Source organism: Pseudomonas sp. zfem002 (genome assembly GCF_032621685.1).
Classification (GTDB): domain Bacteria; phylum Pseudomonadota; class Gammaproteobacteria; order Pseudomonadales; family Pseudomonadaceae; genus Aquipseudomonas; species Aquipseudomonas japonica.
The window spans coordinates 1-115343 of the sequence record NZ_JAVYJH010000019.1 but is presented as its reverse complement, the minus strand read 5'-3'; the positions used below and the strand labels follow the sequence as shown (position 1 = coordinate 115343).

The 115343-nt window shown below is 65.1% G+C and carries 98 protein-coding genes and 2 pseudogenes (1 of these 100 running past the window's edge); 44 read left to right on the top strand and 56 right to left on the bottom strand.

Translation table 11 applies throughout. The features are described from left to right. Positions 1-487 carry the 5' portion of a phenylacetic acid degradation protein PaaY gene (gene paaY, locus RTI28_RS20365; RefSeq protein WP_316922088.1) on the bottom strand. 113 nt of this gene lie to the left of the window's left edge, so 487 of the gene's 600 nt are visible here — the first part of the coding sequence; the start codon lies at positions 485-487; its stop codon lies beyond the left edge, outside the window. Between the two features lie 236 nt (positions 488-723). Here paaY and paaF point away from each other — a divergent pair, with 236 nt between their 5' ends. From paaF to RTI28_RS20270, 19 genes and pseudogenes are all read left to right on the top strand, one after another. Beyond that, a complete protein-coding gene (gene paaF / locus RTI28_RS20360; protein WP_316922087.1) occupies positions 724-1494 on the top strand; it encodes a 2,3-dehydroadipyl-CoA hydratase PaaF in 771 nt (256 codons plus the stop codon). A gap of 31 nt (positions 1495-1525) precedes the next feature. Beyond that, on the top strand, positions 1526-2317 hold the full coding sequence (paaG, locus tag RTI28_RS20355; RefSeq protein WP_316922086.1) for a 2-(1,2-epoxy-1,2-dihydrophenyl)acetyl-CoA isomerase PaaG: 792 nt from the start codon (positions 1526-1528) through the stop codon (positions 2315-2317). Between the two features lie 4 nt (positions 2318-2321). Continuing rightward, the gene (paaH, locus tag RTI28_RS20350; RefSeq protein ID WP_316922085.1) at positions 2322-3839 is read left to right on the top strand and encodes a 3-hydroxyacyl-CoA dehydrogenase PaaH; all 1518 of its coding nucleotides are present in this window, start codon (positions 2322-2324) and stop codon (positions 3837-3839) included. Next, positions 3832-4272 (top strand): hydroxyphenylacetyl-CoA thioesterase PaaI, encoded by a 441-nt coding sequence (gene paaI / locus RTI28_RS20345; RefSeq protein ID WP_316922084.1) that lies wholly within the window; start codon positions 3832-3834, stop codon positions 4270-4272. The genes paaH and paaI overlap by 8 nt, the downstream gene beginning before the upstream one ends. After that, the gene (gene pcaF, locus RTI28_RS20340; RefSeq protein ID WP_316922083.1) at positions 4269-5480 is read left to right on the top strand and encodes a 3-oxoadipyl-CoA thiolase; all 1212 of its coding nucleotides are present in this window, start codon (positions 4269-4271) and stop codon (positions 5478-5480) included. The genes paaI and pcaF overlap by 4 nt, the downstream gene beginning before the upstream one ends. A 73-nt stretch (positions 5481-5553) precedes the next feature. Further along, positions 5554-6873 carry a phenylacetate--CoA ligase PaaK gene (gene paaK / locus RTI28_RS20335; protein WP_316922195.1) on the top strand — a complete coding sequence of 440 codons (1320 nt, stop codon included), beginning with the start codon at positions 5554-5556 and terminating at the stop codon, positions 6871-6873. Positions 6874-7284: 411 nt separating this feature from the next. Then, positions 7285-8274 (top strand): 1,2-phenylacetyl-CoA epoxidase subunit PaaA, encoded by a 990-nt coding sequence (paaA, locus tag RTI28_RS20330; RefSeq protein ID WP_316922082.1) that lies wholly within the window; start codon positions 7285-7287, stop codon positions 8272-8274. A 25-nt stretch (positions 8275-8299) separates the two neighbouring features. After that, the gene (gene paaB, locus RTI28_RS20325; protein ID WP_042127504.1) at positions 8300-8581 is read left to right on the top strand and encodes a 1,2-phenylacetyl-CoA epoxidase subunit PaaB; all 282 of its coding nucleotides are present in this window, start codon (positions 8300-8302) and stop codon (positions 8579-8581) included. Beyond that, the gene (gene paaC / locus RTI28_RS20320; RefSeq protein ID WP_316922081.1) at positions 8581-9336 is read left to right on the top strand and encodes a 1,2-phenylacetyl-CoA epoxidase subunit PaaC; all 756 of its coding nucleotides are present in this window, start codon (positions 8581-8583) and stop codon (positions 9334-9336) included. The genes paaB and paaC overlap by 1 nt, the downstream gene beginning before the upstream one ends. Then, positions 9323-9856 carry a 1,2-phenylacetyl-CoA epoxidase subunit PaaD gene (gene paaD, locus RTI28_RS20315; protein ID WP_316922080.1) on the top strand — a complete coding sequence of 178 codons (534 nt, stop codon included), beginning with the start codon at positions 9323-9325 and terminating at the stop codon, positions 9854-9856. Before paaC ends, paaD begins: the two co-directional genes overlap by 14 nt. Positions 9857-9877: 21 nt before the next feature. Further along, on the top strand, positions 9878-10954 hold the full coding sequence (gene paaE, locus RTI28_RS20310; RefSeq protein WP_316922079.1) for a 1,2-phenylacetyl-CoA epoxidase subunit PaaE: 1077 nt from the start codon (positions 9878-9880) through the stop codon (positions 10952-10954). Between the two features lie 207 nt (positions 10955-11161). Beyond that, complete coding sequence (locus RTI28_RS20305; protein WP_316922078.1) at positions 11162-11470, top strand: DUF485 domain-containing protein; 309 nt, start codon at positions 11162-11164, stop codon at positions 11468-11470. Continuing rightward, a pseudogene (locus tag RTI28_RS20300) lies at positions 11461-13029 on the top strand (cation acetate symporter); the annotation flags it as partial. The gene RTI28_RS20305 and the pseudogene RTI28_RS20300, both read left to right, overlap by 10 nt. Before the next feature lie 28 nt (positions 13030-13057). Further along, the gene (locus RTI28_RS20295) at positions 13058-14284 is read left to right on the top strand and encodes an OprD family porin (RefSeq protein ID WP_316922077.1); all 1227 of its coding nucleotides are present in this window, start codon (positions 13058-13060) and stop codon (positions 14282-14284) included. Between the two features lie 32 nt (positions 14285-14316). Further along, positions 14317-16371, top strand: a complete 2055-nt coding sequence (gene paaZ, locus RTI28_RS20290) for a phenylacetic acid degradation bifunctional protein PaaZ (RefSeq protein ID WP_316922076.1) — start codon at positions 14317-14319, stop codon at positions 16369-16371. 291 nt (positions 16372-16662) lie between these two features. Continuing rightward, positions 16663-18897 carry a TonB-dependent receptor gene (locus RTI28_RS20285; protein WP_316922075.1) on the top strand — a complete coding sequence of 745 codons (2235 nt, stop codon included), beginning with the start codon at positions 16663-16665 and terminating at the stop codon, positions 18895-18897. Between the two features lie 60 nt (positions 18898-18957). Continuing rightward, positions 18958-21423 (top strand): TonB-dependent receptor, encoded by a 2466-nt coding sequence (locus RTI28_RS20280; protein WP_316922074.1) that lies wholly within the window; start codon positions 18958-18960, stop codon positions 21421-21423. A 156-nt stretch (positions 21424-21579) separates the two neighbouring features. Continuing rightward, positions 21580-21834, top strand: a complete 255-nt coding sequence (locus RTI28_RS20275) for a type II toxin-antitoxin system ParD family antitoxin (RefSeq protein WP_042127524.1) — start codon at positions 21580-21582, stop codon at positions 21832-21834. Continuing rightward, positions 21831-22178, top strand: coding sequence for a type II toxin-antitoxin system RelE/ParE family toxin (locus RTI28_RS20270; RefSeq protein WP_316922073.1), 348 nt, complete (start codon positions 21831-21833; stop codon positions 22176-22178). Before RTI28_RS20275 ends, RTI28_RS20270 begins: the two co-directional genes overlap by 4 nt. Positions 22179-22218: 40 nt before the next feature. On the opposite strand, the gene nfuA is transcribed toward RTI28_RS20270, so the two are convergent. Beyond that, a complete protein-coding gene (gene nfuA / locus RTI28_RS20265; RefSeq protein ID WP_042127527.1) occupies positions 22219-22803 on the bottom strand; it encodes a Fe-S biogenesis protein NfuA in 585 nt (194 codons plus the stop codon). 194 nt (positions 22804-22997) lie between these two features. Further along, positions 22998-25298, bottom strand: a complete 2301-nt coding sequence (locus RTI28_RS20260; RefSeq protein WP_316922072.1) for a fatty acid cis/trans isomerase — start codon at positions 25296-25298, stop codon at positions 22998-23000. Positions 25299-25458: 160 nt separating this feature from the next. On the opposite strand from RTI28_RS20260, the gene metH reads away from it, so the two are divergent. From metH to RTI28_RS20240, 4 genes are all read left to right on the top strand, one after another. Further along, complete coding sequence (metH, locus tag RTI28_RS20255) at positions 25459-29166, top strand: methionine synthase (RefSeq protein WP_316922071.1); 3708 nt, start codon at positions 25459-25461, stop codon at positions 29164-29166. A gap of 221 nt (positions 29167-29387) precedes the next feature. Next, positions 29388-29603, top strand: coding sequence for a DUF2970 domain-containing protein (locus RTI28_RS20250; RefSeq protein ID WP_316922070.1), 216 nt, complete (start codon positions 29388-29390; stop codon positions 29601-29603). A gap of 482 nt (positions 29604-30085) precedes the next feature. Beyond that, positions 30086-31744, top strand: coding sequence for a nitrite/sulfite reductase (locus RTI28_RS20245; protein ID WP_316922069.1), 1659 nt, complete (start codon positions 30086-30088; stop codon positions 31742-31744). Beyond that, entirely contained in the window at positions 31728-32222 is a 495-nt protein-coding gene (locus tag RTI28_RS20240; protein ID WP_042127541.1) for a DUF934 domain-containing protein, read from the top strand. The genes RTI28_RS20245 and RTI28_RS20240 overlap by 17 nt, the downstream gene beginning before the upstream one ends. A gap of 149 nt (positions 32223-32371) precedes the next feature. Here RTI28_RS20240 and sohB read toward each other — a convergent pair whose 3' ends face one another. Continuing rightward, positions 32372-33391, bottom strand: coding sequence for a protease SohB (gene sohB / locus RTI28_RS20235; RefSeq protein WP_316922068.1), 1020 nt, complete (start codon positions 33389-33391; stop codon positions 32372-32374). Positions 33392-33589: 198 nt separating this feature from the next. On the opposite strand from sohB, the gene RTI28_RS20230 reads away from it, so the two are divergent. The 5 genes from RTI28_RS20230 (at position 33590) to RTI28_RS20210 (ending at position 37677) form a co-directional block, all read left to right on the top strand. Beyond that, on the top strand, positions 33590-34300 hold the full coding sequence (locus RTI28_RS20230; protein WP_316922067.1) for a histidine phosphatase family protein: 711 nt from the start codon (positions 33590-33592) through the stop codon (positions 34298-34300). A 53-nt stretch (positions 34301-34353) separates the two neighbouring features. Beyond that, a complete protein-coding gene (locus RTI28_RS20225) occupies positions 34354-34671 on the top strand; it encodes an SCP2 sterol-binding domain-containing protein (protein WP_042127554.1) in 318 nt (105 codons plus the stop codon). Positions 34672-34864: 193 nt separating this feature from the next. Continuing rightward, on the top strand, positions 34865-35932 hold the full coding sequence (locus RTI28_RS20220; RefSeq protein ID WP_316922066.1) for a phosphotransferase family protein: 1068 nt from the start codon (positions 34865-34867) through the stop codon (positions 35930-35932). A 23-nt stretch (positions 35933-35955) separates the two neighbouring features. Further along, positions 35956-36723, top strand: a complete 768-nt coding sequence (locus RTI28_RS20215) for an SDR family oxidoreductase (protein WP_316922065.1) — start codon at positions 35956-35958, stop codon at positions 36721-36723. A 174-nt stretch (positions 36724-36897) separates the two neighbouring features. After that, positions 36898-37677 carry a TSUP family transporter gene (locus tag RTI28_RS20210; RefSeq protein WP_316922064.1) on the top strand — a complete coding sequence of 260 codons (780 nt, stop codon included), beginning with the start codon at positions 36898-36900 and terminating at the stop codon, positions 37675-37677. Here the strand turns inward: RTI28_RS20210 and nudC are convergent. Together nudC and RTI28_RS20200 are read right to left on the bottom strand one after the other, a co-directional pair. Continuing rightward, the gene (nudC, locus tag RTI28_RS20205) at positions 37645-38475 is read right to left on the bottom strand and encodes an NAD(+) diphosphatase (RefSeq protein ID WP_316922063.1); all 831 of its coding nucleotides are present in this window, start codon (positions 38473-38475) and stop codon (positions 37645-37647) included. The genes RTI28_RS20210 and nudC overlap by 33 nt on opposite strands. Before the next feature lie 30 nt (positions 38476-38505). Further along, positions 38506-39318, bottom strand: a complete 813-nt coding sequence (locus RTI28_RS20200) for a crotonase/enoyl-CoA hydratase family protein (RefSeq protein WP_316922062.1) — start codon at positions 39316-39318, stop codon at positions 38506-38508. A 150-nt stretch (positions 39319-39468) separates the two neighbouring features. Here RTI28_RS20200 and nhaB point away from each other — a divergent pair, with 150 nt between their 5' ends. Further along, entirely contained in the window at positions 39469-40971 is a 1503-nt protein-coding gene (nhaB, locus tag RTI28_RS20195) for a sodium/proton antiporter NhaB (RefSeq protein WP_316922061.1), read from the top strand. 84 nt (positions 40972-41055) lie between these two features. On the opposite strand, the gene RTI28_RS20190 is transcribed toward nhaB, so the two are convergent. From RTI28_RS20190 to RTI28_RS20165, 6 genes are all read right to left on the bottom strand, one after another. Next, complete coding sequence (locus tag RTI28_RS20190; protein WP_316922194.1) at positions 41056-43443, bottom strand: UvrD-helicase domain-containing protein; 2388 nt, start codon at positions 43441-43443, stop codon at positions 41056-41058. A gap of 306 nt (positions 43444-43749) precedes the next feature. Further along, a complete protein-coding gene (gene pgm, locus RTI28_RS20185) occupies positions 43750-45387 on the bottom strand; it encodes a phosphoglucomutase (alpha-D-glucose-1,6-bisphosphate-dependent) (RefSeq protein WP_316922060.1) in 1638 nt (545 codons plus the stop codon). Between the two features lie 95 nt (positions 45388-45482). Beyond that, positions 45483-47738 (bottom strand): ATP-dependent DNA helicase, encoded by a 2256-nt coding sequence (locus RTI28_RS20180; protein ID WP_316922059.1) that lies wholly within the window; start codon positions 47736-47738, stop codon positions 45483-45485. Beyond that, the gene (locus RTI28_RS20175) at positions 47735-49381 is read right to left on the bottom strand and encodes a VRR-NUC domain-containing protein (RefSeq protein ID WP_316922058.1); all 1647 of its coding nucleotides are present in this window, start codon (positions 49379-49381) and stop codon (positions 47735-47737) included. Before RTI28_RS20175 ends, RTI28_RS20180 begins: the two co-directional genes overlap by 4 nt. Before the next feature lie 72 nt (positions 49382-49453). Beyond that, a complete protein-coding gene (locus RTI28_RS20170; protein ID WP_316922057.1) occupies positions 49454-50836 on the bottom strand; it encodes a hypothetical protein in 1383 nt (460 codons plus the stop codon). 510 nt (positions 50837-51346) lie between these two features. Beyond that, on the bottom strand, positions 51347-52369 hold the full coding sequence (locus tag RTI28_RS20165) for a zinc-dependent alcohol dehydrogenase family protein (RefSeq protein WP_316922056.1): 1023 nt from the start codon (positions 52367-52369) through the stop codon (positions 51347-51349). A gap of 219 nt (positions 52370-52588) precedes the next feature. Between RTI28_RS20165 and RTI28_RS20160 the strand changes: the two genes are divergently transcribed. The 5 genes from RTI28_RS20160 to RTI28_RS20140 all read left to right on the top strand — a co-directional run bounded on the left by RTI28_RS20160 (position 52589) and on the right by RTI28_RS20140 (position 56963). Further along, positions 52589-53503, top strand: a complete 915-nt coding sequence (locus tag RTI28_RS20160; RefSeq protein WP_316922055.1) for a LysR family transcriptional regulator — start codon at positions 52589-52591, stop codon at positions 53501-53503. Between the two features lie 130 nt (positions 53504-53633). Beyond that, the gene (locus tag RTI28_RS20155) at positions 53634-53804 is read left to right on the top strand and encodes a hypothetical protein (protein ID WP_316922054.1); all 171 of its coding nucleotides are present in this window, start codon (positions 53634-53636) and stop codon (positions 53802-53804) included. Between the two features lie 26 nt (positions 53805-53830). After that, positions 53831-55042, top strand: coding sequence for a hypothetical protein (locus RTI28_RS20150; protein ID WP_316922053.1), 1212 nt, complete (start codon positions 53831-53833; stop codon positions 55040-55042). An 11-nt stretch (positions 55043-55053) separates the two neighbouring features. Next, a complete protein-coding gene (locus tag RTI28_RS20145; protein ID WP_316922052.1) occupies positions 55054-55944 on the top strand; it encodes a JmjC domain-containing protein in 891 nt (296 codons plus the stop codon). Further along, positions 55944-56963, top strand: a complete 1020-nt coding sequence (locus tag RTI28_RS20140) for a radical SAM/SPASM domain-containing protein (RefSeq protein ID WP_316922051.1) — start codon at positions 55944-55946, stop codon at positions 56961-56963. The genes RTI28_RS20145 and RTI28_RS20140 overlap by 1 nt, the downstream gene beginning before the upstream one ends. Before the next feature lie 23 nt (positions 56964-56986). On the opposite strand, the gene RTI28_RS20135 is transcribed toward RTI28_RS20140, so the two are convergent. From RTI28_RS20135 to RTI28_RS20085, 11 genes are all read right to left on the bottom strand, one after another. After that, complete coding sequence (locus RTI28_RS20135; protein WP_316922050.1) at positions 56987-57436, bottom strand: DUF6691 family protein; 450 nt, start codon at positions 57434-57436, stop codon at positions 56987-56989. 1 nt (position 57437) lies between these two features. Further along, complete coding sequence (locus tag RTI28_RS20130) at positions 57438-57863, bottom strand: YeeE/YedE family protein (RefSeq protein ID WP_316922049.1); 426 nt, start codon at positions 57861-57863, stop codon at positions 57438-57440. A 239-nt stretch (positions 57864-58102) separates the two neighbouring features. Continuing rightward, entirely contained in the window at positions 58103-59257 is a 1155-nt protein-coding gene (locus RTI28_RS20125; RefSeq protein ID WP_316922048.1) for an OmpP1/FadL family transporter, read from the bottom strand. A gap of 166 nt (positions 59258-59423) precedes the next feature. Further along, positions 59424-60335 (bottom strand): SMP-30/gluconolactonase/LRE family protein, encoded by a 912-nt coding sequence (locus RTI28_RS20120; RefSeq protein WP_316922047.1) that lies wholly within the window; start codon positions 60333-60335, stop codon positions 59424-59426. 61 nt (positions 60336-60396) lie between these two features. After that, on the bottom strand, positions 60397-61581 hold the full coding sequence (locus RTI28_RS20115) for an acetyl-CoA C-acyltransferase (RefSeq protein WP_316922046.1): 1185 nt from the start codon (positions 61579-61581) through the stop codon (positions 60397-60399). Next, positions 61574-62353: an Asp/Glu racemase gene (locus RTI28_RS20110; RefSeq protein WP_316922045.1), complete on the bottom strand. Its 780-nt coding sequence runs from the start codon at positions 62351-62353 to the stop codon at positions 61574-61576. The genes RTI28_RS20115 and RTI28_RS20110 overlap by 8 nt, the downstream gene beginning before the upstream one ends. Then, positions 62350-62805, bottom strand: coding sequence for an acyl-CoA thioesterase (locus RTI28_RS20105; RefSeq protein ID WP_316922044.1), 456 nt, complete (start codon positions 62803-62805; stop codon positions 62350-62352). Before RTI28_RS20105 ends, RTI28_RS20110 begins: the two co-directional genes overlap by 4 nt. Further along, entirely contained in the window at positions 62802-63962 is a 1161-nt protein-coding gene (locus RTI28_RS20100) for an FAD-dependent monooxygenase (RefSeq protein ID WP_316922043.1), read from the bottom strand. Before RTI28_RS20100 ends, RTI28_RS20105 begins: the two co-directional genes overlap by 4 nt. Then, entirely contained in the window at positions 63959-64804 is an 846-nt protein-coding gene (locus RTI28_RS20095; RefSeq protein WP_316922042.1) for a VOC family protein, read from the bottom strand. The genes RTI28_RS20100 and RTI28_RS20095 overlap by 4 nt, the downstream gene beginning before the upstream one ends. Before the next feature lie 29 nt (positions 64805-64833). Beyond that, positions 64834-66561, bottom strand: a complete 1728-nt coding sequence (locus tag RTI28_RS20090; protein WP_316922041.1) for an AMP-binding protein — start codon at positions 66559-66561, stop codon at positions 64834-64836. Between the two features lie 19 nt (positions 66562-66580). After that, positions 66581-67831 (bottom strand): alpha/beta hydrolase, encoded by a 1251-nt coding sequence (locus RTI28_RS20085; protein WP_316922040.1) that lies wholly within the window; start codon positions 67829-67831, stop codon positions 66581-66583. Positions 67832-68067: 236 nt separating this feature from the next. On the opposite strand from RTI28_RS20085, the gene RTI28_RS20080 reads away from it, so the two are divergent. Next, positions 68068-68805 (top strand): TetR/AcrR family transcriptional regulator, encoded by a 738-nt coding sequence (locus RTI28_RS20080; RefSeq protein ID WP_316922039.1) that lies wholly within the window; start codon positions 68068-68070, stop codon positions 68803-68805. Positions 68806-68867: 62 nt separating this feature from the next. Here the strand turns inward: RTI28_RS20080 and RTI28_RS20075 are convergent, their stop codons facing one another. Together RTI28_RS20075 and RTI28_RS20070 are read right to left on the bottom strand one after the other, a co-directional pair. Beyond that, positions 68868-69332: a bifunctional diaminohydroxyphosphoribosylaminopyrimidine deaminase/5-amino-6-(5-phosphoribosylamino)uracil reductase RibD gene (locus RTI28_RS20075; protein WP_316922038.1), complete on the bottom strand. Its 465-nt coding sequence runs from the start codon at positions 69330-69332 to the stop codon at positions 68868-68870. Positions 69333-69391: 59 nt separating this feature from the next. After that, positions 69392-71554: an Hsp70 family protein gene (locus tag RTI28_RS20070; RefSeq protein WP_316922037.1), complete on the bottom strand. Its 2163-nt coding sequence runs from the start codon at positions 71552-71554 to the stop codon at positions 69392-69394. 241 nt (positions 71555-71795) lie between these two features. Here RTI28_RS20070 and RTI28_RS20065 point away from each other — a divergent pair, with 241 nt between their 5' ends. Further along, positions 71796-72545, top strand: coding sequence for a hypothetical protein (locus tag RTI28_RS20065; RefSeq protein WP_316922036.1), 750 nt, complete (start codon positions 71796-71798; stop codon positions 72543-72545). Between the two features lie 230 nt (positions 72546-72775). On the opposite strand, the gene RTI28_RS20060 is transcribed toward RTI28_RS20065, so the two are convergent. Beyond that, complete coding sequence (locus RTI28_RS20060) at positions 72776-73198, bottom strand: hypothetical protein (protein WP_316922035.1); 423 nt, start codon at positions 73196-73198, stop codon at positions 72776-72778. Between the two features lie 340 nt (positions 73199-73538). Between RTI28_RS20060 and RTI28_RS20055 the strand changes: the two genes are divergently transcribed. The 5 genes from RTI28_RS20055 to RTI28_RS20035 all read left to right on the top strand — a co-directional run bounded on the left by RTI28_RS20055 (position 73539) and on the right by RTI28_RS20035 (position 81492). Then, entirely contained in the window at positions 73539-74573 is a 1035-nt protein-coding gene (locus RTI28_RS20055) for an ABC transporter permease (protein ID WP_316922034.1), read from the top strand. Between the two features lie 8 nt (positions 74574-74581). After that, positions 74582-76417, top strand: coding sequence for an ABC transporter ATP-binding protein (locus tag RTI28_RS20050; protein ID WP_316922033.1), 1836 nt, complete (start codon positions 74582-74584; stop codon positions 76415-76417). A 28-nt stretch (positions 76418-76445) separates the two neighbouring features. Next, on the top strand, positions 76446-78035 hold the full coding sequence (locus RTI28_RS20045) for an ABC transporter substrate-binding protein (RefSeq protein WP_316922032.1): 1590 nt from the start codon (positions 76446-76448) through the stop codon (positions 78033-78035). A 70-nt stretch (positions 78036-78105) separates the two neighbouring features. Continuing rightward, the gene (locus RTI28_RS20040) at positions 78106-79032 is read left to right on the top strand and encodes an ABC transporter permease (RefSeq protein ID WP_316922031.1); all 927 of its coding nucleotides are present in this window, start codon (positions 78106-78108) and stop codon (positions 79030-79032) included. Positions 79033-79359: 327 nt separating this feature from the next. After that, complete coding sequence (locus RTI28_RS20035) at positions 79360-81492, top strand: TonB-dependent receptor (protein WP_316922030.1); 2133 nt, start codon at positions 79360-79362, stop codon at positions 81490-81492. Positions 81493-81499: 7 nt separating this feature from the next. On the opposite strand, the gene RTI28_RS30440 is transcribed toward RTI28_RS20035, so the two are convergent. From RTI28_RS30440 to RTI28_RS19960, 15 genes are all read right to left on the bottom strand, one after another. Further along, positions 81500-81685 carry a hypothetical protein gene (locus tag RTI28_RS30440; RefSeq protein WP_410479018.1) on the bottom strand — a complete coding sequence of 62 codons (186 nt, stop codon included), beginning with the start codon at positions 81683-81685 and terminating at the stop codon, positions 81500-81502. After that, positions 81682-82176, bottom strand: coding sequence for a hypothetical protein (locus tag RTI28_RS20025; protein ID WP_316922029.1), 495 nt, complete (start codon positions 82174-82176; stop codon positions 81682-81684). Before RTI28_RS20025 ends, RTI28_RS30440 begins: the two co-directional genes overlap by 4 nt. A gap of 48 nt (positions 82177-82224) precedes the next feature. Next, entirely contained in the window at positions 82225-82824 is a 600-nt protein-coding gene (locus tag RTI28_RS20020) for a c-type cytochrome (protein ID WP_316922028.1), read from the bottom strand. Then, the gene (locus RTI28_RS20015) at positions 82821-83258 is read right to left on the bottom strand and encodes a hypothetical protein (protein WP_316922027.1); all 438 of its coding nucleotides are present in this window, start codon (positions 83256-83258) and stop codon (positions 82821-82823) included. The genes RTI28_RS20020 and RTI28_RS20015 overlap by 4 nt, the downstream gene beginning before the upstream one ends. Before the next feature lie 3 nt (positions 83259-83261). Further along, positions 83262-83780, bottom strand: a complete 519-nt coding sequence (locus RTI28_RS20010; RefSeq protein ID WP_377696998.1) for a methylamine dehydrogenase light chain — start codon at positions 83778-83780, stop codon at positions 83262-83264. Between the two features lie 8 nt (positions 83781-83788). Beyond that, positions 83789-84379: a redoxin domain-containing protein gene (locus RTI28_RS20005; protein ID WP_316922026.1), complete on the bottom strand. Its 591-nt coding sequence runs from the start codon at positions 84377-84379 to the stop codon at positions 83789-83791. After that, the gene (locus RTI28_RS20000) at positions 84376-84930 is read right to left on the bottom strand and encodes a MauE/DoxX family redox-associated membrane protein (RefSeq protein ID WP_316922025.1); all 555 of its coding nucleotides are present in this window, start codon (positions 84928-84930) and stop codon (positions 84376-84378) included. Before RTI28_RS20000 ends, RTI28_RS20005 begins: the two co-directional genes overlap by 4 nt. Continuing rightward, entirely contained in the window at positions 84924-86144 is a 1221-nt protein-coding gene (locus tag RTI28_RS19995; protein ID WP_316922024.1) for an amine dehydrogenase large subunit, read from the bottom strand. The genes RTI28_RS20000 and RTI28_RS19995 overlap by 7 nt, the downstream gene beginning before the upstream one ends. 38 nt (positions 86145-86182) lie before the next feature. Next, the gene (locus RTI28_RS19990; protein WP_316922023.1) at positions 86183-87160 is read right to left on the bottom strand and encodes a WD40/YVTN/BNR-like repeat-containing protein; all 978 of its coding nucleotides are present in this window, start codon (positions 87158-87160) and stop codon (positions 86183-86185) included. A gap of 13 nt (positions 87161-87173) precedes the next feature. Beyond that, the gene (locus RTI28_RS19985) at positions 87174-89525 is read right to left on the bottom strand and encodes an efflux RND transporter permease subunit (protein WP_316922022.1); all 2352 of its coding nucleotides are present in this window, start codon (positions 89523-89525) and stop codon (positions 87174-87176) included. Positions 89526-89570: 45 nt separating this feature from the next. Further along, complete coding sequence (locus tag RTI28_RS19980; RefSeq protein ID WP_316922021.1) at positions 89571-91397, bottom strand: DUF1302 domain-containing protein; 1827 nt, start codon at positions 91395-91397, stop codon at positions 89571-89573. A gap of 18 nt (positions 91398-91415) precedes the next feature. Beyond that, positions 91416-92753, bottom strand: a complete 1338-nt coding sequence (locus RTI28_RS19975; RefSeq protein ID WP_316922020.1) for a DUF1329 domain-containing protein — start codon at positions 92751-92753, stop codon at positions 91416-91418. Positions 92754-93275: 522 nt separating this feature from the next. Continuing rightward, positions 93276-94628 carry an FAD-binding oxidoreductase gene (locus tag RTI28_RS19970; RefSeq protein ID WP_316922019.1) on the bottom strand — a complete coding sequence of 451 codons (1353 nt, stop codon included), beginning with the start codon at positions 94626-94628 and terminating at the stop codon, positions 93276-93278. Between the two features lie 15 nt (positions 94629-94643). Then, positions 94644-96074 carry a coniferyl aldehyde dehydrogenase gene (locus tag RTI28_RS19965; protein ID WP_316922018.1) on the bottom strand — a complete coding sequence of 477 codons (1431 nt, stop codon included), beginning with the start codon at positions 96072-96074 and terminating at the stop codon, positions 94644-94646. Positions 96075-96181: 107 nt separating this feature from the next. Beyond that, on the bottom strand, positions 96182-97186 hold the full coding sequence (locus tag RTI28_RS19960; RefSeq protein WP_316922017.1) for an AraC family transcriptional regulator: 1005 nt from the start codon (positions 97184-97186) through the stop codon (positions 96182-96184). Positions 97187-97506: 320 nt separating this feature from the next. Here RTI28_RS19960 and RTI28_RS19955 point away from each other — a divergent pair, with 320 nt between their 5' ends. After that, positions 97507-97824, top strand: coding sequence for a hypothetical protein (locus RTI28_RS19955; protein WP_316922016.1), 318 nt, complete (start codon positions 97507-97509; stop codon positions 97822-97824). Positions 97825-97937: 113 nt separating this feature from the next. Here the strand turns inward: RTI28_RS19955 and RTI28_RS19950 are convergent, their stop codons facing one another. The 7 genes from RTI28_RS19950 to RTI28_RS19920 all read right to left on the bottom strand — a co-directional run bounded on the left by RTI28_RS19950 (position 97938) and on the right by RTI28_RS19920 (position 105946). Then, on the bottom strand, positions 97938-99197 hold the full coding sequence (locus RTI28_RS19950; RefSeq protein WP_316922015.1) for an MFS transporter: 1260 nt from the start codon (positions 99195-99197) through the stop codon (positions 97938-97940). Positions 99198-99303: 106 nt separating this feature from the next. Further along, entirely contained in the window at positions 99304-100659 is a 1356-nt protein-coding gene (locus tag RTI28_RS19945) for an outer membrane beta-barrel protein (RefSeq protein ID WP_316922014.1), read from the bottom strand. Positions 100660-100827: 168 nt separating this feature from the next. After that, positions 100828-101283, bottom strand: a complete 456-nt coding sequence (locus tag RTI28_RS19940; protein WP_316922013.1) for a lipocalin-like domain-containing protein — start codon at positions 101281-101283, stop codon at positions 100828-100830. A gap of 55 nt (positions 101284-101338) precedes the next feature. Then, complete coding sequence (locus RTI28_RS19935) at positions 101339-101881, bottom strand: cupin domain-containing protein (protein WP_316922012.1); 543 nt, start codon at positions 101879-101881, stop codon at positions 101339-101341. Between the two features lie 146 nt (positions 101882-102027). Beyond that, positions 102028-102987, bottom strand: coding sequence for a zinc-binding alcohol dehydrogenase family protein (locus RTI28_RS19930; RefSeq protein ID WP_316922011.1), 960 nt, complete (start codon positions 102985-102987; stop codon positions 102028-102030). Between the two features lie 270 nt (positions 102988-103257). Further along, the gene (locus tag RTI28_RS19925) at positions 103258-104400 is read right to left on the bottom strand and encodes an alpha/beta hydrolase family protein (RefSeq protein WP_316922010.1); all 1143 of its coding nucleotides are present in this window, start codon (positions 104398-104400) and stop codon (positions 103258-103260) included. A gap of 7 nt (positions 104401-104407) precedes the next feature. Further along, on the bottom strand, positions 104408-105946 hold the full coding sequence (locus RTI28_RS19920) for a bifunctional 3-(3-hydroxy-phenyl)propionate/3-hydroxycinnamic acid hydroxylase (RefSeq protein WP_316922009.1): 1539 nt from the start codon (positions 105944-105946) through the stop codon (positions 104408-104410). A 161-nt stretch (positions 105947-106107) separates the two neighbouring features. Here RTI28_RS19920 and RTI28_RS19915 point away from each other — a divergent pair, with 161 nt between their 5' ends. After that, the gene (locus RTI28_RS19915) at positions 106108-106842 is read left to right on the top strand and encodes a TetR/AcrR family transcriptional regulator (RefSeq protein WP_316922008.1); all 735 of its coding nucleotides are present in this window, start codon (positions 106108-106110) and stop codon (positions 106840-106842) included. A gap of 19 nt (positions 106843-106861) precedes the next feature. Here RTI28_RS19915 and RTI28_RS19910 read toward each other — a convergent pair whose 3' ends face one another. From RTI28_RS19910 to RTI28_RS19900, 3 genes are all read right to left on the bottom strand, one after another. Further along, a complete protein-coding gene (locus RTI28_RS19910; protein ID WP_316922007.1) occupies positions 106862-107866 on the bottom strand; it encodes a hypothetical protein in 1005 nt (334 codons plus the stop codon). 84 nt (positions 107867-107950) lie between these two features. Further along, a complete protein-coding gene (locus RTI28_RS19905) occupies positions 107951-108955 on the bottom strand; it encodes a hypothetical protein (RefSeq protein WP_316922006.1) in 1005 nt (334 codons plus the stop codon). Between the two features lie 53 nt (positions 108956-109008). Further along, the gene (locus RTI28_RS19900) at positions 109009-109989 is read right to left on the bottom strand and encodes a transporter (RefSeq protein ID WP_316922005.1); all 981 of its coding nucleotides are present in this window, start codon (positions 109987-109989) and stop codon (positions 109009-109011) included. Between the two features lie 266 nt (positions 109990-110255). Here RTI28_RS19900 and RTI28_RS19895 point away from each other — a divergent pair, with 266 nt between their 5' ends. Next, positions 110256-111227 carry an AraC family transcriptional regulator gene (locus RTI28_RS19895; protein WP_316922004.1) on the top strand — a complete coding sequence of 324 codons (972 nt, stop codon included), beginning with the start codon at positions 110256-110258 and terminating at the stop codon, positions 111225-111227. Between the two features lie 3 nt (positions 111228-111230). Here the strand turns inward: RTI28_RS19895 and RTI28_RS19890 are convergent, their stop codons facing one another. From RTI28_RS19890 to RTI28_RS19875, 5 genes and pseudogenes are all read right to left on the bottom strand, one after another. Next, entirely contained in the window at positions 111231-111953 is a 723-nt protein-coding gene (locus RTI28_RS19890) for a nuclear transport factor 2 family protein (protein WP_316922003.1), read from the bottom strand. A 210-nt stretch (positions 111954-112163) separates the two neighbouring features. Next, the gene (locus RTI28_RS30435; protein ID WP_401252760.1) at positions 112164-112919 is read right to left on the bottom strand and encodes a methyl-accepting chemotaxis protein; all 756 of its coding nucleotides are present in this window, start codon (positions 112917-112919) and stop codon (positions 112164-112166) included. 105 nt (positions 112920-113024) lie between these two features. After that, positions 113025-113792: pseudogene (locus tag RTI28_RS30430) on the bottom strand (MCP four helix bundle domain-containing protein); the annotation flags it as partial. 81 nt (positions 113793-113873) lie between these two features. Then, positions 113874-115133: an MFS transporter gene (locus RTI28_RS19880; protein ID WP_316922001.1), complete on the bottom strand. Its 1260-nt coding sequence runs from the start codon at positions 115131-115133 to the stop codon at positions 113874-113876. Between the two features lie 32 nt (positions 115134-115165). Further along, positions 115166-115343, bottom strand: a 178-nt coding sequence (locus RTI28_RS19875) for an outer membrane beta-barrel protein (RefSeq protein WP_316922193.1), incomplete at its 5' end; no start/stop codon positions are given.

The following is a 115343-nucleotide window of genomic DNA, read 5'->3' as shown; positions in this document are numbered from 1 at the left end:
TCAGTTGCTGGTAGGCACGGGTGCCGGTCTGCTTCCAGCTCACTTCGTCATCGCTCAGGCGCCGGGTGACCCTGGCCGGCGAGCCCAGCACCAGCGACTGCTCCTCGCAGTGGAAGCCGGCCTTGACCAGGGCCCCGGCCGACACGATGCAGCGTGGGGCGATGCGCGCGTTGTCCAGCACCACCGCGTTCATCCCGATCAGCGCGTCCTCGCCGACCCGGCAGCCATGCAGCACCGCGCCATGGCCGACATGCCCGTTGCGCTCGACCACCGTGTCGCTGGCCGGAAAACCGTGCATGACGCAGGTGTCCTGCAGGTTGGCGCCCTCCTCCAGGACGATCCGCCCGAAGTCGCCACGCAACGCCGCCAGCGGCCCGACATAGCAATGCGGGCCGACGATCACGTCACCGATCAGCACCGCCGAGGGATGCACGTAGGCAGTGGGATGAACCACCGGGGTCAGGCCGTCAATACGGTAGCAAGTCATGGCATTTTTCCTCGAAAATGATACGCAACAGGCAGATTCTTGAAACAGATGAAATCCTTGTAAAGCCAAGGAATAACGTGGATTCATCAATATTTCAATCGATCATTAGACACATTTTTCTTTTTCATTGTTGTTTTTATGTATCGCATCATGCCTATACTTTGGCGAAACGGCCATCGAGCCCGTCCAACAAAAAACGCAGGCCTGGAGCCCGCACGCCTTGCGAGGAAGTCGTCATGCCGCAGACCCTTGTGCTGCAGGAACATCAGGCCGTACGCCTGATCACCCTGCATCGTCCACACGCACTGAACGCCCTCACCAGCGAACTCCTCGGCGAACTGGCCGCCGAGCTGCAGCGCTGCGCCGCCGACCCGCAGGTCCGCGCCGTGGTCATCACCGGCAGCCGCAAGGCCTTCGCCGCCGGCGCCGACCTCAACGAAATGGCCGAGCGCGACCTGGTCGGCATGCTCGACGACCCGCGCCAGGCCCACTGGCAGCAGATCACCCAGTTTCCGAAACCGCTGATCGCCGCGGTCAATGGCTACGCCCTGGGCGGTGGCTGCGAACTGGCGATGCACGCCGACATCCTCATCGCCGGCGAAGATGCCCGCTTCGGCCAGCCGGAAATCAACCTGGGGATCATGCCCGGCGCCGGCGGCACCCAGCGCCTGTTGCGGGCGGTGGGCAAGTCGCTGGCGATGCAGATGGTCCTTTCCGGCGAGGCCATCGATGCCCGCCGCGCGCTGGAGGCCGGCCTGGTGAGCGAGATCACGCCGGCGGAGCTGACCGTCGAACGCGCCCTGCAGATCGCCCAGTGCATCGCCGCCAAGGCGCCGCTGGCGGTGCGCCTGGCCAAGGAAGCGCTGCTCAAGGCCCAGGATGTCGACCTGGCCAGCGGCCTGCGCTTCGAGCGCCATGCCTTCACCCTGCTGGCCGGCACCGCCGACCGCAACGAAGGCATCCGTGCCTTCCAGGACAAACGCCAAGCCGAATTCCAGGGCCGTTGAGCCCGCCTACCCGCCCGCCGAGAGCAGCCTCATGAGCTTCCAGCACATCCTGTTTTCCATCGAAGCCGGGGTCGCCACCCTGAGCTTCAACCGTCCCGAACAACTGAACAGCTTCAACACCCTGATGCACCAGGAGGTGCGCGAGGCGCTGAAAGCGGTACAGAACAGCGCCGAGGTGCGCGTCCTCCTGCTCACCGGCGAAGGCCGCGGCTTCTGTGCAGGCCAGGATCTCAGCGACCGCAATGTCGCCCCGGGGGCGGAAATGCCCGACCTGGGCCTGTCCATCGAGCGCTTCTACAACCCGCTGGTGCGCACCCTGCGCGAGCTGCCGATACCGGTGATCTGCGCGGTGAACGGTGTGGCCGCCGGGGCCGGGGCGAACATTCCGCTGGCCTGCGACCTGGTCCTGGCCGCCCGCTCCGCCAGCTTCATCCAGGCCTTCTGCCGGATCGGCCTGATCCCCGACTCCGCTGGCACCTGGGCGCTGCCGCGCCTGGTGGGCATGGCCCGGGCCAAGGCGCTGACCCTGCTCGGCGAGCGCCTGAGCGCCGAGCAGGCCCTGGAATGGGGGCTGATCTACCGCGTGGTGGACGACGCCGAACTGCGCGACCAGGCCATCGCCCTCGCCCGCCAGCTGGCCACGCAGCCCACCTACGGCCTGGGCCTGATCAAGCGCAGCCTGCACGCCAGCCTGGACAACAGCTTCGAGCAGCAACTCACCCTTGAGCGCGACCTGCAACGCCTGGCCGGGCGCAGCGAGGACTACCGCGAGGGCGTCGCCGCCTTCATGGAAAAACGCACGCCGGCGTTCAAGGGGTACTGAGGCAATGAACGCACTGAACAGCAATGTGCCGGTCGCGGTGATCGGCGCCGGGGCCATGGGCGCCGGCATCGCCCAGGTGGCGGCCAGCGCCGGGCACCGGGTCTTCCTTTATGACAATCGCCCAGGCGCGGCGGCCCAGGCACTGGACGGCATCGATAAGCAACTGGCGCGCCGGGTCGACAGCGGCAAGCTGGCCGCCCACGCCCGCGACGCCTGCCTCGCCGCCCTGGAAGCGGTGGACAGCCTGGAACCGCTGGCTGAGGCCGGCCTGGTGATCGAGGCCATCGTCGAGCACCTGGAGATCAAGCAGAACCTGCTGCGCCAGCTGGAAGCCATCTGCCGCGACGACTGCATTCTCGCCAGCAATACCTCGTCGATCTCCATCACCCGCCTCGGCGCCGGCATGACCCGCCCGGAGCGCCTGGTGGGCATGCACTTCTTCAATCCAGCGCCGGTGATGGCGCTGGTCGAGGTGGTCCAGGGCCTGGCCAGCGATCCCGCCGTGGTGGACTGCGTCCTCGCCACCGCCGCGGCCTGGGGCAAGAAACCCGTGCTGGCCCGCTCCACCCCGGGCTTCATCGTCAACCGCGTGGCCCGGCCGTTCTACGCCGAAAGCCTGCGCCTGCTGCAGGAAGGCGTGGCCGACTGCGCCAGCCTCGATGCCCTGCTGCGCGAGGCCGGCGGCTTCGCCATGGGCGCCTTCGAGCTCACCGACCTGATCGGCCACGACGTCAACTACGCGGTGACCTGTTCGGTGTTCGACGCCTATTACCAGGACATGCGCTTCCAGCCGTCGCAGATCCAGAAGGAACTGGTGGACGCCGGGCATTTCGGGCGCAAGAGCGGGCGCGGCTTCTATGACTACCGCGAGGGCGCCGAGCGGCCCCGGGCGCTGACCCTGCACAGCAGCGCCGACGTACCGGAAGTGGTTGTCGAGGGTGAGATCGGCGTGCTGCAGGGGTTGCTGGACCGGCTGCGCGGCGCTGGCGTGAAGGTGAATCGCCGTGCCGGTCGTGGCCTGCTGCGGGTCGGCGCGGCCACCCTGGCCCTGAGCGACGGCCGTCTTGCCGCGCAGCGCAGCGTCGATGACGGCCTGGCCAACCTGGTCCTGCTGGACCTGGCCCTGGACTACCAGCGCTGCACCCGCCTGGGCATCACCTGGGCCGCCGGCACCGAGGCGCTGGCCATCGACCAGGTGGTCGCCCTGCTCGCCCACGCCGGCATCGCCGCCACCGCGCTGCGCGACAGCCCGGCGCTGTGCGTGCTGCGCACCGTGGCCATGCTCGCCAACGAAGCCGCCGACGCCCTGCTGCAAGGCGTGGCCTCGGCGGCGGATATCGACCTGGCGATGCGCGCCGGGGTCAATTACCCGCGCGGGCCGCTGGCCTGGGCCGACCAGCTGGGCCGTGGCCTGCTGGTCGAGGTGCTCGACAACCTGCAAGCCGCCTATGGCGAAGAACGCTACCGCCCGTCCCTGCAACTGCGCCGGCAACTGGCCGAAGGAGTGCCTTTTCATGAATGACCGTCTGGATCTGGCCAGCCGCTGCGCCCAGGCCCTCTTCGAACGCGACGCCGCCAGCCAGGGCCTGGGCATGCGCCTGCTGGCCAGCGGCCCGGGCAACGCCACGGTGGGCATGAGCGTGCGCGCCGACATGCTGCAGGGCCACAACACCTGCCACGGCGGCTTGCTCTTCGCCCTCGCCGACTCGGCGTTCGCCTTCGCCTGCAACAGCCACAACGATGCCACCGTGGCCCAGGGCTGCAGCATCGACTACATCGCCCCGGCCTTCGCCGGCGATACCCTCACCGCCCGCTGCAGCGAACTGAGCCGGGGCAAGCGCACCGGCGTCTACGACGTGCGCATCGAGAACCAGCACGGCCAGTTGATCGCGCTGTTTCGCGGCAAGTCCTACCAGATACGCGGCAGCGTGCTCGCAACGGAGACCCTGAAATGAACGACGCCCTGATCATCGATGCCGTGCGCACACCCATTGGCCGTTACGCCGGCGCCCTCAGCAGCGTGCGTGCCGACGACCTCGGCGCGGTGCCGCTGCGCGCCCTGATGCAGCGCCACCCGCAGGTGGACTGGAACGCGGTGGACGAGGTGTTCTACGGCTGCGCCAACCAGGCCGGCGAGGACAACCGCAATGTCGCGCGCATGTCGTCGCTGCTGGCCGGCCTGCCGGTGAGCGTGCCCGGGGTGACCCTCAACCGCCTCTGCGCCTCCGGCCTGGAGGCGGTGGGCGCGGCGGCGCGGGCGATTCGCTGTGGCGAAGCCGGACTGGTCCTGGCTGGCGGTGTCGAGTCCATGTCCCGCGCGCCGCTGGTGATGGGCAAGGCCGAGACCGCCTTCTCGCGCAACGCCGAGCTGTTCGACACCACCATCGGCTGGCGTTTCGTCAACCCGCTGATGGAGCGCCACTACGGCATCGACAGCATGCCGGAGACCGCCGAGAACGTCGCCGCGCAGTTCAATATCAGCCGCGCCGACCAGGACGCCTTCGCCCTGCGCAGCCAGCAGCGCGCAGTGGCGGCCCAGGCCAACGGGCGCCTGGCGGCGGAAATCGTCCCGGTGGAAATCCCCCAGCGCAAGGGTCCGGCCAAGATCGTCGAGCAGGACGAACATCCCCGCGCCGACACCACCCTGGAACAGCTGCAGCGCCTCGCCACACCGTTCCGCGTCGGCGGCAGCATCACCGCCGGCAACGCTTCGGGGGTCAACGACGGCGCTTGTGCCCTGCTCCTGGCCAGCCGCAAGGTAGCCGAGCGCTATGGCCTCAAGGCCCGGGGCCGGGTGCTGGCGATGAGCAGCGCCGGAGTCGAGCCGCGGATCATGGGCATCGGCCCGCTGCCGGCGACGCGCAAGGTGCTGGAACTGACCGGCCTGGCACTGGCCGACATGGACGTCATCGAACTCAACGAAGCCTTCGCCGCCCAGGGCCTGGCGGTGCTGCGCGAGCTCGGCGTGGCCGACGACGATCCACGGGTCAATCCCAATGGCGGCGCCATCGCCCTCGGTCACCCGCTGGGCATGAGCGGCGCGCGCCTGGTCACCACCGCGCTGCACGAACTGGAAAGGCGCAACGGCCGCTACGCCCTGTGCACCCTGTGCATCGGTGTCGGCCAGGGCCTGGCGCTGGTGATCGAACGTCTCGACGACTGAATGCAGAACGCTCCCGGGCGCCGGGTTATGCTTGGCGCCACGCACTCACAAGAACAACATGCAGAGTGAATCCATGAACATGCAGATGTCCCCCGCCCCCGTGCTCGACCCGATGGAAACCGCCAGTGTCGACGAACTGCGCGCCCACCAGCTGCAACGCCTGCGCTGGAGCCTGGAGCACGCCTGGCAGAACGTGCCGATGTACCGCCAGCGCTTCGCCGAGCTGGACGTGCATCCGTCCGACCTGAACAGCCTCGACGACCTGGCCAGGTTCCCCTTCACCGTGAAGAACGACCTGCGCGACAACTACCCCTTCGGCCTGTTCGCCGTGCCGCAGCACGACATCGTCCGCCTGCACGCTTCCAGCGGTACCACCGGCAAGCCGACCGTGGTCGGTTACACGCAGAAGGACATCGACACCTGGGCCGACCTGGTGGCCCGCTCGATCCGCGCCGCCGGCGGGCGCAAGGGTGACAAGGTGCATGTGTCCTATGGCTACGGCCTGTTCACCGGCGGGCTGGGCGCGCACTACGGCGCCGAGCGCCTGGGCTGCACGGTGATCCCCATGTCCGGCGGGCAGACCGAGAAGCAGGTGCAGCTGATCCGCGATTTCCAGCCGGACATCATCATGGTCACGCCGTCGTACATGCTCAACCTTGCCGACGAGATCGAGCGCCAGGGCATCGACCCGCACCAGCTGGCCCTGCGCCTGGGCATCTTCGGCGCCGAGCCGTGGACCCCGGAGCTGCGCGCGGCGATCGAGGCACGCCTGGGCATCACCGCCCTGGACATCTATGGCCTCTCGGAAATCATGGGCCCGGGCGTAGCCATGGAGTGCGCCGAGAGCCGCGACGGGCCGACGGTGTGGGAAGACCATTTCTATCCGGAGATCATCGACCCGGTGACCGGCGCGGTGCTGCCGGATGGCGAGCTGGGCGAACTGGTGTTCACCACCCTGAGCAAGGAAGCCCTGCCCATGGTGCGCTACCGCACCCGCGACCTGACCCGCCTGCTGCCGGGCACGGCGCGACCGATGCGGCGCATCGACAAGATCACCGGGCGCAGCGACGACATGCTGATCATTCGCGGGGTCAACGTGTTCCCGACCCAGGTCGAGGAACAGGTGCTCAAGGTCAGGCAACTGGCCGAGTGCTACGAGATCCACCTGTACCGCAACGGCAACCTGGACAGCATCGATATCCACGTCGAGCTGCGCGGCGAGCACCAGCACCTGGGCGAGGCGCAGCAGAAGGAGGTGTGTGCGGAGCTGAGCCGGCATATCAAGACCCACATCGGCATCAGCTCGCGGATCGTGTTGCAGCCGGCGTATTCGATCAAAAGGTCCGAGGGCAAGGCTTGTCATGTGTATGACAAGCGCAAGCAGACGGCCTGACACCTTCCTTCATTGCCTATGACTACGCGGTCCTCGTAGGAGCTGGCTTGCCTGCGAAAGGAGCGCGTAGCGGTCCCTGATGACACTGCAATCGGGACCGCTACGCGCTCCTTTCGCAGGCAAGCCAGCTCCTACAGGTCCACGAGCCAACTCCTGCGAGAGTTGCGCCTGCCGCACCAGACAAAACACCCTCAGCCCCCCCACCGCCTCGGCTAGTACCCGCCTGAACATCTTCAGCGCTCGATCCTGAAAGCCCCGAAAGCGCATCGGCATGCCCCCGCACCCCACAGAACCTCCAATCCGACACAAAAACCAATTACGACACCATTTTTTGTGTTTGATATTTGGTTTTGTATCACTTATAACTATCCCCACGCCCAAGCCCCCACGACAAAAAGGCGGGAGACTCACATGTACGCACAACTGGTCGAAACCGGCGTCAAGCGCCTGAAGACCCTCGCAGAGATGTCCGAGCAGGAACGCGCCTTCCAGGAGCGGATCGACGCGGAGATCAAGATCGAAGCCAAGAACTGGATGCCGGATGCCTATCGCCAGACGCTCATCCGGCAGATTTCCCAGCACGCCCACTCGGAAATCGTCGGCATGCTGCCGGAAGGCAACTGGGTCACCCGCGCCCCGTCGCTCAAGCGCAAGCTGCAGTTGATGGCGAAGATCCAGGACGAAGCCGGGCACGGCCTGTACCTGTACAGCGCGATGGAAACCCTCGGCGCTGATCGTGATACGGAAATCGAAAAACTCCACAACGGAAAAGCAAAATATTCCAGCATCTTCAACTACCCGACCCTGAGCTGGGCCGATGTCGGCGCGGTGGGCTGGCTGGTGGATGGCGCGGCGATCGTCAACCAGGTGGTGCTCCAGCGCACCAGCTACGGCCCCTACTCCCGCGCCATGATCCGCATCTGCAAGGAAGAGAGCTTCCACCAGCGCCAGGGCTACGAAATCCTCCTGACCATGATGCGCGAGGGCACCCAGGCACAGAAGGACATGGTCCAGGACGCCATCGACCGCCTCTGGTGGCCATCGCTGATGATGTTCGGCCCCAGCGACGAACACTCGCCCAACAGCGCCCAGTCCATGGCCTGGAAGATCAAGCGCCAGAGCAACGACGAGCTGCGCCAGCGCTTCATCGACCAGACCGTGCCGCAGTTGGAACTGCTCGGCTGCACCGCCCCCGACCCGGAGCTGAAGTGGAACGCCGAGCGCGGCCACTACGACTTCGGCGCGATCCAGTGGGACGAATTCTACGAAGTGCTCAAGGGCAACGGCCCGTGCAACCAGGAACGGGTCGCCACCCGCCGCCAGGCCATCGAGGACGGTGCCTGGGTGCGCGCCGCCGCGGTCGCCCACGCCCGCAAGAAAGCCAACAAGAACGCCGCCTGAGCGTCGCCTGACCGGAGAAATCGCCATGTCCGAATGGACCCTGTTCGAAGTATTCGTGCGCAGCAAGCACGGTCTCAACCACAAGCATGTCGGCAGCGTGCACGCCGCCGACGCCGCCATGGCCATCGACAACGCCCGCGAGCTGTACACCCGGCGCAACGAAGGCGTGAGCCTGTGGGTGGTGCCCTCGGCGCTGATCACCGCCTCGTCGCCGGACGACAAGGACCCGCTGTTCGCCCCCTCCGAGGACAAGATCTACCGTCACGCCAGCTTCTACGAGCTGCCGGCCGAAGTGGGGCACATGTGATGAACCAGGACCTGATCCAGTACCTGCTGCGCCTGGGCGACAGCGCCATGGTCCAGGCCCAGCGCCTGTGCCAGTGGTGCGGCCGCGCCCCGGCGCTGGAAGAAGAGCTGGCGCTGATGAACGTCGGCCTCGACCTGGTCGGCCAGGCGCGCAACTGGCTGGAATACGCCGCCGAGCTGGCCAACGACGGTCGCGATGCCGACCACCTGGCCTTCCGCCGCGACGAGCGCGCCTACCGCAACCTGCTGCTGGTGGAGCAACCCAACGGCGACTACGCGGTGACCCTCCTCAAGCAGTTCTTCTACGACGCCTGGCACCACGCCGTGCTGCAGGGCCTGAGCCAGTCCAGCGATGCGCGCATCCAGGGCATCGCGGCCAAGGCGCTGAAGGAAGTCACCTATCACCTGCGCCGCTCCGGCGAGTGGGTCGAACGCCTCGGCGACGGCACCGAGGAAAGCCGCCAGCGCATGCTCGCCGCCCTGCCCCAGCTGTGGCGCTTCACCGTCGAACTGGTGGACGCCGATGCGCTCGAACAGCGTCTGTTCCAGGCCGGGATCATCGGCAATCCGCAGCAGCTCGCGCTGAGCTGGCAGCGTCAGGTCGAGGAAACCTTCGAACGCGCCACCCTGCCGGTGCCGCAACCGGCCGTCCACTTCTACCTCAGCGGACGCCAGGGCCTGCACAGCGAGCACCTCGGTCTGCTGCTGGCGGAAATGCAGTGCCTGCCGCGAGCCTACCCCGATGCGACCTGGTGAGCTGATCGCCAGCGACCGCGGCGCCCGCGCGCCCCGGGCCGACGACCTGAGCCAGGCGTGGACCGTGCTGGAACAGGTGATGGACCCGGAAGTGCCGGTGGTCAGCGTGGTCGACCTCGGCATCGTCCGCGACCTGGACTGGCACGGCGGCCATCTGCAGGTGGTGGTCACCCCCACCTACTCCGGCTGCCCGGCCACCGAGGTGATCGAGCAGGACATCCGCCAGGCCCTGGAACAGGCCGGTTTTGCCGAGCCCAGGCTGACCCGGCAACTGAGCCCGGCGTGGACCACCGACTGGATCAGCGAAGGCGGCCGCGAGCGCCTGCGCGCCTACGGCATCGCCGCGCCGGTGGGCAGTGCGAGCAAGCGCAGCCTGCTCGGCGAGGCCGCGCAGATCGCCTGTCCGCAGTGCGGCAGCGTGCATACCGAGCGGCTCAGCGAGTTCGGTTCCACCGCCTGCAAGGCCCTGTACCGCTGCCGCGACTGCCGCGAGCCCTTCGATTATTTCAAGTGCATCTGAGCGCTTGCTGGAGATTTCCCCATGAGCCAGTTCCATAGCCTGACCGTCAAGCAAGTGCGCAGCGAAACCCGCGATGCCGTGTCGATCCTCTTCGATGTACCGCGCGAGCTGGACCAGACCTTCCGCTTCACCCAGGGCCAGTACCTGGTCCTGCGCACCCGGCTGGACGACGAGGAAGTACGCCGCTCCTACTCGATCTGCACCGGCATCAACGACGGCGAACTGCGGGTGGCGGTGAAGAAGGTCGCCGGCGGGCGTTTTTCCGCCTTCGCCAACGAGGTGCTGGCCGCCGGCGACGTGCTCGAAGTGATGCCGCCGTCCGGCAGTTTCCATGTGCCCCTGGACCCAGCGCGCCACGGTCATTACCTGGCGGTGGCGGCGGGCAGCGGCATCACGCCGATCCTGTCCATCGTCAAGACCACCCTGGAAGCCGAGCCGCACAGCCGCTTCACCCTGCTCTACGGCAACCGCGCCAGTGGTTCGGCGCTGTTTCGCGAGCAGCTGGAAGACCTGAAGAACCGCTACCTGCAGCGCCTCAACCTGATCTTCGTGTTCAGCCGCGAGCAGCAGGACATCGACCTGTACAACGGCCGCATCGACGCCGACAAGTGCGAGCGCCTGTTCAGCCGCTGGGTCGATGTGGCGGGCCTGGAGGCGGCGTTCATCTGCGGCCCGCAGGAAATGACCGAGACCGTGCGCGATGCCCTGAAGGCCCGGGGCATGGAGGCAGGGCGCATCCACTTCGAACTGTTCGCCGCCGCCGGCAACGATGCCCGCCGGCAGGCCCGCGAGGCGGCGCGCCAGGTGGATGCGGCGGTGAGCCAGGTCACCGTGATCAGCGATGGCCGCGCACTGTCCTTCGAGTTGCCGCGCAACAGCCAGAGCGTGCTGGATGCCGGCAATGCCATCGGCGCCGAACTGCCCTACTCGTGCAAGGCCGGGGTCTGTTCGACCTGCAAGTGCAAGGTGATCGAGGGCGAGGTGGAGATGGACAGCAACCATGCCCTGGAGGACTACGAAGTGGCCGCCGGGTATGTGCTGTCGTGCCAGAGCTATCCGGTGAGCGAGCGGGTGGTGCTCGATTTCGATCAGCTCTGACCTTTCGGGCCCGGCGCGCCCCTTGTAGGAGCGTGGCTTGCCCGCGAAGGACCGTGCAGCGGTCCCGGACCTCACCACTATCGGGGACCGTTTCACGGTCCTTCGCGGGCAAGCCACGCTCCTACGGGGACCGCGCAGGCAACACCGCTGTACCCCCCAAGCGTGACCGACACAACAACTACAACAAGATCAAGAGAGCGCCCCCCCATGACCCCCAGTCATATCGAAACCATCCAGAACCACCCCGACTTCCAGCAACTGGTGCGGCGCAAGCGCCGGCTCAACGGCAGCCTGACCGCCGCCATGCTGGTGATCTACTACGGCTTCGTCCTGCTCGTGGCCTTTTCCCCCAGCACCCTCGGCCAGTCCCTCAGCGGCGGCGTGACCACCGTCGGCATGCTGGTGGGCGTGCTGATCGTCCTGCTGTCGTTCGGCCTGACCGGCATCTATGTGTACCGCGCCAACAACGTCCTCGATCCGCTCAACGACAAGGTCAAGCAGGAGTGCGCGCAATGAACTGGACCGCTATCGGCATGTTCCTGCTGTTCGTGCTGTTCACCCTCGGCGTGACCCGCTGGGCCGCCCTGCGCACCCGCTCGGCCGCCGACTTCTACACCGCCGGCGGCGGCCTGACCGGGATGCAGAACGGCCTCGCCATCGCCGGCGACATGATCAGCGCCGCGTCCTTCCTCGGCATCTCGGCGATGATGTTCCTCAACGGCTACGACGGCCTGCTCTACGCCCTCGGCGTCCTGGCCGGCTGGCCGATCATCCTGTTCCTGATCGCCGAACGCCTGCGCAACCTGGGCAAGTACACCTTCGCCGACGTGGTCTCCTACCGCCTGGCCCAGACCCCGGTGCGCCTGACCTCGGCCTTCGGCACCCTGACCGTGGCCCTGCTCTACCTGGTGGCGCAGATGGTCGGCGCCGGCAAGCTGATCGAGCTGCTGTTCGGCATCAGCTACCTGTACGCGGTGATCCTGGTCGGCGTGCTGATGGTCTTCTACGTGACCTTCGGCGGCATGCTCGCCACCACCTGGGTGCAGATCATCAAGGCAGTGATGCTGCTCTCCGGCACCACCTTCATGGCCTTCATGGTGCTCAAGCACTTCGGTTTCAGCACCGAGGCGATGTTCGCCAGCGCCGCCGCGGTACATGCCAAGGGCACCGCGATCATGGCCCCGGGCGGGCTGCTGTCGAACCCGGTGGACGCGATTTCCCTGGGCCTGGGCATGATGTTCGGCACCGCCGGCCTGCCACATATCCTCATGCGCTTCTTCACCGTCAGCAACGCCAAGGAAGCGCGCAAGTCGGTGTTCTACGCCACCGGCTTCATCGGCTACTTCTACCTGCTGCTGATCGTCATCGGCTTCGGCGCCATCGTCATGGTCGGCACCGAGCCAGCCTACCGCGACGCCAGCGGCGCGATCATCGGCGGCGGCAACATGGTCGCGGTGCACCTGGCCCAGGCCGTGGGCGGCAACCTGTTCCTCGGTTTCATCTCGGCAGTGGCCTTCGCCACCATCCTCGCGGTGGTCGCCGGCCTGGCCCTGTCCGGCGCCTCGGCGGTGTCCCACGACCTGTATGCCTGCGTGATCCGCAAGGGCCAGGCCAGCGAACAGGACGAAGTGCGGGTGTCGCGTATCGCCACCCTGGTGATCGGCGTGCTGGCGATCATCCTCGGCCTGCTCTTCGAGTCGCAGAACATCGCTTTCCTCTCCGGCCTGGTGCTGGCCATCGCCGCCTCGGTCAACTTCCCGGTGCTGTTCCTCTCGATGTTCTGGAAGGGCCTGACCACCCGCGGCGCCGTGGCCGGCAGCCTGGGCGGGCTGGTGTCGGCGGTGATCCTGCTGGTGCTGAGCCCGGTGGTCTGGGTCAACGTGCTGCACCACGACAAGGCGCTGTTCCCCTACAGCAACCCGGCGCTGTTCTCCATGAGCGTGGCCTTCCTCAGTGCCTGGGCCTTCTCGGTGACCGACCGCTCGGCCCAGGCCAGCGAGGAACGCGGCCGTTATCTGGCGCAGTTCATCCGCTCCATGACCGGTATCGGCGCCGCCGGCGCCAGCAAACACTAATAAAGAACACGACTCGGGAATAACAACAATGAACCCCATTCGCCTTCTCGCCGGGATCACCCTGCCCCTCGCCTGTACCCCGGCCCTGGCCGGCTTCGTCGAGGACAGCCACGCGAAGATCGAACTGCGCAACCACTACATCAACCGCGACTTCCGCCAGGACAACGCCGCGCAGTCCAAGGCCGAGGAATGGGCCCAGGGCTTCACCGCCAAACTGGAGTCCGGCTTCACCGACGGCACCCTCGGCTTCGGGGTCGATGCCATGGGCCAGCTGGGCATCAAGCTCGACTCCAGCCGCGACCGCCGCAATACCGGCCTGCTGCCCTATGGCCGCAACAGCCTGGAACCGGCGGACGACTACAGCGAGCTGGGCCTGACCGCCAAGGTGCGCCTGTCCAGGAGCGTGCTGCGCCTCGGCACCCTGCAGCCGCTGCTGCCGGTGCTGACCTACAACGACACCCGCCTGCTCGCCTCGACCTTCCAGGGCGGCCTGCTGACCAGCCAGGACATCGATGGCCTGACCCTCAACGGCGGGCGCCTGACCAAGGCCAACCTGCGCGACTCGTCGAGCAACGACGACATCGGCTACGGCGCGGCCACCAGCGATCACTTCGACTTCGGCGGCGGCAGCTACGCCTTCAACCCGCAACTGAGCGTCAGCTACTACTACGCCAAGCTGGAAGAGATCTACCGCCAGCAGTTCGTCGGCCTGGTCCACACCCTGCCCCTGGGCGAAGGCCTGAGCCTGCGCAGCGACCTGCGCTGGTTCGACAGCCGCGGCGACGGCGCCGAGCGCGGCGGGCGCATCGACAACCGCAACTTCAACGGCATGTTCACCCTGGCGGTGGGCGCGCATAAATTCAGCGGCACCTTCCAGCAGATGTCCGGCGACAGCGCCTTCCCGTTCCTCAACGGCGGCGACCCGTACACCGTCAACCTGGTCACCTACAACACCTTCACCCGCGCCGGCCTGGATTCCTGGCAGGCGCGCTACGACTACGACTTCGCCGCCCTCGGTATTCCCGGCCTGAGCTTCATGACCCGCTACACCGACGGCCGCCACGCCAAGGCCGCGGGTGTCGACAACGGCCGCGAGCGCGAACGCGACACCGACCTCGCCTACGTGATCCAGAGCGGCCCGCTGAAGAACGTCAGCCTGCGCTGGCGCAACGTCACCTTCCGCTCCGGCAACGGCCTGACCACGGCCCTGGACGAGAACCGCCTGATCATCGGCTACACCCTGGCGCTGTGGTAACAGCGCCCACTACCAGAATCGGAGGACACACGATGTCTGCTGCCCCTACCTTGCAAAGCTTCATCGCCGGCCGCTGGATCGGCCAGCACGGCTCCCAGGCCCTGCGCAGCGCCCTCGACGGGCATGTCCTGGTCCACGCCCACGAGGAGCGCCCGGACTTCGCCGAGGCCCTCGACCACGGTCGGCGCCAGGGCCGCACAGCCTTGATGGCCCTGGACTTCCAGCAGCGCGCGGCACGCCTCAAGGCCCTGGCGCTGTACCTCGCCGAGCGCAAGGAGCAGCTCTACGCCCTGTCCCACCACAGCGGCGCCACCCGTGCCGACAGCTGGATCGATATCGAGGGCGGCACTGCCACGCTGTTCTCCTATGCCGGCATCGGCGCCCGCGAGCTGCCGTCGGGCAACCTGGTGCATGAAGGCCCGGCGATCCCGCTGGGCAAGCAGGGCCGTTTCGCCGGCAGCCATATCCTGGTGCCGCGGGCCGGGGTGGCGGTGCATATCAACGCCTTCAACTTCCCGATCTGGGGGATGCTGGAGAAGTTCGCGCCGACCTTCCTCGCCGGCATGCCGTGCATCGTCAAGCCGGCCACCGCCACCAGCTACCTGACCGAGGCCGTGGTACGCCTGATGGACGAGTCCGGCCTGCTGCCGCCGGGTGCCCTGCAACTGGTGATCGGCAGCACCGGCGACCTGCTGGAACGCCTCGACGGCCAGGACCTGGTGACCTTCACCGGCTCGGCCGACACCGCGGCGAAACTGCGAGTCACCCCCAACCTGATCCGCCACTCGGTGCCCTTCACCGCCGAGGCCGACTCACTGAACTGCTCGATCCTCGGCCCGGACGTGACCCCGGACAGCGCGGAGTTCGAGCTGTACATCAAGGAAGTGGTGCGCGAGATGACCACCAAGGCCGGGCAGAAATGCACGGCGATCCGCCGCGCCATCGTCCCGACGCGGCACCTGGACGCCGTGGCGACCCGCCTGCGCGAGCGCCTGGGCAAGGTGGTGGTCGGCGATCCGTCGCTGGAAGGTGTGCGCATGGGCGCCCTGGCCTCCCATGCGCAGCAGGCGGATGTCGGCGAGCGGGTCGCACAGTTGCTGCGCAGTTGCGACCAGCTGTTCGGCGCCAGCGATGGTTTCGAGCCGCGTGGCGAAGGCGTGGCCAACGGCGCGTTCTTCGCCCCGACCCTGCTTCTGGCCCGGGATGCCCATGCCGAGGGCGGTGCCCACGATATCGAGGCGTTCGGTCCGGTCAGCACGCTGATGACCTACGACGACCTCGACGAAGCCCTGGAACTGGCCGCGCGCGGCAAGGGCAGCCTGGTGGCGAGCCTGATCACCGCCGACCGTGCGGTAGCCGCCAGGGCCGTGCCGGTCGCCGCGGCCTGGCATGGCCGGTTGCTGGTGCTGGATGCCGAGGCCGCCGCCGAATCCACCGGCCACGGCTCGCCGTTGCCGCAACTCAAGCACGGCGGCCCGGGGCGCGCCGGGGGCGGCGAGGAGCTGGGCGGCCTGCGCGCGGTCAAGCACTACCTGCAGCGCGCCGCGGTGCAGGGTTCGCCGAGCATGCTGATGGCGGTGACCGGCGAGTACGTGCGCGGTGCCGAGGTGATCGAGACCGAGGTGCATCCGTTCCGCCGGCATTTCGAAGACCTGCGCATCGGCGAGTCGCTGCTGACCCATCGGCGCACGGTGACCGAGGCCGACCTGGTGAATTTCGGCTGTCTGTCGGGCGACCACTTCTATATGCACTTCGACGAAATCGCCGCACGCGAATCGCAGTTCGGCAAGCGTATCGCCCATGGTTACTTCGTCCTGTCGGCGGCGGCCGGCCTGTTCGTCAGCCCTGCTCCGGGCCCGGTACTGGCCAACTACGGGCTGGACAACCTGCGCTTCATCAACCCGGTGGGGATCGGCGACACCATCCAGGCGCGGCTGACCTGCAAGCGCAAGATCGACCAGGGCAAGAAGAGCCCGCAGGGTATCCCGCAAGGGGTGGTGGCCTGGGATGTGGAGGTGACCAACCAGCTTGGGGAGCTGGTGGCGAGCTATGACATTCTGACGTTGGTGGTCAAGAAAGAGGGCTGACCGTTCGTAGGAGCGTGGCTTGTCGTGTGACGAACCACCGCGAAGCGGTCCCGGACCTCACCGCTATCGGGGACCGCTGCGCGGTCCTTCGCAGGCAAGCCAGCTCCTACAAGTTCACCGCAGACAAGCTCGGCCATTGCTGCTCCAGCAACAGGCATTCACCACCCCCTGCTGCCCCTCTAGCAACACGCCGCTCAAAATCCTGATTTATCCATATAAATCAACACGTTAAAAACATGGCACAAACCCTGCTCTAACCCAAGCATCAGCCATGCTCGGGGAGGAGCAGCCATGTTCAAACTCAATCCAATCGCCAAGGGTATCGGGCTCAGCCTGCTGCTCGCCGGCCACGCCCACGCCGCCGACGAAGACAGCAGCACACCGGCGCTGAAAACCGTCACGGTCACCGCCCAGCACCGTGAGGAAACCCTGCAGGAAGTCCCGGTGGCGGTTTCGGCGGTCCAGGGCAGCAGCATCACCGCCGACGGCGTGCGCGCCATGGGCGATATCACCACCTTCGTGCCCAACGCCGCAGCGAAGAACCCCGATGGCGACGGCCGCCCGCGCTGGTACATCCGCGGCCTCGGCACCGGCGATACCGGCGCGGCCACGGTCTACCCGGTGGGCATCTACGCCGACGACGTCTACCTCAACGCCCCGGTGGCCGGCGGCGGGCCGCTGTTCGACCTGGAGCGCATCGAGATCCTGCGCGGCCCGCAAGGCACCCTGTACGGCAAGAACACCACCGCCGGCGCGGTGAACGTCATTTCGAAGAAGCCCACCTTCGACACCGACGGCTTCGGCACGATCGGCTTCGGCAGCAAGAGCGAGCGCATCCTCAGCGGCGCCATCGGCGGCGCCCTGGTGGAGGATCGCCTGGCCGGCCGGGTGTCGCTGTACTCCGAGGAGCGCGACGGTTTCACCCATAACCTGACCAACGACCAGACCTACGGCGACGTCAACAAGAAAGCCGTGCGCGTGCAGTTGCTGGCCAAGCTCAACGAAGACCTGGAAGTCCTGCTCAAGGTCCACGGCCGTGAGTTCAAGGGCGACGGCAGCAGTGGCTCGCTGCCCCTGGGCCGCTACTACAACGTCGGCTACCAGCGTCCGGCCGGGCGCAAGATCGAGCTGAACACCAACGAGGACTACAAGCTCGACCACAGCGGCACCTCGCTGACCCTGAACTGGAACCTCGGCGACTACACCCTGACCTCGATCACCGCCTACGACCATATCCGCAACCAGTCGCTGACCGACGCCGACTACACCCCGTACGAAGTCAACGGCGCCAGCGACAGCGACGCCACCTACGACCAGTACTCGCAGGAATTCCGCCTGGCCTCGTCGCCACAGGAAACCCTGCGCTGGATGCTCGGCACCCACTACTTCCACGAGACCCTGGACAACAGCGCGGTGCGCAGCATCATCCCCGGGCCGACGCCGAACGGCACCGGCTCCAACCAGACCGGCGGCACCGTCGATTTCCGCAACCTCGACTACACCCACCGCACCGACAGCTATGCCCTGTTCGGCAACCTGGCCTACGACTTCACCGATAACCTGACCGTCACCGGCGGCCTGCGCTGGACCACCGAGAAGAAAGACATCGATCTCGACCTGACCCAACTGACCCGCGCTACCGCCAACGGCCCGCTGATCCCGCTGAGCGCCGCCGGCAGCAACGGCAATCGCGAGCAGGACAAGCGCTGGGACGCCTGGACCTACGACCTGACCCCGGAATACCGCATCAACGACAACCTGCGGGTGTTCTTCCGCTACGCCCACGGCTTCCGCTCCGGCGGCTTCAACACCGGCCTGTCCACCAGCCTGGCGCAGTTGACCACGGTCGATCCGGAAGAACTGGATGCCTACGAGCTGGGCCTGAAGTCGGAGTGGTTCGACCATCGCCTGACGGTCAACGCCAACGTCTTCTACTACGACTACCAGGACATCCAGGTGAACCTGCTGACGGTCAACAGCGGCATCCTCACCACCGCGCTGACCAACGGCGCCAAGGGCAAGGTCAAGGGCGCCGAGCTGGAAGTCGAGGGCCAGCCCACCGACCGCCTGCACCTGCGCGCCGCGCTGTCGTTCCTCGATACCGAGTACACCGACTTCAAGAACACCAACCCCAACACCGGCGCGGTCACCGCCGACTACAGCGGCAACAGCTTCGTGCGCTCGCCGCGCTACGTGGTGTCGCTGGGTGCCGACTACACCCTGCCGCTGGATATTCCCGGCAAGCTGGTGGCCGGGGGCGATGTCAGCTTCCGCGACAAGGAATACTTCCTCGCCGACCGCCAGAGCAGCGCCGACGCCCCGCTCAACCAGCCCCACTACACCCTGGCCAACAGCCGCCTGACCTGGTTCAGCGCCGACGAGAAGCTCAGCGTCACCGGCTTCGTCAACAACCTCACCGACCGCCGCTACCAGGTGCATGGCCGCCCCAACGGTACTGCCGGGCAGTACGTGATCACCTACGGCGACCCGCGCACCGTGGGCCTGAGCGTCACCAGCCGGTTCTGATCCTGCCAGCCGGCGGCATGCACCGCCGGCATCCCTTCCGTGTTACAGGAGTAGCCTTGCATGTTCCGTGTAGATCCCTTGGCCGGCGCCAGCGCGCTGGTCATCGGCAGCCTTGCCGTGCCCGTCGTTCAGGCCGATGACGCGGCTGGCGGCGCCCGAAGCGACAAGCTCGATACCGTGGTGGTGGTCGGCACCCGCCGCAGCGACGTGACCGCCCTGGAAAGCGCGGCGCCGGTGGATGTCCTCAGCGCCGAGCGCCTCGAGGAAACCGGCGCCCGCGACCTGTCCGGCGCCCTCACCGCGCTGTCGCCCTCCTTCAGCTTCCCGCAGTCGCCCCAGGGCGCCTTCGCCGGGTCCATCGCCCAGGGTGCCTCGCTGCGCGGCCTGGCCTCGGACCAGGTGCTGGTGCTGGTCAACGGCAAGCGCCGCCACAGCAGCGCCAACGTCACCCGCCAGAGCCTGGCCAACGGCCGCGGCGCGGCGGCGGTGGACCTCAGCCTGATCCCGCTGAGCGCGGTGTCGCGGGTCGAGATCCTGCGCGATGGCGCAGCCGCCCAGTACGGCTCCGACGCCATCGCCGGGGTGATCAATATCGTCCTCAAGGAGAACGACGACGGCGGCAACCTCGGCTACCGCTTCGGCGGCTACGACAAGGGCGACGGCCTGCAGCGCAAACTCAGTGGCTGGAAAGGCTTCGCCCTGCCCAACGACGGCTTCCTCACCCTGGCCTTCGATGCCGGCAACCAGGACCCGGCCAGCGACACCCGACCGGACAACCGCATCTTCTATCCCGGCGACACCAGCGTGAACACGCCGCGCGAGCAGAACAACCGCTACCGCACCTGGCGCTGGGGCTCGGGCGGCGTGTCCGACCAGTACAATTTCGTCGCCAACAGCGAGATCGGCGTCGGCGACGGCCTGACCGCCTACGGCTTCGCCACCTACGCGCACAAGAACACCGACGCCGAGGGCTTCTTCGATCCGCCCACCACCCTGCGCAACAACTACGGCAGCGTGGCCCTGTCGCGCTACCCGGACGGACGCCTGCCGATCACCCTCTACGCCCTGGAGGACTACGCCGTCACCGGCGGCCTGCGCTACGAGAACGAACACCTGGGCAAGTTCGACCTGGCCGCCAACTATGGCAACGACACCCTGGAGTCCAGCGACCGCGATGCGATCAACCCCAGCTGGGGCACGACCAGCCCCTACAACATCTACACCGGCAAGCGCGAGAACGAGCAGCGCAACCTGACCCTGGACTGGGTCCGCGATTTCCCCACCGACCTGCTGGCCAAGCCGCTGACCGTTTCCGCCGGCCTCGCCTGGCGCAAGGAAAACTACCGCCTGAGCGCCGGCGAAGCGGCGGGCTGGCAGAACGGCGCGCTGTTCAACACCCTCGACCCGATCACCCGGCGACGCCTTCCGGGCTACTACTCGGGCATCACCCAGGTCGATGCCGCCGCGCTGGAGCGCAAGGTCTTCGGCGCCTACCTGGATCTCGAAGGGCAGCTCACCGACAAGTTCCAGGCCGGCCTGGCGGTGCGTTCCGAGCATTACTCGGACTTCGGCGACACCACCAACGGCAAGCTGTCGCTGCGCTACGACTTCACCCCGCAGATCGCCGCCCGCGGCAGCCTCAGCAGCGGCTATCGCGCGCCGTCACTGGTACAGAGCGGGCTGTCGTCGTTCAGCGTGCAGGTGGTGGAACAGCCGTCGGGCAGTGGCAACTGGGTCGAGGTGCAGCAGCGCACCCTGCGCGCCGACAGCCCGGAAGCAGCGCTGCTCGGTGGCCGCGCGCTGAAGCCCGAGGAGTCCACCAACTATTCCCTGGGCCTGGTCTGGCGGCCCCTGGGCAATGCCTCGCTGAGCGTCGACGCCTACCGCATCGACATCGACAATCGCATCACCCTTTCCGACCAGCTGCCGTCCAATGTGGTCGGGCCGATCTTCGCCGGCACGCCCTACGCCAACATCCAGAGCGCGGCGTTCTACACCAATATCGCCGACACCCGGACCGACGGCATCGAGCTGAGCGGGCAGTACCAGCTGGACCTGGCGGCCTACGGGCGGCTGGACCTGAATGCCGGCTTCGCCAAGACCCGCACGCGCATCACCGAGCTGCGTGATGTCGGCGGCATCGGTGGCGAGCAGATCGTCGGCCGGACCACCCAGGGCCTGATCGAGCATGGCACCCCGGACAACAAGCTGACCCTGAGCGCCAACTGGCTGTACGAGAACTGGGGCCTGACCGTCACCCAGCGCCGCTATGGCGAATGGAAAAGCCTCAACGCCAGCAACCCGGCGCTGGACCAGACCTTCAGTCCGCAATGGGTCACCGACCTGGACCTGAGCTATCGCTTCGACCTGGGCCTGAAACTGTCGGTGGGTGCGATCAACCTGTTCGACAGTCATCCGGACAAGTCGAAAGGCGCTCAACTGTATGGCGTGCCGAAGTATTCGATCACTTCGCCGGAGGGGGCGCAGGGGGCGTTTTACTACACGAGTGTCAGCTATGACTTCTGACGGAGTCCGGGCAGTGGCCGATGACGACCACCATGCGGTTGGCCTGGTTGGCCGCGAAGCTCATCTCTGGTCAATCCGGCCGTCCGCGACGTTTGCCACTGCCATGAACGCTATGGCATAAAACGCCATATCAATCGCCGAACCGGAAGCTGTGCCATGGCTACCCACAATGTCATCGTCCCCAACCCCATGGAAAAATCCATCGAGGATCTGGTCGACAGCGGCCGCTACCAGAACTTCAGCGAAGCTGTGCGTGCCGGTCTGCGCCTGCTGCTGGAACATGAGGCAAAGGAGGCTGCTCGGCTCGAAGCCCTGCGCAGTGCCACTTCGACTGGCATGATGCAACTGGAGGCCGGGGATTTCGATGAAGTTGCCACAGAGGATCTGGACCGATATCTGGAGAGCCTGTGAAATTACGAATTTCCCGGCAGGCCCGTGATGACATCGCGGACATCCTCCGCTTCACCCAGGACAAGTTCGGACTTGGCGCACGCCGACGCTACCAGGAGTTGCTACAAGCGGGACTGCATGCCATCGGTGATGATCCGCAGCGAGCAGGTAGTCAGGCACGAGAAGAGATCGCTGCGGGTCTCAGAAGTCTTCACCTGATCTTCTGCCGCAGCCAGGCCCGGGTACTGAAACCCCGCCATATCCTTTTCTATCGGCAAGGTCGTGATGAGGTGGTCGAGGTAGTTCGGGTTCTGCATGAAGCCATGGAACTCGCCTCCCATCTCCACCAGAGCCCGGCACCCTGAAAAAAGAGCGGAGCCCTTGGGCTCCGCTCTTTTCATCGCCTCAGTAGTAGGCGTTTTCTTTCTGCGAGTGGTCGGTCACGTCGCGTACGCCCTTGAGCTCCGGAATGCGTTCGAGCAGGGTGCGCTCGATGCCGTCCTTCAGGGTCACATCGGCCTGGCCGCAGCCCTGGCAGCCGCCGCCGAACTGCAGCACGGCGATGCCGTCCTCGACCACTTCGATCAGGCTGACCTGGCCACCGTGGCTGGCCAGCCCCGGGTTGATCTCGGTCTGCAGGTAGTAGTTGATCCGCTCGTTCAGCGGGCTGTCGTCGTTGACCATCGGCACCTTGGCGTTCGGCGCCTTGATGGTCAGCTGGCCGCCCATGCGGTCGGTGGCATAGTCGACGACGGCGTCGTCGAGAAACGGCTCGCTGACGGCGTCGATGTAGGCGGTAAAGCTCTTCAGACCCAGCGCGGTGTCTTCCGGCTTTTCTTCACCCGGCTTGCAGTAGGCAATGCAGGTTTCGGCATATTGGGTGCCGGGTTGGGTGATGAAAACTCGAATACCGATTCCCGGGGTGTTCTGCTTGGACAGCAGATCGGCCAGGTAATCGTGCGCGGCGTCGGTAATGGTTATGGCACTCATGGAATTTCCTCACAGGCTTGTCGGCAGTTTACGACATGCGCGGCGGCGAACAAAGTCCTAGCAATTGAGTCGGGAAATAAAAGATGGGCCTGCTGCGCAGGCCTTCGCGAGCAAGCTCGCTCCCACAGTGGCCTGCGCAATGGCCTTTGTGGGAGCGAGCTTGCTCGCGAAGGGTCGCAGAGCAGCCCCAAAATTCACAGGTTCTCGTAGCGGTTCATGTCCAGCACCCCCGCCTCCACCGGATCGGTCTCCTGGATGTAGGTATTGAGGTCATGGAAGTAGCGCCAGAACTGTGGGTGACTGCGGCGCACGCCCCAGCGCATGACCACGCGCTCGAAACGGTCCTTGTCGTCGCGCGCCGCCTCCAGGTCCTCGACGAACTCCGGCACATCGCTGGCCGGCACGTTGAACATGAAGTTCGGATAGCTGCTCAGCACCCCCGGAACCAGGGTCAGGGTGTCCAGTCCCGGCTGGTAGCGGTAGGCCTCGCCGAGCATGAAGGCGACGTTGCTGTGCGCCCGGTTGCGCAGCAGGCTGTAGACCTGACGCTGACCGCCCTGCCCCTCGATCCGCAGCAGGGTCGCCTCGGGCAACTGGCCGATGACCTTCAGCCCCGCCGCCGGCCGTGAGACCAGGCGGCTGAGCGCCTGCTCGACATCACGAAACTCCTCGCTCATCTGCGGCCGCGAGCAGTAGGCGCCAGTGCAGCGGTTGATCGGGTCCGGCGCCGCGTTGAGGCTGCCGCTGCGCTCGATCAGCTTGAGGCCGAAGTCACGCACGGGATGGTGCGGATCGAGCTTCAGCGCGCTCGGCGTGCTGGTGTCGATCTCCTCGTAGTCCATCCACATCTTCACCTTGCCGCTGTTCTGGTACCAGTTGCTCAGCACCGCACCGCGCTTGCTGGCCGGCATCAGGCGCAGGAAGTTGACCTCGGCGCCGTTGCGAATCAGGTCGAAGTACAGCCGCGTCTGCGCCTGGTGCGACACATTGCCGAACACGTCGAAGTTGACCGCCAGCTGGTAGTAGGTGCGTTCGAACAGCGGATAGTCGAACAGCCACATGGTCAGCGGCACGTCGCCGATCAGGCCCTTGGTCACCGAGGCACTGTCGAAGTGGCGGAAGATGGTCAGCAGCGCGTTGTCGTTGCCGGCCCACAGGGTCGACCAGCTCGGCGGCGGCATGTCGGCATAGGTGTCGCGGCGCAGGCTCTCGTATTCGTTGCGCTTGTCGCGGTAGGCATGCCAGAGGCTGAGAATACTGCCAACGTCGTCGATCTGCCCGGGCATGGCCAGCAACGGTGTGGCTTCTTCACGATAGGCGGCATCGGTGACGTAGCGGTCGTGGGCCGGTTCCTGGAACAGCGCCCAGAAGTTGTCGCGGATCACGTCGGTGGCGATCTGGCCGCGGCATACCGGGCCGCGGATGAAGGTGCGGACGAAGTACTCGGCGTTGTCCAGCATGAACTGGTAGCGCGCCACGGCGGGAATCGCCTCGAAGGTCTCGAACGGGTTGGCGCGATGGCGCGGGCCGTAGCCCGGCAGCGATTTCGCATGCCAGTCGCCGCTGTAGAACAGCTGCTTCACCCGCTTGAGCTTCTGCGGCCCCAGCGGATAGGTGATGTGGGTCTTGTGCACGATCACGCCCTGCACGGGCATCAGCCGGTAATAGAAGTCAGTACCCGGCGGATCGTTGGGCCGCCGCGTGGCGATCAGGTCGATGGGCTGGCCGCTCGGCGTGCGCGAGCGCACCCACTGGAAGAAATGCCCCGGCTCGCCGCCGACAAAGTGGATGTGCGCGAGGAACAGATGCTCGTACAGCCAGCGACCGACCAGCGCCTCGGTGGACCCGGGACGGTTGAGCAGGGCTTCCCAGTCCTCGATCTGCGCCGCTTCCCTGGCGCTCGCTCGTAGCGGGTTCTGCTCCACCGGCGCGCCCTGGGCCAGCCAGCGTTGCAGGGTCTGGTACTGGGCGTCGGTGAGGCCGGTCACCGCCAACGGCATCCCCTCCTGCGGATGGGCCTTGGCATAGGCGTCGAACTCGCCGGGCAGCGGGCAACTGTTGTCGCGGTTGAGTCCCAGCACGATGTTGTCGGGGATCTTCGCGTTAGGCACCAGCGGCCTGGCGTGACCCAGCTCGAGCATGCGCGCCATCAGCGCGGCCTGGCTGCCGCGGCTGTCGAGCACCGAGCTGAAGCCGAGTTTCTGCCAGGCAGCCGGGCCGCTGGCATCGTAGAACAGCCGGGTCGGGGGCACCGCCTGGCTGCGGTCGCCCTGGTAGACGGGCACCTTCGACGCGCCGCGACTGGCGCCCTCGGCGCTGCCCAGGTTGAGCTGGCAGGCGGCGTCGTTGCAGGCGTGGCAGGCCACGCACTTCTCGGTGAAGATCGGCTGGATATCCCGGGTATAGGAAATGGCCGGTGAAGTCTGAGGGGCTTGCCCTAGCGCCGCGCTGCTGATGAGCAGTGCGAAGGCGCCGGCAATCAAGCGATGCACCATGTGCCGTATGTCCTGGTTTTCAAAAGGCTTTTCACGATTCTATGCTGGGGCGACGGGTGCAACATGAATCAAATTCATGCAAATGTGCCGCACGTCTAAAAAGCACACAACTTTGTTATCATCCCGCCACTTTTCTCCTTGTCCGCCCCAGGTAGTCCCAATGTCTGACCGCAGCGCTCGTTTCCAAGCACTTCAGCAAGCACTCCAAGAGCGCATCCTGATTCTAGATGGCGGCATGGGCACTATGATCCAAAGTTACCGCCTGGAGGAACAAGACTATCGTGGCAGCCGCTTCGCCGACTGGCCGAGCGACGTCAAGGGCAACAACGACCTGCTCCTGCTGAGCCGTCCGGATGTCATCGCGGCGATCGAGAAGGCTTACCTGGACGCCGGCGCCGACATTCTCGAAACCAACACCTTCAACGCCACCCGCATCTCCCAGGCCGACTACGACATGGAAGAGCTGGTGTACGAGCTCAACGTCGAGGGCGCGCGCATCGCCCGCCAGGTGGCCGACGCCAAGACCCTGGAGACCCCGGACCGTCCGCGCTTCGTCGCCGGCGTGCTCGGCCCGACCAGCCGTACCTGCTCGATCTCCCCGGACGTCAACGACCCCGGCTACCGCAACGTCACCTTCGACGAACTGGTGGAAAACTACATCGAGGCCACCCGCGGCCTGATCGAGGGCGGCGCCGACCTGATCCTGATCGAGACCATCTTCGACACCCTCAACGCCAAGGCGGCGATCTTCGCCGTGCAGCAGGTGTTCGAGGACGACGGCATCGAACTGCCGATCATGATCTCCGGGACCATCACCGACGCCTCCGGGCGCACCCTGTCCGGGCAGACCACCGAGGCGTTCTGGAACTCGGTGCGCCACGCCAAGCCGATCTCCGTCGGCCTGAACTGCGCCCTCGGTGCCAAGGATCTGCGTCCGTACCTCGAAGAGCTGTCGAACAAGGCCGGCACCCACGTCTCCGCGCACCCCAACGCCGGCCTGCCCAACGCCTTCGGCGAATACGACGAGACCCCGGCGGAAATGGCCTTGGTGGTCGAGGAATTCGCCGCCAGCGGCTTCCTCAACATCATCGGCGGTTGCTGCGGCACCACCCCGGGGCATATCCAGGCCATCGCCGAGGCGGTCGCCAAGTACAAGCCACGGGCCATTCCTGACATCGCCCCGGCCTGCCGCCTGTCGGGCCTGGAGCCGTTCACCATCGATCGCGACTCGCTGTTCGTCAACGTCGGCGAGCGCACCAACATCACCGGCTCGGCCAAGTTCGCCCGGCTGATCCGCGAGGAGAACTACACCGAGGCCCTGGAAGTCGCCCTGCAGCAGGTCGAGGCCGGCGCCCAGGTGATCGACATCAACATGGACGAAGGGATGCTCGACTCCCAGGCGGCCATGGTCCGTTTCCTCAACCTGATCGCCGGTGAACCGGACATTTCCCGGGTGCCGATCATGATCGACTCCTCCAAGTGGGAAGTGATCGAGGCCGGCCTCAAGTGCATCCAGGGCAAGGGCATCGTCAACTCGATCTCGATGAAGGAAGGCGTCGAGGCCTTCAAGCATCACGCCCGCCTGTGCAAGCGCTACGGCGCCGCGGTGGTGGTGATGGCCTTCGACGAGGTCGGCCAGGCCGACACCGCCGCGCGCAAGAAGGAAATCTGCCAGCGCAGCTACGACATCCTGGTCAACGAGGTGGGCTTCCCGCCGGAAGACATCATCTTCGACCCGAACATCTTCGCCGTCGCCACCGGCATCGAGGAACACAACAACTACGCCGTGGACTTCATCGAAGCCTGCGCCTACATCCGTGACAACCTGCCCCACGCGCTGTCGTCGGGCGGTGTGTCCAACGTGTCGTTCTCGTTCCGCGGCAACAACCCGGTGCGCGAGGCGATCCACTCGGTGTTCCTCTACCACGCGATCCAGAACGGCCTGACCATGGGTATCGTCAACGCCGGCCAGCTGGAGATCTACGACGAGATCCCCGCGGCGCTGCGCGAGAAGGTCGAGGACGTGGTGCTCAACCGCACGCCGGAAGGCACCGATGCGCTGCTGGCGATCGCCGACGACTACCGTGGCGGCGGCGCGGCCAAGGAAGTCGAAACCGAGGAGTGGCGCTCCCTGCCGGTGGAAAAACGCCTGGAGCACGCCCTGGTCAAGGGCATCACCGCGTTCATCGTCGAAGACACCGAGGAATGCCGGCAGCAATGCGCGCGGCCGATCGAAGTCATCGAAGGCCCGCTGATGAGCGGCATGAACGTGGTCGGCGACCTGTTCGGCGCCGGCAAGATGTTCCTGCCGCAGGTGGTGAAATCGGCGCGGGTGATGAAACAGGCGGTAGCCCACCTGATTCCGTTCATCGAGGAAGAAAAGGGCGACAAGCCGGAAGCCAAGGGCAAGATCCTCATGGCCACGGTCAAAGGCGACGTGCACGACATCGGCAAGAACATCGTCGGCGTGGTCCTGGGCTGTAACGGCTACGACATCGTCGACCTCGGCGTGATGGTGCCGGCGGAGAAGATCCTCCAGGTCGCCCGCGAGGAGAAATGCGACATCATCGGCCTGTCCGGGCTGATCACCCCGTCGCTGGACGAGATGGTCCACGTCGCCCGGGAAATGCAGCGCCAGGACTTCCACCTGCCGCTGATGATCGGCGGCGCCACCACCTCCAAGGCGCACACCGCGGTGAAGATCGAGCCGCGCTACAGCAACGACGCGGTGGTCTACGTCACCGATGCCTCGCGCGCGGTGGGTGTGGCCACGCAGCTGCTGTCGAAGGAACTGAAGCCGGCCTTCGTCGAGAAGACCCGTGCCGACTATGTCGAGGTCCGCGAGCGCACCGCCAACCGCAGCGCGCGCACCGAGCGCCTGAGCTACGCCCAGGCCATCGCCGCCAAGCCGCAGTACGACTGGGCCGGCTACCAGGCCGTGGTGCCCTCCTTCACCGGCGTGAAGGTGCTGGAGAACATCGACCTCAAGGTGCTCGCCGAGTACATCGACTGGACCCCGTTCTTCATCTCCTGGGACCTGGCCGGCAAGTTCCCGCGCATCCTCAGCGACGAGGTGGTCGGTGAAGCCGCCACCGCACTGTATGACGATGCACAGCAGATGCTGGCCAGGCTGATCGACGAGAAGCTGATCAGCGCCCGTGCGGTGTTCGGCTTCTGGCCGGCCAACCAGGTGGCGGACGACGATATCGAAGTCTACGGCGACGACGGCCAGCCGCTGGCGCGCCTGCACCACCTGCGCCAGCAGACCATCAAGCCGGACAACAAGCCGAACTTCTCCCTGGCCGACTTCGTCGCGCCGAAGGACAGCGGCGTCAACGACTATGTCGGCGGCTTCATCACCACCGCCGGCATCGGTGCCGAGGAAGTGGCCAAGGCCTACCAGGACAAGGGCGACGACTACAGCTCGATCATGGTCAAGGCCCTCGCCGACCGCCTGGCCGAAGCCTGCGCCGAATGGCTGCACGAACAGGTGCGCAAGGAGCACTGGGGTTACGCGAAGGACGAGCACCTGGACAACGAGGCGCTGATCAAGGAGCAGTACTCGGGCATCCGCCCTGCCCCGGGCTACCCGGCGTGCCCGGACCACACCGAGAAGGAAACCCTGTTCCGCCTGCTCGACGGCACCGAGATCGGCGAGACCGGGCCGAGCGGCGTGTTCCTCACCGAACACTTCGCCATGTTCCCGGCGGCGGCGGTCAGCGGCTGGTACTTCGCCCATCCGCAGGCGCAGTACTTCGCGGTGGGCAAGGTGGAGAAGGATCAGATCGAGAGCTACAGCGCGCGCAAGGGCCAGGACATCGCGGTGAGCGAACGCTGGCTGGCGCCGAATCTCGGCTACGAGAACTGACACCGGATTGTCCGCCCCTCGCGGGAACGTGGCTTGCTCTCGTAGGAGCGTGGCTTGCCCGCGAAGGACCGCGGAGCGGTCCCCGAATTCGCGCAGATTCAGGGACCGCTCCGCGGTCCTTCGCGGGCAAGCCACGCTCCTACGAGGCAAGCCAGGCGTCCATGAGGGCATCTTCGCCAGAGCAGCTAGACTCTCCGTCACACCCCGACGAGGAGCGGACCATGGACGACCCCCAAGGCAAGCCCCCAACCTTCTGGCAACTCCTGCACAGCGTCCTGGCCGCCGCCTTCGGCGTGCAGAGCGGGAAGAACCGCGCCCGCGACTTCACCCACGGCAAGCCCTCGCACTTCATCGCCATGGGCACCGCCTTCACCCTGGTGTTCATCCTCGTGCTCTACGGCCTGGTCCAGCTCGCCCTGCACCTGACCGCCCGCTGATCCGTCCAGGCAAACGAAAACCGCCCGCGGGGTCCATGCCGCGGGCGGTTTCGGTTCAGGTCACGGTTACTGCTGCTCAGTCTTGGTGTTCCATCACTGGTGACTGACCCAGTACACGGCGGTAACGACCACGAGCACGATCAGGCAGAGAATTGCCCATGCGTCCACACTGCTGTCCGTCTTGCCGGTTTTGATCGGGTTTCCCATTGCATCGCCTCTTGTTGTAGTGGTTATGGGAATGCACACCCCCAGCAGTTAAGTCCAGCAATGTCCTTTGCTCAAGCAGGGACTTTTACCGCTCGGCGGACGGTCGGATGAGCGGCCAAACGCTAGCCAGTCTCACTTAGTCCAATCTGTTCTTTGCATATGCAAAAACATCACTTTTTCACATAAATACAAACTGCTATCTTTCCCCGGCTCCGCATCCGGAGTGCGCGGCCGTGCGCGCGATTAGCTGCAAGCAGCTTGAGAACAGGACCCCTATGTACGTATACGACGAGTACGATCAGCGGATCATCGAGGACCGCGTCAAGCAGTTCCGGGATCAGACCCGCCGCTATCTGGCCGGAGAGCTGAGCGAAGAAGAATTCCGCCCTCTGCGACTGCAGAATGGCCTCTATATCCAACGTTTTGCCCCGATGCTGCGGGTCGCCGTGCCCTACGGCCAGCTGACCTCGCGCCAGACCCGCCTGCTGGCGAAGATCGCTCGCGACTACGACAAGGGCTACGCGCACATCAGCACCCGGCAGAACGTGCAGTACAACTGGCCGGCGCTGGAAGACATCCCGGAGATCCTCGCCGAACTGGCCACCGTGCAGATGCACGCGATCCAGACCAGCGGCAACTGCCTGCGCAACGTCACCACCGACCAGTTCGCCGGCGTCGCCGCCGATGAGCTGATCGACCCGCGCCCCTGGTGCGAGATCGTCCGCCAGTGGACCACCTTCCACCCGGAATTCGCCTACCTGCCGCGCAAGTTCAAGATCGCCATCAACGGCTCGAAGAGCGACCGCGCGGCCATCGAGGTGCACGATATCGGCCTGGAGCCAGTGCACAACGAGGCCGGCGAGCTGGGCTTCCGCGTCCTGGTCGGTGGCGGCCTGGGCCGTACCCCGGTGGTCGGCGCCTTCATCAACGAGTTCCTGCCGTGGCAGGACCTGCTCAGCTACCTGGACGCCATCCTGCGCGTGTACAACCGTTACGGTCGCCGTGACAACAAGTACAAGGCGCGGATCAAGATCCTGGTCAAGGCCCTGACGCCGGAAGTCTTCGCCGAGAAGGTCGAGGCCGAGATGGTCCACCTGCGCGGCGGCAGCACCACCCTGACCGACGCCGAAGTGCACCGCGTCGCCAAGCACTTCGTCGACCCGGACTACAAGGCCCTGGACAACCTCGACGTGCAACTGGCCGAACTCGACCAGCAGCACCCGGGCTTCGCCCGCTGGCGCGTGCGCAACACCCTGGCGCACAAGAAGCCGGGCTACGTGGCCGTGACCCTGTCGCTCAAGCCCACCGGCGTCGCCCCCGGCGACCTGACCGACAAGCAACTGGACAAGGTCGCCGACCTCGCCGAGCGCTACAGCTTCGGCCAGCTGCGCACCTCCCACGAGCAGAACATCATCCTCGCCGACGTCGAGCAGGCCCAACTGCACGCCCTCTGGCTGGAACTGCGCGAACACGGCTTCGCCACGCCGAACATCGGCCTGCTGACCGACATCATCTGCTGCCCGGGCGGTGACTTCTGCTCCCTGGCCAATGCCAAGTCGATCCCGATCGCCGAATCCATCCAGCGCCGTTTCGACGACCTGGACTACCTGTTCGACATCGGCGAGCTGGACCTGAACATCTCCGGCTGCATGAACGCCTGCGGCCACCACCACGTCGGCCACATCGGCATCCTTGGCGTGGACAAGAAAGGCGAAGAGTTCTACCAGGTCTCCCTGGGTGGCAGCGCCAGCCGCGACGCCAGCCTCGGCAAGATCCTCGGCCCGTCCTTCGCCCAGGACGACATGCCGGACGTGATCGAGAAACTGATCGCCGTGTACGTGGAAAAACGTACCGAAGACGAGCGCTTCATCGACACCTACCAGCGTATCGGCATCGACCCCTTCAAGGAGCGCGTCTATGCAGCGAATCATTAAGAACAACCAGATCGTCGACGAAACCTGGCACCTGCTGCCCAAGGACGTGACCCTCGACGAACTGACCAACTGCGACGACTACATCGTGCCGCTGCAACTCTGGCGCGACCACGCCCATGCCCTGAAAGCCCGCGACGGCGGCCTCGGGGTGTGGCTGGACAGCGACGAGGAAGCCGAGGAAATCGGTGAAGACGTCGGCAACTTCCAGGTCATCGCCCTGAACTTCCCGGCCTTCACCGACGGGCGCAACTACTCCAATGCGCGCCTGCTGCGTGACCGCTACAAGTTCACCGGCGAGCTGCGTGCCATCGGCGACGTGCTGCGCGACCAGCTGTTCTACATGGCCCGTTGCGGTTTCGACGCCTTCGCCATCCGTGCCGACAAGAGCCCGGAAGACGCGCTGGAAAGCCTCAAGGACTTCTCGGTGACCTACCAGGCCGCCACCGACGAGCCGCTGCCGCTGTTCCGTCGGCGCTGAGCGTTTCGCTGCAATGAAAAAGCCCCGTCAACCTGACGGGGCTTTTTCGTTTCTGAGGGCCTCATCGCGGGCAACGCCCGCTCCCACACGTGTTGCGTGCACCGCGAGACCTGTGGGAGCGGGCGTTGCCCGCGATGAGGCCCAACAGGTCACTTCCAGCGGCTGATCCTGCTCCAGATCCCCAGCACGGTATTCTCCACCGCCCCGCTGGCCGCCAATCCCACCCGCTCCTGCAGGCTTTTGCGCTCGGCATAGTGCAGGTGATACAGGTTCGATTCCCGCGCCCGTTCGCTGAGGTACTCGTCGCTGGTCTTCAGTTCATCCACCAGCTGCTTGTTCAGCGCCGCCACGCCCAGCCACACCTCGCCGGTCGCCACGTCGTCGATATGCAACTGCGGCCGATAGCGCGAGACGAAATCCTTGAACAGCTGGTGGGTCACGTCCAGGTCTTCCTGGAACTTCTCCCGGCCCTTCTCGGTGTTCTCGCCGAACACCGTCAGGGTGCGCTTGTACTCGCCGGCGGTGAGCACTTCGAAATCGATATCGTGCTTCTTCAGCAGCCGGTTGACGTTGGGCAGCTGCGCCACCACGCCGATGGAACCGAGGATGGCGAATGGCGCACTGACGATGCGCTCGCCGATGCACGCCATCATGTAACCGCCACTGGCGGCGACCTTGTCGATGCACACGGTCAAGGGCACCCCGGCCTGACGAATGCGCGCCAGTTGCGAGGCGGCCAGGCCATAGCTGTGCACCATGCCGCCACCGCTTTCCAGACGCAGCACCACTTCATCCCGGGCGGTGGCCAGGCTGAGCACGGCGGTGATTTCATGGCGCAGGCTTTCGGTCGCCGAAGCCTTGATATCACCGTCGAAATCCAGCACGAAGACCCGCGGCTTTTCGTCCACCGGCGCCTTCTTCAGTTTCTTCTGCTCCTTGGCCTGCTGCTTGCGCAGGGCCTTGAGCTGGTGCTTCTCCAGCAACCCGGACTCCAGGCGCTCGCGCAGGTCCTTGTAGAACTCATTGAGCCGGGTGACCTGCAAATGCCCTCCGGCCTTGCGCCGCCCCTTGCCGCGCATGCCGGCGATGGCCGACAGCACGATCAGCAGCGCAATCACCAGAGTGGCGGTTTTAGCGAGAAAGCTTGCGTACTCTGCAAGAAACTCCACGATTACTCCTTGTTGACCTGCGCCCATCTGGCGCGAAAACGATAGTGAAGCATACCGACGGCAAATCGCCCTAGCCAGCGTAGGAAACGTCTGGCAGTACAGTTCAAACGCTCTTTTCAAACGCTTGTATGTTTTTTCGTTGACACCGGGTCAGTGGCAACCTACCCTCGCCAGAATCTTCTTACCCAGGTGTACGACGTGGGCAGCATCTACCTGATACGACATGGCCAGGCCTCCTTCGGTTGCGATGACTACGATGTTCTCTCGTCCATTGGCATGCGCCAGAGCGAAGCACTCGGCGCGCACCTGGTGCAGCTCGGCGTGCAGTTCGATCGCTGCCTCGCCGGCGATCTGCGCCGCCAGCAGGACACCGCGCGCCTGGCCCTGGGTGCCATGCATGACGCTGGCATCGCCGTGCCCGAGGTGGAAACCGATGTCGCCTTCAACGAGTTCGATGCCGACGCGGTGATCCGCGCCCTGCTCCCCGGCCTGCTGCCGGACGAACCGGAAGCCCTGCACGTGCTGCGCAATGCCCGCGAACACCGCGCCGAATTCCAGCGCCTGTTCGCCCTCATCGTGCAGCGCTGGCACAGCGGCCAGTACGACCGCGAAGGCCTGGAAAGCTGGGCGGCGTTCGTCCAGCGCACCGGCGACGGCCTGCAGCGCGTGCTGGACCAGGCTGCCGGTGGCGGCAATATCGCCATCTTCACCTCCGGCGGCACCATCGCCGCCCTGCTCCACCGCATCACCGGCGTCAGCCCCAGCCAGGCCTTCGAGCTGAACTGGCAGATCATCAACACCTCGCTCAACCAGCTGAAGTTCCGCGGTAGCGAGGTGACCCTGGCCTCCTTCAACAGCCAAGCCCATCTGCGGCTGCTGAGGGTGCCGGAACTCGTCACCTGGCGATGAGTCCGGCCTGTAACGACCCTGCGTCACTGAAACCACTCAATAAGGAAAACACCATGAGCGAAGTCGCCAAAGCAGTCGAAGCCATGAAAGCCAAGTTCAACCCGAGCGCTGCCGCCGGCCTGGACCTGATCTTCGGTTTCAACATCACCGATGAAGACAAGCACTACGCCCTGATCGTCAAGGATGGCACCTGCGACCTGCAGGAAGGTGAGAACGCCGACGCCAACTGCACCCTGGTCATGGACAGCGAAACCCTGAAAGGCATCGTCAGCGGCGATACCGATGGCATGCAGGCATTCATGGGCGGCAAGCTGCGCGTCGAAGGCGACATGATGCTGTCGATGAAGCTCAGCGAGCTGTTCCCGGCGTAATCACCACGCCCGTGACGAAAGAACCGAAGCCGGTCGCCCAGCTTCGGTTTTTTTTCGCCCGTGCAATGCACAGCATCAGGGACGGTGATCGACCGGCAACACCCACGCCAATAAGACGTGGCCACGCTTGGCAGCCACGGGCGCGAGAATTAGATTAGCCAATGTTCCATGGCCACCAAAATAAGGGAAAAGTATGACGCTCACCGATCAGTCCACCCAGGTCCGCGCCGGCGAGGAGCTCGATCCCGCCCTGATCGACCCGTACCTGAAAGCGCATATCCCCGGCCTCAGCGGCACGCCGGTGATCAGCCAGTTCCCTGGCGGCGCATCGAACCTGACCTACCTGGTCAGCTACCCGGAGCGCGAGTTCGTCCTGCGCCGTCCGCCGTTCGGCGTCAAGGTCAAGTCGGCTCACGACATGGGTCGCGAATTCCGCATCCTCAATCAGCTCAACGCCGGCTTCCCGTATTGCCCCAAGGCTTACGTGCACTGCACCGACGAGGCGCTGATCGGCGGCGAGTTCTATGTCATGGAGCGGGTCAACGGCATCATCCTGCGCTCCGACCTGCCGCCTGAGCTGGGCTTCGACGCCGCGCGCACCGAGACCCTGTGCAAGAGCTTCATCGACCGCCTGGTGGAGCTGCACCAGGTCGATTACCACGCCGTCGGCCTGGCCGACCTGGGCAAGCCGCAAGGCTATGTGCAGCGCCAGATCGAAGGCTGGAGCAGCCGCTACGAGAAGGCCCTGACCCCGGATGCGCCACACTGGGAAGCGGTGATCGCCTGGCTGCGCGAGAAAATGCCGGCGGACCACCCGCGCCCGGGCATCATTCATAACGACTATCGCTTCGACAACGTCATCCTCGACGCCGAGAACCCGATGCGCATCATCGGCGTGCTCGACTGGGAGATGACCACCATCGGCGACCCGCTGATGGACCTGGGCAACACCCTGGCCTACTGGATCGAGGCCGACGACCCGGCGCCGATGCAACTGATGCGCCGCCAGCCGTCCAACGCCCCGGGCATGCTGACCCGCCGCCAGTTCGTCGACTACTACGCCGAGCGTGCCGGGATCGAGATCAGCAACTTCGATTTCTACTACACCTACGGCCTGTTCCGCCTGGCCGGGATCGTCCAGCAGATCTACTACCGCTTCTACCATGGCCAGACCCAGGACAAGCGCTTCGCCCAGTTCATCCACATGAACAAACTGCTGGAGCAAATGAGCCTGAAGGTCATCGAAGCGTCCAGCCTGTGAACAACGACAACAAGGAATCCACCATGTCCAAGACCCAACTGTTCGACCTCGACGGCAAGATCGCCTTCGTTTCCGGGGCCAGTCGCGGCATCGGCGAAGCCATCGCCCACCTGCTGGCCCAGCAGGGTGCCCATGTGATCGTCTCCAGCCGCAAGCTGGACGGCTGCCAGCAGGTCGCCGAGGCCATCATCGCCGCGGGCGGCAAGGCCACTGCCATCGCCTGCCATATCGGCGAGATGGAGCAGATCAGCGCGGTATTCGCGCGCATCGGCGAAGAATTCGGACGCCTGGACATCCTGGTCAACAACGCCGCGACCAACCCGCAGTTCTGCAACGTGCTGGATACCGACCTGAGCGCGTTCCAGAAGACCGTCGACGTGAACATCCGCGGCTACTTCTTCATGTCGGTGGAAGCCGGCAAGCTGATGCGCGCCAACGGTGGCGGCAGCATCATCAACGTCGCCTCGATCAACGGCGTCTCGCCAGGTGCCTACCAGGGCATCTACTCGGTGACCAAGGCCGCGGTGATCAACATGACCAAGGTCTTCGCCAAGGAATGCGCGCAGTTCGGCATCCGCTGCAATGCCCTGCTGCCGGGCCTGACCGACACCAAGTTCGCCTCGGCGCTGGTGAAGAACGACGCCATCCTCAACAGCGTCCTGCAGCAGGTGCCGCTCAAGCGCGTGGCCGATCCGAAGGAAATGGCCGGCGCGGTGCTGTACCTGGCCAGCGATGCCTCCAGCTACACCACCGGGGTGTCGCTGAACGTGGATGGCGGGTTCCTGTCCTGATTCAGGCCGACGCGCGCGTTAGCGTGTAGGAGCGTGGCTTGCCCGCGAAGCAGACCTTTGCGGGCAAGCCACGTTCCTACGGTCAAATAAGGCGTCAAACAGGTTCGGAACTCGGTAAGATAACCCGCTTCCAGCGGGCCATCCCGCCGCCTCTCCTGCCGATCAAGATGCCCCATGCCTTTCGAACTCAGCGTTGACCTCACCACCCTCGCCATTCTCGCCGCAGTAGCCTTCGTCGCCGGTTTCATCGATGCCATCGCCGGCGGTGGCGGCCTGCTGACCACGCCCGCCCTGCTCACCGCCGGCATGCCGCCCCACCTGGTACTGGGTACCAACAAGCTCAGTTCCACCTTCGGCTCGGCCACCGCCGGCTTCACCTACTACCGGCGCAAGCTGTTCCATCCGGCGCAGTGGCGCCATGCCCTGGTCGGCACGTTGATCGGCGCCCTGCTCGGCGCGGTCATCGCCCACTACCTGCCGGCGGAATGGCTGAACAAGATGCTGCCGGTGATCGTCTTCGCCTGCGGCGTCTACCTGCTGTTCGGCGGCACGCCGAAGGCCCCGCTGGACGCCAACGTGGTGGTGAAGAAGAAATGGCAGTTCCCCCAGGGCTTCACCCTGGGCTTCTACGACGGCGTCGCCGGCCCGGGCACCGGCGCGTTCTGGACCGTCAGCACCCTGCTGCTCTACCCCATCGACCTGGTCAAGGCCAGCGGCGTGGCGCGCAGCATGAACTTCGTCAGCAACGCTGCGGCGCTGTCGGTGTTCATCTTCTCGGGTCAGGTGGACTGGGCGGTGGGCCTGGCGATGGGCTCGGCGCTGATGGTCGGCGCGTTCTTCGGCGCGCGCACCGCCATCAGCGGCGGTTCGAAGTTCATCCGCCCGGTATTCATCACAGTGGTGCTGGCCTTGACCGTGCGTCTAGCGTGGCAGCACTGGTTCGGCCAGGCCTAGGCGACGGGCCACGTAGAGGTCGATCAGGTAACGGGCGATGGAACGCCCGGCAGGCAACGGCGGCAAGGCATCGACGCGGAACCACTGGGCATCCTCGATCTCGTCGGGCTGCATGACGATCTCGCCCCCCGCATATTCGGCATGGAAACCCAGCATCATCGAGTGCGGGAACGGCCAGCACTGGCTGCCGACGTACTGGATGTCGCGCACCTCCAGCGCCACTTCCTCGCGCACCTCGCGCACCAGGCAATCCTCGGCCGACTCGCCGGGCTCGGCGAAGCCCGCCAGGGTGCTGTAGACGCCGCTGACGAAGCGTGGCGAACGGGCCAGGAGGATCTCGTCGCCACGGGTGATCAGGACGATCATGCTCGGCGAGATCCGCGGGTAGCTGCGCAGGTCGCAGGGCTCGCAGTGCATCGCCCGTTCCCGCGGCACCTGGTGCATCGGCTGGCCGCAAGCGCCGCAGAAACGGTGCTCGCGGGCCCAGGTGGCGATCTGCGCGGCATAGCCGAGGATGGTGTAGGTGTCGGCATCGCCTTCCAGCATGAACTGGCGCAGGCCGCGCCAGCTGCAGCCGGGCAGCGCCTGGGCGCCATGCAGCTCGATCAGGTAGACCGGCTGCCCGTCGTAATGGCCGATGCCGTGCTCGAAGCGGATATCCGGCTCCTGGCGCTTGAACCAGTCGCGGGGGAACAGCGCGCCGTTGGCGTCCACCATGAAACCTTCGGCGCTGCGCACGACCGCAAGGCCGCCGCCGACATTCGTATCCAGTACCGCAGTGGTCCAGCGCGCTGACATCTTCCGTTCCTTAGCGGAGTACCTTGCCGATCAGTCGGCGAACTCCGGCTTCTGTTTGCTCATGTGGGCCGCCACGGCTACCCGCAGGTCGGTGGATTGCAGCATGGCGGCGTTCCAGGTGGCGATGTACTCCAGCCCGTCGTCGATCCGGTGATCGCGCATGTAGCTGAGCATCTCCTTGGTGCCGGCCACGGCAATCGGGGATTTTCCCGCAATTTCGCTGGCAATGGCAAAGACTCCGTCGAGCAGCGCCGCGTGGTCGTCATAGGTGCGGTTGACCAGGCCGATGCGCTGCGCTTCCTGGGCGTCGATGCTGCGCCCGGTGTAGGCCAGTTCGCGCAGCACGCCGTCGCCGATGATACGCGGCAGACGTTGCAGGGTGCCGACATCGGCGGCCATGCCCATGTCGATCTCCTTGATCGAGAACTGCGCGTCGGCGGCCGCGTAGCGCATGTCGCAGGCGGCGATCAGGTCGATGGCACCGCCGATGCAGTAGCCCTGGATCGCCGCCAGCACCGGCTTGCGGCAGTTGTCCACGGCATTGAAGGACGCCTGCATCTGCAGGATCTTGCGCCGCAGCAGGCGTGCGTTGCGCCCGACATCCTTGCCCAGCTCGCTGGCCAGCGACGCCAGCATCATCAGGTCGATGCCGGAGGAGAAATGCTTGCCGGCGCCGCTGATCACCACCACCCGCACCGCGTCGGTGTCGTCGACCCACTGGAAGATCTCGACGATCTCGCTCCAGAACGCGGCATTCATGGCGTTGATCTTTTCCGGGCGGTTGATCTGGACGTGGGCGATATGGTTCGACAGCTCGACCTTGAACGCGGTGTAGTCGGTCACGGCGACGCTCCTTGAGCAGAGGGAAAGAGAACCCGGACTATATCGCACCCCACAGACCGCGCTTATGCCAAAACCGGGACTGACTTTCCTTGATCTTGCGTGGCGCTTGCGGCACCGTGCGCAGGTCTTTGAATCATTAGGAAACATTTCATGCCCCGCTCTCTGCCCGGCGCCCTGGCCCACAACTTTCTCGGGCAAGCGCCGCGCTGTTACAAGGCCATCGTCTGCCTGTTCCTGCTGCTCAATCCCTTGCTCCTGGCGACCCTCGGCCCGGTGGTCACCGGCTGGGTGCTGGTGGTGCAGTTCATCTTCTTCCTCGGCATGGCCCTCAAGTGCTATCCGCTGATGCCCGGCGGCCTGCTGATGGTCGAAGCCCTGCTGCTCGGCCTGACCACGCCGCAAGCGCTGTACGAGGAGCTGCAGCACAATTTCCCGGTGATCCTGCTGCTGATGTTCATGGTCGCCGGAATCTACTTCATGAAGGACCTGCTGCTGTTCCTGTTTTCACGCATTTTGTTAGGAGTACGCTCCAAGGCATTGCTGGCATTGATTTTCTGCTTCCTGTCCGCCTTCCTTTCCGCGTTTCTCGATGCCTTGACCGTGACCGCGGTGATCATCAGTGCCGCGGTGGGCTTCTACGCGGTCTACCACCGCGTCGCCTCCGGCGCCAACCCGCGCGGCGATGCCCAGATCGACAGCGACCAGGCCATTACCGATCTGGCCCGGGAAGACCTGCAGCAGTTCCGCGCCTTCCTGCGCAGCCTGCTGATGCACGGCGCCGTGGGCACCGCGCTGGGCGGCGTGTGCACCCTGGTCGGTGAACCGCAGAACCTGCTGATCGGCCACGAGATGGGCTGGCACTTCCAGGCGTTCTTCTTCAAGGTCGCGCCGGTGTCGCTGCCGGTGCTGCTGGCGGGGCTGGTCACCTGCGTGCTGCTGGAGAAGCTGCGCTGGTTCGGCTACGGCACCCTGCTGCCCGACGCGGTGCGCCAGGTGCTGGCCGCCTATGCCGCCGAAGACGATGCCCAGCGCACCGCCCAGCAGCGCGCCAACCTGCTGGTGCAGGGCATCGCCGCGCTGATCCTGATCGTCTGCCTGGGGCTGCATATCGCCGAGGTCGGTCTGATCGGCCTGCTGGTCATCGTGCTGATCACCTCGTTCACCGGCATCACCGACGAACACCGCCTGGGCCGTGCGTTCCAGGACGCCATGCCGTTCACCTCGCTGCTGGTGGTGTTCTTCGCGGTGGTCGCGGTGATCCACCAGCAACAGCTGTTCACCCCGCTGATCGAGGCGGTACTGGCCCTGCCGGCCGAGCAGCAGCCGGGCATGCTGTTCATCGCCAACGGCCTGCTCTCGGCGATCAGCGACAACGTGTTCGTCGCGACCATCTACATCACCGAGGTCAAGCAGGCGTTTCTCAACGGCGGCATGAGCCGCGAGCACTTCGAGACCCTCGCGGTGGCGATCAATACCGGCACCAACCTGCCGAGCGTGGCCACGCCCAACGGCCAGGCGGCGTTCCTGTTCCTGCTGACTTCGGCGATCGCGCCGCTGATTCGGCTGTCGTACGGGCGGATGGTGTGGATGGCGTTGCCGTACACCATCGTCATGGGTGGGTTGGGGTGGTGGGCTGTGACCTATTGGTTGTGAGCCTATCGCGGGCAACGCCCGCTCCCACAAGGTCCGCGGAGCATGCGAACCCTGTGGGAGCGGGCGTAGCCCGCGATGAGGCCCTCAAGCCTGGCGCAGATCCTCGAAGAACACCTTCTTGCCATCCACCTGCAGCGAAGCCCTCGGCAATGCAGCCTGCTCCCCGCCCGGCACCTCCACATGCCAGTAGCAGTAGCGCACCGCCCGGGTGATCGCCACATAGGCCAGGCGCAGGACCTCTTCCTTCTGCGCCGTATCGAACGCCTCCGGATCGCCATTCCTGCCCAGCCCGGCCAGGCGATAAACCTGGTTCTTGTACGGCGAGCGCGTCACATACTGGCAGTCCCCGAGCATGAACACCGCATCCGCCTGCAGCCCCTTGGCGCTGTGATAGGTCAGCTGCTTCAAGCGGCGCTGCCCGGGCGGCAAGCTGGAATCAACATTAACAACCGACTGAATATGCTCTGAAATCAATGATTTATCTGAACTTTTTCGAAACAGGATCATCACCGAATCACCCCGTTTGTAGTGCTCCATCACCTGTTGCGCCAACGCCGCCTCGTCCCGCTCGCACACCTGCACCGGCCAGCACTCCGCCGCCGCCGGCCCCACGGCACGGGCTTTCTTGCCGCTGATCGACGGCGCGGATTTCACGATGTGCTCGGCGGCATCGATGATGTGCTGATGGCTGCGGTAGTTGTCGGTGAGCATCACCCGGGTGCTGGAGGGCGCGACGAAGGTCTTGGCGAACTCCATGAAGTACTTTGGCGAACTGCCGCGCCAGCCATAGATCGACTGCCAGTCGTCGCCCACGCAGAGCAGCGAGGAATACTGTGCCTTGCGCCCGACGTTGAGGGCCGGCCCACGGCGACGGATCTCGCGCAGGCTGGCGCGCAGCCAGGAAACGATCTGCGGCGAGACATCCTGGAACTCGTCGATCATCAGGTGCGCCAGCGGTCGCAGCAGCGGGTCCGGGAGCAGGCGCAGGTTCTCCGGGTTGTTCTCGCCGAACAAGGCGAACATGCGGTTGTAGCTCATCACCGGCGGCGACTGCGCCAGCAGATGGCCTTCCAGGGCCTTCCAGTACAGGCTCAGGGCCTCGAAGAACAGGGCATCGCTATCGCCAGCCGGGAAACTCATGCCCTGCACCGCCACGCTGACATCCAGGCCGAGGTTCTCGATAAAGCCCGCCGCCGCGACAAAAGCGTCCAGCAACGGCAGCGCGGCCAGCTCGCCCTTGACCTTGTAGTCGAAGCCGGGACCGGCCACCGCGTCGCCCGCAAGCGAGGCGACCAGACGTTTCGCCTCGGCATAATTTCCTAGCCAGATCACAGGCTTATCGCAGAAAGCTTGAAACAGGGTGCGTTTGATCACCCACTCTGCCCACACCGGCAGCTTGGCCCCCGGACGCTTGTAGTTCTGGTTCTCGCCGGGATCGAAGCCCAGCACCACCCAGGCATCCAGCTCGGCGATATGGCCGTGGAAGTGGAAACGGCTGCCGTTGATCTCGACGGTTTCCCGGCTCGGCTCGATGCCCTTGATCGGCCAGGCACCAGCGCGAAACCAGAGGTCCTCGAGGGTATCGCAGAGTTCTTCGTCGCGTGCTGCGGAGAGCTGGGTCACCGCGACGCGCTTCTGCACGTCCGGGTGATCGCGCTCCAGCGACTTGAGCTGCAGCGCCTCGCGGCGCAGGCCGCCGATCAGTTCGGCGAAACGCGGGCTGCCGCGCAGCAGGTCGCGGTAGCAGAGGTTGAGCTGCTGGCGCTGGGCGTCATTGATCCGCAGGTCGAACGGATTGCTCTCGGCGTCGGCCTCCGCCCCTGCCGGCAGCTCGCTGCCCAGGGTCTCGAACGCGCGCACCTGGCTGAAGCCCGGCAGGCTGCGCACCAGCGGCAGGATCCGCGAATGGAAGGTCCGCACCAGCTCCCGCGCCTGCACCGGGCTCAGCGGCACCTGCCACTGGCCGAAGACCTGCAGCAGGCGCGCGATGAAGTCCTTGCGCGACTCGCGGGTGAAGGTCACCACGGTCATGGCGTCCAGCTCGTAGCCCAGGTAGTGGCGCAGCAGCAGGATGCGCAGCACCAGCGAGGTCGACTTGCCCGCCCCGGCGCCGGCGATCACGCAGGTGGACGGGGTGTCGCTGAAGATCATCTTCCATTGCGCAGCGCTGGGCTGGGCGTGTTCCGGCAGGCGCTGGGCGACATCGGCCTTGAAGCGCTTCTTCAGGTCTGCGGTCAGCGGCAGGCGCCAGTCGTCGAACAGGCTGTCATCCAGACCGGGAGCGGCATGCTCGTCGGGACGACTGTCGCGGATCACCAGGACCTGGCGCCCGGCCTCGTAGCCATCGGCCCGGCCCTGCTCGTAACCCTCGCGCAGGCCATCGGCATGACCGGTGCGCTGGCCGCTGGCATGACCCTGGAACCAGGAATCGCGGTGCTGCGCGCGCAGGCGATTGAGACCGCGGCCGAGCATGCGCGCGGCAAGCCGGCGGATCCACGGCAGTTGCGCGGGCGGGGTGAGGTCCTGGGGTTGCGGGGGAAGCTTGTCTGACACACCGACTCCGGCTGGGGAAACACATGAGTCGGAAGTTTTACCCCATTCGGGAGCGTCGGGACAGTGATGATTGTCTGGAAAATCAGGGGATTAGAGGATGGTGTTGAGACTGGGCCTGCTTTGCAGGCCTTCGCGACGGTTCGGCGCCCCGACAAGCTCGCTCCCACAAGAGTATCGCGCAACCTTGTGGGAGCGGGCGTTGCGATGGGGTGCAGCCGCGATCGATCAGGCGATCGCCTTGTCCACCAGCTCCTGCGCCTCGCCCACCAGACGCTGCAAATGCGCATCGTCGACGAAACTCTCGGCGTAGATCTTGTAGATGTCCTCGGTGCCCGACGGCCGCGCGGCGAACCAGCCGTTGGCGGTCATGACCTTGAGACCACCGATGGCCTGGCCGTTGCCCGGCGCATGGCTGAGGATCTGCTCGATCGGCTCGCCGGCAAGTGTGGTGGACTTCACCTGCTCCGGCGCCAGCTTGCTCAGCAGCGCCTTCTGCTGCGGGTTGGCCTTGGCCTCGACCCGGGTGGCGAACGGCTCGCCCAGCTCGACGGTCAGCGCGGCATAGGCTTCGGCCGGGTTGCGGCCGGTGCGAGCGGTCATTTCCGCCGCCAGCAGCGACGGGATCAGGCCGTCCTTGTCGGTGCTCCAGACGCTGCCATCGCGACGCAGGAACGAGGCACCGGCGCTCTCCTCGCCACCGAAGCCCAGGGAGCCATCGAACAGGCCATCGGCGAAGAACTTGAAGCCCACCGGCACTTCATACAGACGACGCCCCAGACGCGCGGTGACGCGGTCGATCAGGCCGCTGCTGACCACGGTCTTGCCCACCGCGGCGTCGGCGCGCCATTGCGGACGGTTCTGGAACAGGTAGTCGATGGCCACCGCCAGGTAGTTGTTCGGCGCCAGCAGGCCAGCCGAGGTGACAATGCCATGGCGGTCATGGTCCGGGTCGCAGGCGAAGGCCACGTCGAAGCGCTCGCGCAGGCCGATCAGGCCCTGCATGGCATAGGGCGAGGACGGGTCCATGCGGATCTGGCCGTCCCAGTCCACGGACATGAAGCGGAAGGTCGGGTCGACCGCGGCGTTGACCACGTCCAGGTTCAGCTTGTAATGCTCGGCGATAGCCGACCAGTAGCCCACCCCGGCACCACCCAGCGGATCGACGCCCAGGCGCAGGCCGGCGCCGCGGATGGCGTCGAAGTCGATGACATTGACCAAGTCGGCGACATAGCTGCCGACATAGTCATGACGATGGGTGGTGGCCGCCTTCAGTGCCTGCTCGTAGGGCATGCGCTTGACGCCCTTGAGGCCTTCGGCCAGCAATTCGTTGGCCTTGGCCTCGATCCACTTGGTCACATGGCTGTCGGCCGGGCCGCCGTTGGGCGGGTTGTACTTGAAGCCACCGCTCTGCGGCGGGTTGTGCGACGGGGTGATGACGATGCCGTCGGCCAGGCCGGCCGTGCGCCCGCGATTGTAGCAGAGAATGGCATGGGACACCGCCGGGGTCGGGGTGTACTCGTCGTCCTTCGACAGCATCACCTCGACACCGTTGGCCGCCAGCACTTCCAGGGCACTGGCCGCGGCCGGGGTCGACAGAGCGTGGGTATCGGCGCCGACGAACAGCGGGCCGTCGATGCCCTGCGCCTGGCGGTACAGGCAGATGGCCTGGCTGATGGCCAAAACGTGCTGCTCGTTGAAACTCAGGTCCAGGGAACTGCCGCGATGCCCGGAGGTACCGAAGGCGACACGTTGGGTGGCGATGCTGGCGTCGGGCTGGCCGGTGTAGTAGGCGGTCAGCAGGCGTGGGATATCGACCAGCACGGAGGCTGGGGCCGGTTTGCCCGCCAGAGGACTGAGCTTCATGCAAAACCTCAAGAATGGAGTTTCAGGGTGATGAAAAGACGACAGTTTACTGGCACTTTGACTGTCTGGCGACGGCGAAAATTCCCACGCAGCGGTTAATTTTCCGGCGCCCACCAGGACGGAAACATGCGGCGCACGCGGGCTTCGCCGAAACGGTCGTCGATCAGCATGACCATGCCGCGATCCTCGGTACCGCGAATCACCCGCCCGGCCGCCTGGATCACCTTGCGCACGCCGGGATAGAGGTAGGTGTAATCGAAGCCGGCGCTGAACAGGCTGCCCATGCGCTGCTTGAGCTGTTCGTTGACCGGATTGACCTGGGGCAACCCGAGGGTGGCGATGAAGGCGCCGATCAGGCGCGTACCCGGCAGGTCGACCCCTTCGGCGAATGCCCCGCCCAGCACGGCGAAACCGATACCGCGGCCGTCCTCGACGAAGCGGGCGAGAAAGGCCTGGCGCTGCTCCTCGTCCATCCCCGAGGACTGCGCCCACTGCTCGATGGCCGGATGGCGCTCGGCCAACAGCGCCGCGACCTGCTGCAGGTAATCGAAGCTGCTGAAGAACGCCAGGTAGTTGCCCGGCTGCTCGCGGTACTGCGCGGCGATCAGTTCGACGATGGGTGCCAGCGACGCCTGGCGGTGCTGAAAGCGGGTCGACACGTCGCTGACGATGCGCACTCGCAGTTGCTCGGCGACGAAGGGCGAATCCACCTCCAGCCATGCGGTATCCCCGGGCAGGCCCAACAGGTCGCTATAGAAATGGCGCGGGCTGAGGGTCGCGGAAAACAGCACGGCACTGCGCGCCGCAGCGAAACGCGGGGCGATCAGGGGTGCCGGCACCACATTGCGCAGGCACAGGGTCGCCAGGCGCCGCCGCCCTGCCCCGCGCTGGCTGATATCGAAGAGGAAATGCGCGTCGAACACCTCGCTCAGGCGGGTGAACTGCAACGCCTGGAAGAAGAACTGCAACAGCGCCGGGTCCACTGCCTGCGGCGTGCGGTTCATCAGCTCCTGGATCAGCCCGACGCAGCGCAGCAGCGCCTTGACAAAGGCCGCCGGCAACTCGTTGCTGGCCTGATACGGCGCCAGCTGGTCCTTGTACAGGCCATTCCACTGCCGGTTGAGGTTGCGCAGCGCACTGGCGAGGCCGGCCGGCGGGTCGCGGCGCAACGCCTGCAACTGGCCCTGGTCGAGGCTGGCGCTGTACATCTGCCGTGCCCGCTCCACCAGGTTGTGCGCCTCGTCCACCGCCAGCGCCAGACGCCACTGCTCGGTCTGGGCCAGGCCGAAGAGCAGCGCGCTCTGATCGAAGTAGTAGTTGTAGTCGGCCACCAGCACATCGACCCAGCGCGCCAGCTCCTGCGCCAGGTAGTACGGGCAGACCTGGTGCGCCAGCGCCACTTCGCGGACCTGCGCCTTGTCCAGCAGTGCCCCTTGCATCGCCGCTTCGCGGGCCGCCGGCAGGCGATCGTAGAAGCCTTTGGCCAAGGGACAGGCCTCGCCATGGCAGGCGGTGCCGGGGTACTCGCAGGCCTTGTCGCGGGCCACCAGTTCCAGGCTGCGCAAGGCCGTTTCCGGGCTGGCCTGGTGCACCTGGCGCAGCGCCTCCAGGGCCAGGGCGCGGCCCGGGGTCTTGGCGGTGAGGAAGAGGATCTTGTCCAGCGGCTGGCGCGGCATGGCCTTGAGCAGCGGAAACAGGGTACCGAGGGTCTTGCCGATGCCGGTGGTGGCCTGGGCCATCAGGCAGCGACCGGTGCTGACCGCCTTGTACACGGTTTCCGCCAGTTCCCGCTGGCCCTTGCGAAAAGACGGCCAGGGAAATCCCAGTGCATTCAGCCCGGCATCGCGCTGCGCCAGACGCCGGGACTGGGCTTGGGCCCACAGGATGAAACGTCGACACTGCTCATGGAAGAACGCCTCCAGCTCGACGGCGGTGGCGCTGCATTCGAAGCGGGTTTCCTGGTCGCTGTCCACCTCCAGGTAGACCAGCGCCAGGTCGATCGACGCCAGCTGGCGCTGCTGGCACAGCAGCCAGCCATAGACTTTCGCCTGGGCCCAATGCAGCTGCCGGTGGTTGTCCGGCTGGCTGGCGAGGTCGCCGCGGTGGGTCTTGATTTCTTCCAGGCAGTTGCGTGCTGGGAGGTAGCCGTCGGCGCGCCCGCGCACTTCCAGTTCGCCGAAACGCCCTTCCAGCGCCACTTCCGCCTCGTAGTCCGGCCCGCGTCGGGCGACCACCCGGCGATGGCCGGCAATGCCTTCCTGGGCACTGGGGGACGGGGTGAAGCGCAGGTCGAGGTCACCGACCTTGGCCGTGAACTCGCACAGGGTGCGCACCGCCACGCGGTAGCTCATGCCGTGGCCCACTGCACATGACAGACATCCACCGGCAGGCCATGGGCGCTGCAGAACTCGATCCAGCGCAATTGATTGTCCTGCAGGCGGTCGCCCGGGCCTTTCACCTCGATCATCCGGTAGCGTTTTTCCCCCGGCCAGAACTGGATCAGGTCGGGCATCCCGGCGCGGTTGGCCTGGATATCGTCAAGCAGGCGCAGGAAACACTGCTTCAGGTGGACGGGCGGCAGGCAGTCCAGGGCCAGTTCCAGCAGTTCCGGAGTCAGCAGTTCCCAGTACACGAACGGCGATTGCACACCGTGCTTGGCGGCGTAGGTGTCGCGCAGGGTCTGGCGATAGCGGCCATCGTCCAGTTGCCCCAGGCACTCGGCGAACAGCTCGGCGCGACGGTCATGGAAGCCCTCGTCGAGCAGATCCTGCGGGCCGCTCTGGAACGGGTGGAAGAAGGCGCCGGGCAAGGGCGCGAAAATCGCCCGCCAGCAGAGCAGGCCGAACAGGCTGTTGAACAGGGTGTTCTCGACGTAATGCACCGGCGCCTCGGCCTGCTCGAGGTGCGCCAGCACCGCCTGCTCGACACCGAGGCTGGCCCATTGCGCCGGCAGGGTCAGGTCCACCCGGTTGATGCCCGGGGCCTTGCGCCGTGGTTGCGGCGGGCCGCCGAGCTTGCGCCGCAGGCGCGGCAGGATGCGGCTCAGGGCCTGGGCTTCGGCGGCATTGCCCGGGTGTGCGGCGGCGTGGCTCGCCAGGTCCAGCGCCAGCTGGAATTCGCCGCTGTGTTCCAGCACGCGGATATGCCGCTCACGGGCCTGGGGATGGGTGCAGCCGGCATAGATCGTCCGGGCCCGGGCCCAGTCGCCGGCACGCTCGCAGAGGTGACCGAGGTGGTACACCAGCTTGGCGCGGCGGCGTTCCAGCCAGGGATTGCGCGTGCTCAGACCGTGCAAGCGGCCGAGCAGCAGATCGATGTCCACCTCGCCGTCCAGCTGTTCGGCGCAGGCATGCAGGGCCAGGCACAGCTCGACATCGGCGCGCTCGCGCAAGGCCCGCGACTCGCCGTCGAAATCCACCTGCTCGTAACGCAGCAGGCCGAGATCGGCGAGGACGAACTCCGACCAGTCCTGGTACAGGTTGCCGAAGAACAGCAGGCGCAGACGGTCGCACACCGCCTGCTGGCGCAGGACGTAGATCGCCTCGGCGCATTCGGGCCACCACTCGCGCAACGGCCGGGGCTCGGCAAAGTGCTCGTGGAGCTGCTCGAAAAGCTCGTGCTTGGCCGCCTTCGGCCGAGTCAGCAGCGCGGCGAAACAGCGGCTGATCTCGTCCTTCAGCAGCAGCTGGAACAGCTCTTCGAGGAGCAAGGGCGCCTCGGCATCGACCCAACCCAGCGCCAGCAATGGCGCCATGGCCTCGGCGGTCGGACCGATTTCGTCATAGGCCAGACGCCGGCCACGAAAGTGCACGCCCTTGCGCATCACCATGCGTACCAGCAAGGCCTGGCTGGCCCGGGGCAGGTGCTCGAAGCCGTCGAGGAAGGCTTGCTCCTCGGCATCCAGCAGGTCGCCGTAGCGCAGGCGCAGCCAGTCCAGCACCTGGCGGAAATTGTGCAGGTAGTAGAACGGGTCGTTGCGGGAATCGGCGATCACGGGGCGTACAACCAGTGGCGGGCTGGGCACTGGTTATACATACAGACCCCGTGTGTTGGCAACCGCGCAGGATCAGTGGTCGCGGCCGTCACCCAGGCCATTGCGCCGGTAGATCGCCTGCAGCGTGCTCATCGGCAGGCCACTGGTGCCGGTCAGCCACTGCGCCACCGACTCGCTGGCCGGCTGTCCTTGCAGGGCCTTGTGCAGATACGGCAGGGCCACCAGCATGCCTGGGTGACAGCGCCGCAGGAAATCCTCCAGCCCCCGCCCCTGGCCGACGATCGGCGCGAACAGCAGGCAGACCAGTTGCGCTTCGCTGACACCCCAGGCCTGGGAGGCGAAATCGCCGGCCAGGCGGCGCACCTGCTGCAGGTCCTCGTCCTTCTGCCAGGGATCGAGCAACTGCTCGCGCAGGGGCTGCGGCAGTTGCTGGCGCTTCATGCCCTCCTCGCTGCGCTGCAGACCGGCGGCCAGGCACTCCTGATAATCGCCGGCATCGACGAACTCGCCGCGCAATCCGCGCAAGTGCAGGCGCAGCAGGGAATTGCCGGCTTCGCTGGGAGCAAAGGCAAAGGCCCACTCGTCGTGCTGGTAGCGCAACAGATCGTGCAACAGCGGGCCGTGGGCACAGGCCGGATCGAGTACCAGGTCGTCGACGGCGACCACCCGCGGCATGCGCACCCGCGGCTCGAACGCCTTGTCCTGCGCCACCGCGACCGGCACTGGCGGGCGGTATTCGTCGCGCAGCGCGGTCACCAGATCGAACAGCCCGCGGGAAAACGCCTCCATGGGCCGCACCCTGGGCAGGCCGGCGCTGCGCAGCATGCGCAGGGCCGTGGCGAGAAAACGTTTGCGCTGCGGCGCAGGCTCGGCGCTGATCAGCACATCGACGCCGCCGTTCCAGGTCGCGCCCAGCCGGTGCAGGTCGGCGAGATCCAGGTAATGCCGGTGGGCCAGGGCCACGTCGGCGTCGCCGCCGCTCAGGTGTCCGGCCATCAGTACCGCATGCCGGTCAGCCTGCTGCTGCACCCGCGAGATCGGCTGGCGGGCATCGAAGGGACGCACCTGGGCATCCTCGAGCATCAGCAGTTCGACGCGGGGGTCGTCATGCACCACCAGCGCGGCGAAGGCGCGCTCGATATTGCTCAGCACCACCGCGGGCATATCGCTGTGCCGCGCCGTCGCCACGCGCAGGGAGAAGGTACCGGGAGAACGCGCCGCCAGGCTCAACTGCGCAGCCCGCAGGAAGGCCAGGGTGTGGGTGCTGTCGCGACCGCCGGTATGCACCAGCATGACCTTGAGCCCGGCGATGCATTCAAGGCCGCCGGCGACCACCAGCAAGCGCTGGATCAGCAGTTGCAGGGACGCGCGCTGTCCCTGGCTCATGCGTTCGAGCAGTCGCTGCAGAACTTGCTGATAGACATATTGCATGGCCTGGTCGTGAATCGCGCCCATATTCAATTCCCTGATAGTTAGCGCCGGTGAATACCCGGAAAGTGCCCGCACAAAGGCACATCGCCAGGTCGACCGGTCTTGTGTCGTGGATTATTCGCCGCGGAACCGTGGTTGATCTGCAGGAATTTTCTTACTTTCCTACAAACCCGCACCGACAAACTGAGGCAGGCAAGTTCAACACGCTCGGTAACCGGGCTGGAGCCCGCGCAGCAGGGCCTTCAGAACGACAAGGTAATTCGATAAACATATCTCGCTCCTTGAGATGACAGCAGGCGGTAATTTTTCTTTGCAATGGGGCTGTTCATACAACAAGCGGAAGTTCGCTTTTCCAGTGTTCCGCGTAATTCTACGGACACCTGAACCGCTTAATTCCGACAGCAACAACATAGCCCAAGCGCTGCCCCGAGTCCGCAGAAGACTAATAGGAAATTTCTGAAATTTTATGAGGCAAATTTCACAAAAAAGCCCGAGACGATGCTCGGGCTTGGCGGGAGATCAGCACAACCGGCGTCAGGCGTCCGGCAATTCCAGGACCACCCGACCACCGCAAGGGCATTCGTCCATGTGCCGATGGGCATCCCCTACCCGCTCGAACGGGTAGACCTGGATGATCTGCGGCAGCAACTGGCGATCGGCGGTGAACTGGTTGATATCGCGCAGGGCACGGTGCAGGGCGACCTGGTCCTGGGTGATGCCCAGCTCCGGCTTGCCGGTGAAGTTGCCGATGCAGTGGACGAAGAACTGGATGTTCTTCTGGAACGCCGCGCAGGCCGGGAACGGCGTCTGGTTGCCGCCCTGCAGACCGTACAGCACCAGGCTGCCACGGGGCGCCAGGACATCGCCGAGCAGCGACATCTGCGGCCCGCCGAGGCCGTCGAGGACCATGTCGACGCCGCGGTTGTCGGTGTACTTGTTGATCTGCATGAGCAGATCCTGTTCCTCGGTGACGATTACCTTGTCGGCACCCAGCTTGAGCAGCGGCTCGCGCTCGGCAGCGTCGCGGGTGGCGGCGATCACCTTCAGCCCCAGGGCCTTGCCCAGTTGCACGAAGGCCGGGCCGGCGCAATGGCTGGCGTCGGTGATCAAGGCCGTCTGCCCGGCCCTGGCCCGGGCCAGGTCGACGTAGGCGAAATAGGCGATCAGCAGCGGCGTGTAGTGCACGCTGGCTTCGATCGGGGTGAGGATGTCCGGGTAACGGGTCAGCGCCGTGCGCGGCAGGACGATGACTTCGCCATAGACCGGGTGCTCGTTGGGGCTGGTGGCCGGGAAGCTGGCCACCTTGTCGCCGACGGCCAGGTCCTCGACGCCCTCGCCCACGGCCGTCACCACACCCGCCATCTCATGGCCGATACCGGCCGGCAGGCGCGCCTGGGACGGTGCCAGATTCTGCCGCCAGAGCACGTCGTACCAGCTGACGCCGATCGCCTGGACACGAATCTGCACTTCCCCGGCAGCCGGTACAGGCGTAGGCAGCTCCTCTATCCTGAGCACCTCGGACTGACCGAACTTGTGGAAACGGATCATGCGGGACATCGCAAACCTCGCCTTGTAGACCTCTAATGCCCTGAACTCTATCGGGGCTTTCATGGTTAGACCATCAGTGGCCATTAATAGTCGACATGCTTGTCATCGATTGGTCGCATGCAACGGTTCCCGCCAAACACTGGCACACCGCCACAAAACCCATGCAGGGTAACAGTCTTTGCCCGTAAGATTCATCCCTAGTCCCGAACCGCCAGCGAAGCGAAGCCGATGAACCGTAACGACCTGCGCCGCGTCGATCTCAATCTGCTGATCGTCTTCGAAACCCTGATGCACGAACGCAGCGTGACCCGTGCCGCGGAAAAGCTGTTCCTCGGCCAGCCGGCGATCAGCGCCGCGCTGTCGCGCCTGCGCACCCTGTTCGACGACCCGCTGTTCGTGCGGACCGGGCGCAGCATGGAGCCCTCGGCCCGTGCCACGGAAATCTTCGCCCTGCTCTCCCCGGCGCTGGACTCCATCTCCACCGCGGTCAGCCGCGCCGCCGACTTCGACCCGGCGACCAGCACCGCGGTGTTCCGCCTCGGTCTTTCCGACGACGCCGAATTCGCCCTGCTGCCGCTCCTGCTCAAGCGCGTGCGCGCCGAAGCGCCGGGCGTGGTGCTGGTGATACGGCGGGTCAACTACCTGCTGATGCCGACCCTGCTGGCGTCCGGCGAGATCTCCGTCGGCGTCAGCTACACCGACGACCTGCCGGCCAACGCCAAGCGCAAGGTGTTGCGCCGCAGCAAGCCGAAACTGCTGCGTGCCGACAGTGTGCCGGGGGCGTTGAGCCTGGACGACTTCTGCAAGCGGCCGCATGCGCTGGTGTCGTTTGCCGGCGACCTCAGCGGCTTCATCGATGACGAACTGGCCAAGCTCGGGCGCCAGCGCCATGTGGTGCTGGCGGTGCCGCAGTTCAACGGCCTGGGGAGCCTGCTGACCGGGACCGACATCGTTGCCACGGTACCCGACTACACCGCCGACATCCTCACCGCCGCCGGCGGCCTGCGCGCCGAGGAACTGCCACTGGAGACCCGCACGTTCGAACTGCACATGGCCTGGCGCGGAGCGCAGGACAACGATCCGGGGGAGAAATGGCTGAGGTCGCGGATTCAGATGTTCTTCGGGGATCCCGATAGCCTTTGACCAGCCTTGCGGACAAAACCGCCACTCGCGGCACTGGTTGGACAGCGCGATCGCTCTATTGCCAGAGGAAAGCATTACCCCCTAACATCTCGCGGCTACTCCCTGCTCAATCCGATAAAGGACCTTCGAGATGCAAGCTAAAACCGTTGAACTGCAATCCTCCGCGCTGGACTCGATGGCCGACATCAAGCGCCAGGCCCTCAAATTGAGCGATCTGGATCCTCGTACGCTCGCCGACGTCGAGGCCATGTTCGGTTTGTGGAAAGAAGCGGATCACTGTGACAAGGACGTGCGCGACTGACACCAGGGTCCGTGGTGGCGATGGCAATGCCGGCCGACTTGCAGATTGTCTCGGGCTTGCCATCGGCCTCCCGCTTGCTGGGCGACCTCAGCGCTTTTCTCGAGGGCCGTGGGCATCACGTACATCAGCGTGTCGCTACGCTCGGCCTTGAGGGATCTCCAGGGCACCAGGCCATCTACCCCGCTGCAGACATAGTGTTGGTGCTACCCATCCTGGGCGATAACGACCTGCCCTCCGAACACCTGCGGACCCTTCAACACTGGCGTGATACGCAAAGCCTGGCGGGACGACGCTTGTTGGTCGTTCTCAAGGGTGATCGACATGTCTCGGATGAGTTCGTCTGCCCGCGCCATCCCATCCACATCAAGCTGCGCAAGCTGTTCTACTTCCTCCGCGGGCTGAAGATTCTGCCCATCAAGCTGGACCCGGACACCACGGCACGCATTGCATCACTCATCGCCGATGAACTGGAAGCCGACAAGGCCGCCGCCCCCTGCCAGGCGTGGGATGTTCTGGCGCAGGCCAGCGGCAGCCGCCCTGGCTGGAACCCTGAACGCAAGCTGCTTGACTTCGATGATGAAGATAACGGATCGAGCCTGCTCCACGAGCTTTCCCGCACGCGGCTGAACGCTGTCTTTCAAGCCGTCCGGGCACTGGCCCCCCGCACACTGAAACTCAATCAGGCGCAGCTGGGCGACAGCGATATGGCCGATCTGCCTGCAATCCCCAGCGTGCTGGCAGCAGAGCTGAACAGCAACTGCATGAGCCTGCAAAGCGCGTCAGCGGTCTTTCCGGGTTGCACGTGGCTCAGCCTGGGGGCGAATAGGCTCGAGGTGCTGGACCTGACCTCCGCAAGCCCTGGGCTGAGCACACTGCTTGTGCACAAGAACAGCCTGGAAGAACTGCAATGGCCAACCACTACAGGCTGTCGCCTGAAGCACTTGAGTGTCTATCGCAACAGGTTCCAGCATTTCGACTGGCCCGCCGGACAAACCGACATCGAGCGGCTCAACCTTGGCGCCAACCCTGTCGAGGCGCTGCCCGAGCAATTGGCGCACTGCCGGCATCTGCGCTATCTGGGCATTGCACGCACTCACATACGTCACCTGCCGGACTGGCTGTTCGAGCTTCCCGAGCTGGTAGAAGTCGACGTCAGTCATATCGAAGACCAACTACCAGCGTCGCAACTTGGCAAATTGATCGACTCAGGTATCACACTCATAAAGAAGCCGAGCTAGAGCCCAGCACCATGTCCCTATTCAGTTTCATCTTCGAACACATCAGCCAGCAGCAGTTTCTGAGTGAGTACTTCGATCGCGCCCCGCTGCACATAAAAGGTGCCAAACAGAAATTCTCCAACCTGTTCGACATGCAGGCCTTCAATCAGATTCTCAACAGCAACACGTTGCTTTACCCGAAGGTACGCATCACCAATCACAACAACACCATCCACAAATACGACCTCATCGATGATGTGGACCGCTACGCCAACAATCAGAACAACACGCTGAACAAGAAAAAGATGCTGCACGCGATCGCCCGTGGGGGCACGCTGGTGTTCGACAATATCCAGCAGCACAGTCTGCGACTGGAAAACTTCAGCGACGCACTCGCCTCGGAACTGAACACGCGCATCAGTATCAACGGCTACTACACCGCCGCTCATCAAAGCGGCGTCAACCCTCATTTCGACCGGCATGATGTGCTGGTGCTGCAAACCCACGGCAGCAAACGCTGGTACTACCGCAACGACCAGCATGTGTTGTCCAGGGCTATCCGCCATCAGGCCGTTCCGCTGATCGACGACGATGCCACAGGATGGTCTTCGGTCCTGCTCGAACAGGGCGATGCCTTCTACTGTCCACGCGGCCTCTGGCACTTCACGCGCACCGAAGCGCAGCACTCGTCTCACCTGGCGGTAGGGCTGTACCCGCTGACGTTGCGGGAGTGGCTACTGCGCCAGGAACACGACGAGAACTTTGCCACGCTGCTGGAAAGCTACGTGCGCCGCCCCTTCCAGGCGCCGGTCTCGCCCATCGAATCAGCGCCGGTGCAGACACTGGTCAATCATCTTCTTGCGACCGCACAGGAAGATCTCGATCTCGACCTGCAGGCACGCCCTTATCTCGAGCTTGAATGATGGAACAGTTTTACTTCGTCCTGACCGAACGCTGCAATCTGGCCTGCAGCCACTGTATCCGGGACTCTTCGCCCTATCGCGACGAGACCGCCGAAAAGACCATGATTCTCGATGCGCTGTCGCAGATACACCGGGACCATGCAGACAGCCTGGTCCTGCTGACGGGTGGAGAACCGACGCTGCATCGGCATTTCGAGAGCATTCTGCAGAACAGTCTTTCGCTCGGTCTGCAGACCAAGATCAACAGCAATGGCGTGACGCCGTTCTACAGAAAGCACACCCTCAAGCCATGGGCCGAGCATCCATCACTGTCGGTACAGATTTCCCTGGATGGCAGCGAAGCCGAACATGACCGGGTGCGCGGCGTCGGCACCTACAAACGAGCGCTACGTACACTCGCCAACCTGCGGGCAGAAGGTATTTCGTGCAGTGTATCGGCGACCGTCATCAACCTCGACTTCTTCGCGCGAATCGAACAATTCATCCAGCCACTGGATGATCTTGGCCTGAGCCATATCGCGATCAAACGGGCAACCTATGCCGGACGCGCCTCATCAGGCATGGAAATCTGCAGCCAAACATGGAATCAGCAGGTCTACGCCCTGCGCCAACAGCGCTACAAAACCCGCATCCTGGCGTTTCCAATGTACGACTTCCACCGGCTGCAAGCGTTGGGCGACGAGGCCATAGCCGAACTTGGCAGAACCATCACGACAAAGAACTGCGGTGCCGCAACGGCCAAAGTCTACATCTACCCCAATGGCGACGTGTGCTCATGCACGTGCTTCAAGGCCCACCCCATGGGCAACCTGTACCAACAACCGCTATCGGCCATTCTTGCCCGGCCCTTGCAGATCAAGGTCGAACATCCCACCTGCAAGAGCTGCCGCTATTTTCCTGTGTGCAATGGCGGCTGCCTGGGTAGCGGCTACCAGCATAGCGGGGAACTGGGGCAGCCTGACCCGCGATGCCCGCAGATTCAGGCGGGACGTCGTGAGATACCGCTGCTCAGTATCTGATGCCCGCCTGCCTCCCGAGCGCCTCAACGGCCCGATGGCGTCGAAGCGGGCTGACGCCTTGCCCGCAACGCCTCCACGGCATTGAACAGCAGCATGCCAGCCAGCATTGCCAGCAAGAACAGCCAGGCCTGCCAATAGCCACCACTGAGCAGCACCAGCGCAGGACCCGGGCACACGCCGGCAATGCCCCAGCCGATACCAAAGACCAGGCTACCGCCAACCAGCCGACGATCGATGTCACGCCGGGTGGGCAACAGCATCCTGTCTCCCAGCAACGCCACGTCGTGTCGACGTGCCCAGGTCATGGGCAGCAAGGCAGCGCCGATGGCCCCGACCATCACCAGCGCCAGCGACGGGTCCCATTGCCCGGCAAGGTCGAGAAACCCGAGCACCTTCTCGGGGTTGGCCATCCCGGACAGCAACAGCCCCATGCCGAACAGGAGGCCTGCCGTGAAACCGCTGATCCACTTCATGTCAGGCTCCTGTCAGCACATGCCGAACGACGTAGACGGTGGCGAAACCCGTCGCCATGAAGCACAGCGTGGCCACGGCCGAGCGAGGCGACAGGCGCGACAGGCCGCACACCCCATGGCCGCTGGTGCAGCCACCGCCGTAGCGGGTGCCCAGGCCTACCAGCAGCCCGGCAGCCACGAGCGACCACGACGTCACGGTGAAATGGACCGGAGGCATTGCCGAGAACACTTGCCACAATAGCGGCGCGGCGATGATCCCCAGCAGGAACGACACTTTCTGTCCGCGCCCCTCGTCTGCACGCTGCAACAGCGAGCCGAGCAGACCGCTGATGCCGGCGATACGCCCATTGGCCACGGCGAACAGCCCGGCGCCCAAGCCGATCATGGTGCCCCCTGCCAATGCTGACCACGGTGTGAAATCGGTCATGGTGATCTCCTGATGATGAGGGGGGATTGTGACATGGTAATACCGCCCCCCGGCAATCGCGCCCGGGGGAATGCCATTGAAGCCCCCTGCTCGCCCTCCTGGATGTCGAAACCCCGGCAGCCCGCCCCTTCGCGGACGCCCGACAAGGATCGCCCGGTGATCGTGGCACCGGGCGATACGTTGTCTCCATGACGTTACCCGAGGGCGCACGCAGGCGCGCCCTCGTTCGGTCTTCCCTGTCAGAACCGGTATCCCAACCCCACCGTCAGCATGTGCAGCTCGCCGCCCGCCTCGACCCCTTCACTGGCGCCCTTGCCCTTGGTGATGTGCCGGAAGTCGTGCATGTAGGCGCCGGTGACCTCCAGTTGCTCGGATACCTGGTAGGTGAACCCCAGATGCGCGCTCCTGGGCTGGTTGCAGGGGGCGATGGCGATCAGCGTGGCTTCGCGATCGGGCACCTGGTGATTGGCCAGGGACACCCCGGTGCGCAGTTGCAGGCGCTCGCTGTACCGGTAGTTCACGCCGAACCGGAAGACCTGCTGGTCCCGCCAGCCGAAGCCCGGCCCATTGTCCGCACCGGGTGCGCCGCCCTCGGTCAGCGAGTTGGACAGGGCCCTCTCGCGGCTCCAGTCGATCCACAGGTAGTCGAACACGAAGGTCCAGGGGCCGCTGTCGTAGGCCAGCCCCAGGCCCGCTTGCTGGGGCATGTTCAGGCGGCCGTTGGGAATGATGTCCTCGTGGGCATCGAGTTTCTGGAACCAGACCGGCGTCGAGTAGGTGATACCCAGGCGCAGCCCGGGTGCCAGCGTCCCCAGGTAGCCGATGCCGAGGCCCACGCCGAGGGCATGATCGCGGTCGTTGGTCGCCCCGAAATTCTCCAGGCCGTGCAGCATCAGGCTCTGATAGCCCAGCTTGAGCGACAGGCCGACGTAGTGGCCCGGCTGGAACTCATAGGTGGCGGTGGGCGCGATCAGCATCTCGGCCAGTTCGGACTTGACCTTGGACGTCCCGAACGTCGGGATCGACTTGCCATAGTCGATACCGGCGCCATAGCCGGAAACCGACACGCCCAGGGTGACATCCGGGCGGTACTGGTAGTTGGCGCCGAAGCCTGGCACGAACACCAGGACATCATCGCTGTTCTCCGCGCCATGGACATCGGAGCGCAGTTGCCCCGCCGTGGCGGTCAGGCTGCCATCGACCCGCGAGCCGACAGCGCCCATGCCCGCCGGGTTGTTGACCGCCGCCAGCGAGTCCGTGGGGTTGGCGATGGCCGCCCCGCCCATGCCCATGGCCTGGGCGCCATAACCCGCGTACTGGGGGCCGTTGGAAGCGCCTGCCGTGGTCGCCACCAGCAAGGGGCAGGCGAGCGTGAATTGCACAAATCTGTTCATGACCCTGGTTCCTTGTATTTGTTGTGTTCAGGTCAGTCGGTACGGGCCTGCGCCGGGCACAGCGCGGCCCGGGGCGCCTGCCGCCAGGCAGGCACCAATGGATGCACGCGATCAGGTAGTGGCGAGCGGGGGCTTCAGTACCCCCGCCCGTACTCAGCCGCCGGGGCTACGGACGGCCCGCGCCCTTGCCGATGGCAACGCGGGTGGTGAAGATCGTGGTCTCGGTGCGCAGATTGACCATGGCGTCGAAGATGTTGTCGCCATCGACCCTGGTCGCGACCAGGAACAAGGTCTTGCCATCCTCGCCGCCCAGCGTGCTGGCCACGCACTCGTAGCCCGGCATGGGAATGCGGTCGGTGACTTCGCCTTGCGCGTTGATGCGCATGAACTGCTCGGCGCGCAGCATGCTCAACCAGATGCCGCCTTCGGCGTCGATGCTGATGCCGTCGATGCAGCCACGCTTGCGCGCGCGGTCCTCCGGCGAGGGAAACAGCTGCGTCAGGTCCAGCAGCACCCGGCGGTTCTCCAGCCTGCCGTCGACGATATCGACCGCGCTGAGGCGCTCGGCGAAGGTCTCGACGAACACCAGGGTCTTCTGGTCGGGGGTGATCACGATGCCGTTGGGGAAGTTGCAGTCCTCAACGCCGACCGAGACCTTACCGTCAGGCTCGACGATGACGATGCGCCCCGGCTTGAGCGCTTCGCCTTCGAAGACCCGGGCGCCGACATCGTCGACGTAGATCCGGCCCTGCTGGTCGATGACCATGTCGCCGACGTAGCCGGTGAAGACATGGGAAAGGTCGGCATGCAGTTCCAGCCCGGTGGGGGTGTGGCGATACAGCCGCGCCTCGTGCATCGAGCTGAGGATCAGCTCGCCATTGGGCAGGAAGCCCATCCCGTTGGGCTTGTTCGGCATCAGGGCGATGACCTTCTGGTTGCCGGCGGCGTCTATCGCGTACACCTTCTTGCCCAGCATGTCCGAGATATACAGCGTGCCGTCGCGCCAGCGCGGGCCTTCACCGAAGTACAGACCGCTGGCAAGGACATTCAGTGCGTATTGTTTTTGTTCTACCGACATTTCGCATACCACCTCTGGTTGTGTTGTCTCGTATGCGGCGGCCCGGACCGGGCCACCGCGCTCAAACGATTTCGAACAGTCCCGCGGCCCCCATGCCGCCGCCGACGCACATCGACACCACCGCATAGCGGGCCTTGCGCCGCTTGCCTTCGATCAGCACATGGCCGACCTGGCGCGCGCCGGTCATGCCGTAGGGGTGGCCGATGGCAATGGCGCCGCCGTTGACGTTGCAGCGCTCGGGGTCGATATCCAGCTGGCGCTGGCAGTACAAGGCCTGGCAGGCGAAGGCTTCGTTGATCTCCCACAGGTCGATGTCCTGCACCCGCAGGCCGTGCTGGCGGAGCAATCTGGGAATCGCCAGCAGCGGGCCGATGCCCATTTCCTCGGGTGCCAGCCCCGCCACGGCCATGCCGCGATACAGCCCCAGCGGCGCCAGACCGCGCGCGCCGGCGAAGCGCGCATCGACCAGCACGCAGGCGCTGGCACCGTCGGACAGTTGGCTGGCGTTGCCGGCCGTCACGCTGCCGCCCTCGAGCACGGGGGCCAGGCGAGCGAGGCCGTCGAGGGTGGTCGAGGGCCGGTTGCCCTCGTCCTGGCGCAACACCACCGCCTGCAGATGAACAGCGCCCGACGCCTGGTCGACGATCCGTTGCCGGGTGCTGATCGGCACGATCTCGTCCGCGAAACGCCCCTCGGCCTGGGCGCGGGCGGTGCGCATCTGCGAGTGGTAAGCGAACTGATCCTGCTCCTCGCGGGAAATGCCGTACTTGCGCGCCACGAACTCGGCGGTGTGCAGCATGGGCATGTAGGCGTGGGCAGCCGCCTGGACAACGGCCGGGTCCTGCTCGTCGGCGACCCACTGGAAGTAGCGCTGCTGCACGGCGGAAATATTCTCCTGCCCGCCCGCGGCGACCACGTCCATGCCATCGACGATGATCTGCTTGGCGGCCGTGGCGATGGCCATCAGCCCCGAAGCGCACTGGCGGTCCAGCGTCTGGCCACTGACCGAGGCGGGCAGCCCGGCGGCGAACACGGCATTGCGCGCCAGGTTGGAGCCGGCGGTGCCGGCGGCCAGGACCGTGCCGATGAGCACATCGTCGACCCGCTCAGGCTCAATGCCCGCGCGCTCCACCGCATGGCGCAGCGCGTGGCCCATCAGGGTCGGCGACTTGATGTCGTTCAGCGCACCGCGTCCGGCCTTGCCGATCGGCGTGCGTGCGGTCGAGACGATCAGCGCTTCACGCATGGCCGCCCGCCTCCCGCGCCGGATAACGCCCGCTGAGCAAGGCGCCGGCACCGGGCACCAGCGGCTCCAGGCCCAGGTGGTCGAGCATGCGCCGCACCGTGCACACCGCGGTCGAGGTCACGGGGATGCCCAGGGCATCCTCGGCTGCCTGGATCGACGGCAACGACTGCATCTGCACACAGGCCGACAGCACCACCACATCGACGCCGGTGGTATCGAGCCGTTTCACGTCTTCGAGCAGCAAGGCCGGGTCACGCCGGCCGACCTCCAGGTTGTCGGGGATCTCGAAGGCGATCGAATCGACCACCTCGATGCCCTCGCTCTCGATGTACTCCACCACCCGGTCGCACAAACCGCGCATATAGGGCGCCAGCAATGAGATGCGCCGGGCCCCCATGATCTTCAGGCCTTCCACCAGGGCGCCCGCCGAGGTCATCACCGGGGCGTCGCAGTGGTTGGCGCGGGCGATGGCCGTCAGCTCTTCCTGGACCTGGCGGTGATAGCCGTTGCCCATCGCCATGATCGCCACCAGGCAGGCCGTGCTCATCACGTCCACCCGGGCATCCGCCAGTTCGGCGGCGCAGCGCAAGGCCTCGCGGTTCATCGCCTCGAGCTCCTCGCGCGTCACCTTGTGCATGCGCATGCGGCTGGCGTGGAAGGTGAAGCGTTCAGGGCGGACCTGCTGGCGCGCATTGAGCATCGCCGGGATTTCCGTCTCCATCGTGGTGTTGGAACTGGGCACGATCTGGCCAATTCGATAGGTCGCGGTCATGGCCGGCCCCCTTCGTCAGTCATGTGGCGTTGCAGGGATTCGCGCAACGGTTGAGGAACAGGCACCGCACTGCGCGCCTGCGGCTCGATGCAGATCGGAGCGAACACCCCTTCGAACGCCAGCCGCCCGTCAGGCAGGTAGGCATGGGCCAGCAGGTCGAAGCTGCGCTCGCGTATGGCACCCACGCGGATCCTGATGTCGACCACGGCATCCGGCGCCAGGCTCACATGAAAGGTCAGCGCCATGTGCTTGCAGGGCAGGCCGACACGGCCCTCCCCCTGGGCTCCCGGCCCCCAGCCGATATACCGGTAGAAGTGCATGACGGCACCGATCAGGTACTCGCTGAAGCGCCCGGTGAAGGCGACCCCGGCGGGGTCGCAATCGATCCAGCGCACCGTGCGCCGCACCGTGAACGGCTGGTGTGCGACGACGATTTCCGCGCTCTCGTTCATGCCGGGCTCCCCACATTGCCCAGGCGCGCCATCAGCTCCGGGTACTCGCGGCGCAGGCGCTCGTCATCGACACGGCCAGTGCGGGTCATGAACTGGTAGACGAATTGCTCCGCGCTGTAGCTGTCCATCCAGCGCGCCATCTCCTCGTACCAGAGGTAGGAGCGTTCCGAGGCGCGGATGAGCTTCTGCTTGCCGGGCTTGTGGTTGCGCTCGTAGGCCGCCAGCCCCGCCGCGGCATCGCCGGCGCAACCGAGCAGGGCCTTGGCCAGGGCGATGGAGTCGTTCATGGCGATCCGCGTGCCGGAGCCGATGGAAAAGTGCGCACTGGCCAGGGCATCGCCCACCAGCACATGGCGGCCGTGGGTCCAGTGCGCATTGCGGATTACCGGGAACTGACGCCAGACCACGCGGGCGTTGCCATCCAGCAGCGGCGCGCCCTCCAGTTCCGGGGCGAAGATCTTCTCCATCAGCACCTGGCGCTGGGCATCGCTCAGGCTGCCCAGGTCCAGGCGTTGCCAGGTGGCATCGTCGCACTCGGCGACGAAGGTGCTCATTTCATCGCTGTAGGCGTAGTAATGGGCCACGAAATGCCCGCCCTGGTATTGGCGGAACACCAGTGCCGAGGCGTCGAACACCTTCGGCGTGCCGTACCAGGCGAAATGGTTGCCCAGGGTGCGGCTGGTGGTGCCGAAGCCCTCCTCGAAGGCGCGCCGGACCACCGAGTTGATGCCATCGGCGCCGACCACCACATCGGCATCGTCCAGGCCGAAGCGGGCCAGGTCCGCCAGCCCCTCGATGCGCTGGCGGTAATGCACCACCACGCCGGCCGCCTCAGCCTGGCGCTCGAGAATCTGCAGCAGCGTCAGCCGGGGGATCGCCCCGCCCTTTACCGGCAAGCGGATATCGATAGGCGTTTCCGCCTGCACGATGACCTGGTGCTCATGCTGCCGGGTGGCGGCACAGAGCGCGTCATAGGAGGCCTGGTCGGCGTCGCGCAGCTGTTGCAAGCCGCTGTCGGCCAACACTACTCCGAAACCGAAGGTGGCATCGGCGGCATTCTGCTCGATGACTTCCACCTGCCATTCAGGCGCGCCACGCTTGAGCAGCAGGCCCAGGTACAGGCCCGACGGGCCACCACCGACAATCGCGATTTTCATGCTTGCTCTCCCCGGCTGATCCGCAGCCGATAACGGTCGAACTCGCTCACCTGGCCAACGAAGCCGCCAGTCAGCGCGGCGTTCCACAAGGCCGGCACGAAGCCCAGTTGCTTGCGCTCGAAGACCAGCGCGTCTTCGGCAGTGATCTTCCAGTAGCCGTTGCCGAGTTTTTCCCGCTGCACGCCCGGGGCCTGCCCGGCCGCCTCGACCAGCGGCGAGAACTCCGGTGCATCGAGGACATACAGCGCAAGGGCCTCGCTGGCCTGGGGATCGATCCCCAGGGCCTTGGCTTTCCAGACCTGGTCGATGCTGGTGAAGGCGCTGCGCCCAACCTCCAGGCCATCCTCCAGGGCCATGGCCGCCTCGAGGGTGCGGCTGGCATCCTCGGCGTCCAGGGCGTCCATTGGCCGTTCCTGAATGGTGATTTCCAGGTAGTAGCCATTCGGGTCGTTGAAGTAGATCGACTCGATGAGTTCGTGACGGATCTGGAAGATCAGCGGGATGCCCTGGCTTTCCAGGCGATCACGCCACGCCAGCAACTCCTCGCGGTTGTCGACGCGCCAGGCCGTATGGGTCGCCTCGAAGCGGTAGTCGGCCACCGGCCGGGTGTAGTCCGGCTGCTCGGTGTTGATGTAGTAGAAGAAGGCAATGGTGCTGTGGTTGCCGCTGTCGAAGAAAAAGTGCAGGAAGTCCGGATGGTTGGACGGTCCCCAGCCGCGCGCCGAGATCGCGTGGACGAGCGGCAGGCCGAGTTTGTCGCGGTAGAATTCCACCGTCTCGCGCAGTTTCCAGGTAGGCCTGGCGCTATGATGGACACCCTTGAGAACGGGCTGCTTTACCATGTGAAGTGCTCCTTTGAACGGTGTTGAGTTCACTTGCCTGCCTGTTCACGCTCGACATTGGCCTTGACCTGCTCGCGCAGTTTTTCCTTGCTGAGCTTGCCGGAAGCGGTCAGCGGGAATACCTCGAGCACCTCGATGCGCTCCGGCCACTTGAACTTGGCCAGGCCGTAGTTCTCCAGGTAGGCACCCAGTTCGGCGACGCTGGGCGCGGCAAAGCCATCGCGCAGGACCAGCGCGGCGCACAGGCGCTCGTCGAACACCGGGCACGGATAGCCCACGGCCGCCACGGCAGCCACGGCCGGGTGCCCGGCGATCGCCAGTTCGACTTCCTCGCAATTGATCTTTTCGCCACCGCGGCTGACCAGGTCCTTCAGGCGACCGCAGAAGACGTAGTAGGTCTTGCCGTCGATCAGCCGGGTGTACATCAGGTCGCCTGAGCGGTAGTAGCCGTCGCGGGTGAAGGTCTCGCGGTTGCGCTCCTCGGCCCGGAAATAGCCATGGATGGTGTACGGCCCCTTGAACGCCGGCTCGCCGATCTCGCCGGGCGCGGCGTCCTGTTCGGTGCCCGGCACCAGGATGCGGATATCGTCCCAGACTGACACCGGCCTGCCGTTGGTGGTGTCATGGGCCTCGGCGGGATCGTCCTTGTGGCCGAACATGATCACCCCCTCGGTGATGCCGAAGACGTTGTGGGTGCGTACGCCCAGGAGCTTCTGCAACTTGGCGGCGCTGTTGGCGACCAGCACGCCGCGGGCATTGGCCAGGTCGACCCGGCCATCCTGGATCGCCGATTCGAGGCGGGCGATGATCGGGCCGCCGAGCATCAGCCAGGTCGGCCGGGTCGAGGCGATCAGCGAGATCAGGGTGTCGGGCTGCAGATCGGGGGTCACGGTGACCGTGCCACCGGTCATCAGGAAGGGCCCGAAGCAGCAGCCCATGTTGAGGTTGTGCACCATCGGCTGCGGCATGAACAGCACGTCGTCGGACCGGTAGTCCAGCCAGCGGGCGACGGCGCGCATGTTGTAGAGGTATTCGTTGTGGAAGCGCGGAATGATCTTCGGCACCCCGGTGGTGCCGCCGGACAACTGGTAGACCGCGACCTGGAACGGATCCAGATGCACGTCCTGCAGCAGCGCCTCGGCCTGCGCCAGGTCGAGGCTGTCGACCAGGGCGTCCTGGTGCAGCACCCCCTCCTCGGCCGGGCCGCGGACCTGCATGATCAGCCGCAGCGATGGCGTGGTTTCCTGGATCTTGCGGGCAAAGCCGATGCTGTCGAACTTCGGATCGTCGCCCTGAACGATGTGCAGCCGGGCCTCGGCGAGGTTGGCCAGGTAGCCGATTTCGCGCTCGCGGTGCGCCGCCAGGGTGCAGATCGGGATCAGCCCGGCCTTGAGGCAGGCGAAGAAGGCAATGATCAGCTGTTCGCTGTCGCGCAACTGGAACACCACGGCATCCAGCGGTTGCAGGCCCTGGCGCAGGAACGCGCCCGCCAGGCGGGTGGAGCGCTCTTCCAGCTCGCGGTAGGTGATGCGCAGGCCGGGGCCCAGCAGGGCTACGTTGTCAGGGTACTGGCGGACGATCGCACGCAGGCCGTCAGGCAGGGTTTCGAAGCCCAGCACACCCTCGTCCAGGTAGCGATCGAGTTCGCTCTGCCTGGGGTAGACCACGCCTGCAATAGGCGCGGCGACATGGCGCAACGGCTCGCCGACAGCGGGGGAAGCAGAAGAGGAAGAGGCTTGAGTTGTTGTAATTGTCATGACTGCACGCTCTGGGTCGTTAGAAGGTGTCTTGAAGCCAGCGGCCGAGGTGTTCACCGGCGATGAGCTGCCCGCTCACCTCGCCCTCGTCGAGGGCCTGGCCGTGATGGTTGCCCCGGGCGCGATAGCGCTCCTTGCGGGTGGCCGGAATCGCCTCGTAGATGGCATCCGCGTCTGCCGGGAACACGCAGTTGTCGCCGGTGTACTCGATCAACAGCGTGGGCTGCTCGATGGCACCCGCGCACCTGGCCATGGAGGCGTTCGAGGACAGGCCGGACCAGGTCGACAGCCACGACTCCGGCGTGACCGTACGCCCGAAGCCGACGCTGCCCAGGTTGGAAATGAACGGGTCGCTGCCCCAGAGCGAACCGACGTAGCGGTCGGACGGGTCGAGCGAGGTGTCCCAGCAACGCAGGTCGGCATCGGTGCGCCAGACCTGGAAGATCGGCCCATGGCTGGCCAGCGCCTTGTCCGCACGGCTGCCACCCGACTTGAGGCGCTGCCGCGCCGCCTGGCGCTGCTCGACCAGGTGCCGGGCATAGGCATCGATACGTGCCACGCGCCGGCGCTGCGCGGCCCGGTAGCGCTCGATGAAGCTGGCGCTGTAGCGGGAGGAGTCAGGCGGCAGACGGAAGCCATTGGCCTCGCTGAACGGATCGAGTTCCGCCTGGGTCGAGAACGGGTCGGCCTCGTCGTCGACCGAGGGATCCAGTGCATTCATCAGCAGGACACCCTGGCCAGGGTGCGGCGACACCAGGGCGATGCCATCGGCGGGCACAAGGTCCGCGCTGTCGAAGCGGGTAGCACGGCCTGCCGGCGTGTGGGTGATGCGCTGCTGCGGCGCGCACAGCGCCTGCTGGTTGTAGAAGGCGAACAGCCCCGCCCCGCCCGAGTTGCCGAGCTGGACGATGGTCTCGAAGCCCATTTCCCGCAACCTGCGCATACCGGCGGCAACGTCGTAGAGCGCGAACTCGTGTTCCAGGCGCAGGTCGTTGCCGATCGAACGCGCGCCCTGCACCCAGCACGCCCAGCCGGCATCCAGTACATCCGGGACCAGGTAATGGGTAACCACCAGCTCGCGGGGATGCATGATGAACACCACCTTGCGCTCCCCACCGCGGGAGAACAGCACGCCCAGGGCACCCTGGCCATCCTCGGTAAGCAAGGGGCAAGGCGTCGAGCTGAAGGGCTCGAGCATGCGTTCCGGGCGCCAGGATGCACCCCGCAGCCCTGCGGTGACTGCCACTTTCTTGTTGTTCGAATTAGCCACGACGGGCCCTCCTGCCAGACCTCAAGGGACATTTGGAAGCGATAATTGAGACACGCTCAATTAACCTTGGGGCTAGGCTAGAACAACAATTGAGACCATGTCAATTAATAAAAAGCGAAATGTCCTCCGGCTCCATGAAATCGCACGCAGGGTGAATTGACAGCCCCTCAATTTGCCCCGTGGGCGAGCACGATGCTAATCTGAGAGCCTGTCAATTAAACCCAAGGTACGCCTGGATGTCTGAAAGCTCCACCACCTCCGAAGCCGCCAAGGCGGCACCGCGCAAACGCTCGGGCCGTCGGCCCAAGGGCGATCAGGATGTCTCGCGAGACGCGATGATCGCCTGCGCCATCGGCATCGCCCGCAACGAGTCCCTGACGGAAGTGAGCATGGTGCGCATCGGCAAGGAGCTGGGTGTCGCGGCGGGCATGGTGCATTACCACCTGGGCAGCCGTGACGAGCTGATCAGCGCGGTGATCAACGCGGCGTTCAAGGACCGCGTGCAGCGGCTGCCCGCCCTCACCGGCGAATGGCGCACCGACATCGAGGCCTTCGCTCGCTCGTCACTCGCGACCCTCGAGTGCTGGCCCGGGCTGGCCACCTACATCCTGACCGAAAACAAGTTTCGCCTGTTCCAGCGCGTGCAGCCTGGCGAGATCGACTATGGCCTGGCGTATTTCGACCATATCGGCCAGATCCTCAAGGCGGCCGCACTGCCCCAGCCCTTCGCGGCCATGGCTTATCACCTGTTGCTGCTGTTCGTCTCGGTGATCGCGGCAGAAAAGGAAAACCATCAGGCGCCCCATGCCCATAGCGGTTTCATTGGCAGCTACCTGATGAAGTCTGCACAGCATTATCCGGGGGCCGAGTTCCTTGCAGCGGACTTCGTCACCATCGACAGCGGCTCGACGTTCGATTCGGGCCTGGCGGTGCTGCTGGATGGATTCGAGGGCTGGCGCAAGTGCTCGCCGTGATAGGTGCAGCGCCCTTGATGCAATTCCCCGACAGCCATGAAACCAGACGCGCCAGCGGCTACTCAGGCGCCCTCAAGGAGATACGGCTGCAGGTCGCGCCGGGCTTCATCCTGGAGCAGCCCCAGCGTCACTTCGATCCCGGCCTGACGCAGGATCTCGATACCTGCGCCAGCGTTTCGAGGATCGGGATCGAGCATTGCCACATGCACTCGCGCAATTCCCGCGCTCACCAATGCCCGTGCACATGAAGGCGTCCGGCCGGCAAATGAACAGGGTTCGAGGGTCACATAGGCCGTCAGCTCATCGAGGCCGCCTTCCAGCTGCGAAAGCGCCATTGCCTCGGCGTGATGCTGTCCGGGCGCCTGGGTGAACCCGCTGGCCACCACGCGCCCTTCGCGAACGATGACGCAACCCACCGGAGGGTTGGGCAAACACGCCGGCAGTGCCTGCCTGCCCTGAGCCAGTGCCAGGCTCATGAAGAGATTGTCGCTGTGGTCGAGGCCACTGTGGCGGGGGGTGGACGGCATACCTGGATCCTTGGCGGTGGAATTTATGCAACGGGCGGTTGATAGCGGCGAGCAGTACCTCAGCAATCCAGCAGCTCCTGCATCAAGGTAGGGTCGTAGTCCTCGCGGCGATAGTCAGCCATCTGCAGCAGATCAAGGCCGGCCTTCTGGCAGCGCTGCAAGCCTTCCTGGAGGTTGTCGAACAGCGCGAGCGCCTGGTCGTTGTAACGCCTCAGCGCCTCCACGCCATCGGGCCAGGCGCCGAGCTCCTCGAAGAAATCCTCGAAGCCCCGCTCCTCGTCCATGGTTTCCTGCGCCTCGAACACCCAGCCGCAGACATTCCGATATTCCTGGCGAAGGTCTTTGGCATAAGCGCGGAAGGCCTCCTCGTCCCAATCCTCGAACTCATGACGGAGGAACCCGGGCACATCGGCCATCGACTTGAAGCGCCGGGCGCCACTGTCCTGGCGCACCAGCGCTTCGAAATACTCGATCTCGGTGAACCTGTCGCCTTGCGGCAGCCAGCCCGCCAGCTGGTTGGCCTCATAGGTGGTGCTCACCTGCTGTTCGAGAAGCTCCAGGTATCGGGCGATATCGGTGCCGGCAAAAATGCGCTTCTGCACCTGCAGTTGACCCTCGAAGTCATCCACTTTCGTGCGGTAGAGGGCCGCCGACTCGTCAGCGTGCGCCATGACCCGCGCATAGCGCTCGCGCAAGCGGGTCATGCGCTGTTCTTCCTGCGCGGGGGCTGCGGTTTCGACGGGCCGGGCAAACTGCGCAAGCCCGCTCACGACGCCAAACGAGGCATCGCCCGCCACGATCCGCGACAGACCGAAGTGCTGGCGCACGCAGTCCTGCACATAGGGCGCCCGGGACATGCCACCGGTCATGAAGATGACCGGATTGGCCTCCGGCAGGTCGCTGCGCACCTGTTCCAGCAGTTGCCCAAGCTTGTCCAGGAAACCCCGCGCGCTTGCCGTCAGCGCAACGTCGTCAACATGCGCCGCCAGGTCCGGTTCAATGAAGTCCAGCGAGAGGCCAGCGGTGCTGTCGTCACTCAGTTCGATCTTGAGCTGCTCGACATCCCGGTTGAGCCTGACGGTCCTGCCCTTCAGGCGCAGTGCTTCCAGGCGTGTCCTGAAGGGTTCGACCACGCGCTTGATGCAGGTCTTGAGAAACTCCTGCTGCCGGCTCAACTCGGCCACCTTCGCCGCACTGCGGTAGGCATACTGCGCCAGCCCGTGCTCATGCCCATGGCCGAACAACGGCATGGCCACGCGCATGGACAGCTCGACATCCACGTCCGTGCCACCGAGCCCTTTGCCCCAGACGCGGTGGATCACCGGCTTGGCGGCGTTGCCACCGACCGTGGCATAGGCGACATCGGTGGTACCGCCACCGATATCGATGATCAGCGCCTCGTGTGCGACCGGCTCGTTCACGTGATACGCCAAGGCGGCGGCACAGGGCTCCTCGAGAAACTCGACCTCGGTAAAGCCCGCATCCTTCGCTGCCTGCTCCAGCAGACGTTGCGGGGCCAGGTGATCGACGCTGGCCCCGATACCGCGAAACTCGACAGGCCGCCCGAGCACCACCGCGCGAACGTCAGTGCCCAGCTGCTGTTCGGCGGCCTGGCGGATATGCGCCAGGACCTGGGCCACCACACCGGTCACGACATCGAGATAACGCGGCTCCAGCTTGAAGCCCAGCATGGACTTGGGCGACTGGAATATCGTGCCGGGTTCATTGTTGTACAGCGCATCGATGGCATCCTCGCCGAACACCCCCGTGGCCTGCCTGACGTGCAGCCCTTCCTGGGCGATGCTTTCGCTTTGCTGTTCGCGCCAGCGCCGGAGGATCGCATTGAACTCCATCCGATACATCTCTTCGTCGGCGAAGCGCCGCGGCTTGATCAGGGTCGAACGCCGCTTTTCCTTCTCCTGCGGCGAATACGGATCGCCCTCGCGCGCCCTTTTCCGCTCCTCGCCGAGCACCGCGGCAAGCCGCTTCTCATAATCGGCAAGCTGTTGGGAGTAGCGGCTCTTGCGTGCCCGGATCGCGTTGTCGATCTCGCGTTCGTGCTCGGCAGTGAGGCTGAACAGCGACTCATCCACGCGCCGATCGGGGAAGAACACCGCGGTGCGAAACTGCCGCTCCTGGCCGAAGGTGATGTACTGGACCTTGCCATTCATGCAAACCGCGGCACTGGAGAAACTCGTCCCGAAATCAACACCGATCTTCACGCGCTACTCCTGTAGTCCGACGCTGGCGCGTGGCACGGGGTGTGGACACGCTGGAAAGCCAGGGCTTTTTCGCTGGGGAGAGAATGATATCAAAGCGCCTTGAGCGCCGGAAAAATCAAATCCTGGCCCCCTTCAACAGGCTCCTGCTGTGCAAGCCCTGCAAGGCGACGATACTGCCAGACACGTTGCTACACTCTCCAATGTCGCCAATAACCCTGCAGGCCCACAAAGGGACGTGTAAATGAGCAAACTGCACGCCTACTCGACCGACGCAAGAAATAGATTGAAAGTATTGTCGTGCATCGCCGCAATAGCCTACGGAATTACAGCGGCCATTTCATACATCATCCCAAGACTGCTGGAGATAGCGGGTCTGGATGCCATTTATATTATCGGCCTCTACTCTCTGGTATTCCTGGGCATCTATTGGATTTATGATAAAAAAGCCTGGGTATTCGTTGGCAATGACATACCTGACCTTGGAGGCACCTGGATGGGCTGCACCTTGCCTAATTACCAAAGAGACTGGCCCCATCTGGCGATCGTTACTATCGAGCAAAACTGGTCTGAAATATACATTCATGAAGATGCCTTCTTCAAGAACGCTTCAGCAGAGCCTTGGGATCTCGACAAGAGGCTTGGTTACAATGAGTCGATCGTGGCGGCGCTCAAGGACAACACCGCGGAAAGATCCGATCTGTGTATCCTGTACGAGCACATTGGCCTGGGCAAGGAGCAGCCAAACTTCAAGGGGTCATATAACTTGCTCTATCTGAGCAACGAAAACAAACTTGTCGGAAATTACTTTACAAACAGATCGGTATCGATCCATAGCCCTGAAGGGCTGACACGCAAAGAAGGTAGTCAAGGTCCATTAATTTTGAGGCGAATCTCCAACAAGATACTCACAACCACTGAAGCGCTTGCCACGGCAACAGAGAGCAACGCAATCAAACAAATCGAAGCTGAGATCATGAAGCGCAAGATATGACCAATCGTTCTGGACGGATAAATGCTCATGTCATTCAATCAGTGTTCAACAGCCATTTTTACTTACCCAACATCAGACAATTCAGTCGCTCCTGCTGCGCCCCTCCGTAAGCGGCACTACGCGGCGCAGCCTCACACGTGTCAATTCCATGCTATTGCGGGTACAAAAAAGCCCAGCATGAGCTGGGCTTTCGTGAACGCCGGGGTCGTTACCACAGCGAAGCAGTCGAATCATCGATCATTTTTCGAAGAGGATCCGACAGCGTTGCTCAGGCCTTTTGAATTGTGATCGCCTGGCGTGGTTCGGGAGATGGCCGTGGACTTGGCCAAACCGCGAGTGTCTTTGGCGCGAGCGACACCCGAGGTGGTGGTCCCATGGCCGTTGTCGCTGTTGCGCGAACTACCGTAATGATTGCCGCTTGCGCCATGATCGCGCGTCGCCTTTCCAGCGTGATCACTGGCAGAGCCCTTGCTATTTCCACCATGTCCGCCCATGCCACCCGCATGCCCACCGCCGTTGCCACCGCCGTGTCCACCTCCGCCACCACCACCTTTGGCATGGGCGGAAGCAATCGGCGAGATATCAGCGGGCACCCATGCCGTTATCCCGAGCGCCAATGCACAAGCAACGACAGCAACCAGGGGTTTTCTCATTTGTATTCGCCTCCAGAGGCACGAGGGGGGAGCTAAAGTGCCGATGAGACTTGGAGCAGGCGTTTAAGTTCTCGCAGCCCGACCGAATGCCTCCAGCACCTGCCATCACCTCAGCAAAGGCAGCGATCGAGCACAGTCCGATGCATCGCTTTAAAATTCATATCACGCATAATTATTTAAATATAAATTCTGTATTTTCATAATTAACATATAACCAAAAAGAATTTTACGGCAACAACTTATACCCATACTGTTAAACCCAAGCCACCTCATCTACCTGGGGCGCTCTAGTCAGCGAGTCGGCAGACCGCCACCTCTAGAACCCATTGATGAGAGCCCCATGACGCAGCATGCCGTTACGCCTGCCCGCAGCCCCGGAGGGTACGAGAGTCCGGGTGACCTTGCCGTAAAGGCACATGACCATCGCCCAGGCACGCCTGTCACGCGGCGCACGTCGAGCGCCTCCAGCCCTTCCCCGACCGCACAGCGGACGGTGCCGGCACCCACGCCCACCCCATCCAGTCTGCACAAGCTCGCGGGCCTGGCCAGGCAACGCCTTGCCTACCTGGGCCAGGTCCTCGGACTGCTGCCCCTGCTCTTCATCCTCACCGCGCTGCTCTGCGCAGTCCTGCCAGAGCAGCTCGCCAGCCACGATCCGCGGCACATGGATCAGGACGCGATTCTCGCCGCACCAGGCGCGGCCCACCTGTTCGGCACAGACCAATATGGCCGGGACGTCTTCTCGCTGGTCGTCCATGGCGCCAGGCAATCGCTGATCCTGGGGATATGCGCCGTACTCATCGGCGGCAGCATCGGTGTGTTCCTGGGGATGCTCGCGGGCTTTCGCGGTGGTCGGCTGGATCGCCTCATCATGCGTCTGATCGATGTCTGGCTGTCGGTGCCTGACATTCTTCTCGCCATCATCATCGCCACGGCACTGGGCTCCAGTTTCACCAACGTCATCCTTGCGATCAGCCTGATGATCGTTCCCGCCTACGTGCGCGTCATGCGCAGCGCGGTGCTTGCGGTGCGCCACCGCGCATTTGTCGAAGCGTCCCGCTCCATGGGCGCATCGACGGCCTGGATCATCGTCCGGCACGTGTTCCCGCACTGCCTTTCGCCACTGCTGGTCAAGTCCACCATCGGTATCGGCACCGCCATTCTGGCGGGAGCGGGGCTGAGCTTTCTCGGCCTGGGTGCCATCGAGGAACTCCCCGACTGGGGCTACACCTTGGCACAAGGCCGCAGCTACCTGAGTGTTGCCTGGTGGATCTGCATCTTCCCCGGCCTGGCCATCACCCTGTTGGTCATCGCGATCAACCTTGTCGGAGAACGCCTCAAACACCGTATCGACCTGAAGCAACGCTCGCATTGAGTAGCGCCATGACTATCGTCCAATCCCAACCCGATCAACCGCCACTGCTGGAAGTCACCGACCTGCACATCGCCGTAGGCCAGAAAGGCCTGTCGACAACGCTGGTCAAGGGCGTGTCCTTCAGCCTGCGGCACAACCAGACACTGTGCATCGTGGGCGAGTCCGGAAGCGGCAAGAGCCTGACAGCGCAGGCCCTGATGCGTCTGCTCGACCCTCGGCTGTTCTCCATCAGTGGCAATATTTCGTTCAACGGCCAGGCGCTTCTCGCGCTCAGCGAGCGGGACATGCGCCCCCTGCGCGGCAAGCAGATCGCCATGATCTTCCAGGAGCCGATGAAGGCCTTCGACCCGGTCTACACGATCGGCAGCCAGATCACGGAAGTCATCCGCAAGCACGATGGACTGAGCCGCCACGCCGCGCTGGAGAAAACCCGCAAACTGCTGGCGGATGTGCGCATGTCGGACATCGACCTGCGTCTCGACCAGTACCCCCACGAACTCTCCGGCGGCATGCTGCAGCGCGCCATGATTGCCATGGCGCTGTCCTGCGATCCCCTGCTGCTGATCGCCGACGAGCCAACCACCGCGCTGGACGTCACCATCCAGGCGCAGATTCTCGAGCTGCTCGCCGAGATCAAGCAGCAACGGCAGATGTCCATCCTGTTCATCACCCATGACCTGGAAGTCGCGGCGCAGATCAGCGATGCCACCCTGGTGATGTACCAGGGCGAGGTGGTCGAACGAGACGACACCGGCCGCCTCTACCACACGCCTCAGCACCCCTACACCCAGAAGCTGCTGGGCGCACTGATTCCAATGGACAGTGCCGTCGGCCGCGCGCTCGGCGATACAGTGAGCGCTCGCCCCGCAGTCGCGCCGCCCTCGCCGGACACCGACAGCCAGGCACTGTTCAGCGTCAGCAATGTGTCCAGGTGGTTTCATTCCAGGCATTCGCGTGGCAAGCCGATCAAGGCCGTCAACGACATTTCCTTCTCCATCCGGCACGGCGAAAGCTTCGGCCTGATTGGCGAATCCGGCAGCGGCAAGTCGACGCTGGGCCGCTTGCTGACCGGCCTGGAAAAACCGACAGCAGGACAGATCCTGTTCAAGGGCCAGGACATCGCCCTGGCCGACAGGGAACAGCAGATGGCGTTTCGCAGGAACGCCCAGATCGTCTTCCAGAATCCCTACGACGCGATGAACTGGAAATGGACGGTCCGCGACATCATTGGCGAGCCGCTGAAACTGCACCACAAACTGCACAACGGCGAACTCTCGGAGCGCGTTCAGGAGCTGTTGCAGGAGGTCGGCCTGAGTCCTGACGCCCTGCATCGCTACCCGCGCTCATTCTCAGGCGGGCAGCGTCAGCGCATCAGCATTGCCCGGGCCATTGCCCTGAATCCGCAATTCATCCTGGCCGACGAAGCGGTGTCGGCCCTCGACGTTTCCGTGCAGAAGCAGATCGTCAACCTGCTGATCAGCCTGAGGGAAAAATATGGTCTGTCCTATCTGTTCATCGGCCACGGGCTGAATGTGGTGCGCCACCTCTGCGACCGTATCGGCGTCATGTACCTCGGCAAGCTGGTCGAAATCGCCCCCTCGACCAAGCTGTTCAGCCATCCGGCGCATCACTACACCCGCGCCCTGGCGAGCACCAACCCGGGGCAGGCTGCCGGGCCTTCCGACCTCCTGCTCAGCGGGGAAATTCCATCGCCCACCCACCTGCCGGACGGCTGCGTGTTTCACACCCGCTGTCCGGCGGCGACCGTGCAGTGCACACGCGAAGCACCCGAGCTTCGCCTGATCGCCAGCGATCGTTGGGCAGCCTGTCACTTCCCGCTGTAGTCATAAGGAAAACCCCATGCGTTCCAACATGAAGTTCTGGCTGGCCCCCCTCCTCGCCGGCATTCTTGTCGGCTGCGGCAACCCGGACGAATCCAAACCTGCCACAAGCGCCGCCAGGCAGGTGGTCTTCGGCATCGATGGCGGCGCACAGACCCAGTTCCAGCTCGACCCGCACCTGATCGCCTTCGCCCCCCACAACCGGATGCTGAGACAAATATTCGACAGCCTGGTCGTCCTGCTGCCGAACGACGAAACAGGCCCTTGGCTGGCGCGCTCCTGGGAAGTCTCCGCCGATAACAGGACCTATACCTTCCATTTGAAGGAAGGCGTCACCTTTCATGACGGTACAGTCCTGGACGCCGCCGCCGTGAAGTTCAACTTCGAGCGCATGGCCGAGCCCGCCTCGTTCGCCACCTACCAGGACTTCGACGCCTATGAAAAAGCAGAGGTCGTCGACCCGCTCACGGTCAGGCTTTTTCTCAAACGCCCTGATGCGGCACTGCTGAACAAACTGTCCAAATCCACCTTTGGCATCGTCTCTCCAGCGGCGGTCGCGAAGTACGGCAAGGAGTTCGCCTCGAACCCGGTGGGCAGCGGCCCCTTCCTGTTCAAGAGCCTCAGTCACGGCACGCAGATCAACCTGGAGCGCAATCCGCAGTACGCCTGGGCATCCGCCTTGTTTCCAGACAATGCAGCGCCGGTCATCGATCGCCTCATCCTGAAAAACCTGCCGGACGAAACCACGCGCATTGCTGCCCTGAAAAGCGGCCAGGTCGACGCCGTGGACATCGTACCGCCGCAGAACCTCATCGAACTCGCCGCCGACAACCACTTCGTCGTGCAGCAGAAGGAACTGCTGAACCACAACTTCTCCCTGTACTTCAACACCCTGCGCGCGCCGCTGGATGATGAAAATGTGCGCACTGCCGTACGCCTGGCCATCGACGTCGATTCGATCGTCAAGACGCTCTACCTCGGACGTTTCAAGAGAGCCTGGTCGCCGCTTTCGCCCTCGCTGCCCGGCTATGACGCGAGCCTGGAGAACAGCTGGAAGTACGACCCGGACCAAGCCAGGAAACTGCTCGACGGGCAAGGCTGGATCCTCGGCCAGGATGGCATCCGGACACGCAATGGCGAAAAGCTTCGCCTGGTGTTCGTGCACTTCGAGGGCAACCGGGAAAAGCGCCTCGACGTCATTACCATGGTGAAGAACCACCTGAAGAAAGTCGGCATCGATGTCGTCATCGACTCGGTGCTGGGCTTCAACTTCGAGAAGATCGCCAAGGGTGAGTGGAACATCTCCAACGGCAGCCAGTTCACCTCCGACCCCGATGTGCTGAGAAGCATCTACCGCGACAGGAGAGCGGGCGGCATCCGCATCATCACCCTGGCCGACGACACCCTCTCCGCCTGGCTGACCCAGGCCAGCCAGGAAACCGACAAGGGCCAGCGCCGCGAGCGCTACAAGAAGATCCAGGAACGCATCATCGGCAAAACCTACTCCGTGCCCATCTATGTCCTGCCCTACACGCTCGCCCACTCGAGCAGGGTGAGTGGCATCGTGCTGGATCAGGGCGGTTTTCCGCTCTTCCAGGCGGCACGCATTGCCCAGCCTTGACTCCCGATAGTCCGCAGGCACGCTTCGACACGGTGGTCGAAGCGTGCCCGCCTCGTCAGCGAGACCGAACATGTACATGCTGAATCGGCTTATCCATTCCCTGGGCGTCATCCTCGGCACGATCACCCTGGTCTTCTTCATCCTGTTCTGGCTGCCAGGTGACCCCGCCGAGATCGTTGCGGGAGAAAACGCCAGTCAGGAAACCATCCACGCCATCCAGGAACAGCTCGGTACCAACAGGCCCATACTCCAGCAGTACGCCTCCTACCTGGGCAAACTGCTGACTGGCGATCTGGGGACGTCGTTCATCACCAACACCCCCGTGCTCGACCGATTGCTGGAACAGATGGTCCCTACGCTGGAGCTGGCCCTCCTCGCGGCCCTGGTTGCCTTGCTGGCGGGCATTGCCTTGGGCAGTCTTTCCGCCATCTGCCACAAAAGCCTGCTGGACAGCGGCATCCAGTGGACCGCCCTGGTACTGGCATCCATGCCATCCTTCTGGCTGGGCACGCTGCTCATCCTGCTGTTTTCCGTCAGGCTGCAATGGCTTCCCTCCGTGGGCAACACGGGCTTCAGCAGTCAGATCCTGCCCGCGCTGGCATTGGGACTGATCGCCTCCGGCACGCTTATCCGCCTGGTACGCAGCAGCATGCTCGACACCCTCAACGAACCCTACGTCCTGACGCTGAAAGCCAAGGGCAGCGGCCTGCTGAACATCTACCTCAAGCATGCCCTGAAGAACTCGCTATTGCCCGTCGTGACCCTGTTCGGCGTGCTGCTGGGCACACTGCTGTCGGGCACCGTGGTGATCGAAATACTCTTCGCCAGGCAGGGATTGGGTCGCACAGTCATAGAAGCCGTAGGCCAGAAGGACATTCCGGTGATCCAGGGCGCCGTCCTGCTGATCGCCTCACTCTACGTTCTGATCAACCTGCTGGTCGATTTGTCCTACCGCTGTATCGACCCGAGGACACAGCAGGATACCCAACATCATTAAATGCAATTTACTAATATATTTGATATGACTTTATAAAATATAAACATCATAAAACAGTATTTCACCGCTCGCTGATTAGTCATTAATCTGGCCAGCAGGGACCTGATAACAGCTGGACCATACCTATGAAAAAACATTCAAAGACCAGCGAGACCACTAATGAAGAAGTCGAAACTTGCCGTAAGTATCGGCCTGGGCGCATTCGGTATGATGCTGCCCCCCGCTTATGCCGATGTCGTACAGAAAAACAAAAAGGCGGATGAATACCAGGAGGGCGCAGCCAGCACGCAAGCCCCCTCCAGCAGCGAGCCCCGGCTGAGTGACGTTGTGGTTACTGCACAGAAACGCTCCCAACCGCTGCAGGAAACGCCCGTCGCGGTCACCGCCTTCACCGCCGATGACATTGCCCAACAGTCGATTTCCACCTTCCGCGATCTCTCCGGCAAAGTTCCCGGCCTGGTAGCGCCCAAGCGCTCCACCTCCTACACCACCCAGCAATATTCCATTCGCGGCGTCGGCGAAATCGACACCTACCCCGAGCCGACCGTGGCCGTCTATGTGGACGATGTCTACCTCGCGCGAACAGTGGGTTCCATCTACGACACACCCGACCTGGAAAGGGTCGAGGTCCTGCGAGGGCCGCAAGGCACGCTCTATGGTCGAAACTCCAGCGCGGGCGCGATCAAGTTCGTCACCAAGGACGCCACCTCCGACCCGAGCGCCGAGGTCAGCACCTCCTACGGCAGCTACAACAACCTCAACCTGAAGGCCCGCGTCAATGGCCCGATCCTCGATGACGAGCGGCTCAACGGTTCGTTCTCGGTCGTGCGCAGAACGCGCGATGGCTGGACCCACAGCATTCCGCTGGACAAGGACGTCAATGACGTCGACCTGACCATGTTGCGCACCAAACTGAACTCGGTTCTTACCGACAAGCTGTCCGCCTCGTTCAGTGCCGATGGCATGTGGGATCGCAGTTCACAGACCTACTACACCCCGCACAACCAGCCCAATGGCCTGCCCGGCGGGGGCAGCCCGGACCCGGACAGAACCTGGTCGGATACCCGCCCGCTGAACAAGACCCAGGTCTATGGCGGCTCCCTGACCTTCTTCTACGACTTCTCACCGGAGATCACCCTGAAGTCGGTCAGTGCCTGGCGCGGCATGCAGGGCCCGATCTACTACGACAACGACGGCGTCACCGCGATCAAGAGCGACAGCTACGCAGGCTTCGACCAGCACTACTGGACGCAGGAGTTCAACCTCAACGGCAGCTATGACCGTCTGAACTATGTCGTGGGCCTGTATTACTTCGACGAGTTCTTCAACAACAACCGGCTGAACCAGAGCGCATCGAGCAACCTCAACAACGTCGGGGTCAGAGCCTGGGCGGACAGCGACTCCTACACCAGGAGCTGGGCGGTCTTCAGTCAGTTCGACTATGAGCTGACGGAACAACTCTCCACGACCCTGGGTGCGCGCTATACCGTAGAGCGCAAGAAATTCGACAACCTGGGTGCCACGCAAGCAGGCGTGCCGCTGATCTACCCGCTACCCGGCAACTTCGATCCGGATCTATTTTCCTCACTGTTCTCCAGTGGGGCCGCTCGCTACGACGTGAATGGCACCTGGGAAACCTACAGCAGCTTCACCCCCAAGCTCGGCCTGCAATACAAGTTCACGCCCGACCTGATGGGCTATGTCAGCTACTCCCAGGGGTTCAAGAGCGGTGGGTTCGACTTGCGCGCCACCAGCCTGGAAAGCTCCGTTACGCCCTACGACCCGCAGACGACGACAGCCTATGAGGTCGGCATCAAGGCGGCCTGGTTCAACAACCGCCTGACCACCAACCTGGCGGTCTACCGCAACAACATCGAAGAATTCCAGGTCCGCGCGTACACCACCGGTGCCCTGGGCACTGCGGGTTCGTTCCTGATCAACGCCGGCGATGCCCACTCGCAAGGCGTAGAGCTGGAAATCTCCGCCTTGCCGACAGAGAACCTGACGCTGGGCTTCAACCTGGCCTACCTGGAAACCGAATACGACAAGTTCACCGCCACCCTGCCCACCAACGAACAAGGCCTGACCACCCTCAAAGGGCTGGACTTCCCGTACGCGCCAACCTGGCAAGCCAGTGCCAGCGTCAACTACCGGGTGCCGCTGGACATCCCCGGTGCGCTGCGCCTTGGCCTGGATGCCAACTTCGAATCCAAGCGCTATGCCGACGTGCTCAACACCGAGCAGACCGCGGTGTCGTCGCAGACCTTCTTCAATGGCACGATCAACTGGACCTCACCGGACGGCACCCTCACCACCGGCCTGGAAGGCAAGAACCTGACCGACCTGAGACGGCCGCAGTCAGGCGGCTACCGCACGCGCTTTTCCGGCACGGAACCGACGTACTACCACGCCTACAGCGAGCCACGGTTCATCAACCTGTTCGTCACCAAGAAGTTCTGAGTGCCTATCAGCCATCATGATCCGCTACAGGTAGTTGCGCCCGCAGTCCTGCACACAGGGCGCCCTGGACGGGCCACCGGTCATGAAGATGACCGGATTGGCCCTCGTCCTCCAGTACCTCCACCGCCAGCCGCGCCATGGCGCTGTTGAAGGATTGCGGCTCGTTGTGAGCATGGACGATCAATACCTTCATGGCAGCTCCAGCAGCTTGACGCCGTTGTACTTGAAAAAGAACTGGTCGGCGGGAATCACCACATCGCGGTAACGACCGCTCAGGGCCATGCCCATCATGTCCACTTGCAGTTGCTCCTGGTCGATCATGTAGTCGAGAAAGCGCTGGGCCTGCGCCGGGCCGATGCTGCGCAGGGTCCGCAGCCAGGCCAGGTACTTCACGGTCTCGTGGTGGACCAGGCGCAGCAGCAGCCCCTGCAGGGGCCGCGGTACGGAGGACACCAGCCAGGATTTCACCCGGGTCGCCCGACCCGGGGTGGTGTCCAGCCCCCAGTGCTCGGCCGCGGCCTGGTAGCGCGGCTGGTTGAACGCCTCGAGGTCGGCGTAGGTTTTCCAGAAGGTGTAGGCCGGCTGCCCGGCCACGCGCGTGGCCATGCGGGTGACCGCAGCATGGGCGAAAGCACGGTTGGCCAGTTCGTGGCGCAAGCCTTTGAGAAACTCAGGTGATGGCATGGGAATCCCGTCCATTGAAAAGCAGCGTGTTGACCATGGGTAGGCGGTTCAGGGGGCGGTGAGGTAGTCGAGCAACGCCTTGCGCTGCTGCTCGTCATGCAGTTGCAAGGCGATGCCGCGCATCCAGATCGCCAGTTCGCTGGCGTGTTGTTCACTGCCGCGCGTGCCTTCGCTGAAGGCCTGCAACTGCCGCTCGAGGTAGACGCGGTCGAGCACCCGCAGGTTGGCCGTCTTCAGGTGCGCGAAGCCCTGCCCCTGGGGGCCATGACAGGCGGCGCAGGTGCCCTGGTACAGCGCCTGCCCCTGGCCGGCGGCAGGCAGCGCCGTGGTCGCTGCGCCAAGCCCGGCGAAGTAGCGCGCAAAGGCCTGGCGATCGTCCTCGGTCAGGTTGGCGGCGATGGCGCGCATCTGCGCGCCATGGCTGTCCCGCGGGTCGTAGCCGCGGCGCCCGGCCTGGAAGTCGCGCAGCTGGGTCAGCAGGTAGTCGCCCTGCTGCCCGGCCAGGCGCGGCGCACCCAGGGCCGGATTACCCTGGCCCGCGCTGCCGTGGCAGGCCACACAGGTGGCCGCCTGGGGCGGTGGCGGCGCGGCGAGCGCGCTGAAGGTGGCGGTGAGGGCCAGCAGGCCGGCACACAGGCGAGGTCTCATCGGTCGGTGTTCCCTGGTGGTTGTTCTTGTTCGGCGATGCGTTTCAGCAGGCGCTCGCGGGTGGCGTTGACGTCGGCAGGTACCGCGTGGCGCCACTGCCGCACTTCGGCGCCGCTGTAGGCCTGGAAATCCGCGGGCAGATGGCTGGCGTCGAAACGCACCAGCATCCAGTTCAGGACGCCGGCCAGGGCCTCGTCCGACAGCCCCGACAAGGCCGAGCCGGGCACCTGCACCAGGTACTCACGGCCCCCCGGCACCCACAGGAACTTGCCCAGCTGGCCGGGAAAGGCCGGCACGCCGCGCTGCGGATTGCCACTGCCGTCGGGCAAGTGGCAACCCTGGCAACTGAGCATGTAGTCGAACTGGCGCGGCTCGGTGGCCCAGGCCTGCGTCGCCAGCGCCAGCAGCAGCACCCAGGACAGTCGGCTGGCCATGCCCTACTCCTTGACCCCGATCACCACCGACAGCGAGCAGTGGTACGGCATGTCCGCCTGGCTGCCGGAGCACCAGTTGATGTCGTTGGAGCTCTGCGGTCGGTACAGCGGCGTGTCGCCCTGGTCGCGCTGGCAGACGCAGCGGCCGCAGTTGCTCTTGCCGCAGCAGTCGTTGTACGAGATCACGTAGTCCTTGCCATCGGTGGGGTTGCGGCAGGTGCCGATCCAGGTGATGTCCGAGCGCACGGTGCCGGGCGGACAACTACTGGAGGTGCCGCCGCAACAGCCGCAGAGAAAGCCGTCGATGGCGCAGTGACGCCAGTACTCGCAGCTGTTCGGGTCGCCGGACTCCTGCAGCCCGGCGCTGGACTGGGCGAAGGCACCGCCGCGGAACACCGGCAGCAGCGTGGTCGCCCCGGCGCCAACCAGCAAGGTGCCCAGGCCACCGAGAAAGCCTCGGCGCGAGGTGCCACGGGCAACGCGACGGGTCAGCAGTTGGGTGGCTTCGTCGAACCATTTGATCGTCATGCTCAGGCCTCCTGCTGCGCGGCGTTGTACGCCTGGACCGTGGGATGCCCCAGGCGCCGCGCTTCCAGCAGGCTCTCCAGGTGCTCACGGCTGTTGACCAGGCCATGACTGGCGACGCTGCCCTGCTCGTCGATCAGCACCGCGTAGGGCAGTTTGCTGATCTGGTACGCCAGGCCGACCTCCCGCGACAGCAGGTAGGGATAGCCCTGCAGGCCCTGGGCAGCGATGAAGGCCAGGTGCGCGGCGGCTTCGCCGTCGCTGGCCAGGACGATGTCCAGGCGCTCCTGGCGGCGCAGGGCGTCGAGTACCGGCAGCAGCGTCTTGCACACCGGGCAGGTTTCGGAAAGGAAGAACAGCAAGGTCGGCTGCGCCCTGGCGCCGCCCAGGCTGACGGCACCACCGGTCAGGCTCGGCAGGGTGAACAGCGGTGCCGGCGCGCCGGCCTTGATCGCCTTGCCCAGCGACAGCGCGCCCACCGGCTGGAGGCGTTCGTGGAGCAGCCCGACCTGGCGCGCCAGGGCCCACACCGCGAGGATCAGCAGCAGGATCAGCGCCCACGACAGCAGGCAGGAAATTATCAGAGCATGGGTCATGGCCGTTGCCTCAGGGATACACGGTTGGAAATCAGCAGGTTCGCCAGTTGGTAGCTGGCGGCGGCGCCGATGAAGACGACGACCAGGGTGAAGACGTCGAGCCAGGTCAGCGTCCGCGCGCTCATCGGCACCAGCAGGTTCGCCGCCAGTGCCGCCAGCAGCAGGTTGCGCCACACCAGCGCCCGGGCCGGCGGCTGCGGGCGACCGCCGAAGTGGCAGCCGCAATCCTCGATGACCGCACCGTGGCGCGCACTCAGCGCCAGCACCCCGGCGTAGAGCGCCAGCAGCAGCGCCGCGGGCAGGGCCGCCAGCGGCCAGCGGCTGCTGAGCAGCAGCCCGGCGGCGGCCAGCACCTCCAGCAGCGCCAGCAGGTGCGGCCACCGCGGTGCCGCGCACCATGGCCCGAGCACCTGGGCATAGCGCTGCAGCACCTGGGCGAACGCCTCGGGGGCGCGCAGCTTGTGCAGCGCCGCGGCGCCCAGCAGCAGGCCCAGGCCGCCGGCGCTGGCAACATGCACCAGCGGATCGTGGAGCAGCTCGACGCTCACCATGGCATCACCACATTGAGAAAGCCCAGGGGGATATCGCCGACGCTGCGCAAATGCTCGCCGCTGTCGGCGTCGTACAGGTTCACGGCCTGGCGCAGCAGTGGCGTCAGCCCGGCCTCGCCTTCGGTGAGGTAGATCCACAGGGCAAAGGGCCTCGGCATGGGCGCGACCCAATCCAGGCTGTACAGGCGTGGCTGCGCACCCTGGCTGACGCCGATGGCGGTGCTCTGCTCCTTGAGCGGCAGACGCGCCAGCCGCTGCCGGGTGCGCACGTCGTACACCCACACCTCGGTGCCGGGTTTCTGGTAGTTCTCCGGCAAGTCCTTGTGCATCAGCACGAACAGCCGCCCGCTCTGCCGGTGGAAGGCCACGCCGTGGTTGCCGGCGATCCCCCAGCCATCGCTGCGTTCCTCGTCGCTGAGCAACGACCACTGCGCGAGCGGCTGTACACCATCGGCGCGCATGCCCAGGGCATAGGCGTGATTCTGCTGCGAGACGAAGTACCAGGTGTCGCCATCACGCACGCCGGTGGTCAGCAGCAGGTCCTTGAGCGGGTCGAATGCCGGAGGCGTGCGCTCCTGCAGGGTCACCTGCCCCTGATCGCCCAGGCGCAGGTGGAAGAAACCGCCATTGCCGCAGATCGCGTAGAAGTCGCGGGGACCGGCCGGATAGATCGACGCACAGCCGGGGATCGGCACTTCGCTGACAAAGCGCTGGCGCTCCAGGTCGACCACCGAGATCGACTGCGCCGGGGTGAAGTTGAGTACCAGCAGGAAGCGCTCGTCATCGGACAGCACGCTGAGCCCGGTGGAGATCAGCGCGGTCATGCGCTTGGCCGGGATCTCGATCTCGTGCTTGGGGCTGAGGGTGCGGGCGTCGTACACCGTGACCACGTCGCTGCGCTTGCCGCGCACGCCACGGCTGAAATGGATCTCGGTGGCATACAGCTCGTCGCGGCCCTGGGCCAGTTGCAGGCCGTTGGACCAGATGCCGGTACTCAACTGGCCGAGGTTGCGACCCTGGTCGTCGAACAGGTAGGCACGGCCATCGACCATGTTGGGCGCGTTGCTGCCCCAGATCCAGAACCAGTGCTGGTCACGATGATCATCCAGCACTTCGACACGGGCCTGCTCCGGCATGAAACCCGCGAACGCCGAGGCAGCGCCGGCGCACAACGAAAGACCACACAACAGATGACGCAGGAATTGCTTGAACATTGGGTGCTCCGCTACAGGCGATCGGCCTGGGCTTGAGTCTATCGAGGGGCTTTTGCGCTGGATTGGCGCGCGGCGCCAGGCGCTTTGGCATCCGGTGCCACGCTGTCCAGCACGCCAGCGCTGCCGAACAGCAGCAGGCGACCTGACGGCGCGGCCAGGGCCGAGAGGTTCAGGCGGTCCTCGCGCTGGTGGCTGGTGAACTGAGCCACCTGCGGGTCGGAAACCGCCACCAGGCCGGCGTTGCCGACCAGGGCCACGCGGCCATCGTCCAGTTGCGTCACGGCCGTGATCGCCTCGTGGCTGGCGCTGTCCAGCACACGCCATTCGCGGCCTTGAGCGTCCCCCAGGAGCACCCGCCCGCTCATGCCGGCCAGCAGCACACGGCCATCGCGCAGGCCGGTGCCGGTCCACAACGAGCCACTGACGCCCGTGTCCAGCCGTTGCCAGGACGCCCCCTGGTCGCTGGAGCGGTAGGCGTGGCCGGCCTCGCCGGCGATGAACAGGCTGCCGTCGGCGGCGCTGAACACCTGGTTGAGGTGGAAGTCGTCGCCCTCCTCACCCACCTGCACTCGCTGCCAGGTCTTGCCGCCATCGACAGTGCGCGCGGCATAGCCGTAGGCACCGACGACCAGGCCGTTACGACTGTCGCTGAACAGTACCGAGAGCAGTACCGGCCTGCCGTCCAGGCGCTGTTGCAGGTCCCAGTTGCGGCCGCCATCGACGCTGTGCAGCAGCACCCCGCTATGCCCCACCGCCCAGCCCTGCCGCTCATCGATGAAGCTCACCGCAGTCAGCAGCCCATCCACCGGCACGCGCTGGGCCTGTTGCCACGCACGACCATCGCCCGACAGCGCCACCACGCCATGGTCGCCCACCGCCACCCAGCCCTGCCCCGCCCGCGCGACCGCCACCAGCGGCGCCTGGCGCACCTCGTGCAGGGCAATGGCCGGCGCCGCCCAGCCCGGCGTCGCGCACATCAGTCCCAGCACCCAAGGCAACACTCGAACACTTTTCATCACTCAGCCCCTCTCAATGCGCGAGCAGGGGCGCGCGAACCGGCCCCCGTCGCGGAACCAGTCTTTCCAGGACCACCGCCAGCGCCGGCAGCAGGGTCACCGCCATGAGCATGTTGGCCATGAACATGAAGGTCAGCAGCAGGCCCATGTCGGCCTGGAACTTCAGCGCCGAGAACGACCAGGTGGCCACCCCCACCGACAGGGTCAGGGCGGTGAACACCGTGGCCACGCCTACCTCGCGCAGGGCCTGCTGGAACGCGGCGACGATGTCGCGTCCGGCGGCCAGGTGCAGTTGCAGGCGGTTGTAGATGTAGAAGGCGTAATCCACCCCGACGCCCACGGCGAGCACCATCACCGGCAGGGTCGCCACGGTCAGGCCGATATCCAGCGCCTTCATGAACCAGTAGCCGAGGAAGGTCGCCAGGGTCAGCGGCAGGCAGCAGGCGAGCATGGCCCGCCAATCGCGGTACACCAGCCCGACCAGCAGCACGATGGTCAGGTACACGTAGAGCATCATCGGCAGCTCGGAGCCCTCGACCACCGCATTGGTGGCCGCCTGCACCCCGGCGCTGCCGCTGGCCAGGCGCACCGTCACCCCGGGCAGCGCATGCGCCTGGCGGTACTGCTCGATGGCCGCGGTCACCTGCTTGAGGGTGCTGGCCTTGTGGTCGGCCAGGTACAGGTTGACCGGCAGCACCCTGCAGTCGGCATCGAACAGGCGCAGCGCCTCGGGCACCTGGCGCACCGCCTCACCGAGGGAAAGCTCGTCGGCCGGCAGCGCCGCCCATTTCGGGTTGCCCTCGTTCACCCCCGCGGCCGCCAGCTTGGCCATGGCCGGCAGTGACTGCGCCGAGAGCACGCCGGGCAGGGTCGCCAGGTACCAGGTGAGGCGGTCGACATAGGTCATGACGTCATGCCGGTAGCAGCCACCGGGCGGTGTCGCCACGGCCACGGTAAACAGGTCCAGGCCCAGGGCGAAGTGGCTGACCACCTGCTCGACATCCTGGTTGTAGCGCGAATCGGCATGCAGCTCGGGCGCCCCCGGCAGCACATGGCCGACATGCCGGCCCTGGCTCTGCCACACCGCCACCACCATCAGCAGCGCGCCGAGCAGGGTCATCCGCACCGCGTTGCGTGGCTCGGCGATGCGCCCAAGGCCGCTCATCAGCCCTTCGCGGCGCGCCCGCAGGCGCTCCACCCGGGCCACGTAGCGCGCGTCGAAACGGCAGTAGCTGGCCAGCAGCGGCAGCATCACCAGGTTGGTGACGATCTTGTAGGCCACTCCCACCGAGGCGGTGATCGCCAGCTCGCGGATCATCGGAATGGGCACCAGCACCAGCGTCGCGAAGCCGACAAAGGCGGTGATCAGGGCCAGGGTGCCGGGGATCATCAGGCCGACGAAACTGCGCCGGGCGGCGGTCATGCCATCGGCGCCGGCACAGACTTCCTTGGCGATGAAGTTGACCTGCTGCACGCCATGGGACACCCCGATGGCAAACACCAGGAACGGCACCAGGATCGCCAGCGGGTCGAGGCCGAAGCCGAGCAGCGTCAGGGTGCCGAACTGCCACACCACCGACACCAGCGAGCACGCCAGGGGCAGCAGGGTCAGGCGCCAGGAGCGGGTGTACCAATAGACCGCCAGCGCAGTGAGCACGAAGGCCAGGGCGAAGAACTCGACCACGCTGCGCGCGCCGGCGCCGATATCGCCCATCTGCTTGGCGAAGCCGATGATCTGCACGTCGAAATCGGCATCGGCATACTGCGCCCGCACCTGGGTTTCCAGTTCGCGACTGAAGGCCAGGTAGTCCAGGCGCTTGCCGGTGGCCGGGTCCGGGTCGGCCACCACCATCGCCCCGCGCTGGTCGTTGGCCACCAGGCTGCCGACAAAGCCGCCGGCCAGGGTGCGCTCGCGAATCCCGGCGATGGCCCGGGCGTCGAGGGTGGCGACGGTGACATCACCGCCGACCACATCCTCGGCTTTCATGCCCTCCTCGGTGATCTGCACCGCGCGGGTGTTCGGCGTCCACAGCGAGGTGACGCTGCGCCGGTCGATGCCCGGCAGGAAGAACAGGGTCTGGGTCAGGTCGTGCAGGCGCGTCAACGCCGCGCTGTTCCAGATGTCGCCGTGGCGCGCACGCAGGACCACGATCACCCGGTTGGCGCCGAACAGCACGTCGCGGTACTCGTTGAACGTCTTGATATAGGGGTGCTGCTGCGGCAGTTGCTTGTCGAAGCCCGCCGACATTTCCAGGCGGGCGGCGAACGTCCCCATCAGCACAGTGACCAGCGCCAGCGACCCCAGGGTCGCCAGGCGATGGCGAAAGACCAGGCGCTCGAGCGCCGAGACCAGATAAGCCAGCATGAATAGCCTCCCCGCCACGCGCCTTGGGTGCGCGTGGCGGTCGGATCAGAAGGAGTAGGAAAGGTTGCCGCTGATGAAGTCGCGGTCGGCCATCAGGTTGCTGTCGCCACCGCCCCAGTAGCGCACCCACTGCAGGCCGCCTTTCCAGCGATCGCGGTAGTTGAACAGCAAGGAACCGGTCAGCGACTTGCGTCCCTCGACGAAGGGCATGGCGTTGGGTGTGGTGCCCTTGACGTCATGGCTGAAGTCCACTTGCGGGGTGACGGTGACGCCGCTGTCGAACAGGTTCGGGTAGTTGACCCCGAACTCGGTGACGTAGCCCCAGGAGGTGCGGTCGGGCAACGAGTAGTCCGGCATCACGTAGGGCACCTCGCCCGACAGGTCCAGGCCCGGATAGCGCACCAGCGCCACCTCCGCCAGCAGGAACGCATCGGAGGCGCCCAGGGCGCCGGGAATGAAGCCCAGCGGGTCGTTGGCCGAGAAGGTGTAGGTGGCGTTGAGGTCGGCCTGCCACTTGCGCGTCTCGATGAAGCCCCGGTGCTCGCCGCGGTCAAACACGCTGTAGTGGTTGAAGCGGCCGGTCAGGCCCTGGCCGAACGGCACCGTCGGGTCGATGCCCACGCTGTCCCGGGGCCGCAGCGACAGCTCGCCGGCCACCGCCACCGGCCCCACCAGGGTATTCATGGACAGGCCGAAGAGGTCCTTGTCCTCGCCGTAGTCGATGAAGTAGTCGTCCACCACCAGGGCGTCCGGGTTACTGCGCGCCGTGTAGCCGATGAAGGGCAGCTTGTCGTGGTAGCGCTGGTAGAACAGGCCGAACTCGGTGCCGATCGACTCGGCCATCCAGCGCAGGGCCAGGCCGTACTGGCCGCGGTTGCTGGCCTTGCGCTCACCGCCGTAGGGGACCGCCAGGCCGCTGGCGACGATCTGCTCGTGGCTCAGGCCGCTGCTCAACGGGTCGCCGCAGCGGCCCGTGGGCGTGCCGGCGCAGATGCCGGGCAGCAGGCCCTCGGCGTAGTTCGTCGGGTAGTAGATCGCCCGGCGCCCCTCGCCGGCGACGTCGGCGCTGGAAAAGTAGCTGCCGACCGGGTCGAGGCCATAGGCATTCCACTTGAACTGGTAGTAGCCCTCCAGGCTCAGGCTGTCGCTCAGCCCCAGGCTGAACGAGGCCATCGGCGCGGGGATGAACACCTCTTTGAGCTGGGTGCCCGGGGTGTGGTACTTGGGCAGGCTGAGGGCGTTGATCTGGTTGATGCCACCGCTGATGAACAGCTCCGCACCCCAGCTGATCACCTGGTTGCCGACCTTGACCTTGGCCGGCATCTCGCCGATGTCGAAACTTTTCGCCAGCCACAGGTCGAGCAGGTCGAAGCGTCTGGTGGCATCGCGGCGGGCCGGGCCTTCCAGGTCGCTGCGGCGGGTATCGTCCATCTTGAAGTCGCGGGCCCAGGCGACCCGGCCCAGGGCACTCCAGCCCTCGCCGAAGCGCAGACTCAGCTCGTGGGTGCCCTTGAGCACCTGGGAGAACACGTCGTGCTTGTGGTAGTTGAGGTTGCCGTCGTCGGCATTGGCGTAGTTGATGTCGGCGTTGGCGTAGCCGTTGCCGCGTTCGAGGTTGTAGTAGCGGCTCAGTTCGTTGCCGGTGCCGGTGTTGCAACCACCGTTGTCGCTGCCCAGCAGGTGGCAGTCGGGGGACTGCAGGCGGCTGGCGAAGCCGTAGGACAGGGTCGAGTCGAAACTGCCCGAGAGGCCGTCTTCGCCACCGAAGGTCAAGGCCTGGCAAGGCTGCGCGCCGAGCAGGCCGACGACCGCCAGGGTCAGGGCCGGGCACGCGGTGGCCTTCGCCCATTCGCGCGAAAGGTACTTGTTCATGGTCTGGTCTCCGGCCGATCAGCGCTCGCCGCGACGGCGCAGTTCGTTGGCGTTGAACAGCTTGTCGCTGACCCGGCCCTGCAGGCCGGCGGTCAGGTCCGGCGCCGCGCCTTCCTGGGTGAAACCGTCGGCGATGTAGCGCCGGGCGATGAGGTCGTAGCTGACGTACTCGAAACCGGTGCAGGCCTGGATCTCGGGATCGGCCCACAGGCTGCCTTCCTGCACCCGCCACAGGTTGCCCCTGGCGTCATACATGTCGACATGCAGCAGGCTCCAGCTGTCCTCGTCGAAATAGAACACGCGCTTGGCGAACAAGTGGCGCTTGTCGGCCTTGACCGTGGCCTCGACCACCCAGACCCGGTGCTTCTCGTAGCGCTGCACGTCGCGGTCCAGGTACTGCTCGCCGATCAGCTTGTCGTAGGTGTTGCGCTTGTCCACCAGGCGGTAGGAGTTGTACGGCACGATCATCTCGCGCTTGCCCTGCAGCTTGAAGTCGTAGCGGTCCAGGGCGCCGGTGAACATGTTGATCTGGTCGACGAAGTACAGGTTGTCGGAGCCGGCGATCGGGTTGTCGTAGGCGAAGGTCGGCGCCTGGCGCACGCGGCGCTGGCCGGGGAAGTAGATCCAGGCATTCTGCGGCTGGTCGAGGCGCGCGTGCACCAGGTACATCTCGCCGGCCCGCGACGACGGCGACTGGATGTCGTAGAGCAGCTTGGCCTCGATGTCGCCGGTATCCTGCGGGCTGGTCACCGCCGGGTCGTTGTAGGGGTAGTACTCGCTGGCCCACTGGCGCACCTCGGTGAGCCCGCCACCGGCTTCGCGGCGCAGGAAGGAGATCTGCGCCTTGCGCCCCTTGGCCATGTAGCGCAGCTTGTAGTTCCACAGCACCTCGATGCCGCTTTTCGGTTGCGGGAACGGCACCGCAGCCCCGGCGGCGCGTTCCAGGCGCCAGCCATCGGCACCGATACTGGCCTGGCCGGCGAACTGCCGGGTGCGCTGCGCAACGTCGGCCGGGAGCGCGCAGCTGCGGTGGGTGGGATAGACGTCCAGGCGGTAGCCGGGGTAGGCCTTGATCAGCGCCACCTGCCCTTCGGGCAGTTGCGCCTGATGCTGGGCAAGGTTGCTGGCATCGATGGTGTACAGGCGCTGGTCGGCGGCATAGGGATCACCGTGGCCCGGGGACCAGCCGGCGGGCGCCTGGGTCAGGCCGCCGCTCCAGGCCGGAATGCTGCCGTCGCCATTGCCGGCCTTTTCGGCACCGGCCGGGGTGAGTTCGGCGAAGGCGGTGAACGAGGTGGTGGTACCGAGCAGCGCCAGGAGCGCGCCGCCCAACAGGGACAGGGGGCGTTGTTTCATGAACTTTTCCTTGCGTGGTTCTTGTGGTTATCGAAAGGCAGTTCGCTGCAGGCAAAGGCGCGAAAAACGGGGCCGCCAGGGGCGGCCCCAAGGTGCTGCGGCTCTGCGAGAGAAACAATATTGGAAGCGTCCGGTCCTGGGCTTGGCAGGTGGCGCCAGGGGGGTTGTCATTTGGTGCCAGGTGATTTCCGAGCCAGGTGCTTGCCTCAAGTCTTGCAGCGCCCATGAAATCGAGCGCCGCCCGCGCGGCGCATCGCGGATGAATCCGCTCCCACATTTGTTGCAACGTACCTATGCCTGACAGGCCATGGTTGTCCGCCTTGTCGGCACGACGCGATATCGAGCCGAACCCAACAGCCTCCCCGCGATGCATCGCCGCAAGACAAAGGCTGGCAACTCAACTCTCACAGGCCATGGCACGTTGCAACCAATGTGGGAGCGGATTCATCCGCGATGCGCCGCGCGGGCGGCGCTCGATCTGGAGGGCGCTGCAAGGCTCAAGACAGGCACCTTGTTACACCATTACCCCTTCACCCCCCGCTCCTCCCACCAATCCCAGACCCGCAACGCATGCCGCGCGGTACGCCCGGCCCAGCACGACAGCGTGGCCCCCGGCATCGGGATGGCCTTGCGGTTGACGATCCAGAAATCGGTCAGCTCGCTCCTGCGCCCCTGCAACAGATCGGCGATGGTCCGCCCGTTCAGATGACTCAGCGCCACGCCATGGCCGAAACAGCCACCGGCGTAGATCAGCCGTTCATCGTCGATGAAGCTGATTTCCGGGACCATGTCGGCATTCACCGACACCGGCCCGCCCCAGCGATAGGCGATGCGCACATCGCGCAACTGCGGGTAGATCCACTTCAGGTGCGCCTCGCAATGCGCCCAGGTAGCCGGCGACGGTTGCTCGACCATGGCGCTGCCGGTATAGGCCCGTACATCGCCACCGCCCATGACGATGCGGCCATCCACGGTCGGGCGGAAGTAGTGCAGCATCTGCCGGTTGTCGCCAAAGGCCTCGCGCCCCTTCCAGCCGATGCTCTGCCACAGCGCATCGCCCAGCGGCTCGGTGACCACCTGGTAGGTCCATAACGGAAACTGGCGCTGCCGCAGGGTGCGGGTGCCGGGGATCTGCCGCGCATAGGCATTGGTGGCGATCACCAGCTTGTCGGCGGTTACCCTGGCATGGGGCGTGCGCAGCACGATGGCGGTGTCACCGCGGGCGATATCCAGCACGGGAGTCGCTTCATGGATGCGCACCCCCACCGAGGCGGCGAGCATCTTCAGCCCGCGCACCTGCTTGCAAGGGTCGAGGTAGCCGGTCTCGGTTTCATGGATGCCGCCCAGCAAGCGCGGCGAATCATGCCCCTCGCGCAACTGCTGCGCGCTGCACCAGCGCATGTCCGCAGCCAGGCCCAGCGATTCGTAGAGTTCCAGGGTCTTGCCCAGGCGCGCCAGCTGACGCGGCGCGTAACTCACCCGCAGCAGCCCGGCATGCCGGTAGTCGCAGTCGATGCCATGGCTGTCGATGACTTCGCGGGTGTAGGCCACCGCCTTTTCCAGGTAGCGGTGGGCCTCGATCATCCGCTGCCGGCCCCAGCGCAGCACCACCAGTTCCGGCTCCAGGCCGAACAGTTTGGTACTGAAACCGGCATTGCGGCCGCTGGCGCCGAAGCCGATCAGCGCCGCCTCCAGCACCAGCACCCGGGCCCCGGGGTTGTCGCGCTTGAACTGCCAGGCGGTGTTCAGCCCGGTGAAGCCGCCACCGATCACCGCCACATCGACCTTGAGGTCTTCGGTCAGGCGGGTGTTGGGCACGTAGACGCCATAGTCGTGTTGCCAGAAGGAACGGGGTTCATTGTTGTTGTCGTGCATACCAGGCTCCAGGTGTCAGCGACCGAGCATCAGGCCAATCAGGCGCTCGAACGTCTTGCCATAGGGTGGGTACAACAGGCGAAAGGCCGGCCAGGCGAACTGCTGGAACACCGGCCGCAGCTTGGAGAACTCGAGAAAGCCTTCGTAACCGTGGTAATGGCCCATGCCGCTGGCCCCCACGCCGCCGAACGGCAGGTCGTGCTGGGCCACGTGCAGCCCGCAGTCGTTGAGGGCAACCCCACCGGAACGGGTGGCGGCGATCACCCGCGCCTGCACCGCGCGGCGCCGGCTGAACAGGTACAACGCCAGGGGATGGTCGCGGTCGTTGATGTAGGCCAGCGCCTCGTCGAGGCTGCGGTAGGTCTTCACTGGCAGGATCGGGCCGAAGATCTCCTCGCGCATCACCTGCATCGAGTCGCGGACATCGAGCACCAGCACCGGGGCGAGCTTGCGCGTGGCCGCGTCGCTGCGCAGGCCGGGCAGCAGCGGAACCACCCTGGCGCCCTTGTCGCGGGCATCCTCCAGGTAGCCCAGCAGGCGCTCGAAGGCCGGACGATCGACGATGGAGGTGTAGTCCCTGGCGCCCAGCGTGGGATAGCGCTTCGGCACGATGGCCTTGCAGTGCTCGACGAAGGCGTCGACCCGGCTTTCGTGGATCAGCAGGTAGTCCGGGGCCACGCAGGTCTGCCCGGCGTTCACCGTCTTCATTTGCAGGATGCGCGCCGCGGCGGTCTTCAGGTCGAAATCATCGGCCACGATCACCGGCGACTTGCCGCCCAGCTCCAGGGTCACCGGGGTCAGGTTGGCGGCGGCGGCCTTCATCACCTGGCGGCCGGTGGCCGCCGAGCCGGTGAAGATCAGGTGGTCGAACGGCAGGCTGGAGAACACCGAGCCGCTGACATTCGGCACGATGGCCAGGGTGTCCTCGGCGAAGTCCCTGGCCACCAGCCGCTGCAGCAGCGCACACAGGTGCTGCGAGTTGGCGGCCATTTTCACCATGCAGCGGTTGCCCGCCGCCAGCGCGCTGGTCAGCGGTCCCATCACCAGGAACAGCGGGTAGTTCCACGGCGCGATCACGCCCACCACGCCCTTGGGCTGCGGGATCACCCGGTTGCGCGCGCCCGCGAACCACAGCGAGCCCCGACGCCGCTGCGGCCTGATCCAGCGCACCAGGCGCCGGTGGCAGTCACGAATGCCATCGACGCTGAGAAACAGTTCCAGCAACAGCGTTTCCTGAGGGGCGCGGTTGCCGAAATCGGCGTTGATCGCCGCGCAGATGGCCTCCCGGTTGTCCAGCAGCAGGCGCTCCAGGCGCCGCAGGTGCTGGCGACGCTCCTGCAACGTGGCAATCGGCTGCTCGCGCTGCGCGGCCCGCTGCAGCGAAAGAATGCGCAACGCCGCGGCCTCGCCACAGTCGGCCGGGCTGGCGTGTATCGCTGTGTTCATCGTCGCTCCCTTCACATGAATGAGGCCAGTTGCCAGGGGCGGCAGCCGGCGCTTCGTTCAGGGTATCGAGGGGGTCGACGGATGAATTGACTGCAGGTGCCAGACTTTCAGCAGGCCGCGCCAGCGCTGCGTCCGGCCTGACGGAACTGCTGCGGCGACTGGCCGGTCCAGCGGCGGAAGGCGCGGGTGAACGAGCCGGATTCGGCATAGCCGAGCAGCAGCGAAATCTGCGTCATCGAGTAGTCGGAGTGGTTCAGGTAGCCCAGGGCAAGATCGCGGCGCACCTCTTCGACCAACAGCGAAAACTCGATGTCCTGCTCCTTGAGCCGGCGTTGCAGGGTACGCCGGCTGAGGCCCATGTATTCGCTGACCTGGTCCAGCGACGGCAGGCCGCTCGCCAGGCCCAGGGCGATCATGCGGGTGACCTGCGGCAGCAGTTCGTCGCTGACATTGCGCTGTTCGCGCTCCTGCTGCAGATAAGGCTCCAGCGCCTTGAACAGGCGCTCGTTGCCCTGGCTCACCGGCAGGTCGAAGACCTCGACCGGCAGGGTGATGCGGTTGGTCGGCTGGTTGAAGAACAGCGGGCAGCGGAACAGTTGCCGGTGCACCGAGACATCCGCCGGCCGCGGGTGCTCGAAGTCCACCCGCAGCGGCCGGACATCGCTGTCGGTGATCAACTGGAGCTGGCGCAGGATCGAGGCAATGGCGAACTCGGCATCCTGGCGCCGATTGACCACGGTGGTGTCGAGCACCTGGTAGTCGACGCGCAACTGACGCCCTTCGCGACGGTAGTCGATGGACGACTCCTGGGCGAACACCACGATGTAGGTGTGCAGCGTCATCAGCGCCTTCTCCACGCTGGGCGCGCAATGCAGGGCGTGGCCCAGGGCGCCGAAGTCATCGGCGTCGGTCTGGCTGCCCAGGGCCAGACCGATGGAGGGGTGGGCAGTACCGACGGCTTCCCAGAGCGCGACGTACTGGTCACCGGGAATTTCGATGTCGGCGCGCTCGAGCAGCGCCATGTCGATGCCGAGCGCGCCCAGGTGCGGGGCGAAAACAGACTTGAAGCGACGGAAGAAGTTTTCCGAGATGACGGTGCGCACTGATTTCATGTTGTTGTTCTTCGCCGATCGTTGCCTGGTGGCTCCGCAATCCAGAGGCGCTGACCACGCTGATACAGAAAGCCGGAAATGATCCTTGTCAGACTCATATGAGCCTGGCAGTCACAATTCAGACACAACACCCGCAGGCACGCAACTGCGAGTTGCGATGCGTTGAGCAGTCGCGGATGAGTGTGCTGCTCAAAGGCATTTGCGAGTCTGCTGTCGCTGCCTTGGGAGTATCGGAAGGAGTTTGTGGGGATACTTCCCTGCTTCGTGAAACCCGCTTTACCCTGTACCGGTCCTGATCACCGAGAACAAGGAAGCTCCCCATGCCCCTTTCCACGCTGCAATCACTCAAGCTCGAGATCATGTCAGTCACTGCGCTCTCAAGGGATGCACTGCATATCTATGCAGGTCTGGCATTGCTGATCGCCGCCAGTTGCATGACCCGAAAATCCCTGGGCTCTTTCAGCAGCTGGCTGGTGGTGCTGGCGGGAGCGAGCCTCATCGAGCTGTTCGATCTGATGGAAGACAAGGCGAGCCTGGGCTACTTGCGGTGGGATGCAAGCCTGCATGACATTGCCAATACGCTGTTCTGGCCAACGGTGCTGGTGGTGATCCATCGTTTCAAACTGATCAGAACCTGATCAGGAAACTTTTGCCGGCACACGCCATTGTCAGGCTCATATGAGCCTGACAGTCACGATTCACGCACAACACCCGCACGCACCCAACCGCCAGGTTGCCCGGCAGCCTGCAGTCACGGATGAGTGGGTGGCGCCACCTGCCGTGACGGCGACCTGGCCGCTTGTTCCAGCAGGTAGTGCCAGAACAGCGTGCCCGCGCAGACCACCAGGACCGCGGCGAACAGCATCAGGCCGGTGCTGTAGCCGGCAAACGAGTCCTTCATCAGCGACAGCACCGCGGCCCCGATGCCGGCGCTCAGTTGAAAGACGGCGTAGACAATGCCGTACAGTCGCCCGAACGAGCGGATGCCGAAGTGCTTTTTCAGCAGAAAGCCGAGGATGTCGAACTCCGCGCCGAGCAGCAGCCCGACAAGCGCCGCCGCCACGAAGGCCAGCTGCGGACCGACACCGACCGCGTAGAGAACGCAGGACAGGCTCGCCCCCAGCACCACCACCATCATCAGCAACTGGGCGCAGATGTAGTCCAGCAGCAGGCCGGTGACGACCCGCCCGACAATGGCGAACACACCGAAAGTGGCCTGCATCAGGGCGGCACGCTGAGGGGAAATGCCGGCTTCGGTGAGGATCGGAATCTGGTGCACGATCAGCCCGGTGGTCACGAAGCCCATGAGGATGAACGTGAGCGTCAGCAGCTGGAAGTCACGGGTGCGGATGGCGTCGGCGAACGCCACGCCCTCGAGCGCGCCGGACGCGACCTTTGCAGGTCCGGCCTGGGCGTTTTCCCTGATGAAGAAGAACGCGATGGGAAAGGTGATCAGCGCCATCATGGCAATGCACAGGAACCCCCAGCGCCAGCCCAGCGCCGGAATCACCAGGGCCAGGACCAGCGGCAACAACGCACCGCCGATACCGACACCGGCGTTGGCGATGCCCAGGCTGAAGCCGAGACGTCGATCGAACCAGGTCCCCACCGCCCGCAGGTAGGAGAGCGGGTAGCAACCGATCCCGGCAATGCACAGCACCAGCCAGGCCAGGTAGTAGAGCCAGAGATCGGCGCCCAGCCTGGACATCATCACCACCGCGGCGGCAAAGCACAGGATGCTCGGCAGGATGACCCGGCGCGCGCCGAAGCGATCGACCAGGTATCCCTGCAAAGGCGCCAGCAGGACCAGGGCGAAGGACATGAGGGTGATCGCCAGGGTGATCTGCGTGACCGTCCAGCCGAACTCGCGCCCCATCGGTTGCACGAAGATTCCAAAGCTGAGCAGGAAGACACTGGGGCCTGCGATGAGCGCCAGCATGCCGGCCAGCGCGACACGCCATCCCTGATACGTCCAGGAACCTTCTTTTTCACGACTCGTGGTTTCAAGCATTTTCATTCTCCAGATAGACATGCGCAGCAAAGGTCCGGGCCCCGGGCGGGCAGAGCCCGGGGCTGGTCGATGGAAAGGAACAACGGGATCCCCGGGGAACCCGCGATCAGAAATAGACCAGCGCCTCGACCATGGCGGTCAGTTGCGAGCGAGCGCTGCCGTCGCCGAAAGGACGGCCGTGGTCACGGGCGTCGAACCAGTCGTAACGCAGCTCGGGGCGCAGCGAGAGGTGGCCGTTGACATCCCAGCGCAGCCCGCTGGTGATGGCGTTGAAGTCGCCACGGGCCGTGGTCGAGGGAAACAGCGCGTAGCCGTCGGGATTGCTGAAATGCTCGCCCCGCACCGAGAAGGACAGGTCGGGCCGATACTGGTAGGTCAGCACCGCATTGCCCCCCCACCAGCGGGCGCCATCGAAACCAGGCCCGGTGACGACGTCGATGGAGCTGGCCTTGCCGTCACCTTCCTGGTGGCCATACAGAAGCTCGGCGCCCATCGACCAGTGCTCGTCGAAGCGATGCCAGGCGGTCAGCGAATGCTCCTGGCGGAACTGGTCATCCGGCGACACCACGCGACTCTTCGGGGTCTGCACATCATCGAAATCATCGTTCTGCGCGTTGCCGAGCACGAACTCGTAGTCGAGCCAGGTCTGCATGTCCGGCGTGCGCCAGCGCAGCGCGCCCATCAGCGATTTGCTGTGGTTGTTGTCACGCAGGTTCTTCCAGCCCTGGATCACGCCCAGTTCGCCACCCAGCAGCATGCTTTCGTTGGCGAGCAGGCGAGTACCCAGCAATACCCCCGCCACCGAGCCGGTCTCGGCCATGTAGGCGTAGGTCTTGCTGGCGAAGGCATTGCGCGCGGAGCGTATGTTGGGCGGGATCTCGTAACCGAAGGCGGAGCCGAAGATGCCCGCCATCACGTTGACGCCGGCCTCTGCCACCGGCAGGTAGGCGGTGGCGGCAAAATTGGGCACGGCAAGGAACAGATCCTTGTCCTCGCGCGCCTTGTTGGAGTCACTCTGGTTCATCCCCCAGCCCATGTCCCAGCCGTAGGTCCGGGCATTTTGCGCATTGCGGCCATAAACCGCTTCGACGGTGAAACCGAAATCGGCCTGCTGTGGCGCTGGCCCTGGCTTGGGGGTGATACGCGGCACCGTGGTGCCGAGCAGCGGTTTGTCGACGAACAGATGCAGACTGCCGAACTCCAGCCCTTCATCGGCGAGACCGGAAACCGGCAAGTTGCTCTGCCCGCCTTTGCGCGCCGAAGAGGAGGAACGATTGTTACGCGAGTAGCCCACGTCAAGCAGACCCGAGGCGGTGATACCGAAATCACGGGTCAGGCGCTCTCCGAACAGTTCGCGAGCCAGGGAGCCCTCGCCAACTTCCTGAGTACCCGCAGCATGCCCCTCCATTATCGTCAGGGCACCCAGAACCGCACCAAGAACATTAACCTTGATGTTATGCATCGTACGATCTCTTGTTATTGTTTTAGATAATCCAGCGCAGCGCTGCAAAACAGTGGAATCCTGTTCTGCACAATGCGCGACCGGCACGCATGTTCTGCCACACCCTCGTCTTGCGCAGTACGCAAGTGCGGCACCTTACAGTTGAAGCATTAAAGTCAGCGGCAATGTTCAGCCCTGTTTCCTGGCGCGACGCCACAGAATGTACGAAGACTTCATCTTTCCGCCGAACGCCATCGGCGGCGTGTCCAGTTTGAGTTTTTCACCCTGCCACACGCATAGGCGCTGCAAGTCCCTGGCGATCATGTTGGGCACACTGGCGTACTTGACATGGTGCGTGACCGTCGACTGTTGTTCATCCACATCGAAAGTACCCACGTAGGTAATGATGCCCTGGTTGGCGCGGGCCCGTTCTTCCACGGTACCGCCGTCCAGGGAGTTGTCGGCGAAGCGGGGAATGTCTTTCTGTGAAAGAAAGGCAACCATATGGCCGTCCGCCGCATAGATCAGGTAACCACCACAGGTCCCCGCCGCGCCTAGCGGCGGGTCGATCAGCAGATCGCCTTCGACGATCTTGAAATCGTCCATTTCCCAGGTACCAATCAATCTTTCTCTGAGCGTTGTCATAACGCCTCCGTCAACGGTTATTCACAGCGATCACGTTCAACAACTTTGCCGGGCATCAATGGGCAGGCAGATGCGCCATTTCCTTGCCGTCGATCAGCACGAACAGCACGATGCACGGTTCATCCGAACGGTTGGCCCAGGCATGGTTGGTGCCCCTCTGGATCAGTACGTCACCCGCCTTCATCAGGGTTTCCTGATTATCCAGCAGCGCATGAATCTGCCCTTTGATGACATAGGCATAATCCAGCGAAGGCGTACGGTGCATCATGTCGGGTTCATCGGCATCGGACTTCCACAGCCGATCAGGAACGAACTCGACAATCCTGAATACCGAGCCACACGCCGGTGGGTTCAAGGCAAAACGACCGGCCACCAGATCGACAGGTGATTGCTCGGTATTGTCGACAGGCGTCGCAGCGGTTTTCCACAACTCCGTCGTGGCAAAGGTGGGGATGTTCTTGATCGCATGACGATGAGCGCAAACTTCATCTTCAATGAAGATCGCCTCACCGGCCTGGTTATGCCCGGTTATGATGCGACGAAACTTCATGACCGTGTCCGCAACAGCGACACTTCCCGACTGAATAACTTCGGACATCGATATATTCCTCATTGATTGACAACTCAAGTTACCCACGAACAACCACCCGACCTGAAACTCCGTCAGGAAGTAATTTGCGAGTCGTGGTGTTTTTCTCTTTCAATAATTCAAGCGGATTGCCGTGCCGTGGATCCGGCGCGGGTTCAGATCACCAGGACCACGCGCTCAGCCGTCCCGTCCCGCCACACCGACTCGACCTCGCTCAGCGGCACGGCCCTGGCGTCGACCTTCAGGCCCGCGGGCCCGATCGCACGCAACAATTGCCCGACCACCTGCACCAGGCCCTGGTTGGACACGCTGCCCAGTCCGCTGCCGAGGATTTCCAGCCCGGAACTGCGCAGTACCCCCGGACTCATCGGGATGCTCGCCCCCGCGAGCGCGCCGATATTGACGAAGCGCACGCGGCGGGCGGCCTGGCCATCTGCATGGCCGCTCAATGCCTCCAGGATGCACGCCGCCGGCGGCCCCCACAGGTAGTCCAGCACCACATCGATGCCGCGCCCCTGGATTTCTTCACGCAGCACGGCCGTCAACTGTTCCGGCGGCGAATCCAGGCAGATGAACCCATCGGCGCCCAGGGCGCGCAGTTCGGCCTCCACGGCGGGGTTGCGCGCGGTCGCCACGACCCGCGACGCGCCGAGGTACTTGGCCACTTGAATGGCCAGGCGCCCGGAAACACCCGCGGCACCGTTCACCAGCACCTGCTCGCCGGCCTGGAAATGCGCGCGCTCCTGCAGCGCTGCCCAGGACGACATGCCCGGGTTGGCAATCGCCGCGGCCGTCAGGTCATCGACCGCGTCCGGCACCGCCACGCACTGGCGTGCATCCACCGCAACGACCTCGGCCATGGCCCCGATGGGCGCGCGAGGAAAGGCGAAATACACCCGCGTGCCATCTTCCAGCAGGCCGATGCCATCGGCACCGGGTACCAGCGGCAGTTGCGTGCCGCTGGTGTAGTGCTTGCCACTGGCCTGGGCCCGCACCAGCTGGCTCAGCGCCGCGGCACGAACCCGCACCAGCACTTCGCCGGGGCCGGCGGTCGGGGCGTCGATCTCGCCATGGCGAGGGGGCTGCTCGAAGGAATGGACAATGGCGGCTCTCACGGGACTCGGCTCCAACTGATCAAAGAGGCCCCCTGGCAAAAGGCCGGGTCGCGCCAGCTCATGACCGACGCAACCCGAACCTCATTGGGGGGATTGAGCATCGACGGGCACGGGTAGTGCCCACGATGGCATGCGCACTCCGCACATGACGATGACGTCGCCGATACAACCGATTCGGCTGCGCCCGGCCAACCTCCTGTCGGCCTGCACCGGGTTGTTGCCACGGATCACGCTAAGGCAGGAAAAATATTTAGTCAAAGAAAATATATTTTATTGCCGCCGCTGCGAGACGTCCGTGAGCCGCACGGCGAACCAGTCCGCCAGTTCGCAGTATTTCTCGTGGGTATGGTTGTAGATGCAGTGGTCGCCGTCCTCCCAGACCACCAGGCGCTTGTCGGTGCTGCTCGCCCCGTCGTGGATCCGCCGCGCGTTCTCCAGCAGGAAGATTTGGTCCGGTGCCCCGTGCAGCTGCAGCAACGGGCAGGACAGCGCTTGCTCCCGGCCAAGGATGCTGAACTGGCGCAACTTGCGCGCCGCGGCGTGCGCGTCGGAAAGGCCGAGGATCGCCTGGACCTTGCCGATGAAGCGCGGGAAACGCTCGAGGATTTCCGCAGGGTGCGTGGTACCGCCGTTGACGCAGCACGCCTGGATCCGCGAATCGTCGATGGCGCAGGCCGCCGCCAGGTAACCGCCCATGCTGTTGCCCCAGACACTGAATGAGGTAAAGCGCTGTTGTGCCTGCAACTGGTCGATCACGCAGGCGATGGCCGCGGTGTAGTCGTCGTCCAGGTACAGCTCGTGAACCAGGCGCGTCTCGCCCTGCCCTGGCCCGTCCAGCAGCAGCGTGGCGATGCCGCGCTGCGCCAGGTACTGGGCGCCGGTGAAATACTCCTCGCGCCAGCCATCGAATCCGCCCAGGCAGATGACCAGCGGCCAGTTTCCCGTGGCCTGCGGCTGTACCAGCCAGGCGCACAGCGCACCGTGGCGGTAGGCAAAGGTGCATTTCTGCATCGGCAGCGGGTCGAGGCGCGCGGCCTCGGCGAACGCCGCGACCATGCGCCCATAGACCTCGCGCTTCTGCCGGGTGTCGCTGAAGATCGCGCTATGGCCGAAGCGCAGGCACGCCGAGGCGAAGCGGTATTCGGCCATGGCGGTCGCCGTCAGGCCCTCGGCCTGCGCCCGCCCGGCATTCGCCAGGTGACGCTCGCCGAGCACGCAGGCGGCGTCGAGCCAGCTGATGTCGCGCTGGCCGAGGTCATGCAGGGCCAGCGCATCGGCGTAGTCCATGCCACCGCCCAGCAGCCGTTGCATCGGCATGGCCCGGGCATGGCGTTGGTTGTCCTTGTACAGCGCCTCGCTGGCCTGGGTTGTCGCGCAGTGGCCCAGCAAAGGTTCCAGGTAGATGGTCGACATGCTCGCCTCACTGCCCGTTCACGGGTTGTCCCAGGGCCGCGCCAAGGCGCCCGATCAACGCATCGAGCGCCGCCGGCTCGCTGGCGCCGCCGAAGCTGTAGAAGTCCGGACGGACCAGCACCGCGCGCAGTTGCTGCCGGGCAAAATAGTCGCGGTAGGTGCCATCGATGTCGACCACCTCCCCGGCGCGCCCCGTGCCCGCGGCCAGCGGCTGGATGACCTGCACCGACAGGTGTTCGAGCAGCGCGCGGGACGCCGCGCTGATCGCGTTCCAGGCATCGAAGTCGGCGATCAGTTGCCAGCCGGTGCCATGCAGGTCGTCACTGCGCTGAATCGTCCAGTCGCGCTGCAAGCGGCCTTGCGGTCCGAGCTGCCCGGCCACCGGGTGGGCCTGCGCGCCCTGGTCGATCAAGCCGCAGTCCAGCGGCGGGAATGGCGCGGGGGGCGGCACGTCGCCGTCACGGAAGGCCTTGTCGCGCTGGGCGACCTCCTCGGGATCGACCATGCACGACACCCTGCCCACCTGCACCGCCAGGTCGATGATCGCCTTGACGTGGGGCGAGCGCTCCGGCTGGTAGCTGTCGAGCAGGCGCTCATCGACCTTGTCGGCCAGGACCAGGTCCAGCTTCCAGGCCAGGTTCATCGCATCGCGCACGCCAGAGCACATGCCCTGGCCGAGGAACGGCGGCATTAGGTGGGCGGCGTCGCCGACCAGGAAGGTGCGGCCCTCGGACCAGCGTTCGGCCAGCCCCGACTTGAAGGTGTAGATCACCTGGCGGATCAGTTGCGCGTCGTCCGCGGTGATCCAGGGTGCAATGACCTTCCAGGCGTGCTCGGGGGTGAGCAACTCGTCGCGGGACTCGCCCGGCATGACCATGTATTCGAAGCGCCGGTGGCTCTTGCCGAGCTGGAACAGGCACAGCGGTCGCTGCGGGTCGCAGAGCTGGCCGTTGTCGAACTCGAACTGCAGCGGACGCAGTTGCTTGAAGTCCAGCACCACCCAGCTTTCGTTGAAGCCCAGGTCGGTCCAGGGCAGTTGCAGGTGCCGGCGCACGAAGCTGTTGGCACCGTCGGCCCCCACCAGGTAGCGGCCCTTGACGATGCGGCGCGCGCCCGTGGCCACCTCGGTGAAGGTGACGGCGACATGGTCGGCGTACTGCGCGATGTCGATGGCTTCCCAGCCGTGATTGACACTCACCGAGGCACAGTTGCCGACCGCGCGGTGCAGGGCGTTTTCCATGTGCGGTTGGTACATGAGGTAGTCGGACATCCAGCCCGACACGCCGACCTGGTCCCAGTCGAAGCTGATCAGCAGCTCACCCTGGGCATTGCGCCATTGGTACTTGGTGGCCGGAAACGCATCGCGCTCGATTTCCTCGGCAGCCCCCAGGGACTGGAAGATGCGCATGATCTCGTGATCGAAATGCCCCGCTCGCGGCAATGCATACAACGAAGGATGGCGCTCATACACCGCGACGCTGCGGCCTCGCTTGCCGAGCTGGGCCGCCAGCACCTGGCCAACCGGGCCATATCCGATCTGAACCACGTCAAACACTGTATCAACCATGAAGCCACCTCAACTTATTCTTATGAAGAACACCTCAAATATGAATGAGTGTTCATTTTTGAAATCTACCTCATATTTGCTGGCATCTCAAGCCCCGGGGTTTGCCGGTATACTCCCGGCACCTCGATCAGGAACCCCTCATGGCGAAGCAGACGGCCCAGGCCCCCACCCCCACCCCCACACGCACCCGCTCCAAGGTCAACAACGCGCACGACAGCGCTTCGCTGCCAGCAGCGGAAGAACAACCCGAGGTGAAACAGAGCCGGGCGCGGCAACGCACGCGCCTGCGCCTGATCACCGCGGCGCAGGCCGTGATGTCCAGCAAGGGCGTGGAAGGCGCCACCATCCAGGAGATTGCCGAGGAGGCCGAACTGGCCGTCGGCACCTTCTACAACCACTTCAAGACCAAGGAAGAAATCGCCAAGGCGGTGTTCGCCCGTCGCGCCGAGGAGCTGGGCGAGATCTTCGACCGGATCGGCAGGGCCACCGACGACCCGGCCAAGGCGATAGTGTTCATCCAGCGCACCTACATCGAGCGGGCCCTGGCGGACCCGGTCTGGGGCTGGTTCGTGATCCATGCCGAGTTCAGCCTGCGGCAGAACGAGGAAACCTTCCGCGAACGCGGTCGCAACGACATCCTGCGCGGCATCCAGGCCGGGCGTTTCGACTGCCGGCACTGTGTCGACAGCGCCATCAGCATCACCCTGAGCACCCTGGTGGCGGTGACCCGGCAGATCCTCGAGGGCCGGGCCGGGCCCGACGCCGTGTTCGAAATGCTCGAACTGATGCTGCGCATGTACGGCATGCCGGGCAGCGAAGCCGCCGCCCTCGCCCGCCTGCCCCTGCCGGACCTCAGCGCCCTGGACAACGTCTGACCAGGGCCCGCCTGCCCGATCAGCGCCGGCTGATGACCGGCAGCTTCTCCAGCGACGAGGTGTCGCTGTCGGCGAAGCCCGAGTGATAAGGCGCTTCGAGGCGGATCAGGGTGTTGGCATCGATCTGGCGGATCTGCCCGTCGACGATCTTGTACAGCTCATACACCTGCATTGCCCGCTCCTCCCCGAGCCCCAGTGGCGCCTTGGCGGAGAAGCGCATGACGAACGCGGCGACGACCACCCCGCTGGCCTCGTCGGCGACGAAGAAGCGGCGATTGCCGATACTGGCGACGATATCCGGCGGCAGGTTCACCCCATCCGCGCACGGGCCGGTGAGGTCGAGCAGGCCGCCGTACTTCTGCCGATGGTTGTTGGTCATGCGCAGGCCGCTTTCATAGCGTTCGCAACGTGGCGAGAACGGGATGCGCCCGTCATCACGGGAAACGTTCAGGGCGTCAAGATAGGCATTGGCGATGGCCATCATCCGCTCGCGGCTGGAGCGGCGCGCCGCGGGCACCTCGGCCGACCAGAGAAGCTCATCGAATCGCGCAAGGCCTTCGTTGTCTCGCGGGAACACGGTCTTGCGCGCGTCCTTCTTGCCGTCGTCCATGTACATGATCTCGGACTCGGCGATCTGTCGCCCGCTGACCTTCAGGCGGACGAAGAACGTGTACGGGGCCGCGTCGATTTCGGCGGCACCGAAGTACACCACCTGGCCACTGCTGGCATCGGCGCTGGTGATGCCGCTGAGCAGGCGCGCCACCGAGGTCCAGGCCGTTCCCTGGCCAATGGTCACCGGCCGGGTGTTCTCGCGGGCGGGCACGTCGAGCTTGAGTGGCAGGCCCTTGGCGTCGTGCCGCAGCAGCTGCGCCAGGTAATTGTCCATGATGCCGGTCAGGCAGGCCTTGTCGCAGGTGCTGCCTTGCGCACTGGCAAGGCCGGGGAACAGGGCGCAGGCCGCAAGGGCGGCAATGCCCAACAGGCGGGTGCGCAGGCGGTGTCGCAAAGTGTCGTGGCGTTTCATCGGGGTCACCTTGTTGTCTGGGTGTCGAAGGCATGCGTCAGGGCCGTGGCGCTGTCGCATGCCGCGTCATGGAGCTGCGTTGGATCAACTGCCGTGAGGCGAGCCCGGGAGCTTGCTCCAGGCGGAGGTGTCGCTATCGGCGAACCCTGACTGATAGGGCGGCTTGAAGCGGTGAAGGGTGTTGGCATCGATCAGGCGGATCCGCCCATCGACGATCTTGAACACCTCGTACACCAGGGTGGCGTGGTCCTCGGCCAGCCCCAGCGGCGCCTTGTCCGAGTACTGCAGGGCGAACGACAGCGCGACGATGCCGGTCTCGGGGTCGGCCACGAAGAAACGCCGGTTGTAGACGTGGTCGACGATGTTCGGCGGCAGGTTGATCCCCGACACGCAGGGGCCATTGAGCGGCAGCAGGTCGCCGAAGACCCTGGTGCTGTTGGTCATGCGCAGGCCGCTTTCATAGCGCTCGCAGCGCGGGTCGAAGGGAATGCGCCCCTGGTCGTGGGCGGCGCTCAGGCCGTCGAGGTAGGCATCGGCGATGGCCAGCAGGCGATCGCGACTGCTGCGACGGTCTTCGGGCAGGCGGGCGAACCAGAGGATATCGTCGATCTGGGTCAGGCCTGCGGTATCACGCGGGAAGAGCTTCTTGCGCGTGTCCTTCTGGCCGTCGTCCATGTACATGATTTCCGACTCGACGATCTTGCGGTGCGCCACCTTGAGCCGCACCACCAGGGTATGCGGCGCCTTGGCGATCTCGGCGGCGCCGAAATACACGACCTGCCCGCTGAGCGGGTCAGCCGAGGTGAAGCCACTGAGCAATCGTTCGAGTGCTGTCCAGGCCGTGCCCGTGCCGATCGCCACCGGCTCGGCATTCTCCCGCGCCACCACGCTCGGGGCGAGCGGCAAGCCTTGCGCGTCGTGCGCCAGGAGCTGGCGCAGGTAGCCGTCCATCATCGATTCCAGGCATGCCTTGTCGCAACGTGCACTTTCGCCACTGGCACAGGCCATCGCACTGCACAGTGACAATAGTGTGGCGACCAGGGTATTGCGCAGCCAGGTACCGCGCCTTGAATATTCAAACGCCCGCATGAGTATTTCTCCTTGTATGAACAACCGATAGGCAATAACGACACGGCATGTCGTCAGAAAAACTTCGTTCCCACTCGAAGGGTGTAGATATTGTTCGCCAGGGTATTGTCGCCATCGATATCCAGGAGCGCCTTGAAACCAACTTCCCAAGGTTGTTCCCCGACCTTGAAAGCGAAAGTCGCCACCGGCCCGAGTTGCAGGAACATGGCACGATTACCATCACCCACAACTTCACCGTGCCATTGGTCGTCCTTCACCTGTTTGGCATAGGAACCGGCCAGGCCGAACTGCAGTGGCCCGTTGCGCAAGGTGGCGGCGAAGTCCACGTTGACCAGGTCACCACTGAGGTAGTGGTTGTCCGGATTCTCGTACTGGTAGTTGTAATAAAGACGTGCGCTCAACTCCATGGCCTGGCCATAGTCGATCAGGCTCGGGAAGGTGTAGGTCAGGGCCACGCTGGGCGACAGCACGTAGTGGTTCAGGCCCACGTTCACCGGTTTGTCGACGTCGTAATGGCCGGTCGGAAAGGTCACCCCCGCGGTCAGCCCGACGGCCAGCCCCCAGGGAATCGGCGGGCCGTTTCCCGGCACTGGCTGCGCGGGGCCGCCAAAGGGGAACAGCCGGCTCCAGAACAGCGGTTCAAGGTAGATATCGCCGAATCCGTTGTCCTGGGTGGTCGGCAGCAGCCCGTCGATCTCGGCCTTCACATGGGCGTAGCTGCCCAGCATCATCGAGCCGATGCGCCCGCCCAGCACTTCCCCGGGGTACACCGCGAGCACCGCGGCGGCCAGGCCGCTCGACGTTCCCCGGGCGGAAGTCGTGCCGTCGGGACCGTAGAAACGGGTGTTGTCCGGGACGGTGATGCCGGCGACGGCGTAGAGCCCGGGTTCGGGCAGCAGCGCCGAGCGGATGTCCGCGCCGCCCACCGGGCCCGGCAAGCGGATGCCTTCGGCGGCGTGGGCAACTGTCGTCCAGGCCTGGGCCAGCAGCACACCGGCCAGCATTGCCTGGCGGATGCAGTGAGGCGCACGCAATGGCCTGCCTGTCATGGGTTGTTGCTTATTCATTCTGGATACTCGCACTTATTATTCTTGTGATTGCTTGATCGTTCAGACTGATTGTTTATTTCCTTGCGTTCATCCCTCCAAGTTCTCCGTGCATTGAAATCATTCTGGGAATACCGTACCGTTCTTTAAAAAAGCCATCATGACTGCGTGTCAGGGGTGCAAATAAAATGCAACTTTCCCACTTGCCAGCGTTGACCGAAGTTATTCATCCCCCGCTGAAGATTGCAAACTTGATGCTCACCGCAAAAGACCTGGGTATTGCACCCGAGCGCTGTTTGCACGGCACATGCCTGGACGTGCAAAGTGTCTTCGATGCCCACACCAAAACCTCCATCGCTCAATACCTGAAGACCTGCAGCAACGTTATCGCGCTGGCCCGGGACCCTGAACTTTCCTTTCTCTGCGGCCAGCGCACCTCGCTATCGTCCTTCGGCCTGCTCGGCTTCGGCGTCCTCTGCGCCCCCGACCTGCGCGAGGCCATCGTCAGCACACTGCGCTACCAGCCGCTGGCAGGCCTGGCGATGAAATACGACTGGTACCTCGGCACCCATGCCAGCTACTGGAGTGCACAGTGCCCCGCGGACCTCGATCCTGCGCTGCTGCGCTTTCTCCTCGAAGAGCACTTCACCCGCATGAGCGTGAATCTCGCCGAAGCCTTCGGCGAGGACGCCCGCCCCCTGCTGATTCGCCTGCCCTACGCCCGGCCCGAGCATGCCGACCTCTATCGCCGCTACTGGAACTGCGCGCTGCAGTTCGGCGCCCCGCGGGCCGAGTACCACATCGACCCGGGGCTGACTGGCCGCCCGTCGCGGTTCGCCAACGTGCAAACCTGGGAAACCGTGTGCAACGCCTGCGACCTGTTGATGAGCACGCTCGGCGCCCGGGACATCACCGGCAAGGTGAAGCGGCTGCTCGGCGCCACCCCTGGCCACCTCCCCGGCATGGAGGAAATCGCCGCGCGCCTGGCGATGACCACCCGCACCCTGCGACGCCACCTGACCCAGGAAAACACCTCCTTCTCCGATATCGCCGATGAGGTCCGCAAGTGCGCTGCCCTGGACTACCTCAGGTCGCGGGACATCGCGCTCGACGAGGTCGCGGCCCTGGTCGGCTTCAGCGAACCGGCGAGCTTTCGCCGCGCCTTCAAGAAATGGACCGGGCAATCCCCGGGCAGCTATCGGGACAACCTGCTGTACCTCGGCTGACGCTCAGTAGCGCTTGCTCTCGTCCCAGCGCTGGTAGGGCTCCGGCGGTTCAGGCTGCAGTTGCTGGCGTGTGTTGATGCTGTACTGCGCCTGGTTGACCCCGGGACCGTCGGGGCGGGTGCCCTCCGGGAAGTCGCCGAAGGCTTTTTCCCACTTCTCGTACAGCGGCACCTGCTCCCAGGTCTGCGGGTCCCAGTCCTCGCCGAAGCCGACCCAGTTGGTCCGGAACAGGTTGGTGAAGTAGTGGTGCCAGATCTTCCACACACCGTCTTCCTTCACGAAGTCGATGCCGTACTTGTCCCACTCCCAGAAGGCCGACGGCTTGCCCTCGGGGCTTCTAACCGCGACGAAGCCGACACCGGTCCACATGCCGCGTGCCGTCAGGCCATCGCCGGCCACTTCGATGAACGGCGTGGCCAGGGCATGCACCGGCATCATTCCCGGCGGGTTCGGGTCGGCCCATTTCGACAGCACGCCCCAGGCCCGTTCCGCGGCCTGCGGCCCTTCCCAGGTACCCAGCTCGGCGATGCACACGCGCACCCCCGGGGTCTTGCTGGCGAACAGGCCGGGAATCAGGTTGTTGAGGTTGGCGGTGTGGTAGTAGGCGTAGCGCGCAAACAGATTCTTGATCTCAGCGACGGCCTGGGCCCGTTCGAGTTCGTGCTGCACCCGCGCCAGGGTGTGCTCCAGTTGGTCGATTCTTTCCAGCAGTTGCCCTTCAGACATGATCCTGTCCTGTTCCTGTCGATCTGCAAAGTTCATGGAAACGTCGTTCGCGATTTGCTGCAGCGGGCCCGGCTACAGGTGCAACGATACGGCGTGCCCGTCGGCCAGACGAGGTCCCTGGCGGACAGCGGCATACCGATTCGGACATTCTTCATGGGCACCGGCGGATCACCTCAGAGGGCCGCGAGGCGGCCCGCGCCTGGCCTCCGGCTACAGGTGAAACGCCCCGATCACCTCGCGCAGGCCGCAGGCCAGGCGCGTCAACTCCTCGGTGGCGGCACGCAACTGCTCGGCGCTGCTGGTGGTGCGCAGCGACAGGTCGCGAATGTTCAGCAGGTTGCCGTCGATCTCCCGGGCCACGCTGGCCTGCTCGTGGGCGGCACCGGCGATCACCAGGTTGCGCTGGCTGATGTCCTCCACCGTACCGCCCAGCACCTGCAGGGCATCGGCGGTGGCGTGCGCGGTGCCGAGGGTGGCGCGGGCGTGCTCCTGGTTCTGCTGCATGCTGGCCACCGCCTGCCGCGCCGCGCCATGCAACTGCCCGATCATGCTTTCGATTTCGCCGGTGGATTGCTGGGTGCGCAAGGCCAGCGCACGGACTTCCTCGGCGACCACGGCGAAGCCGCGCCCGGCATCCCCGGCGCGGGCGGCCTCGATGGCCGCGTTGAGGGCCAGCAGGTTGGTCTGCTCGGCCACCGCGCGGATCACCTCCAGCACCCGCGCGATTCCCTGCACACCGCTGGCCAGCGTCTGCACCTGCTCCGCCGCCAGCCCGACCTCGTCGACCAGACCGGTGATCGCCCCCAGGCTGCCCTGGACGTCTTCACACCCAGAACGCGCGGCCTGCTCGCCGCGCGCCGAGACATCTGCGGTCATGGCCGCATTGCGCGCCACCTCGTCGGCGGTGGCGGTCATCTGGGTCACGGCGGTGGCCGCCAGGTCGATCTCCTCGCTCTGGCGGCGCATCTCCTGCGTCGAGGTTGCGCTGAGCCCGTGCAACTGCTCGGCCGCCGCGCCCAGTTGCTGCGACGCCCCACCGATGCGCCGCAGCGTACTCGCCAGGTTGTCGCGCATCTGGTTCAGCGCCTCGATCAGGCGCGCCGGTTCGTCGCGACCGACCGGCGCCACGCCCCGGCTCAGGTCACCGGCGGCGATGAGGCGCGCCATGTCCAGGGCCTGGGCCAAGGGTTGCACCAGGCTGCGGGTGTACAACCAGGCCAGCAGGCAGGTGGCCAGGGCAATCGCCAGCAGCGCCAGCGCCACCCCGTCGAGGGTCCGTTGCCGGGCCAGCGCCACGGCCTTGGCGGCCTGCTGGTAACCCTCGACACAGAAGGTCTTGAGCGCATCGGTCGCCTGGGCCTGCTCCAGCGCCTGGCGATCGATAGGCCCGCCTAGCGCGCTGCGGGCCTGGTCGATCTCGCCGGCCTGGGCCAGGCGGATCACGTCGGCCTGGCCCTGGGCAAAGCGCGCATAGGCGTCCAGGTAGGCCTGGAACAACTGGCGCTCCCGCGGTTCCTGGAGGGCCTGTTCGATACGGCGCTGGCGCTGGCGAACATCGGCCAGCGCCTCGTGCAGCGCGGCGAGGTTGGCCGTCCGGGCGGCGGCATCCTGCAGCACGATCAGGCGGAAGGTCATCACCCCGGCGCGCTGCACCACATCATTGAGCTCGTTGAGCTGGAGGATGACCGGCACCCAGCGCTCGGTGACCTGCGCCGACAGCCGCTCCATGCGCTGGATCATCGCCAGGGCGAACAGCCCCAGCAGCAGGACCAACGCGACAATGAAACCGAAGCCCAGCAGTGAACGGGTGGCCAGGTTGAGATTTCGCAGAAAGCGCATCTGAATATTCCTGAAGACAAGATCGAGCCCGGGCGGCGCTGGCGGTGCCAGCAGCGCCCGGGCCAGGCAAGGGATGACGGCTCAGTGGGCCTCGGGGGACTGTTCCACCGGCTGAGCGGCAGCGGCACGGCGAACCGGCGCGGTTTCCCGCAGCAGGCTGGCCACCAGCAGCCCCGCCACGGCGCCGCCCAAGGCCAGGTAAAGGGTGTTCTCGATGCCGTGGTGCTGGGCGATGAACCCCGCCAGGGCCGGCGCGATGCCACCGCCGAAGACCTCGCCGATGCCCACTACCAGCCCGGTGGCGGTGGACACCAGCGGCAAGGGCACCGACTCGCTGGTGATCGGTCCCACCGTCATGCAGATCATGCTGAAGTTGAAGAAGGTGGTGAAAAACAGCAGCACGAACAGCGTCCATGGCTCGGCCCCCGTGCGCATCAGCAGACCGATGCAGGCAGCCGTGGCGACGAAGCAGCCCAGCACCACCGGCTTGCGTCCGATGCGGTCGGACAGCCCCGGCAGGAGCAGTTGCCCGACGAAGCCGCCGAGGCCGATGGCCGACATGACGAAGCCCATCTGCTGCAGGCTCAGGTGCAGGTAGTCGGTCAGGTAGTTGGGCATCATCACGCTGAGCACGAACAGGCTGGTGAGCATGCAGAACATGCCGAGGATGTTCAGCGGCACGTTGCGGTAGCGCAGTGCGTCGAGCCAGCGCCCCTGTGCCTGCCTGGCCAGCGGCGTGTCAGCGGCTGGTGCGCGGGTCTCCTTGAGGTAGCGGTACATGAACCACGCCAGCAGGAAGCCCGGCAGCGACACCACCACGAACACCCAGCGCCAGGACGGCAGCACCAGCAGCAGTTGGGTCGCCAGGATCGGCGCCAGGCCAAGGCCGAGGATCGGGAAGAAGGCCTGCTGGATGCCGATGTTCAGGCCGCGCCGCGACGGGTGCGAGGACTCCGCCGTCGCGGCGATGGCCGTGGGCGTGAAGGCCCCCTCGCTGATGCCCATCACCGCGCGGATCAGCAGCAGCGCGGCAATGCCGTTGGCCAGGCCCGACAGCCCGGCCAGCAGCGAGAACAGCAGCACCGCGGGCAACAGCACCCGACGCCGGCCGATGCGGTCGGACAGGCGCCCCATATAGATGGAGGAAAGGCCCCAGGCGATGGCCAGCACGGCCGAGATATTGCCCAGGTCCTGATAGTCCAGTTGCAGTTCGGCCATCATCACCGGGAACAGCGGCAGGATGATGAAGCGGTCCAGGCCGACCAGGCCAAAGCCCAGGGCGAGCATGGCAACCGCCAGGTATTCGTAACGCGCATTCCAGTGTTTTTCATCGTTATGCATGGCAGGGGTACTCTGTGAGCGGGCGGTGGCGATCAGAAATAGACCAGGGCTTCGACCAGCGCGGTCAGTTGGCTGCGGTCGCGGCCATTGCCGAACGGCCGGTCGTGGTCGCGGGCATCGAACCAGTCGTAGCGCAGCTCGGGGCGCAGCGAGAGGTTGCCGTTGACGTCCCAGCGCAGGCCGGTGGTGATGGCGTTGTAATCACCCCGG

Excerpts from the sequence above, each read along its gene's own strand:
- paaC (WP_316922081.1), top strand. The coding sequence starts at position 8,581 with ATGAACCAGGACCTGATCCAGTACCTGCTGCGCCTGGGCGACAGCGCC.
- RTI28_RS19935 (WP_316922012.1), bottom strand. The coding sequence starts at position 101,881 with ATGTCCGAAGTTATTCAGTCGGGAAGTGTCGCTGTTGCGGACACGGTC.
- paaZ (WP_316922076.1), top strand. The coding sequence starts at position 14,317 with ATGTCTGCTGCCCCTACCTTGCAAAGCTTCATCGCCGGCCGCTGGATC.
- RTI28_RS20110 (WP_316922045.1), bottom strand. The coding sequence starts at position 62,353 with ATGACCGCGACCTATCGAATTGGCCAGATCGTGCCCAGTTCCAACACC.
- RTI28_RS19995 (WP_316922024.1), bottom strand. The coding sequence starts at position 86,144 with ATGTTCAAGCAATTCCTGCGTCATCTGTTGTGTGGTCTTTCGTTGTGC.
- RTI28_RS20150 (WP_316922053.1), top strand. The coding sequence starts at position 53,831 with ATGCCGGCCGACTTGCAGATTGTCTCGGGCTTGCCATCGGCCTCCCGC.
- RTI28_RS19940 (WP_316922013.1), bottom strand. The coding sequence starts at position 101,283 with ATGACAACGCTCAGAGAAAGATTGATTGGTACCTGGGAAATGGACGAT.
- RTI28_RS19915 (WP_316922008.1), top strand. The coding sequence starts at position 106,108 with ATGGCGAAGCAGACGGCCCAGGCCCCCACCCCCACCCCCACACGCACC.
- RTI28_RS20260 (WP_316922072.1), bottom strand. The coding sequence starts at position 25,298 with ATGGTGCATCGCTTGATTGCCGGCGCCTTCGCACTGCTCATCAGCAGC.
- RTI28_RS20170 (WP_316922057.1), bottom strand. The coding sequence starts at position 50,836 with ATGGGCGCGATTCACGACCAGGCCATGCAATATGTCTATCAGCAAGTT.
- RTI28_RS20130 (WP_316922049.1), bottom strand. The coding sequence starts at position 57,863 with ATGACCGATTTCACACCGTGGTCAGCATTGGCAGGGGGCACCATGATC.
- RTI28_RS20025 (WP_316922029.1), bottom strand. The coding sequence starts at position 82,176 with ATGCCATCACCTGAGTTTCTCAAAGGCTTGCGCCACGAACTGGCCAAC.
- paaK (WP_316922195.1), top strand. The coding sequence starts at position 5,554 with ATGAACATGCAGATGTCCCCCGCCCCCGTGCTCGACCCGATGGAAACC.
- RTI28_RS19880 (WP_316922001.1), bottom strand. The coding sequence starts at position 115,133 with ATGCATAACGATGAAAAACACTGGAATGCGCGTTACGAATACCTGGCG.
- RTI28_RS20120 (WP_316922047.1), bottom strand. The coding sequence starts at position 60,335 with ATGTCGGTAGAACAAAAACAATACGCACTGAATGTCCTTGCCAGCGGT.
- RTI28_RS19975 (WP_316922020.1), bottom strand. The coding sequence starts at position 92,753 with ATGAAACAACGCCCCCTGTCCCTGTTGGGCGGCGCGCTCCTGGCGCTG.
- paaH (WP_316922085.1), top strand. The coding sequence starts at position 2,322 with ATGAACGCACTGAACAGCAATGTGCCGGTCGCGGTGATCGGCGCCGGG.
- RTI28_RS20140 (WP_316922051.1), top strand. The coding sequence starts at position 55,944 with ATGGAACAGTTTTACTTCGTCCTGACCGAACGCTGCAATCTGGCCTGC.
- RTI28_RS20060 (WP_316922035.1), bottom strand. The coding sequence starts at position 73,198 with ATGAGAAAACCCCTGGTTGCTGTCGTTGCTTGTGCATTGGCGCTCGGG.
- paaA (WP_316922082.1), top strand. The coding sequence starts at position 7,285 with ATGTACGCACAACTGGTCGAAACCGGCGTCAAGCGCCTGAAGACCCTC.
- RTI28_RS20045 (WP_316922032.1), top strand. The coding sequence starts at position 76,446 with ATGAAGTTCTGGCTGGCCCCCCTCCTCGCCGGCATTCTTGTCGGCTGC.
- metH (WP_316922071.1), top strand. The coding sequence starts at position 25,459 with ATGTCTGACCGCAGCGCTCGTTTCCAAGCACTTCAGCAAGCACTCCAA.
- paaI (WP_316922084.1), top strand. The coding sequence starts at position 3,832 with ATGAATGACCGTCTGGATCTGGCCAGCCGCTGCGCCCAGGCCCTCTTC.
- RTI28_RS20285 (WP_316922075.1), top strand. The coding sequence starts at position 16,663 with ATGTTCAAACTCAATCCAATCGCCAAGGGTATCGGGCTCAGCCTGCTG.
- RTI28_RS20105 (WP_316922044.1), bottom strand. The coding sequence starts at position 62,805 with ATGAACGAGAGCGCGGAAATCGTCGTCGCACACCAGCCGTTCACGGTG.
- RTI28_RS19890 (WP_316922003.1), bottom strand. The coding sequence starts at position 111,953 with ATGTCTGAAGGGCAACTGCTGGAAAGAATCGACCAACTGGAGCACACC.
- RTI28_RS20020 (WP_316922028.1), bottom strand. The coding sequence starts at position 82,824 with ATGAGACCTCGCCTGTGTGCCGGCCTGCTGGCCCTCACCGCCACCTTC.
- RTI28_RS20065 (WP_316922036.1), top strand. The coding sequence starts at position 71,796 with ATGAGCAAACTGCACGCCTACTCGACCGACGCAAGAAATAGATTGAAA.
- paaF (WP_316922087.1), top strand. The coding sequence starts at position 724 with ATGCCGCAGACCCTTGTGCTGCAGGAACATCAGGCCGTACGCCTGATC.
- RTI28_RS20155 (WP_316922054.1), top strand. The coding sequence starts at position 53,634 with ATGCAAGCTAAAACCGTTGAACTGCAATCCTCCGCGCTGGACTCGATG.
- RTI28_RS20180 (WP_316922059.1), bottom strand. The coding sequence starts at position 47,738 with ATGAGCTACCGCGTGGCGGTGCGCACCCTGTGCGAGTTCACGGCCAAG.
- RTI28_RS20245 (WP_316922069.1), top strand. The coding sequence starts at position 30,086 with ATGTACGTATACGACGAGTACGATCAGCGGATCATCGAGGACCGCGTC.
- RTI28_RS20125 (WP_316922048.1), bottom strand. The coding sequence starts at position 59,257 with ATGAACAGATTTGTGCAATTCACGCTCGCCTGCCCCTTGCTGGTGGCG.
- RTI28_RS20075 (WP_316922038.1), bottom strand. The coding sequence starts at position 69,332 with ATGCCGTCCACCCCCCGCCACAGTGGCCTCGACCACAGCGACAATCTC.
- RTI28_RS20015 (WP_316922027.1), bottom strand. The coding sequence starts at position 83,258 with ATGGCCAGCCGACTGTCCTGGGTGCTGCTGCTGGCGCTGGCGACGCAG.
- paaB (WP_042127504.1), top strand. The coding sequence starts at position 8,300 with ATGTCCGAATGGACCCTGTTCGAAGTATTCGTGCGCAGCAAGCACGGT.
- RTI28_RS19925 (WP_316922010.1), bottom strand. The coding sequence starts at position 104,400 with ATGTCGACCATCTACCTGGAACCTTTGCTGGGCCACTGCGCGACAACC.
- RTI28_RS20240 (WP_042127541.1), top strand. The coding sequence starts at position 31,728 with ATGCAGCGAATCATTAAGAACAACCAGATCGTCGACGAAACCTGGCAC.
- RTI28_RS20225 (WP_042127554.1), top strand. The coding sequence starts at position 34,354 with ATGAGCGAAGTCGCCAAAGCAGTCGAAGCCATGAAAGCCAAGTTCAAC.
- paaE (WP_316922079.1), top strand. The coding sequence starts at position 9,878 with ATGAGCCAGTTCCATAGCCTGACCGTCAAGCAAGTGCGCAGCGAAACC.
- RTI28_RS30435 (WP_401252760.1), bottom strand. The coding sequence starts at position 112,919 with ATGCGCCGCCAGAGCGAGGAGATCGACCTGGCGGCCACCGCCGTGACC.
- RTI28_RS19905 (WP_316922006.1), bottom strand. The coding sequence starts at position 108,955 with ATGCGGGCGTTTGAATATTCAAGGCGCGGTACCTGGCTGCGCAATACC.
- RTI28_RS20165 (WP_316922056.1), bottom strand. The coding sequence starts at position 52,369 with ATGTCCCGCATGATCCGTTTCCACAAGTTCGGTCAGTCCGAGGTGCTC.
- RTI28_RS20220 (WP_316922066.1), top strand. The coding sequence starts at position 34,865 with ATGACGCTCACCGATCAGTCCACCCAGGTCCGCGCCGGCGAGGAGCTC.
- RTI28_RS19990 (WP_316922023.1), bottom strand. The coding sequence starts at position 87,160 with ATGAAAAGTGTTCGAGTGTTGCCTTGGGTGCTGGGACTGATGTGCGCG.
- RTI28_RS30440 (WP_410479018.1), bottom strand. The coding sequence starts at position 81,685 with ATGAAGGTATTGATCGTCCATGCTCACAACGAGCCGCAATCCTTCAAC.
- RTI28_RS20305 (WP_316922078.1), top strand. The coding sequence starts at position 11,162 with ATGACCCCCAGTCATATCGAAACCATCCAGAACCACCCCGACTTCCAG.
- RTI28_RS20050 (WP_316922033.1), top strand. The coding sequence starts at position 74,582 with ATGACTATCGTCCAATCCCAACCCGATCAACCGCCACTGCTGGAAGTC.
- RTI28_RS19945 (WP_316922014.1), bottom strand. The coding sequence starts at position 100,659 with ATGCATAACATCAAGGTTAATGTTCTTGGTGCGGTTCTGGGTGCCCTG.
- RTI28_RS20005 (WP_316922026.1), bottom strand. The coding sequence starts at position 84,379 with ATGACCCATGCTCTGATAATTTCCTGCCTGCTGTCGTGGGCGCTGATC.
- RTI28_RS19985 (WP_316922022.1), bottom strand. The coding sequence starts at position 89,525 with ATGCTGGCTTATCTGGTCTCGGCGCTCGAGCGCCTGGTCTTTCGCCAT.
- RTI28_RS20295 (WP_316922077.1), top strand. The coding sequence starts at position 13,058 with ATGAACCCCATTCGCCTTCTCGCCGGGATCACCCTGCCCCTCGCCTGT.
- RTI28_RS20100 (WP_316922043.1), bottom strand. The coding sequence starts at position 63,962 with ATGAAAATCGCGATTGTCGGTGGTGGCCCGTCGGGCCTGTACCTGGGC.
- RTI28_RS19955 (WP_316922016.1), top strand. The coding sequence starts at position 97,507 with ATGCCCCTTTCCACGCTGCAATCACTCAAGCTCGAGATCATGTCAGTC.
- RTI28_RS19910 (WP_316922007.1), bottom strand. The coding sequence starts at position 107,866 with ATGAAACGCCACGACACTTTGCGACACCGCCTGCGCACCCGCCTGTTG.
- RTI28_RS19895 (WP_316922004.1), top strand. The coding sequence starts at position 110,256 with ATGCTCACCGCAAAAGACCTGGGTATTGCACCCGAGCGCTGTTTGCAC.
- RTI28_RS20275 (WP_042127524.1), top strand. The coding sequence starts at position 21,580 with ATGGCTACCCACAATGTCATCGTCCCCAACCCCATGGAAAAATCCATC.
- RTI28_RS20080 (WP_316922039.1), top strand. The coding sequence starts at position 68,068 with ATGTCTGAAAGCTCCACCACCTCCGAAGCCGCCAAGGCGGCACCGCGC.
- RTI28_RS20095 (WP_316922042.1), bottom strand. The coding sequence starts at position 64,804 with ATGGTAAAGCAGCCCGTTCTCAAGGGTGTCCATCATAGCGCCAGGCCT.
- RTI28_RS20135 (WP_316922050.1), bottom strand. The coding sequence starts at position 57,436 with ATGAAGTGGATCAGCGGTTTCACGGCAGGCCTCCTGTTCGGCATGGGG.
- RTI28_RS19950 (WP_316922015.1), bottom strand. The coding sequence starts at position 99,197 with ATGCTTGAAACCACGAGTCGTGAAAAAGAAGGTTCCTGGACGTATCAG.
- paaD (WP_316922080.1), top strand. The coding sequence starts at position 9,323 with ATGCGACCTGGTGAGCTGATCGCCAGCGACCGCGGCGCCCGCGCGCCC.
- RTI28_RS20190 (WP_316922194.1), bottom strand. The coding sequence starts at position 43,443 with ATGCTCGGCCGCGGTCTCAATCGCCTGCGCGCGCAGCACCGCGATTCC.
- nudC (WP_316922063.1), bottom strand. The coding sequence starts at position 38,475 with ATGTCAGCGCGCTGGACCACTGCGGTACTGGATACGAATGTCGGCGGC.
- RTI28_RS19980 (WP_316922021.1), bottom strand. The coding sequence starts at position 91,397 with ATGAACAAGTACCTTTCGCGCGAATGGGCGAAGGCCACCGCGTGCCCG.
- RTI28_RS20090 (WP_316922041.1), bottom strand. The coding sequence starts at position 66,561 with ATGACAATTACAACAACTCAAGCCTCTTCCTCTTCTGCTTCCCCCGCT.
- RTI28_RS20040 (WP_316922031.1), top strand. The coding sequence starts at position 78,106 with ATGTACATGCTGAATCGGCTTATCCATTCCCTGGGCGTCATCCTCGGC.
- RTI28_RS19965 (WP_316922018.1), bottom strand. The coding sequence starts at position 96,074 with ATGAACACAGCGATACACGCCAGCCCGGCCGACTGTGGCGAGGCCGCG.
- RTI28_RS20145 (WP_316922052.1), top strand. The coding sequence starts at position 55,054 with ATGTCCCTATTCAGTTTCATCTTCGAACACATCAGCCAGCAGCAGTTT.
- paaG (WP_316922086.1), top strand. The coding sequence starts at position 1,526 with ATGAGCTTCCAGCACATCCTGTTTTCCATCGAAGCCGGGGTCGCCACC.
- nhaB (WP_316922061.1), top strand. The coding sequence starts at position 39,469 with ATGCCCCGCTCTCTGCCCGGCGCCCTGGCCCACAACTTTCTCGGGCAA.
- pgm (WP_316922060.1), bottom strand. The coding sequence starts at position 45,387 with ATGAAGCTCAGTCCTCTGGCGGGCAAACCGGCCCCAGCCTCCGTGCTG.
- RTI28_RS20055 (WP_316922034.1), top strand. The coding sequence starts at position 73,539 with ATGACGCAGCATGCCGTTACGCCTGCCCGCAGCCCCGGAGGGTACGAG.
- RTI28_RS20250 (WP_316922070.1), top strand. The coding sequence starts at position 29,388 with ATGGACGACCCCCAAGGCAAGCCCCCAACCTTCTGGCAACTCCTGCAC.
- RTI28_RS20115 (WP_316922046.1), bottom strand. The coding sequence starts at position 61,581 with ATGCGTGAAGCGCTGATCGTCTCGACCGCACGCACGCCGATCGGCAAG.
- pcaF (WP_316922083.1), top strand. The coding sequence starts at position 4,269 with ATGAACGACGCCCTGATCATCGATGCCGTGCGCACACCCATTGGCCGT.
- RTI28_RS20160 (WP_316922055.1), top strand. The coding sequence starts at position 52,589 with ATGAACCGTAACGACCTGCGCCGCGTCGATCTCAATCTGCTGATCGTC.
- RTI28_RS19970 (WP_316922019.1), bottom strand. The coding sequence starts at position 94,628 with ATGCACGACAACAACAATGAACCCCGTTCCTTCTGGCAACACGACTAT.
- nfuA (WP_042127527.1), bottom strand. The coding sequence starts at position 22,803 with ATGAGTGCCATAACCATTACCGACGCCGCGCACGATTACCTGGCCGAT.
- RTI28_RS20210 (WP_316922064.1), top strand. The coding sequence starts at position 36,898 with ATGCCTTTCGAACTCAGCGTTGACCTCACCACCCTCGCCATTCTCGCC.
- RTI28_RS20000 (WP_316922025.1), bottom strand. The coding sequence starts at position 84,930 with ATGGTGAGCGTCGAGCTGCTCCACGATCCGCTGGTGCATGTTGCCAGC.
- RTI28_RS20215 (WP_316922065.1), top strand. The coding sequence starts at position 35,956 with ATGTCCAAGACCCAACTGTTCGACCTCGACGGCAAGATCGCCTTCGTT.
- RTI28_RS19960 (WP_316922017.1), bottom strand. The coding sequence starts at position 97,186 with ATGAAATCAGTGCGCACCGTCATCTCGGAAAACTTCTTCCGTCGCTTC.
- RTI28_RS20280 (WP_316922074.1), top strand. The coding sequence starts at position 18,958 with ATGTTCCGTGTAGATCCCTTGGCCGGCGCCAGCGCGCTGGTCATCGGC.